The sequence below is a fragment of the Desulfovibrio desulfuricans DSM 642 genome, from assembly GCF_000420465.1.
Lineage (GTDB): Bacteria > Desulfobacterota > Desulfovibrionia > Desulfovibrionales > Desulfovibrionaceae > Desulfovibrio > Desulfovibrio desulfuricans.
This window is the reverse complement of record NZ_ATUZ01000011.1, coordinates 1-115,343: the sequence shown is the minus strand read 5'-3', so window position 1 is coordinate 115,343 and position 115,343 is coordinate 1. Positions and strand designations below refer to the sequence as shown.

The following is a 115,343-nucleotide window of genomic DNA, read 5'->3' as shown; positions in this document are numbered from 1 at the left end:
ATACGCTCTACAGCCTTGATTCCGGCGGCAATCCGGAAAACATCCCCGACCTCACCTACGAGGCCTTTTACGATTTTCACAGCCGCTACTACCACCCCAGCAACGCCCGCTTTTTCTTCTGGGGCGATGACCCGGAAGACGAACGCCTGCGCCTGACGGCAGCCGCGCTTGAGGGCTATACGGCCCGACCGGTCAATTCAGATGTGCCTTTGCAGCCGCGCCTGGAAACCCCACGCCAGATTGAAGTGGCCTATGCCGCATCCAAGGGCGAAAAACGCGCGCTGTTCACGGTCAACTGGCTTTTGGGCGAGCGTGGGGACGTGCATCAGGCCCTGCTGATGGAAATGCTCGAGCATATCCTTGAAGGCCTGCCCGGCTCCCCCCTGCGCAAGGCGCTCATCGCCTCCGGCCTTGGTGAAGACACCACCGGCTGCGGGCTGGAGACTGACCTGCGCCAGATGTACTACTCCACCGGTCTCAAGGGCGTGGCCCCGCGCGATGTGCAGCAGGCCGAACTGCTTATTTTTGACACCCTGGCCCAACTGGCGGAAGAAGGCATCCCCCGCTCGGCAGTGGAAGCCGCCGTCAACAGCGTGGAATTTGCCTACCGTGAAAACAATTCGGGGCGCTTCCCCCGTGGGCTTTCGGCCATGGTGCAATCGCTGACCACATGGCTGTATGATGGCGATCCGCTGGCCCCTCTGGCGTGGGAAGCCCCGCTCAACGCCCTCAAAGCCCGCATTGAGGCTGCCGAACCCGTATTTGAACAGGCCATCAAGGACTGGTTCCTCAACAACGGGCACCGCGCCACCGTGGTGCTGCTGCCTGACACCAAGCTGGGCAAAGTCCGCGAAGATGCGGAAAAGGCCCGCGTGGACGCCGTGCAGGCCGCCGCCGATGCCGAGGCCCGCGCCAGGATGGTGGAAGAAACCACCCGCCTCATGGAAGCCCAAAGCGCGCCCGACAGCCCGGAGGCTCTTGCGACCATCCCGGCCTTGGGGATTGAAGACCTGCCGCGTGAAAACGCCTTGCTGCCCCGCGCAGTGGCAGAACTGCCCGAGACGTTCCTGACGCACGAACTGCCCACACAGGGTATTGCCTACGCGACCCTGCTGCTGCCCCTTGCCAATGTGCCGGACAGGCTCGTGCCCCTGCTGCCGCTCTTTGCCCGTTCCCTCACCGAAACAGGCACCGCCAAACGCGATTTTACGGAGCTTGGCGCACTCATGGCCGCCAAAACGGGCGGCCTTGGCGCTGAAACGCTGGTGGGTCTTATGCGCGGCAGCCGCAAGACTTTTGGCTACCTTGGCGTGTCTGGCAAGGCCGTGTACGACAAGCTGCCCGACCTCTTTGCCCTGACCCGCGAAATCCTGCTGGACCCCCTGACGGACGCCAACGTGTTGCGCGAGCGCCTGGGCCAGATGCTGCTGGAAGGCAAAGCCCGGCTGGAGCACGGCTTACAGTCCGCAGGGCATGCGGCGGTCAGCGCCCGCCTGCGGGCGCGCTTCAACGGCGCAAGCGCGGTTGCCGAGCGCACCTCGGGCCTGAGCTACCTTGAAAGTGTACGCGGCCTGCTGGAACGCATGGATACGGACCCGCAGTCTGTTTTGAACGATCTTGAAGAACTGCGCTCGCGCATCATCGCCCGGCCCGGCGCTGTTATGGACTGCACCGCAGAGGCGCAGGGTCTCGCGCTGGTAGAAACGGAAGCCCGCCAGTTGCTGCGCGCGCTTTCGCCCGCGCGGGCGGGGGCGGCAACGGACTTTGGCAGCGCCCCTCTGGAACTGCCCAAGGGCGAAGCCTTCATTGCTCCGGCCCAGATCAACTATGTGGGCAAGGCCGCCAACATCTACGATCAGGGCTATGTGTACCACGGCTCCGCCAGCGTTATCCTGCGCAGCCTGCGCATGGGCTACCTGTGGGAGCGCGTGCGCGTGCGCGGCGGCGCGTACGGCGCGTTCTGCAATCTCGACCGCCTGGGCGGCACCCTTGTGTGCGCCTCATACCGCGACCCCAACGTGGACGACACCCTGGCGGCCTTTGACGGCATGGCCGAATACCTGCGCACCTTCAGCCCGGACAAGGCCCAGCTCACCCAGGCCATAGTGGGCGCTGTGGGCGATCTGGACAGCTACCTGCTGCCCGACGCCAAGGGCGCCCAGTCCCTCTCGCGCTGGCTCACGGACGATACCGATGCAGCCCGCGCCCTCATGCGCGAGGAAATCCTTTCCACCACCGAAAGGCACTTCCGCGAATTTGCCGAAGTGCTGGCCGAGGCCGCGCGCAGCGGATCCACCTGCGTGTTGGGTGGCCCCAAGACCGAAGCAGCAGCCAAGGAACACGGCTGGAGCAGCACCAAACTGGTGTAGCCTCCTGCGATTATAGAATGATAAAGGGGGAGATTTTCCAGAAATCTCCCCCTTTGCGCATGGTGGCTGCATGGCCGACGCCACATGCCCGCACAAGGAACACCCCCATGTCCCGAGATTCAGGCGACCAGACGCTCCAGCCAGACACGCCGCATCTGCGGCCCGCACGCTTTGCAGGCCGTCTGGCCGCTCCGTCCTTTGTGCTGCCCGCCGGAGTGGCGGAAAACGCGCGCTTTCTGGCTGGCAAGGTGGACGAGGTAGGTCTGTGTTTTTTTGAAGCCCAGTCCTGCCTGAACTACGGGCCGCAGGACTTGCCGCCCGATCTGGAAACCCTGCCCCTGCGCTGGCATGTACATCTGCCCGTTGACCTGCCCTGGCCCGCCAGCAAGAGTACTGCCGCCTATCCTGCCCGCGCTGCCGCCCGCCTGGCCCATGCCGTGCTTGGCAAGGCGGCTTTTCTTCAGCCGCGCTGCGCCGTGCTGCACCCGCCCCAGGGATCGCCGCAAGTGCAACGCCGCCTGCTGGCAGGTTTTGCGAATCACTGGAAAAACTGCTGCGATATTCCGCTGTTGCTGGAAAACGTTGCCCACAGTGATATTACCTGCCTTGGACAGGAATTTCTTCAGGATCACGGACTGGGCCTGTGTCTGGACGTAGGGCACCTCCTGGGCTATGGTCAAAAAAACCTGTTGGTTTCGACCCTGCCAGAGCAGGCGACCATGGCGCACTGGAGCGCCCCCGGCGATGGCGACCGGCATCTGCCCCTCACGGCTTTTACGCCCGGGCAGGCGCAGACCGCTGCCGCCCTCATGCAGCGCATCCCCGATTCGGCAGTGCACATGGTCGAGATATTCAACTGGGATCGTTTGGCCGCATCCCTACCGGTGCTGGAGGCGCTTGCGCAACCGCATTCCGGCAGATGAACATTCGCGCATAAACGTTTAAGGAGAATCATGGCTGGCGCCACAGACCACATCGCCCTGCTGCAAAAATGGCGGGCAGGTCTCAGCAAGGACGACCGCTGGTGCATCCTCATCAATGCCGACCCCGATGCCCTGGCATCGGCGCTGGCGCTCAAGCGTATTATGATCCACAAGGTACACAACGTGGACATTGCGCGTATCAATGAGGTGACCCGGCCCGACAACCTGGCCATGATCCGCTACCTGAACATCCCCGTGCGCCCCTGGCAGCCTGAAAATGCCGACCAGTACACCCACCTTGCAATGGTGGATTCCCAGCCGCACCACAGCAAGGCTTTTCAGGGCCTGCACTTTGACTGCGTCATCGACCACCACCCCCTGCCCCGCGCCGCCAACAACGTTACGGCATGCTCACTGGCTGGCCCGGCCTTGCTGCGCGATATCCGCCCCAACATGGGCGCCACCAGCACCATGATGGCCCGCTATCTCAAGGCCCTGCGCATGCGCCCCGGCCCAAGGCTGGCCACAGCCCTGCTGTACGGCATCCGCACAGATACGGCGGCTTTTGAACGCTCTGGCGGCGAAGACGATTTTCGCGCCTATCAGTGGCTTTCACGCCATGCGGACAACGGACTGCTGCGCCGTATTCTGCGCAGCGAATACCTGCGGGAATGGCTGCCGCTGTTTTCGCGCGCATTCCGTTCCCTTGCCGACTGCCGCGGCGGCGGGGCCTTTGCCTCGCTCAACGAGGTCAACAGCGCAGACCTCTTGGTAGCAGTGGCGGACTTTTTCACACGGGTACACGGCCTGCGGTGGATAGCCGTAAGCGGCGTGGTGGACAAAACCGTTATCGTGATCTTCCGCGGTGATGGCGGACGGGACATTGGCCGTCTTGCGGACGCCTGTTTTTACGATGTGGGCGAGGCTGGCGGGCACCGCAATCTGGCCCGCGCGGAGTTTCCCCTCTCGGCAGTGCCCGAAGGGGTCAAACCCGGCGACTTTGTGCTCAAGCGCATTGAAACGCGCAAGCTGCGGCGCAAAACAACAACCCCGGACGCCCCCTCTGATCCCGCAGAGCGTGGCGCAGCCTGACTTTGCGAATAATTTGCATGCAAACTTCAATTTCCTATTGACAGGCTTTTGCATGCCGCGTAGCTTTTTACCTAGAAAATTTTAAGGATACTTTCATGCAGCGCATTTCTTCCAACCACACCTCCTCCTACGCCACCGGCATCTTTAGCTGGTATTATTTTGCGTACTTTACCGGAGCCTGTGGTCGGGAGCTTTGCTGACGCGTAAAAGTTAGAAAGTTCAACGGGCCGCAGGCAACAAGCCAGCGGCCCTTTTTTTGTATGGGCCGCCGGAAAAGATGCGGCAAACCCCGCTCCATGCGGGTCACCTTAAAGCAGCAGACTGAAAGGAGCGAGCCCATGTACCTTGGAAAAAAAATCCGCCTGGAACGTATCATCAACCGCGCAAATGGCCGTACCATCATTGTTCCCATGGACCACGGCGTGACCATCGGCGCGGTTGAAGGCCTGGTGGACATGCGCGACACCGTCAACGACATGGCCACAGGCGGCGCGGACGCTGTTCTCATGCACAAGGGTCTTGTGCGTTGCGGGCACCGTAACGCGGGCAGCGACATCGGCCTTATCATCCACCTTTCGGCCTCCACGGCCCTTTCGCCCCTCGGCAACACCAAAACCCTCGTGGCCACGGTTGAAGAAGCCATCAAGCACGGCGCGGACTGCGTTTCGGTACACGTCAATCTGGGCGACCCCAATGAACGCCTCATGCTGGCCGATCTGGGCCGTGTGGCCGAATCGTGCGACAACTGGGGCATTCCGCTGCTGGCCATGATGTACGCCCGCGGCCCCCAGATCCAGAACGGCTATGCCAAGGACGTGGTGGCACACTGCGCCCGCGTGGGCGTTGAGCTGGGCGCGGACATCGTCAAGGTGCCCTACACCGGCGATGCGGAAAGCTTCTCTGAAGTCGTGGCCGCCTGCTGTGTGCCCGTGGTTATCGCCGGCGGCGAGCGCATGGATTCCACCCGTCAGATACTCCAGATGGTTCAGGATTCGCTGAGTGCTGGCGGCGCGGGCATTTCCGTGGGCCGCAATGTCTTCCAGCATCCCAACCGCGTTGCCCTGGTCAAGGCCCTGCGCGCCATCGTTCACGACAACGTTTCCGTGGATCAGGCCATGGAAATTGTAGGAGAATAAGCCGCATGTCCCGCATCTATTTCAACTGCGTTCCCTTCGACAAGGGCGATGTGACCCTGGCGCTGGAATCCGGCGTGGACGGCGTTATTGTGCCGCGCCAGCATGTGGAAGAAGTTTCCGGTCTTTCGCGCTGCCCTGTGTGGGCTGCCGAAGATACCGCCATGATGGCGCTCAGCGTCAAGGCTGACGAAGAAGCCGTGCTCGAAAGGTTGCATAAGGGCGAGCGTGTGGTTCTGGCTCGCGGCTGGGAGGTAATACCTGTGGAAAACCTTCTGGCCCAGAGCGACAGCGTTCTGGCTGAGGCCGCTACGCTGGACGAGGCCCGCCTTGCCGCAGGAATTTTGGAACGCGGTGTGGCGGGCATTGTTGTATCCAGAGAGTCCGTGGCCGATCTCAAGACCATTGTCAGCCAGTGCAAGCTCGCGCAGGGGCATGAAGAACTGCAGCCCGCCGTGATCACCCGTGTGGAATCCGTGGGCCTCGGGCACCGCGTCTGCGCCGACACGCTCTCCATCCTGCGCAAGGGGCAGGGCATGCTGGTGGGCAATTCCAGCGCCTTTACCTTTCTTGTGCATGCGGAAACCGAGCGCAACGAATATGTGGCCGCCCGCCCCTTCAGGGTCAATGCGGGGGCCGTGCATGCCTACGTGCGCCTGCCCGGCGACAAAACCACCTATCTTGGCGAATTCAAGGCAGGGCAGGAAGTGCTGATCGTGGACGCCAACGGCGAAACCAGCCTTGCCACCCTTGGCAGGGTCAAGATTGAAGTGCGCCCCATGCTGCTGGTTGAAGCCCAGGTTACCACCGAAGACGGCGTTAAAACCGGCGCGGTATTTTTGCAGAATGCCGAAACAATCCGCCTGACCACCCCCGGCGGCGAGCCGGTAAGCGTGGTGGGCCTGAAACCCGGCGATACCGTGCTGTGCCGCCTGGACGAAGCCGGTCGCCATTTTGGCATGCGCATCCGCGAAGACATCCGGGAGATATAAGCATGGACGACAGCAACAGCCACTGGCCCAAGGGCCACCCCACAGCCGCAGCAGACCGTCAGGCAGCCTCTCCCGATAAGGCGGGCGCGCGCCTTGCCGCCATCCGCCACGAGATTGACGCCGTGGATCAGGATCTGCTCACGCTCTTTAACCAGCGGGCGGCCCTGAGCCTTGAGGTGGGACGTATCAAGGCCGACGTGCCGGGCATTATCTTCAAGCCCCTGCGGGAAAAGGAAGTGCTGGACAGTCTGGCCACGCGCAACCCCGGCCCCCTGCCGGAGGATCATCTGCGGGCCATCTGGCGCGAGATTTTTTCTTCTTCCCGCTCCTTGCAGCGACCCCAGAATGTGGCCTATCTCGGCCCTGAAGGCACGTTTTCCTACTTTGCGGGCGTGGAGTACCTGGGCCATGCCGCCCAGTTCCGCCCCTGCAACGATATTACGCAGGTCTTTCAGGAAGTGGCTTCCGGTCAGTGCGAGCTCGGCGTGGTGCCGCTGGAAAATTCCCTTCAGGGAACCGTGGGCGTGAGCTTTGACCTGTTCCTTAAGTACGACGTGCATATTCAGGCCGAGCTGTTTTCGCGCATTTCGCACTGTCTGCTGAGCAACGCGCCCTCGCTGGCCGCCGTGCGTACCGTGTATTCCCACCCCCAGCCCCTGGCCCAGTGCGGCGCGTGGCTGCGCGCCCATCTGCCCGGCGCTGGCCTTGTGCCCGTGGAATCCACCGCTGCCGCCGCCCAGTATGCTGCGGGCAAGGAAGACGCAGCCGCCATCGGTCACGGCAAGCTGGCCGACCTCATGGGCATTGCCGTTCTGGCCCGCCGCATTGAGGACGAGCCCGGCAACTGGACGCGCTTTGTGATCATCGGCCCCGGCGATGCGCGCTCGGGCAGCCGCACGGGCGGCCCGCAGCCCGGCCATACCGGCGCGGACAAAACCTCGCTGCTGTTCACCACGGCAGACAAGGCTGGCGCGCTCTCAAGCGTACTTGACCTGCTGGCAAGCAACGGCATCAACATGCGCAAACTGGAATCGCGCCCCCTGCGCGGACAGCGCTGGAAATACGTTTTCTTTGCCGATGTGGAAAGTGATCTGGAAGATCCCCGCTACGCCCCCCTGCTGGAAAAACTGCACGAAGTCTGCACCAGCTTCCGCATACTGGGCAGCTACCCCACAGGGCCGCAACTGGACCGTCTTGACCTCCACTCGGAAACACCGGAGCAGCCAGTCTCATGAGCCAGAGCACCATTATCATCACCGAGGCCGAAAAGCAGGCCACGGCAAGCGTTACCGCACCCGCTTCCAAATCCGTTTCGCACCGCTATCTTATTGGCGCGGCGCTGGCGCAGGGTGTTTCCACCGTGCGGCATACTCTTGAAAGCCGCGACCTCGAACGCACCCGCGCCATCCTGTGCGGGGCCGGGGCGAGCATGGAAACCCTGCCCGAAAGCACTCAGGCCTCCGGCGCGTGGCGCGTGACGGGCATGGGCGGCAAGCCGCTCGGCGGCGCGGAGGGTGCGCCCCTTTCCTGTGATGTGGAAGAATCCGGCACCACTTGTCGGCTGCTTACCGCAGTGCTGGCCGCTGGCGAGGGCGAATTTCGCATACACGGCGCGCCGCGCATGCATGAAAGGCCCATTGCCGAACTGACGGACTCCCTCAGTAAACTGGGGCTTGCCGTCACCTTTGAGGGCAAGGCCGACTGCCCGCCTCTGGTGCTGCACGCCAAGGGCCTTAACCCCGCGCTGTGCGGGGGAGAGGTAACTCTGGGCATGGATATTTCGAGCCAGTATTTTTCAGGCCTGCTGCTGGCGGCCCCCATGGGGCCTGCGCCATTGTCCGTAACGCTTGGCGGGCAGAAAGCCGTCTCCTGGCCCTATGTGGGGCTGACCCTGCAATGCCTGACAGACTACGCCATCCACTTTGACGTGGAAACCCGCGATGCGGCCGATGCTCCGTGGGAAATGCTGCCCCCTGGCGCATGGCGCGAACTCAAGGCCGCGCATCCCGGCTGCTTGCGCGTGACAGTCCATCCCGGCGCGTACCGCGCGGGCAACTACACAGTTGAAGGCGACTGGTCTGGCGCGTCCTATTTACTGGCCGCTGGCGCACTGGGTCTTAAACCCGTGAGAGTTGAAGGTTTGCGTACGGATTCCCTGCAGGGCGACCGCGCCATGCTGGGCATTTTGCAGCGCATGGGCGCGCGTATGACCCTGACGGAGGATTCCGTCACCGTGTATCCCTCCTCCCTTCATGGCGTGGAGCTGGACATGGGCGACTGCCCCGACCTCGTGCCCACAGTGGCCGTGCTGGCGGCCTTTGCGCAGGGTTCCACGCGCATCAGCAATGTGGCCCATCTGCGTTATAAAGAGTCGGACCGCATCAGCGCCCCGGCGCAGGAGCTTGCCAAGGCTGGCGTGGTCATTGACCAGCTCTCGGACGGCATGCTCATTCACGGTCTGGCCGGACGCGGCAACGGCAAGCCGGACTGTCCGCGTTTGCCCGAGGGCGTTTCCCTCTCGGCCCACAACGACCACCGCATCGCCATGTCTCTGGCCCTGCTGGGACTGCGCCAGCCTGAAACAAACGTGCGCGACCTGCTGGACGACCCGCTGGTGGTGCGCAAATCCTTTCCGCAATTCTGGAATATCTGGGAGCAACTGGCATGAAGGGCAATCAAGGCAGCAACGGCGTCCCTGCCGCCCAAAATGACGGGGAATCCGCTGCGGAGGATGGATTTGACGGCTTTACCGGCTTCTGCCCGCGCAATCCCGTAAAAACCGTCATTGTCGGCTCCACTGGGCGCATGGGCGCCATGCTGCTGGCCCGCGCCAAGGCGGCAGGGCTGAACGTGGCGGGCGTGGACGTGCCTCTGACGCCCGAAGCTCTTGCTCCCGCCTGTGCGGGGGCCGATCTTGCCATCATTTGCGTTCCTGCCGCTGTATTCAGCGAGGTTATTGCTACGGTCTGCCCGCATCTGCTCCCTGGGGCTGTGCTGGCGGACATAACCTCGGTAAAGGAAATCCCGCTGCAACAGATGGAAAAGATCTGGGCCGGGCCAGTGGTGGGCACGCATCCCCTCTTTGGCCCCAAGCCGGACCCGCAGGCAGACCAGCCCGTGGCCATTGTGCCGGGGGCCCATGCGGTACAAGATCATGTGGAGCTGGCCTCGGGCTTTTTTACAGCCCTTGGCTGCCGTGTATTCTGCACCACTGCTGAAAAGCACGACAAGGCCATGGCCAGCATCCAGAACATGAACTTCATCACCAGTCTGGCCTACTTTGCCCTGCTGGCGGAGCATGAGGATCTGCTGCCCTTTCTTACGCCTTCGTTCCGCCGCCGCCAGAACGCGGCCCGCAAAATGCTGACAGAAGACGCGCACATGTTCGCTGGCCTGTTTGAGGCCAATCCATACAGCTATGAGGCTGTGCGCCAATACCGCCAGATGCTCAACCTCGCCGCCGCTGGCGATATCGACCTGCTCTGCCAGCGCGCCCGCTGGTGGTGGCAGGAGGAAGAGGATCAGCAGACTCCCTGATTTCAAACAGTTCGCACCGTTGGCGTACATGCGGAGGAAACCCCATGCGCCCAATGACCGTTGCCCCTGATCTGATATGCCTGCCAGTTCTCTGACGGGCATATTTTTTGCTATTGTCTGGGCAAAGCACTTCGCAGCGCCAATCAAACCAGGGCGGTAAGAGCATGTTCGGTTCACAGCAAGATCCAAGCAGAACAGAAGAAGCCACTCCAAAACGTGTCAGCAAGCAGCGTGATGAGGGCAATGTTCCCAAAGCGCAGGAGCTTGGCAAGGCCGTGAGCCTGCTGGGGGGCATGTGTATTCTTTATGCCTGGATCGGCCCTATGGCCGACAACATCAAGCGCCTTTTCCGCCACTTTCTCAGCCACTCGTGGGAGTTCGATCCCAATCCTGAAAACGTCTACAGCCTCAGCATTGACGTCACGCTTGAAATTGCCCGCATGATCATGCCAATCCTGCTGACTCTGGGATTTCTGGCCTTTCTGGCGCAACGCCTACAGGTGGGCAAACTCTGGACAACCAAGGTGATGCGCCCCAACCTGAAGCGCTTCAACATAGTTCAGGGCCTCAAGCAGATGCTGGCATCGCCGCAAACAGCCCTGCGCACCATCAAGAGCCTGCTGTTTTCTCTTGTTCTCGGCATCATCCCCGGCTGGATCATCTTCAAAGAACATCAGAATTTTCTGCCCATGTACTACGCCAGCACCGAGGGCGTGGCGACCTACATGCTGCAAATGGCCTTCAAACTGACCAGCTACGCGCTGCTGCCCATCATTGCCATTGCCATTTTTGACGTATGGCAGTCGCGCTATGCCTATAACGAAGGCATGAAGATGACCAAGTCAGAAGTGAAGGACGAGCAGAAGCAGGCCGACGGCGACCCCGTGATCAAGGGGCAGCAGCGCAGAAAAATGATGGAAATGATGAGCAAGCGCATGCTTGCCGACGTGCCCAAGGCGGATGTGGTGGTCACAAACCCCACGCACATAGCCGTGGCCCTGAGCTATAATACATCGGAAGCTCCCGCCCCCATCGTGCTTGCCAAGGGCGCGGACCATCTGGCCGAAAAAATCAAGGAAGTAGCCCGCGAAAACCGGATTCCCATTCGCGAAAACGTGCCTCTGGCACGGGCTTTGTATAAGTCCACAGAGGTAGGCGACATGATCCCTGAAGAGCTTTACAAAGCTGTGGCTTCCGTGCTGGCCAGCATCTGGAAGATCAAGCCAAAAGTTGTAAAGCACTAAAAATACATTAAATTTTTTCATATTACCCATACGTTCCAGGGTTAACCCGCTTTCGGGAACCAACGCAGAGAGGTGTCATAAAAATGGCTGCCGCAGTAATCCCCCAGCTTGATTACGCTCGATTTTCAAAAAACGGCGAAATATTTCTTGCAGCCGGTGTGGTCATCATCCTGCTTGTCATGCTGGTGCCTCTACCCACGTTTTTTCTCGATTTCATGCTCTGCGTCAGCATTTCCATTTCACTGCTGGTGCTTATAACCACCATGTTCATGACCTCGCCGCTGGAATTTACGATCTTTCCTTCGCTCCTGCTGGTCACAACCCTTCTGCGGCTGGCGCTCAACGTGGCGTCCACCCGCCTTATTCTGCTCAACGGCAATATGGGCGCAACCGCTGCGGGCGAAGTCATCCGCGCGTTTGGCCAGTTTGTTGTAGGCGGCAGTTACGTTGTGGGCGCCGTTATCTTTATGATCCTGTTCATTCTGAACAAGACCGTTATCACCGCTGGTACCACGCGTATCGCGGAAGTGGCGGCCCGCTTCACCTTGGACGCCATGCCCGGCAAGCAGATGGCCATTGAAGCCGACCTCAACGCCGGTTTGCTGGATGAAGAACAGGCCAATGCCCGCCGCGCAGGGCTGCGCAAGGAAGCAGATTTTTACGGCGCCATGGACGGCGCCTGCAAATTTGTTTCGGGCGACGTGAACGCAGGCATGTTCATCACCCTGGTGAACCTTGTGGGCGGTATCATCATCGGCATGGTCCAGAAGGATATGGACTGGAACACAGCCCTCACCACCTATTCCCTGCTGACCATCGGTGACGGTCTGGTTTCCACCATACCTTCCATCATTGTTTCCACCGGCACTGGCCTGCTGGTTTCGCGCGCCGCCTCCGAAGCCAAGATGGGCGAAGAATTTCTGGCCCAGCTTACCTTCAACAGCCGCGCGCTCAAGATGGTCTCGGGCGTGTTGCTGCTGTTTGCGCTGGTGCCCGGCCTGCCGACCATCCCCTTCCTCTGCATATCCATCCTTATCTTTGTGGTGAGCCGCCTCACGGAAAACAAGGATCAGGAGGCCGCCAACAAGGCCAAGGCTGACAAGAAAAAGAAAAGCGGTTCCGGCACCGCCGACACGCCGGAAGAGGTACAGGCACTGTTGCCCCTTGATACACTTGAACTTGAAGTGGGCTACGGCCTCATCCCTCTGGTGGACGAAGAACAGAGCGGCAACCTGCTGGCCCGCATCCGCTCCATACGCCGGCAGTTCGCGCTGGACATGGGCGTGGTCATCCCCTCGCTGCACCTGCGCGATAACCTTCAGCTCAAACCCGGCCAGTATGCCCTGCTGATCAAGGGCAATCAGGTGGCTTCGGCAGAGATTCTGGTCGATCACTTTCTGGCCATGGATCCCGGCAACGTGACCACCAAGATCAGCGGCATTGAAACGCGCGAGCCTGCCTTTAACCTGCCGGCCCTGTGGATTCCCGACAGCCAGCGTGAGGAAGCCATGCTTGCGGGCTACACGGTGGTTGACCCGGCAACGGTTATCGCCACGCATCTGACGGAAGTGTTCAAGCGTCAGCTGGCCGACTTTCTTGACCGCCAGGGCGTGCAGGGTCTGCTGGACACGGTCGCCAAGCATGCGCCCAAGGCAGTGGAAGACCTGGTGCCCAATGTGCTGCCCCTTGGCGTGGTGCAGAAAGTGCTGCAACTGCTGGTGCGCGAAAGCGTCAGCATACGCGACATGCTCACCATTGTGGAAACTCTGGGCGACTTTGGCACAAGCGTCAAAAATCCCGACACGCTGGCAGAATATGTGCGCGAAAAACTCTCCCGCGCCATTGTACGACCCTATCTGGACAGCCAGGGAACGCTTTCAGTGCTGACCCTTGCGCCCAATGCCGAGCGTATGGTGCAGGAAGGCATTCGCCATGCCGACAACGGCGTGACCTTCCTCTCCATGAATCCGGCTGTGGCCCAGCGGCTGGTGAACAACATCAGCACGGCTGCCGACAATGCGGTGAATACCGATGCCCAGCCCGTGCTGCTGGTGACGCCGATCATCCGCCCGCATCTGGCCCAGATTGTCACGCGCTTTCTGCCCACGGTGCCGGTCATCTCGCAGGCGGAGATTCCGCCCGACATCCGGCTGCAATCGGTGGGCGTGGTAAGCGCCGAATAATCCGGCCAGCCCCGACGTTGCGCGGCGCTCCGACCCCTTGTGTCAGAGCGCCGCTTTATTTTTTATATTCCTCTCCAGCTATCAGGATTCGTTGCCTTTTACCTCCCCACCAGCTAGTATTGTCTATGGCAAATGCTGTGTTCCCATGATTGCTTGTAGTCGCATGGGCCAATACTGCCCAAAAAGTTGGCCCCGAATTTGCAGATACTGGTTTATCGTCAAACAAACGGCACTGATGCGCCGCTGGGCGATATTGAACCGTTAGGCAAAGGAATGGGCCATGCAGGTAAAGACGTTCACAGGGGCCACATCACAGGAAATTCTGGCCAGAATCAAGGCCGAGATGGGGCCTGACGCCGTTATCCTGGGCAACCGCACCTATCGCAAGAACGGTGCCGTCTGCCATGAAATAACTGCCGGGATAGAGCGCCCCAAGGCCGAAGCAGCGCAAGCCGCAGGCACGCCTGCTGGCTGGGGTGAATGGCACAAGGAATGGATGCATCTCAAGGATCAGATTTTTGCCTTGATGAAGCCAGCCATTCAGCTTGAACGCCTCACGCCCCGCCAGCGTGTTGCTCTGGAATATTTGCAGCGAGAAGGTGTTTCTGACTCTGTGGCGGTTGACCTCTACCAGCGATTGCTGGCGGAACCCGGAGCCTCTGTGCTTGAATGCCTCTGCGGCATGGTGCCGGTCAAGGCCTGGGGCGCGGAACAGTGGCGGCAGCGCATCCACCTGATGGCCGGGCCCTTCGGTTTTGGCAAAACCACAACGGCCCTGCGCTTTGCACTGCACATGCGCAAACACGAACCAGAAGCACGCATTGCCTTTATCAACGCCGACTGCCTGCGCGGCAACGGCAGGCTGATTTTGCGCCACTGGGCGGAACTTTCCAATTTTACATACATGGAAGCGCCCGACAAGGCCGCCATGGAACTTGCCCTGACCGCCACACGAGAGGCCCGCGCCGTATTCATTGATGTTCCCGGCCTTGACCGCAACGGCAATCTTGCCCACTGGCGGGCCGACATGGGCCTGGACACAGTGGAAGCTGCTACGCACCTTACGCTTTCGCCATTTTTTGACGCGCTGCAAACACAGGCGTTTTTACAAAGATACAAATTTGAAGGGCCTGGCTCCCTTGTATGGACCAAGCTGGACGAAGCCGTAAGCTTCGGCAATATTGTGAATGTGGCCTGCGCTGCCGGATTGCCGGTTTCAGCACTGTCGTTCGGCGCGGAACTCAAGGAAAGCCTTGCCCCGGCCACCGAGCCGCTGGTCTGGCGTCTTATTTTCAAAAGGCAACTTCCCGGCCAGGCCGCCTAGCGCGGCATGAGCCATAACATGTGGAGCAGACAGATGAGCGGCACTTTCCCTCTGGTTTTTTCCGTCACCTCAGGCAAGGGCGGCGTAGGCAAGACCAATATCTCGGTCAATCTTGCCATTTGCCTGGCGCAGCTGGGCAAGCAGGTGGTGCTTATTGACGCCGACCTCGGTCTGGCCAACGTAGACGTGGTGCTTGGTCTGACCCCGCAGAAGAATATTTTTCATCTGTTTCACGAAGGGGCCACCATTTCGGACATACTCTTTCCCACGCCTTACGGCTTTTCCATCTTGCCTGCTTCTTCCGGCATGAGCGAAATGCTCACCCTTTCCACGGGGCAGAAGCTTGAACTGCTTGAAGCCGTTGATGAAATGGAAGACGGGCTTGACTACCTCATCGTGGATACAGGCGCAGGCATCAGCGACAACGTGCTCTATTTCAACATGGCCGCGCAGGAACGCCTGGTAGTGCTTACACCGGAACCGACCTCGCTCACTGACGCCTATGCTCTCATCAAGGTTCTGAAAAACAATCACGGCGTTGAACGCTTCAAGGTGTGCGTCAACATGGCCCCGGACCTCAAGACGGCCAAGGACATGTTTGTGCGTCTGCATCAGGCCTGCGACCATTTTCTCAGTGGCGTTTCCCTGGAACTCGTGGGCGTTATCCCGCGCGATACAGGTGTGCGCAAGGCCGTGGTGCAGCAGTTGCCCTATTGCATAAGCGAACCGCAAAGCCCGGCGGCAAAGGCCACCATGTCGCTGGCCAAGAACATCAGCGCATGGGAAGCCCCCGAAAACCTCGACGGCAACATCAAGTTTTTCTGGAAAAAACTGCTGTTCCGCTAGAATTGCGGGTGGGATTCCGGGCCTGAAAGGCCTTTGGCAACAGAAACAACGCGCTCTAACCTCAACGTGTCAAAAACGCAGCGCAACCAGCCTTGGCGGGCAGGTGGAGCGAGGCATAACAGGCATCCAGATGCCACGGGGTAGAAGAGGCAAATCCGAAGGAAACCAACATGAAGACCGGCACAGCGCAAGCGCAAGCTCCCTGCCCCTGGGAAGCGCTCGAAACCGGGGCAACCCCTTGGGAGAGCTTTTCACCGGCAGAGCAGGAATCTGTGGTGCGTCACTATGCGCCCAAGATACGCTTTCTCGCTTTGCGGCTCAAAGCCAAGCTGCCGCGCAGCATAGAACTTGGGGAGCTGATTAGCTCCGGCACCCTGGGCCTCATGGAAGCCTTGGGCAAGTTCAGGCCGCAGCTCGGCATCCGCTTTGAAACGTATGCCGAAAGCCGCATCAAGGGAGCCATGCTCGATGAATTGCGCCGGCTTGACTGGTTTCCCCGGTCGTTGCGTCAGCGTGTGCGGGTGCTTGATGAAGCCATGCGCAAGGTTGAACACGAGCAAGGCCGGCAGGCCACCGAGGACGAGTTGCAAAAGATCACCGGCCTCGACATGCGTGATGTGCGGCAGGGTCTTGAAGCCCTGCAAAACCAGCTCTGGATTTCACTTGACGCTATTCAGGACACTATCTCGGGCGAAGGCCCCGAAGGCGGAGAACCCTTCCGCAGCACTGCCCTGCAAGAGCTCATCGAGCGTGTGGCGCCGCTGATCGACCGCTTGACGCCAAGAGAAAAGTTGGTACTCTCGCTGTATTATACTGATGAGTTGAATATGCGTGAAACTGCCGAAGTCATGGGCATCACCGAAGGCAGGGTTTCACAATTACATTCACAGGCCCTGAGCCGCCTTCGCAAGGAATTTCATAATCTCTACGGCGAAGGCACTGAAATATAAGCTTACAACAGACAGTGGCGCACGGCTGCAACGTCTGTTGCAAACCGATATTGACGGCGCTTCAAGGAGTTCTTCTCATGCCTTACAATCCGAATATGCGTGTCCTTGTGGTTGACGATTTTTCCACCATGCGCCGTATTGTGCGCAACATTCTGCGCCAGCTTGGTTTTCAGAACGTGGTGGAAGCCGATGACGGCACCTCGGCATGGGAAGTTCTGAACCGCGAGAAGATCGACTTTATCGTTTCGGACTGGAACATGCCCCAGATGACAGGCATTGATCTGCTCCGCAAGGTTCGCGCAAGCGAACAGTTTGCCAACATCCCCTTTCTGATGGTCACAGCTGAAGCCCAGCAGGAAAACATCATTGAAGCTGTGCAGGCCAAAGTTTCCAACTACATCGTCAAGCCCTTCACTGCGGATACGATGAAACAGAAAATCGACAAGATTTTTCCCTAGAGCATTCCACGTTGAAATACTTGCCAGTGGCAATGTGCATTCGCCCGGCAAGTTTGCGTGGCGCGGGTATACACAAATATCCACGCGGGGCAGCCAGCCTTCTCGCAGGCAACCTGCCCTTGGCCACAGCGCCAAGATTTCCCTGGCTTTGACGGCCCGCTCCTGGCCGGGGTCAGCGCTGCATGCGCTCACCTGGTTCGGAGCGGTTTTTTGTTCTTAGTGGTTGCGGTAGTGTAGTGCTGGTCACGGCATGGAACAGATGAACAGACCGTGATTGTCAGGAGAGGCGCGTGGCTGAAAAGCAGGATTTGAAAGACGCCCCCGTCAAAGATGAACTTCAGGTTGCGGTCAGCCAGGACACAAGCCTGCGCAAGGTCGAACTTGATCTTGACGATGCCCCGTTCCTTGTGGAACAGGCGCCTCCTCCCCCGGCCAAAAACGAAGAAGCCCCACTTCAGGTTGCCGAAGAAGGGGCCGAACCACCCAAGAAGAAAAAAAAGCTGCTGATCATTGCTGCCGCTGCTGGCCTGCTCGTGCTGCTGGTGGCAGGCGCTGCAATCTGGTGGTTTGTACTGCGCACCCCCCCGCCGCCGCCTCCGGAGCAAATCAAGCCAGACGTGATCGTGGTGCCTTCTGCAAAAACACCGACTGCCCAGCCTGACAGCGTCAAGGAACTGGCACCCTTTGTTATTCCCCGGCAAACACCCACGGGGGCGCGCTTTTTGATCTGCAAATTTTCAACAGTCAGCCAAAGCCCCAGGGTGGGCATGGAGATTGACCACAAGCTCATTCCTCTGCGCGATGCCCTGTATTATTACCTGAGCAGCAAGTCGGACGAGTTTTTGCTGAATCCGGCCAATACGGCTACCATTAAAAAAGACCTCAGCGGTGTGCTGAACGATTACCTGACGCAGGGGCGCATTGATGACATTTTGTTTGAGAGTTATCTGAACGAATAGCCACAGCAGCATCTGTCGGGCAGTGAAGTCCGCAAAAGCCATCGCCCGTGGCGCTGCGCAAGGCATAATCCGCTGCTGCATACGCGACCCACTGAATGGGTCGTACAGGCCCCCGGAACCGGCAACAGGAGGCCACCATGAGCGTTGACGCCACCATGGCCGTGCTGTATGCCCAGACCAGCCTGGCCACATCCGTAAGCAATGCCGCTGCTGTCGGCCCGCAGGCATCGGCTGCCATGTCGCGCGTTCTTGCCGCCGCCATAGCTAAGCAGGAGCAGCAACAGGTAACGCGCACAGAACCCGGGAGCCAGACGGCGCTGAACCCGGATGCCGATCACCAGGGCGCACCCCATTTTGGCAGCCGCAGAAGGCGGCGGCCCCCCCCTGAACCGGAAACCCCATCGGGTGAAACTTCATCCCCGCTTGTGGGCAACCTTTTGAACATAAAAGTATGAACGACACCCTGCTTTACGCGCTTATCATGCTCTTTTCCCTCTTCGAGCTTGCCATACTTGGCGGTGTGCTTGTTTTCTACCTGCGCTTGCGCCGGTCAGAAGCCCTGCTCAACGCCTTGCAGGGCAATCAGGACAGCCTGCTGGCGCGCATAGAAATGAACGCCAGGCTGGAAAAGGAAATCGTGGCTACGTTTGCCCAACGGCAAGCGGAATTGCGGAATCTGGACGAAAAGCTTGAAGCGCGTACGCATGAACTGCGCCGCTTGCTGGAACAGGCCGAGGGCATCAGCCGCTCACCCCAGTTTTTGCGGGAACTGATTTTGAATGGACACCGCAAAGGCCTGAACAGTCGGCAGATCGCCAAAAACGCTGGCCTCAGCGTGGATGAAGTGGATCTTATACTTGCGCAGAACGTTCAGTAACGCTCATCCAGCCCTGTAGCTGCTGGGCAGCTATTCCTGCAAGCCCACATTCCCAGACAAACAAGCACTCACTCCGGCGACCGGCCTAGAAGTCAAGCTTGAACTGCATGCCCAGCCCCAGGGCGGATTCCGGCTGCTTGTTGGCATTGGTTCGCTCACGCTGCTCATCCTTGAGGATCAGCTCGGGCCCGACCCTGATGCTCAGGTCATCACCCGCGTCCACATCCGCATAGGCCCGCACAACATGGCGGCTCTGCATGGGGAGGTTTTCGTCCGCCTCCAGTTCATGCTGCCCCTTCTTCCGCCACGCGGAGTCTTCCTGCCCAACGCTCACTGCCATGCCGCTTTTGTGTTCTTCTTTTGTCGGCGGCCCCTTGAGGGCGGAATTGATGCTGGCCGTGGTATTTACTGATTTTTCCTTGGGCGCGTCATCCCCCACGGCCCGCTTTTGCAGATCGTTGGAGCTTGTGCCTTCCCGCCATGCATCACGGCTCTGCGCCCCGCCGCCAAATGCCCACGCCGGGGCGTGGATACCCTTGGAATTCTTTTCCTTCTGCTTGCCCTCGCGCCGGTTTGCCTTGGCGGAGACCCCTTTTTTTTCGCCGGAGCGCTGGGCACTGGATTTTGGGGGGGCACTCTGAGGTGTGCTTTTGTCGGTCTGCTCTGTCGGGGCCGTGTTTTCCTTGGCGCATGCCAGATGCGGCGCAGAGCAGCACAAGCCCAGCGCAACGCAAAGAGAAAGGAAAATCAGGGGCAACTTTTTATCCATGTTTTTCCCTTTACGACAGGCCTGCCCCTTCTGTAAAGCCCCGCGAGCGGGCCGGACTGGCTTCAGCTTCCAGATTACGGGCCAAATATGCACACAACGCACAGTGGGGGAAGCGCCGTCAGACGCCTCCCCCACTGTTTATCAGTCAGCGGCAGCATGCCGCTTCGGTTCGTGTATTATTCGGATTTTGCCGCAGGCGCGCTTGCCCGTCCGCCGGTCTGCTCCTGCAACAGCTTTTCTGTGTTCACCACAGGGAAGCTGGGGCTTGTGCCGGGGTCTTGCCAGCCGCCGCCAAGGGCCATGCACACGCTGACCACGCTATCAAGCCTGTCGCGCAGCGCTGTCGCCAACCGCAGTTCGGCTGCAAAAAGCTGACGCTCGGCGTCCAGCACCGTCAGGTAGTCCGTATAGCCGTTGTCGTATTGCAGGCCAGCAATCTGCGCGGCGCGCCGCAGGCTTTCAACCTGCACCTGCATACTGCGCACGATGTGGTCAGCCTCACGTTGCGAGGTAAGCGACGTGCGGATGTCTTCAAAGGCAGACTGCACGGTTTTACGATACACGGCGATGGCTGCCTTTTTCTGGGCTTCGGCATCCTTGAGGTTATACCAGTTTCGGCCAAAATCCAGCAAGGGCACGGTGCCGCTTGCGCCATAGCTCCATGTGCCAGCGGGGCCGCTAAAGAGGTTGCCCATGGAAGCGCTCAGGGAACCCAGCATGCCCGTAAGGGAAATGGAGGGGAAGAACTGCGCGCGGGCAACGCCGATATTGGCATTGTAGGCCATGATGCTGAATTCTGCTGCGCGCACGTCTGGCCGACGCTCCAGAAGATCAGAAGGCAGACCCGCGGGCAGCACAGGCGGCGCGGGCAACATGTGGATGCCCTGTCCGCGCTTCATGGCCCGATCCATTATGTCGCGGGGCGAACGGCCAAGCAGTACTGCCAGACCAGCCTCAGCCCTGTCCACATCCACAGTGCTGGTGTGCACCTGGGCGCGGGCGGTTTCCACCTCTGCACGGGCGCGCTGCCAGTCAAGCTCGGTTATGTCTCCCTGCTTGTAGCGGGCGGTATAAATCTGGAATGACTGCTCACGCGATTTCAGGGTGCGTCGGGCCGTATCAAGCTGCATGTCCTGCGCCAGCAGGGCAAAGTACCCCTGGGCCGTCTGCCCGGCCACCGAGAGGCGGAGAGCTTCGTGGCCAATGACCGTGTTCATCAGTATATCGCTGAGCATGGTGTACTGGTTGCGGATCTTGCCCCAGAAATCCAGTTCCCAGGAGGCGCTCAGCGCGCCCTGGTAGGCTGTGGTAGAACGCGACATCTTGCTCTGCTCAAAGGGCACCGTGTTGGCGGATTTTTCTGATGCGCCCTGAGCGGCGGCGGAACCGGTGCCGTTGATGACGGGCATCAACGCGGCTGTGCCCACACCCACCTGCGCGGCGGCAGACTCGATCTTGGCCATGGATTCGGCCAGATCCTGGTTGTTCTTCAGCGCTTCTTCAACCAGTTCTGACAGCACAGGGTCGCTAAACCTGTTCCACCAGTCGGTATGCAGGGGCGCTGAGCCCATATCCACTGCCCGCCACTGCTTGGGCATTTCCTGCTCCGGCCTGTCATAGCGCGGAGCAAGAGAGCATGCCGAAAGCAGCATGGCCAGCATCAGCACCAATGCAGGTGTCTTGAGCATTATGGCCGGGGCCTTGCCGGAAGCGCTCATATGTCGTCCTCCTGGTCTTCCGCAAGGTGGTCCCTGCCCGCATTGGGATCAGTTTTGCCCTGCAGTTTCAGTGAGAGTTGCATGATGGCCTTGAAGAAGAACGGCACAAACAGCGTGGCTATGCACGTTGCCGCCAGCATGCCGCCGATGACCGCCGTGCCGATGGCGTGGCGGCTGTTTGCGCCCGCGCCCGTGCTGATGGCCAACGGCACGCAGCCGAGGATAAAGGCAAGCGAGGTCATCACGATGGGCCGAAAACGCAGCTTGGATGCGTGGATGGCCGCCGCATCAAGGCTTCGCCCGGCGCGCCAGGCCTCAACAGCGAATTCCACGATAAGGATGGCGTTTTTAGCCGCCAGACCAACCAGGGTCACTAGTGCCACCTGGAAGTAGATGTCGTTGGAAAGCCCGCGGCCCCAGGTCGCCACCAATGCACCGAACACGCCAAAAGGCACTGCCGTGAGCACTGAAAGCGGCAACGACCAGGATTCATACTGGGCTGCAAGAATCAGGAAGACCATGACCAGCGCCAGCACAAAGATGACTGTGGTGTCGGCGCTTGCCATTTTTTCCTGAAGGGCGGTACCAACCCAGCCCAGCTGATAATCGGAGGACAAGACCACAGAAGCGGCTTTTTCCATTTCGCTGAGAGCCTGGCCCGAAGAATACCCAGGCGAGGGCGCACCCATGATGTGGGCCGCCGGGAACACGTTGTAGCGTTCCACAACCTGCGGAGCTGTGCGGCGTTCAAGGGTCATTACCGCAGTCAGGGGCACCATCTCGCCATTTTTATTGGGCACGTATATGTCGTTGAGGCTTTCAGGCAGCACACGGGTTTCAGACTCAGCCTGAAGCCGAACCTGAAAGGTGCGGCCCATGAGGTTGAAGTCGTTGACGTATGAACTGCCGAAGGTGGCGCTCATGGCCGAATACACATCGGCGATGCTGATGCCCATATCCTTGCAGCGTTCGCGGTCAAGGTTGGCGTAGAGCTGGGGCGAACCAGTAGTGAAGAGGTTGCGCACCATGCCCACTGCCGGGTACTTGGGCGTGCCGTCGGCATTTTTGGAGGTCACTTCAAGCACCAGCTTGTTGGCAGCTTCTTCCATGTCCTTGAGGCTGCCGCTGCCGCGCATCTGCACATAGCCTTCAAAACCACCGGTATTACTCATGCCGCTGATGGGCGGCGGCGTAAAGCCCAAGATAAAGGCCTCGGGCTGCATCACGGTTACAGCGCCCACCGAATTCACGATGACGCTGGCTGCATCCTTGGGATCCTTGCGTTCTCCCCAGGGCTTGAGCAGGGCAAAGAAGGTGCCGTAGTTACTCTTGGCAGCCATGGAGGTGATGTCCAGACCGGAGAGCGTGCCCACGCTCAAGACCGCAGGGTTCTTGAGCATGAAGTCGGTAAGCACCTTGTTGACCGCGCGGGTGCGGGGCTGGGCCGCGCCATCGTCCAGAATGGCCAGACCAAGCAGGTAGCCCTGGTCTTCATCCGGCACAAGGCCGCCGGGCACTACGCGGAACAGCCCCACGATGCACAGAACCATGACTACGCAGAGCGCCAGCGCACGCCAGGCGGAGGCTTTGACAAAACGCACGGCGTTTACATAGCGGCGGGTAATGCGACCAAACACATAGTTGAACCACACAAAGCCCTTGGCAGGCGTGTGGTCATGGGCATGCGGCTTGAGCAGCAGGGCGCAGAGCGCCGGAGTGAGCGTCAGCGCCACAATGCCCGAAAGCACCACCGATACCGAGATCGTAATGGCAAACTGCTTGTACATCTGCCCCGCAAGGCCGCCCATGAACGAAACAGGGATAAACACGGCGCACAGCACAAGCACAATGGCGATAACCGGGGCCGTAACTTCGTTCATGGCCTTTGCTGTCGCCTCCCTGGGCGGCAGATGCTCCGAACTCATGATACGTTCAACGTTTTCAAGCACAACGATGGCGTCGTCCACCACGATACCGATGGCAAGCACCAGAGCGAACAGCGTAAGCGTGTTGATGGTGTAGCCAAAGGCGTACAGACCCGCGAACGTGCCTATAATGGATACAGGTACGGCAATGCAGGGAATGAGCGTGGCGCGCCAGTTTTGCAGAAAGACGTAAACAACGATGAACACCAGGATCATGGCTTCGACAAGGGTGCTCACCACTTCCTTGATGGATTCGATAACGAAGTCGTTGTTGTCCACCAGCAGGGTGTAAGCCAGACCATCGGGCATGCGCGAGGCAATGTCCTCCAGCTTGGCCTTTACCATATCGCCGGTGGCGATGGCGTTGGCGCCCGGCAACAGATACACGGCGCCCATGCGGGCACCCATGCCGTTGTAGCTGGAAAGAACGCTGTAGTCCTTGCCGCCCAGTTCTATACGCGCCACATCCTTGAGCCGCAGCATGGCGCTGTCGTCTCCGGTGCGGATGATGATTTCGCCAAATTCTTCAGGCGTTACAAGGCGGCCCTGGGTATCGATCTGCCAGGTAAGCTGGGTGGAGTCGGCCGTGGGCATGTCGCCCAGACGTCCAGGGGCGTACTGCGAGTTCTGCTCCTGAATGGCCGAGGTTACCTGCTTTGTGGTAATGCCGTACTTGGCGAGCTTGTCCGGTTGCAGCCAGATACGCATGGAGTAGTCCATGCTGCCAAAAAGTGAGCAGTCGCCCACGCCGTTGAGGCGCTTGAGTTCGTCAACCACGTTGACCTGGGCCCAGTTGTGGATGAACACGTCGCTATAGCGCCCGTCGGGCGAATAGAAACAGAACACCTGCAACATGGCGGGCGAACGCTTGACGACCGTGACGCCCTGCCTGCGCACATCTTCCGGCAAGGTGGCCTGGGCCAGGTTAACCTTGTTGTTCACGTTGACCAGGGCCATGTTGGCATCACTGCCCAGCTTGAAGTACACGTTGATGTTGCCCGAGCCGGAACCCGAAGCGGCAATGGAAGTCATGTAGAGCATGTTTTCCACACCGTTGATATTCACTTCGAGGGGAGCCAGAACCGTGGAGGCAATGGTTTCCGCAGAAGCGCCGGGGTACGACACGCTCACGTTGACCGTGGGCGGCACAAGGTCGGGGTATTGTGCGATGGGCAGGGCCTTCATGGCCAGCGCGCCCACCAGGGTTATGACGATAGAGATAACGGCCGACAGAACCGGCCTGCGCAAAAAGAAATTCGGCTTTGTAGAAACAGCCATATGCTACCTACTTCTTCGGCGCGGCATCCTGGGGCTGCTGCCCACCGGCTTGCTGCACGCGCACTTGAGTCCCGGGGCGGGCTTTGATGATACCTTCACTGATGATGCGTTCCCCGCCCTTGAGGCCGGAACCCACCAGATATTGATCTCCCACAGCCACAGTCACCGTGATGGGAATGGGGTAGACCTTGTCGTCCTTGTCCAGCCCCATGACCACGGTACCCTTCTGGGTCACGATAACGCACTTTTGCGGAATAAGAATGGCGTTCTTGAGGATGTCGCCTTCCACAAACAGGCGCACATACTGCCCGGGCATAATCTGCCCGTCGGCATTGGGAAACACCGCGCGGGCCTTGATAACGCCCGTGGTGGGCTGCACCTGGCTATCGATAAAGGTCACGTCGCCTTCCGTGCCGTACATGGTGCCATCCAGCAGGCGCAATCTGGCCTTGTAGCGGTTGTCCTTCGGGAACACCAGGATGCCCGAGGCTGCAAGCTGCTGGCGCTGCATTCGGTCAGGCGCGGCAATGGAAAAGTCAATGTACATGGGGTCTGTCTGGTTCACATAGGTAAGCAGCGAGTTGTTGCTCACCAGGTTGCCGGGTGTGTAGTTTTCCTTGCTGCTGTAGCCGGAAACAGGAGCCACCACCTGGCAGTAATCCAGATTGATCTTGGCCTGACGCAGGGATGCCTTGGCGCTGTCGTACGCGGCCAAGGCAGAATCGCGGTCTTTCTGGGAAACGGCGTTCTTTTCGTACAGGGGACGAATGCGCTTCCATTCACGTTCCGCGTTCACGTACTGGGCCTGCGCCTGCTGTACCTGGGCTTCGTACTGGTCGCGTTCAAGCTGGAACATCTGCTGTCCGGCCTTAACGAAATCGCCTTCGTTATACAGACGCTTTTCAATAATACCCTGAACGCGGGCGCGCACTTCAACAGCGCGTGAACCTGAGGCCTGCGCCTGGAACTGGCTGGGCCAGGAGGCATCGGCGACGGTTACTTCAACAGCCGACACCGGCAAGCGCATGTCGGGTTGTCCTTTTTTGTCGCTCTGGCAGGCGACAAGGGCAAGGCAAAGCCCCAATACAACTGAAATTTTCGCAATAGGTCTGATACTCATGAATAACTCCATATGGCGTGGCGCACGGCGCTCAAAACACGCACGGCGTAACGGCGGCGGCTTAATTTTCCACCGAGACGGGTCATCGCTAAACGTCGTTCCTGGGGGGGGGATCAGCATGAAAGACTTGGCGCGAACAAGCGCCTCATGACGCGTTGGGGGCGTCATACAGCCCCAGCCTGATAAACTCACCGACAATTGCAGTAAACCACCCCTTTAAAAAGCACAGTTCACGCCAAAAAGCAATGTATCGGGCTGTTGGGCAGCCAAATGTTGAATGTGATTATTCCGTGTAATTTCAGGCAGTTATGGTATCGTGGTATTTTTTTATAACACGCTGAAATTATTGACTATTTTTTTAAAAAAATTCTCCATCAGAATCAGGGGTTTCACTCTTCTCAAAGTACTCCCTGATGTGTCTGGCATTGGCGCTTGCGCTGTCCAGAAAGACCACCCACCATACGGTATCCTTAAGCAGCTCCATGCGCTTGAACTTGTGACGCTCGTCAGTCATACGCAGCACGGTTATCTCCAGCTGCTTCTCTGCACCGCTTTCGCCCGCAAAGACAATCCGCAGGCCAACACGGAGCATGACGCGCAGGTCTGTAGGGGAATACTGGGAAAGTATTCTGCCTGCCACATCGGTGGCCTTGAGGAAACTGGTGGCCTGGGTGGATGGAATGCCCACATTGCGCACATCGCCGTTAATCAGCAGTTCCACACGCTTGATGTTGGCCAGATTGATACGGCTGCGGTTGATGACCTTGCCGTCGCGCAGCACACGGTAATAACACGCCCCGATTTCCTCAGAAACGCCCATAACAACAGTGGCGCTCACATCAGGATAAAAAACGCCGATGCTGGCCGTCATGCCGGAGGCCCTGGCAATATCGCCCTTCTCCTCTGCGATGCAGCGCAGATGGCGCGCAGTACGCATCCTGGCATTTATATAAATGCCTACAAGCAGGAGAAACAGCAGGGCGACAATTGTAAGGGTCATGCAAAGCGCCTTGGAGGGTAAGGGATGAAGTATCTGCGCACCCGGCAATCCGGCAGCAGGCAACTGCGCGGCGGAGCGGCGCACACTCGCCTTTCAGGGCCAGTTAACACCTGAAATGCGCCTACAGCAGGCAAAAACCTGCCTGCCCGCATTTCGCGGCAAGAATTTTCAAAAAAATTTTTGCCGGGCAATCAACTCCTTTCATTGTCAACTGCTCTAATCGTCAAACCGCAGACGCACCAGGGTTCCGGCACGGGCGGCCAGCAGCTCGGCCACAATGGAAACTGCAATCTGCTGCGGGGTCTCCGCCTCTATGGAAAGGCCAATGGGGCAACATACGGCAGCAAGTTCCGCATCCGGCACCCCCTGCTTGCGCAAAGCGGCATACACCTGTTCGCGCTTGGTTCTGCTGCCGATCATGCCCACATACTGGGCATGACTTGTCAAGGCCTGAGCCAGGGCCTCACGGTCAAAACTGTGCCCACGCGTGATAATGGCCACAAAATGTCTGCGCCCGATATCGCAGGTCTGCACAAGGTTCTCGTAGCCCGGCAAAACCCGGCAATAGCGGGCCATGGGGAAGCGCCCCGCATTGGAAAACTCTTCGCGGTCGTCCACCACATCCACCACAAAGCCGCAGGAATGGGCCAGCCGCGCAACTTCCAGCGACACATGCCCGCCGCCGCACAGCAGGAGCACTGGCGGCGCATCCAGAGGTTCCACGTAAAAGATGCGTCCGTCAACGCCTGCCAGCCCGGGGCGGCCCTTGCGCTTCTCCAGCAGGGGGTTTACCGCGTCCAGCCCCACGGTCGCGCCTTCGGGCTGAACGGCATGTTCCGGCAGGGCGTCCACAAACAGCCGCCGCTGCGGGGTTTCCGCCTCGCCATGCAGCGAAACGCCGTCCTGGCGCAGTTCAACCAGCCATACGCCCCGACCGCCCAGCCGCAGAACCTCTGCCGCAAGAGCGAACATTTCAGCCTGACGGGGTGCAAGCACCTCGCACAGTACTTCCATGCCGCCGCCGCAGATCATGTCGCTGTTGGGCGTAAAGCCGCTCATGTCGCACGAAACACGCGCAGAAAGGCCGCTTGCAAGGCTGTTGCGGGCCGCTTCCATGGCGCGCGCTTCAAGCAGGCCGCCGCCCACTGTTCCTTCAAATCCGTTGCGAGTCTGAAGGGCGCGGGTTCCGGCTTCGCGCGGGGCAGAGCCTGTACGGCTCACCACAGTCACAAGCACCAGAGGTTCGCCCCCCGTCAGCAGGGCCGCAGCGCGGGCTTCAAGCGTGTCTTCCCACGGGGTTGTCACCAGAGATTCCGGCGTACCCTTGGGGCCTTCGCCGTCTGAAGGCAACAGAGAGGCATCGTTTTTCTTACCCATCTCCATCCTCCTTCACATAGCCGCAACCCTTGACCGGGCAGATGACCTTTGCGCCATCGCGGCTTTTCTTTTCGATCAGATAGGGCGAATTGCACCGTGGGCACGGGCCGGGCACGGGCTTGTCCCACAGGGCAAAATCACACTGCGGGTACTGGTCGCATGAATAAAATATCTTGCCGCGCTTGGTGCTTTTTTCAACCAGCGAACCCTTGCCGCAACGCGGGCAAGGCACCCCGGTGGAAAGCGGAGCCGCGTACTTGCAATCGGGATAGCCCGTGCAGGCAATGAAGCTGCTGCCAGTGCGGGACTTCTTGATCACCAGGTCTTTGCCGCACTGCGGGCATTCTCCCACCTTTTCATACTGGGGCTTTTCCTGGGCCACGGCTTCCACGGTGCCGTCTTCCGTACGCTCAAAATTGCTGGTGTAGCGGCATTCCGGATAGCCGGAACAGGCCAGAAAAGCCCCGGCCTTGCCAAACTTGATGAGCAGATCCTTGCCGCACTCCGGGCAGGGCAGGTTTGCGGGCATACCCCCTTTGAGGCTCTTCATATTTTTGGACGCAGCCGCCAGCGTGGGATTGAAATCTTCCGAAAAACGCCGCAGCAGTTCGACCCACTGTTCCTGACCTTCGGCCACCTTGTCCAGGTTTTCTTCCATCTGGGCTGTGAAGCCCACGTCCATGAGCTTGCCGAAATGCTCCACAAGCTGGGTGCATACCACGCGCCCAAGGTCGGTGGGCACAAAGTGGCGCTCTTTCAGGCTCACGTATTCCCTGTCCTGAAGGGTGGAAATAATGGCCGCATAGGTGGAAGGACGCCCGATGCCCAGCTCTTCCAGCTCGCGCACAAGGCTTGCTTCGCTGAAGCGGGCCGGAGGCTGGGTGAACTTCTGCTCCTTGTCGAGCTTTTCGAGCGTGAGCGTCTGCCCTGCGGTCAGCGGCGGCAGTTCAGCGTCCGCCTCATCCTTGCCGCGCGGCATGGCCGCCAGAAAACCGGGGAACAGCAGGCGCTCGCCCTTGGCCTTCCACTGCGTATGCGCGCAGGCAATACTGACCGTGGTGTCGTGAAAGCGCGCCCCGGCCATCTGCGAGGCCACAAAGCGCGACCAGATGAGCCGATAAAGATTGTACTGCTCCGGCGGCAGGTGAATTTTCACCTCATCGGGCGTGATGGTCACGTCAACAGGGCGGATGGCTTCATGCGCGTCCTGCGCGCCGCCCTTGGCCTTGTAGACCCTGGCCCGCTTGGGCAGATATTCCTTGCCAAAGGTGCCTTCAATAAAGGCCTTGGCCGCATCGCGGGCTTCATCGGCAATGCGTGTGGAGTCGGTACGCATGTAGGTGATGAGTGCCGTAAGCCCCCTGTCGCCCAGTTCAACGCCTTCGTACAGACGCTGGGCAATATTCATGGTGCGCTTGGCAGTGTACGAAAGGCGCTGGTTGGCAGCCTGCTGCAAGGTTGAGGTAATGAAGGGCGGCTGCGGAGCGCGTTCGCGCTCTTTTTCTTCCACACTTTCCACCACAAAGGGCTTGCCCGCCATGGCGTCTTCAATATCCTTGGCCTGGGCCGCATTGCTGACCACGGCCTTTTTGCCGCCCACCTTGGCTAGCTCGGCCTTGAACGGAGGCGGCACGTCCGCTGCCAGCAAGGCTTTGAACAGCCAGTATTCTTCGGGCTTGAAGACCTCGCGGGCCTCCTCGCGCTCAACAATAAGACGCAGGGCCACCGACTGCACGCGCCCTGCAGAAATGCCGCGTTTTATGGACTTCCACAGCAGGGGCGAAATCTTGTAGCCCACCAGCCTGTCCAGCACACGGCGGGCCTGCTGCGCGTCAAAAAGATGTACGTTGAGCTCGCGCGGATGCGCCAGAGCTTCTTTCACAGCTTTGGCCGTGATTTCGTTAAACTGGATGCGCTTGATATCCTTGGCCTTGTCGCGGATAAGCTCCGCCACATGCCAGGCAATGGCCTCTCCCTCGCGGTCGGGGTCGGGCGCAAGATATACGGTATCGGCCTTGGAAGCGGCCGCGCGGAGTTCGCTGACCACATTTTTTTTATTGTCTATAACCTCGTAGTGCGGTGCAAAGTCGTTGGCTTCGTCCACACCAAGCGAGCTGGACGGCAGGTCGCGCACATGGCCAACACTGGCCTGCACCATGTACTGCGGCCCCAGAAACTTCTTGATGGTCTTCACCTTGGCGGGTGATTCCACAATGATAAGCTGTTTGCCCATGCTGCCCCTCGGTTATCTCGTGCTACCGGCAAAAAACGCGCTGTCCTGCTAACGCTCACGCCATCGCGTGGCTGCCGCGCGCACCCTGCACCGTCACTTATATGGTTGCCAGCGCGGCGTTTTCACGCAATTTTTCTTGCGTGCAATCGCAACGCAACACGCCCGCGCAACGATTATTTTCCGTTGCCAAAATCCACTGCAGCGCCATAACGCCCCGTTGGCGGCCATGCGCGACACAACCAATAGCGTCAAGTACGAAGCATTTGTCAAGTCCCGACCCATCTCAGTTCCATACGCCAGCACCGCTTACCCTGGGAACAATCGTGCCAAACTGGACAGCAAGGCCGATCTGCGCTATTTATGATAGTGTTGTTCAAAATTGCAAGGAAGCATATGACAATCTGTTTTCTGCCACGTAACTTTTTTGCGGCTCTGTGCCTGCTGACCATGTTTGCTTTTGGCGCGGGTTGCGCCACGCATCAGGAGCAGCCGGGCACCCCACCTGCCGCAGATTCCGGAGCGCAGCCAGGCAGCGATGCAGATGTTTCTGATGCGCCGCTGCAAAGTGTGCAGCTGCGCAAAGGGCAGACCGTGCACGTGGCAGTGAGCGGCGGCGATGCCTCGTTTAACGCCGACTTTGAATCCATGCTCACGAGTTATTTGCAGAGCGAAAAAGATCTGACCCCCGCCGATTCGGCGCAAAAGGCAGACCTGCTCATACGCGTGAAGGTAGAGGACATATACCCTCTGGGTTCGCGCAACGCGCCTGTGAGCGCAGGGCATGCCCTGGGTTCAACCGCCACCGGAGCCATGCTGGGCGTGCTGCTTGGCGGCACAACCGGCGGCAGAAGCGGGGCAGCATGGGGGGCAGGCGCCGGAGCGGCCCTTGGCCTGGGCGTGGCCCTGCTGGACAGTTCCGGCAAAAGCAAAATATGGGGAATGAAGGCTCTTGTGGGCGTGGGCCGCAACGGACGGGAACCGTCAGATGCGGACATGCACCGCACCACGGTGCGCGCTGAAGGAGCCAACATGGGCAAGGAGGAAATCCTGCCCGCCCTCGAGGACACATTAAGCCGAAAAATTCTCGAGTCGCTGCGCTCCTGATTTCGCGCCAACGCTATCCGCATTCCGGCCCTCGCCCGGCGAGGCTGGTCGCAAATATTATCTCCCCCCGAATACAACTCAGATCCGCGCCTTTTTTGGCGGCGGCATCTCAAAGGAGCAGTATGTCCTTTATCCGCTATAGTCTGATGCTGTGTCTGGCCTTTGCCTCCCTGTGCGGATGCGTGCGCCAACCGGCGGACGCCGCACGTGTGGAAGTGCTGCGTCAGGGCCAGATTGAGGAGCCGGAAGCCGATGTGAACATCCATCCGGCGGTTTATGTTAACGTGCGCGACAATACCAACAAGATTTTCGGCCTGCGCACCCAGGTGGAAACATGGCTGCAACGCCAGGGCTACACGGTAGTGCCAAACCCCAGCGAGGCTGGCTACATCCTCCAGATAGTCGTGCTTGCTGCCGGGACGACCGCACCGGAAACCGCCCGTCAGGTGGTGACTGCAGGGTATGACGCCCCCTCGCAACTGAGCGGCAAGGGCGGCACCGCCCTGGTGGCGGATGTATTGCTGGTGCAGCGCCATGTCCCCAGCACTCAGGGTTCCCGCCGCACAAACCTCAAAAACATTGGCAAACGCAATGCCGTTGGCAGCAGCCAGATGCGCATTGCCCTGCTCGTCCATCAGGAATTCAAGACGGGCGCGGGCATGCCCCCGGTCTTTGCCGAAACTCTTGCCAAAGAACTGGGGGCTTCCGTTCACAGCGCCAACACCGAAGAAGCACCAGCCCAGCCCGCCAAGCAGTAGCCGCTTCCGCACGTAAGGCCCAGCCTGAACCCATACCCCATTGTCTTTCCCAAGGGCAACCGATGCTGTCGGTTGCCCTTGTTATTGACAGCAGCCCGGACTGGTTCCTCCGCCAGCGTCAGCATTCCGGCGCAGACCCGATCCGCAAAATATAACCTGTCGTTTTACCCGCGCATATCCAGAGTTGGCACTGTACTTGCTTTTTCCTCAACGCGGAGCCTCAGCCCCGCAGGAGGAACACATGGCACTTTCCAATTTTCTGATCCGCCCCCCATCTGATGCACAAAAGGCCCAGGCGGGAGCACCACGCCGCACTGCGCCTGCGCAGGCCGGAAACCCCGCGTCCTTTGCCAACATCATGAGCGGCCAGACCACCAATGCGGAAAACGCCCGCACTGCCGAAACGCAGCGCACAGGCATGGCCCAGGTCGGGAACATGGGGCAGCAGGGCATGGTACTGGCAGGGCGCTCGCCCAGCGATCTTGCCCGCGCGCAGGTATTCAGCAAGGCAGAAACCGACATGCGGCAGACCAAGGCCATTGACAGCCTCATGCAGACAGTATCCGGCGGGAACTCAACCCTTGATCTTGCCCGCAGCATGGGTACTGCCCGGCATCTGCGCTCCATGACCAGCGCCATGGACAACCGCATCAAGGGGCTCAACATGGGCGATTTTGTCCATTCGCGCACCCAGCCCCAGGCTCAGGCCCGCACCAAGGCATCGCATAAGGTAGAGGACATGGAGCTCGGTCAGCTTTCAGCCCGCTTTGAGTCTGGCAGCGACGGCATTGCCGCCGTGGGCTATGACCGCAATGGCGGCACCTCCTACGGCAAGTATCAGGTATCGTCCCGCGCGGGCAGCCTGAAGGATTTTCTGGATTTTCTGGATACGGAAGCCCCGGATCTTTCCAAACGCCTGCGCTCCTCCGGCCCCGGCAATACGGGCAGCCGCAAGGGCGCCATGCCCGACACGTGGCGCGCCATCGCCAGCGAACAGCCCGAGCGTTTTGAGGATCTTCAGGAGGCCTTTGTGCGTCAGAGCCATTACAAGCCCGCGCTGGAATCCATATCACAACGCATCGGCCTGAACCCAGACAAGGTTTCCACAGCCATGCGCGAGGTTATCTGGAGCACATCCGTGCAACACGGCCCTGCGGGCGCGGCACGCATATTCGAGCGGGCGCACGCCATGAGCGGCAAACCGACCGATGCGGCCTATGAGCGCAACCTCATCAACAACGTGTACAACATACGCGTGGGGCAGTTCGGATCTTCCGACAGCAATATCCAGGCAGCCGTGGCCAACCGCTTCAAGCAGGAAAAGGCCCTGGCCCTGAACCTTCTGAACGGCGGCAAAACCTCGGCGCTGGCATAAGGCAGTCAATCAATGGAGACCACCTGCTCTGCGGCTCACCGCTCAGGCACCACACTGGTCATCAACCTGACGCGATTTGGCGACCTGCTGCAATGCCAGCCCCTCATTGAGGACCTGCATTGTCAGGGCCAGACCGTGCATCTGGTGTGTCTGGACAATTTTTCCAGCGCCCAGCCCCTGCTGCGCCATGTGGAGCGCACCTGGCCCCTGCCCGGCGCGCGGCTCATGGCCGACATGGACAAGGATTGGCGCATCGCAACGGCGCTTCTGCTGGAATTTGCCCGCGCCGTCAGGAGCGAGGCCAGGCCCGACTGCGTTGTCAACCTGACCACTACCCTGCCTGCGCGGCTGCTCACTGGCCTGCTGGCTGGCGGGCAGGCGGACGGGCAGGCCGAAATCCGCGGTTTCTGCCTAGACGCGCACGGTTTTGGGCAAAACAGGGGCATCTGGTCCACATTTCTGAACAGCGGCGCTACAAACCGACTGAGCGCTCCCTTTAATCTTGCGGATATGTTCCGCATGGTGGGCGCTCCGCACACGCCTGCAGCCGCAGACGTGCAGCCGCGCCAGCGGCTGGCTGATCCGCCCCAGGAAGCCCTGGTTGCGGCGGACGCCCTTCTTGCCGAGGCACCGCCGGAGACATGCGGTTTTGTGGCCATGCAGCTGGGCGCAAGCGAAGCACGACGGCAGTGGCCCGCACATTTTTTTGCCGAGGTGGGCGACCGGCTGTGGCGCGAGCGCAAGCTCTGCCCGGTGCTGCTTGGCTCACCTGCCGAACGCCCGCTGGCCGAGGCCTATGCCCAGGCTGCCCAGGGCCACTGGGTGGATGCCGTGGGCAGGACCAACCTCACCCAACTGGCGGCATTGCTGCGCCGGTCAAAATTGTTGTTTACCAACGATACCGGTACCATGCATCTAGCTGCTGGCCTTGGAGTGCCCTGCCTGGCCATATTCCTAGCCACGGCCCAGCCCTGCGACACCGGCCCCTATTTGCCCGGATGCTGCTGCCTGGAACCTGCCCTGCCCTGCCATCCCTGCCCCTTTGGCCGCCCCTGCCCCAATAATCTGGCATGTGTGACGCACATCAGCCCCCGGAGCGTGGGATCCCTCGCCCTGTCGTGGCTTGACGCTGGACGTTGGGATGCCGCACCGCTTGACCTTGTGGAGCGCGAGGCCCGCGTATGGCTGACGGAACAGGACGACAAGGGCTTTATGACGGTGCGCTGCCTTACGGAGCACACCGCCGAGGATCGCAGCCTCTGGCTTGCGCAGCAGCGGATTTTCTGGCGTCAGATACTTGACGAACTGGACGATGCCGCCCGGCCCGTAGCGACAGGGCAAAAGAGCGCGGATACACGTCAGTCTGAAGAAAATGCCCCTTCAGCATCTGCACACGGCACAGCACATGCGGGCGGTTCGGCTGGCGCGTTTTCTGCCGAATTTGCGCAACGCATGGCGGCATCACTGGAGCAGGCCGCACAACTTTTTGAAATACTTACGCAACAAGGGCAACTGCTGGGCAAAAGCCCCAAGGCAGGGCAATTGTTTTTGCGTAATTGCGAACGCCTGCAAACGGTTTTTGATGCCTGCCCCGAGCTACGCTCATTGGGAGCCTTCTGGCGTGAACTGCGCCAGGAACGCGGCGACCGGCTGGACGACCTGCTGGAGCTTACTGCCCAGCTTGGCGCGCATTTCATTATCTGGCGCCATAAATTTACCGATGGCACGTCATTTGCTTAAACATACTCAGAACACATTACGGTAAAATCTTCCCTGTGGGGAGAGGAGGGAACTGGAATGATAATCATAGACGGCTCACAAAGCGAAAAAAGTATTTCTGCCTTTGCCAACCTTGAGGAACTGCTCAAGGATGTCATGCAGGAAGACCAGATGACCAACCGCGTGGTCACGGACGTTCTGGTAAACAACGAAGCGTTTTCCGAGATCTATCCGCATCAGGCCGAAGACATCGCCTGCTCCGAAATTTCTTCCATTGAGGTGCGCTCCGTGCCCATGGCTGAAATGGCTGTGGACATGTCCGCCGAAATGGGCAAGGTCGCCCAGATGATGGCACACGGCTCGCGCGAAGTGGCCCGGTTGTTCCGCGCCGCCTCCGACACTGACGCCCTGGAACTTTTTCAGGATCTGCTGGACGTGACCCGCGACTTCATGGGCATGCTGGGCGAACTGCGCGCCAACTACACGGATGGCGCTCTGCCCGATTTTGCCGAAAAAACCGAAAAATTTTCCAGCCTGCTTTCTGAAATGGGCGACGTGCTGGAAAACGAAGACTGGATTCTTCTGGCTGACCTGCTTGAATATGAATTCATCCCGCTGTGCGACGATTGGCGCGCCACCAGCGAGATTCTGCACAAGCAGGTTGCCGAACACATGGCCCAATAGGCCTCAGGAGCTCGCATGAATCAGGGAGTATGCCTTCTTGATGAAGCGCTGAACCTTGCCCGCCTGGAAATGGCGGCGCTGGAAGACGGCGCATACGACAGGGCGGTCGAGCTTGCCGAAAGGCGGGGCGAAGTGACCAGCATGGCCTGGCACATGCTGGAAGACAGCCAGGCCGACCAGTACAGAACTCACCTGATTGAACTAGCCCGAGTGCAGGATCAGCTGACGGAACTTGCCACCAGAGCGCACAGCGAAATCAGGTCGCAGTTGCAACGCTCACGCCTTGAAGGTCGCCGCATGCGCGGCTACCACAGGGCAGTGGGCCAGGCACTGCAATAGCGCACCATGCGTTCAGAATCATAAGTGGCGGCATACGCAACAGCGTGTGCCGCCACCTTTTTTGGGGCTGGCCCGCTCCAGGTGTAGAGTGTCAACACGTTGTTCACCCTTCCCTTCACTCGGTTTGTTGTTGTCTGGTAACACCAGCTTTACCGATTTATGGAGGGTGAACAACCTATTGGAATATTACATCTAGGGGCTGTTTCTAAATAAAAGATTTTGCGCCGAGGACAAGGAAAACAGTGTTTTTTACGACAGGAGTGGACTCGCTTTAGCCGTTGCGACGCAGGAAGCTACGGATAAAGACAGCAGCGCTTTTTGTCCATGACTGGAGTAAAAAATGCTGGATGACGCAGTGATCGGCCAAAAGAATTATTTAGAAACAGGCCCTACCCCACCATGCCTTCACGCATGGCCTTGCGCACATCTTCCACTCTGGTGCGGATGTCGGACGCGCCGACCAGTTCGCTCACAAGCGAGCAGCAGCGCGCGCCGTGCCGCGCGACTTCCGCAATGTTATGCCGCTTGATGCCGCCAATGGCCACAAAGGGCAAATCCCCATTGCGGGCAACCCAATCCAGATAGTCGTACCCTACGGGATCAACCACGTCTTCCTTGGTGTTGGTGGCAAAGATCGGCCCCACGCCGATGTAGTCCGCTCCAAGCTTGCGGGCCTCCCGGGCCTGTTCCGGCAGATGGGTGGAAAGGCCGATGATCATTTCCGGCCCCACAAGGCTGCGCACGTCGGGGACAGGCAAATCCTCCTGCCCCACATGCACGCCGTCGGCCTGCACCAGCATGGCAATATCCACGTGGTCGTTGACGATAAAGCAGGCCCCGGCCTCCTTGGTCAGCCGCCGCAACAGGCGGCATTCCTCCAGCATGGCACCGGATTTCAGCTTTTTTTCGCGATATTGCAAAATGCGCACGCCTGCCCCCATAAGGGCGGAAACAACTTCTTCAAGCGGCCTTCCCAGTGAAAGACCAGCATCCGTGATGGCATAAATATCCGTTTCTCCAGGCAGGATTCTGGGCATATGAGGCTCCTTGGCGGCTATTTTCTGAACGCCGCAACAATGCGGCGAAAACAACTGTGTACAAAGCGGGCAGGATGAAAGGACGTGTGCGAAAGCTCCGCTGGCAACTGAAATCCTTCGGATGAAAAATCCGATGGGCTTCGCAGGGGAAAGACAGACCGAACGCCGTCATGCGCCTCTGCCGGGGCGCTGCCCCAGGCACGGCGGCGGCACAGGGCCGCACCAAGCGGCACATCCTGCGGCTCAAGGCCCAATACGGCGTACAGCGCCTCGTCCAGCGCCACGGCAGAGGCGCTGGCCCCTACCACGCCCAGGGCAAAGGGGCTGCCGCTGCTCGGCCCTGTAACATGCATGGCCGTAACGCCGTCCGCAACTGCGGCAACAGGGGGCAAGGCCGCCCACAACGCAGCAAGGCAGTCAGCAAAAAACAGGGGGTCGCGCCCCTCGCGGGCGTGGGCAAAAGCCTTGTGCAGGCCGCGCACGCAACCAAAACAGTTTTTGACGGAGAGCGTCACCAGCATCTGCGCATGGGCCTTGACCCGGGGAACCGACACAATAAAATCACTCTCAAGCGCCAGTCGCGCCACATGAAAGCGCGATCCGCCCGCCTGCAAACCTGCCTTTTGCGCCGCCTCTCCCTCAAGGGGCAGGGGCACCGGCTCCGCAGGGCCGATCTCTTCAACTTCAAGGCCCAGAGGGCGCAAAGCCGCCTCAAGCCCCACAGCCCGCGCCACGGAGGCCGCGCGCCCAAAACCCGGCGAATCCGCCACGCGCACCCGCGCCCCGTAATCCATAAGCCAGGCGCATACGGCGGCCACAACCTGCGGCGAGGCGCAGGCAAGGGGCTTTGCCAGCAAAAGATTGGGCTTTACCAGCACGCGCGCACCGGGGCGCAGGGGGCAAAGCTCCGTCAGGCGGGCAGCGTCCATGACTTCGCCCACAGCCCTGCCCAAGCCGGGGTCATGATAATCCTCTTGCTGCAACAAGGCCACGGGCAGTGAAGCCGGGGCGGCGACAGGGCTGTTTTCCAGCCCGGAAGGCGGGATATTGATGCCGTTTTCCATGCCCGGACTATGCCGCCCGTCCGGCCCCTTGTAAAGACCTCGGCCTTTTCAAACGGCCTTTCTTGACGTATGGAAGGGCATCCACCTTCAGGGACAACCGACTGTAATCTGAGGATTCCATGCACGCACCCAAATTGCTGATAACCGCCCTTTTATTGACCCTGTGCTGTGCCCTGGCCTCTCCCGCCGTATTTGCGGCGGAACCGACCCCCGCCGCCAAACAGGATTCCCCCAAGGCAGACACTGCCAAGCCCGATGCCGCCAAACAGGACGCCCCCAAGGGCGAGAAGGCTGACAAGTCTGACAAGGCCGACAAGCCCGCCGCCAAGACTGACGCCAAAACCGATGCCAAAGCTGATGCCAAGGCAGACGCAAAAGCGGACCAAAAGGCGGACGACAAGGCTGAATCCAAGGTTGACACCAACGAAGAACCCGCCATTGCCACCCTGCCCCTGCGCGATCCATGGGAAATGGTCTGGAGCGGGCAAAAGGCCATGCTCGATGAAATCACCCAGAAGGCCACGGCCATGGGTGATACCTTTGCCCAGCGGTCAACCAATCTGAGCCAGAAGGTTCAGCCCTTCATGGAAGAAGCGCGGCGTCTGCTGGTGCTGCTCAATACGTATAAAAACTGGCCCAACCCCGTTGAAGCCGTCAGCCGCCGCATCACGGCCACGGTGCTTGATCTGCGCAAGGTGCTCGACCCTGTGCTGATTGCGCGCACCGAAGCCCAGGCCCTGCTGGAACGCGTGGGCTATCTGGCCGACAGCATGCCTGAAGACCTGCACGATGGCAGCCTTAGCCCGGAAATGCAGGAATACGGCAAAACTCTGGCGCTCACCCGCCTGCGCCTTACAGCCGTGCTGGCCCAGTACGACTCGGCCCTTGCTCCTGCTCTGGCGCTTATCAAGCGGCTGGAAAAAATGCAGGAAGAGATCAACGCCCAGATCCCCCTGCTGTGGAAAAACTATTATCTGCAAAGCCCGGTGCCCTGGCTCAGCCCCGATGCATGGGCCGACTTTGGGCGGCAGATGCACTATTCCGTTCAGGGCATGATTCTGCGCCTGCCGGTGGAAGTTCCTGTCACGCTTGAGCGCTGGGGCACGGCTGTGCTGCGCTTTATCCTCGGCCTGCTGCTTACCGGCGTGCTCACCGTGTTGCTTTACCGCCGCTGGGCAGCGCAGGATAAGGACGAAAACAGCACCCTGCGGCATGTTTTCCGCGTCAGCCTGCCCTGGCTGTGCGTGGGGCTGGCATTTCTTGGCAGTTCCATGTCCGCATCCGGCGAGTTCTTTCGACTGTTTCTGGCCCTGGGCAACCTGTGCCTCATTGTGGCCCAGATACATCTGGCATGGGACCTGCGCCTGCTGAAATACCCCGAGGTGCCGCGCCAAAAGCCGCCCTTCTGGATACTTATCCAGCCAACGCTGTGTTCATACGTGCTGCTCTATCTGCCGCTGACCAAGCCTCTGGTGCTGGTTATCTGGCTGTGCATCGTCATCATTTCCATTGTGCGGCAACACCGCAGACCCAAACTTGACCTTGGCCCCATGCATGTGGAAACCAGCGTGCTTGAATGCGAACCCATTGTGCTGTGGATATGCCTTGTGCTGACCCTAGCCGGGCTGCACATCTACAGCATGGTGCTGTATCTGCTCTTTGTCTCCTGCTCGCTGGCCCTGCAACTCTGCATGGGCGGCATGTCTCTTGTCAGCAGCCTCAACGACAAGCTGCCTCAGGAAGGCGTGCGCGCAGCTCTTGCTCACCTTGCCGTGGCGCTCTCCGCCCCTGTGGTGCTGGTTGCGGCCTTCGTGGGCGTTTCGCAGTGGGTAGGCACATTGCCCGGCGGCATGTATCTGCTCCAGCATTATGTCCTGCGCGGCGTCAATGTGGGCGCTACGCAGTTCAACGTGCTGCACCTGCTGCTTATCATCAGCATGTTCTACCTCACGCGCACAGCGGTTGCCATGGGCTCGCGCTTTCTGGCGCGTCTGCCCAAGCAGGGGCTGGCCATTGACGCCACGCTCATTCCGCCCATGCAGACAGCCTTTACCTATGCGCTGTGGTGCTGCTTCGGCCTGTTCGCCCTGCGCGCCGTGGGCATGGAACTGAGCAACCTCGCCATGGTAGCCGGTGGCCTTTCTGTCGGTATCGGTTTCGGCATGCAGACCATCGTCAACAACTTCCTGTCGGGTCTGATACTGATCTTCAGCCGCACCCTCCAGGCGGGCGATGTGGTGGAAGTTGGCGGCACCCAGGGCCGTGTGCGCAAAATCAGCGTGCGCGCCACAATGGTGGAAACCTTTGACAATGCCCTGATCATTGTCCCCAACTCGGAATTTGTGGCCAGCCGCCTTATCAACTGGACGCGCAACAGCCGCACCGTGCGCAGGGAAATCAAGGTCGGCGTGGCCTACGGCTCCGATGCCAATGCGGTGATGAAAATCCTGCTGGCCACGGCCAACGCCAACAGCAACGTGCTCAAATATCCCCCGCCGAGCGTGGCCTTTGCTGATTTTGGGGCCAGTACGCTTGATTTCAGCCTGAAGTTCTGGGTGCGGGATTATGACGTGTCTATTTCCACAGCTTCGGACATCCGCGTGGAAATCGAACGCGAATTCCGCGAACAGCGCATTGAAATCGCCTTTCCGCAGCTTGATGTGAACATCAAGGAACTGCCGCCTCGCACAAGGGCGCCCCAACCGCCGACAGAGCCGCGCGCAAGCAAAAGGCGCGCGCCGCGCCGTCCGCGCAAGGTGCTGCCTGCCGGGGCCAAGGGCAAGCCGGACGCCAAAAATGCGCCAGCCGCTGCCCCGGATGACGGGGACGATGACGAGAACAACAACTAAGCGCTTTCCGCGCGAATGATCGCCGCAGCAATGCCCGGTTATCACGCGGGCATTGCGGGCGGGCCTTGCAAAACAAGGAAACACGCTCTTGCAGCCCAGTTTTAACCGGCGCATCCGCGCCCGAACCACAGGAGAACACCATGATCAACCGCGCTGACGCTCTGGAATGCTTTGAAAAGGAACTTTTTGGCGGGCCGGGCGCCGTCCACTTTACCAAGATCGTCAATGAGAACGGGCTGGCTGGCAAAGGCCGTCTGTTCAACATCGGCACTCTCAAGCCCGGCTGTGCCGTGGGCAACCACAAGCACAACGGCGAAATCGAGATATACTACATCCTTGAAGGCGAAGGCATGTACAACGACAACGGCGTTGAAGCCCCCGTCATGGCTGGCGACGTGACCGTGTGCAACGATGGCGAAAGCCACGGCCTGCTCAATACCGGCTCCACGGATCTCAAGATGGTGGCGCTGATTCTGTTTACCAAGTAAGCAAAGCCGCCCCCTGATATGAAACAGACGAGGCCCCTCACTGAGGGGCCTCGTCTGTTTCAGCATATCTGCAATTATTCGTTAATATTGAATATAGGCCACATGGGTCTGGAGGTATTCCATGAGTCCGTGCTTGCCGTCCGCACCGCCAATGCCCGACTTGCGCCATCCTGCATGGAAGCCCTGCATGGCCTCGAAGTTTTCGCGGTTCACGTAGGTCTCGCCAAACTTCAGGCGGTTCACCGCTTCCATGGCCGTAGATACGTTGGTGGTGTAGATGGAGGACGTCAGGCCGTAGTCGCAGTCGTTGGCAAGGGCCAGGGCTTCATCCAGATCGTGAAAGGTCATCATGGGCAGCACAGGGCCAAACACTTCGTTACGCACGATTTCCATGTCCTGCCGGCAGTTGCGCAGCAAGGTGGGCGTGTAGAAGTAGCCGGAATCGCGGTCTGCGGGCGCGCCGCCGACAACGGCTTCCGCGCCGTCCGCTTCCGCGCGCTTGACCATGCCGCTGATCTTTTCAAGATGCTCGGCGCTGATCTGGCTGCACATGTCCGGGGCCGGATCGTCAAAAGGATTGCCCAGCCGCACGGCGGCAAAGGCAGCCGCCAGTTTTTCGGCAAACATGTCGGCCACGCTTTCGTGCACGTAGAGGCGTTCCGCGCAGTTGCACACCTGCCCGCTGAATACCGTACGCGAGGCAGTAACGGCCTTGACCGCCAGATCCATGTCCGCATCGGCGCAGACAATGGCCGGGGCCTTGCCGCCCAGTTCCAGCGAAACCTTGGTGATGTTCTGCGCGCCTGCGGTGATGATGCGTTGCCCGGCCTCCACGCTGCCTGTCAGGCTGACCATGTCTGTCATGGAGCTGGAAGAAAGGGCCTCGCCCAGGGTGCTGCCGCTGCCCGTAACAAAGTTTACCACGCCAGCGGGCAGATCCAGCTCCGTAAGCAGGCTGGCAAAATGCATGACCGTGGCCGGGGCAATACTGCTGGGCTTGATGACCGTGGTGCAGCCCACCAGCAGCGAGGGGGCGACCTTGCGCGCCATGACAAAGAAGGGGAAGTTCCACGGGCAGATGCCCACCACAACGCCAATGGGCTTGCGGTACAGCAGGATATTCTCGCGCGGGCGGTCGCTCTGGATGATCTCGCCCTCGTAGATGCGCGCCCATCCGGCATAGTAGTCAAAATACTCAGCGGTGAGGTCTATCTCTACCTGTGCCAGGGGGTGGGTTTTGGCCTGCTCCTCGGCAAGGATGCGGCCAAGTTCCAGCCTGTGCTTGCGGATGAGATCCGCCATTTTTTTAAGGTATCCGGCGCGGGCCACCGCCGGAAGCGCCGCCCAGGCATCCTGTGCCCTGTGCGCGGCTGCCAGAGCCGCCAGCCCGTCCTCCCGCCCGCCGTTGGGCGTCTGGGCCATTATTTTGCCGGTGGAGGGATTCTCCACCTCAATCATTGCAAAGCCTGTAGGGGAAACCAATTTGCCGTTGATGAACTGTTGGTATGTACGCATGGTTGCTCCTTGGTTTGGGCAAGCATAGGCACACATGGCAACAAAGGTAAAGATACTCCTTTTTTTACGTATTCAGCAAACGCGCATGGCCGCAAGGCAGGGCAACCGTGCAACGGCTCCCGCACCCTGCGGTCATGCGCAACAGACGCTATGCTATACGCGATCCTGCATGCGTGAAATCACGGCCAATGCACCGTCCATAAAGTGCTGGTCCACATCCTCGATGGCGCCCTTGTCACAGGCTTGCGCAAGTGCAGGGTCAATGGGCAGGCGGGCAAGCACCTTCAGGCCGTACCGCTGGGCCACGGCGTCAATATGGCTCTCGCCGAATATCTTGTATTCCTTGTTGTTATCCGGGCATTTGAAGTACGAGTAGTTCTCCACCAGCCCCAGGATGGGAATATCCATCTGGCGCGCCATATCAATGGCTTTCTGCACGATCATGCTCACCAGTTCCTGCGGCGAGGTCACAACCACAATGCCGTCCACCGGCAGGGACTGAAACACGGTCAGCGGCACATCGCCCGTTCCTGGAGGCATGTCCACAAACATGTAATCCACATCGCGCCAGACCACATCCGACCAGAACTGTTTGACCGCGCCGGCAATGATGGGCCCGCGCCAGAGCACGGCATCGGAATCGCCGGGCAGCAGCAGGTTCATGGACATGATGTCTACCCCGCCCTTGCTGCGTTCCGGCACAAGGCCGTCGCCCTCAACATGGGCCTTGCCCGTCAGGCCGAACACACGCGGAATGGAAGGGCCGGTGATGTCCGCATCCAGAATGGCGCAGTGTTTGCCCTGCCGGGTCAGGGCTACCGCCAGCAGGGATGTGACCAGCGACTTGCCCACGCCGCCCTTGCCGCTGACAACGCCTATAACCTTGCCAACGCGGCTTTTGGGGTGCGGCTTAACGCGAAAATCCACCTGCGCCTCCTGCCCCTCGCTGCGCTCGTCGCACTGCTCGCCGCAGGAACCGCACTGATGATTGCAATCACTCATGATTCTTTGCCCTCGCAAGATGAACTGCTTTCAGAAGCTTTTTTTCAGACAAATTGACCTTGCCTGATTTTTTGTTATTGACATATGTCGAAAACAGACATACTCCTATTTATGACATATGTCAATAACAACAACACAAGGAGCATCATATGCCTAATTTCGATCACACAGGCCCTGAAGGCAACGGTTCGCGCACAGGGCGCGGTATGGGCAAGTGCGGCGGCAAGTCCGCCAACGCGGCAGGTCGCGGCATGGGCGCTATGCCCGATGCAGGCCAGACCGCAGATCAGGGGATGGACGCAAGCCAGAATATGGGCCGGGGCATGGGCCAGGGCCAGGGGCGCTGCTGCCGTAACGGGCAACGACACAACAACCGAAGCCGCAACTGTGCCATGAACGGGCAGGAAGCAGGCCAAGGCATGGGCCGTGGCGAAGGGCGTGGTATGGGTCGCGGCATGGGCCGTGGCATGCAGCAGGGCAACGGGTCCGCAGGTCAGGCCGAAAGCTGCGGTGCAGGCCCTGCGGCAGGCAGTGACGCGGCGGGCAATAACGGCTAAAGTATCCGCATATGAATGAGCAAGGCCGCCCGGTCAGTGTGTGCCGTTTGAGCGCGCATTGCCGGACGGCCCAAAGAGGATTGCATGCCAAGACCAAAAAAATGGCGCAAAGTCTGCTGCCTGCCGGAAAACCGCAATTTTGGGCCGCTGCCGGGCTTTGGGCAGAGCGCCCCGCAGGCGCGGCAGGAAGTCATCATGACCGTGGACGAATATGAGGCCGTGCGCCTCATTGATCTTGAGGGCATGAATCAGGAGGCCTGCGCAGAAAAAATGCGCATTGCCCGCACCACCGTGCAGAGCATCTATGCGGAAGCACGCAAAAAACTGGCAGACTCGCTGGTGAACGGCAAGCTGCTGCGCATTGAAGGCGGGGATTATGAACTGTGCGACGGGCACGGCACACGCTGCGGCGTGGGCGGATGCCATAGACGGCGCGGAGGCGGCGGCTTTGGGCAATAATTATGCTGCACCAGGCCAGCGCAATACGCCTGCCGACACGGCAAAACATCTCTTGAGGCCGCAGCTGCGGCCTGCCAAAGGCATTACGCCCGCAGGTTCACACACGGCCCCTGCCGCAACGCATTATTATCCTACGGACGCATCAGCACAAAAAAATCAGGATTCTTCGTTCTTGCACACGTCCACCCACACGCCGCCCGTGACCCGCTCAAGCTCCGCCAAGGTGAGTTTGGCGGCATTGTTGGGCGCGCCCGCAGCCGGATACACCGGATCATAGCGCCTGAGGCTTTCATCCAGATACACGGCAACGCCCTCGGGCAGGGCAAAGGGGCAGACGCCGCCCATAGGATGCCCCACCTGGGCCTCCAGATCTTCGGGCTTGATAAAACGGGCCTTGGCGTGAAAGGCATCCTTGAACTTACGGTTGTCCAGCCGGGCCGTGCCCATGGCCACCAGTACCAGCGGAACATCGTTGACGCTAATGGAGAGGCTCTTGGCAATGCGCCCAGGCTCGCAGCCAATGGCCTGAGCCGCCAGATCAACTGTGGCGCTTGAAACTTCAAACTCCCGGTACGCCTCTTCAAGCCCGTGGCGGGCCAAAAACTCCCGCACTGCATCAACGCGCATTTCTTTCCCTTATTTTTGCTGCAACGCGGGGCTTCTGCCGCTCGCCGCAGGCATTATCAGCGGCGCACCACAAGCGCAATGCCCGCCAGCACCAACACCAGCCCAAGCATTCTACGCCAGTCAAAAGGAATGGCATTGAGGCCGAACCAGCCGTTATGGTCGATGATGGCCGCCATAACAAGATTGCCAAAAATCATGGCGACCAGCGTAGCCAGCACGCCAATACGCGGCGCGGCCAGGGTTGTGCTCACAACCATGAACGCTCCCAGCACACCGCCAGCCCACTGCCATGCAGGGGTTTCAATCACGCGGAACACATTGCCCCGCCCCATCAGCAGAACCGGGACAGCCAGAAAAACCGCGCCTATGGCAAAGGAAATAAGCCCGCTTTCCAGCAGCCCCACCGTACGGCTCAAGGCCGCGTTGATGGGCGGTTGCAGGGCTACAATGCAGCCCGCAAATACCACCAGCGCAATGTAGTACATGCCGCCTCCCTGCTCAGGCTGTTTCCTCCGCCGAAGCCGCCTCGCGCAAAAAGGGCGTGTGCGTAACAGCCATGAGTATGCCCTCGGGGCTAAGGAATCTGGTGACGGTCTGCCCCCAGGGTTCTTCCTTCAGCCGGAGGAGCAGCTCATAGCCGTTCTGCTCAAGAATGCGCGTGGCGGAAACAATATCTTCCACATCAAGCTCAAGCCAGGACTGCGGCACAGGCAGGCGCTCCGGCCAGACCTCCTCGCCAAAGCAGGAGAGCGCGGCCTTATCCAGCGGCCAGAGGGCGAAATGTTTTACGCCCTCCAGACACTGGGAATGCCAGTAACCTTCATAGCCTTCCTCATGTTGCAGGGGCAGGCCCAGCACCTTTCTGTAGAGTTTGCCGCTTGCGTCCGGGTCAGCCACCACGGGGCCAAAACCAGCCACAAACAGAACCCGTATGCCCTCAGGAAGCTTGTTCTGCATGTCTTACTCCCGGCTTACAGCCCGTTGGGGTTATCTGCCGCAGGGGCGGCTTGCCGCTTAAGCCAGAATGCCTTCGGGCAGGGGACCGAACACGGCCTCATACCTCTGACGGAAGACTTCCGGCGAATACCCGTGTTCCTGCGTGCCCATTTTTTCAAGGCAGAAGCTGGCGCTCACAGAGCCGAGCTTGGCGGCTTCGGGCATGGCAAGCCCGTGCAGCAGGCCCTTGAGCAGGCCCGCGCGATGCGCGTCGCCCGCGCCGGTGGGGTCGAGAACCTGGCGCGGCGGCACGGAGGGAATGCGCGTTTCTGTGCCGTCTGCGCCGCGCACCAGCGCGCCGTCCGCACCGAGAGTGGTCACAAGCCACAGGGTGCGGCCCACCAGCTCGTCCTCGCTCTTGCCCGTGGCCTTGCAGATCATGTTCAGTTCATAGTCATTGGTGATGCAGGCAAAGGAGCCTTCAATGGCTGCCAGCAGATCGTTGCCGGTGAGCACGGGCAACTGCTGGCCGGGGTCGAAAATATAGGGAACGCCCTTTTCGCGGTAAAATCCCGGCAGGCGGCGCATGTCTTCCACATTGCCGGGGGAAATGATGGCAATGTCCTTGTCCGCATCAATGGCGGGGAAGTTGTAATCGGCAGGGAGGCTCATGGCGCCGGGGTAAAAACCGGTGATCTGGTTGCTGTTGAGATCGGTGGTGATGTAGCACAGGGCGGTAAAGATTTCTTCCGCCCGGCGGATACCTTCCAGCGGCAGCCCCATATTTTCCAGCACAATGGCGTAAGGGCCAAAGTCGCGCCCCGCGGCGGCAACGATGGTGGGCTTTTCGCCAAGCAGGGCCAGAGAATAGGCAATATTACCCGCGCAACCGCCGCGCCGTTCATCCATGCCGTCCACCATGAAGCTCACGTTGATCATGTGCAGCTTGTCCATCAGGATGTGATCCTGAAAACTGCCAGGGAAGGTCATGATGCGGTCAAAAGCCAGTGATCCTGAAACATAGATGGACATAGTTTCCTCTTGGTGACGTGACGGATGAAGGTTGGTCAGGCCGTGGGCGGCAGACTGTTTTCTGTAATCCAGCGCAAAAAAGGCTGATGGCCGTCTGCAATGGGCATGGCGACCACGCAGGGAACTTCATAACTGTGCAGTGCGCGCGCCTTTGCCATAAAACATGGCAATGCGGCTTCGCTCACCTGGGCCACCAGCAGGCATTCCCCGGCTTCGTGCACCTCGCCCTTCCAGCGGTAAACCGACTGCGCGCCGGGCACGATGTTGACCCCGGCGGCCAGCCGCAGACGCACCAGCTCGCGCGCGAGCGTCAGCGCCTCCTCCTGGGTTGGCGTGGTCATATAGACCAGAAAAACCTTGCTGTTTTCCCCGTGTTCCATGAAGGCATGCTACACGTAGCCGAAAAAAAAACAAACCCTGCACCCAGGGCGTGATACTGTAGCCAAACGGAGGCGGGACTGGCTCCATTGCAGAGAGTTATGCCACGCTCACAGCCTGCGCCCTTGCTTGCGGGCATGCGCTCGCTGTGGCATAAAGAGACATGAGCGTAAAATCATCCCCACAGGCAACGGCCCGGAACGTTCTTGCCGCCCTGCAAAAACGCTATCCACACCCGCGCACTCATCTGGACGCCCAAAATGCATGGGAACTGCTGGTAGCCACAGTGCTGGCGGCGCAGTGCACAGATGCCAGGGTGAATACCGTTACGCCGGAGCTGTTCCGCCGCTGGCCCTCCCCTGCCGCTCTGGCAGAGGCCCCGCTGGAAGAACTGGAAAGCGTCATCCGGCCCACAGGATTTTTTCACAGCAAGGCCAAGAATCTGCTGGGCGCGGCGCGGCGTGTGCGTGATGTTTTTGACGGACAGATTCCCAAAAGCATTGAAGACCTCGTCACCATCCCCGGCGTTGCCCGCAAAACAGCCAATGTGGTGCTGTTTGGCGCATACGGCATCAACGAGGGGCTTGCGGTCGATACGCATGTAAAACGCATCGCCTACCGCCTGGGGCTGACGGACGAAACCGATCCCATACCTATTGAGCGCGACCTCATGAAACTTTTTCCGCGCGAGGAATGGGGCGATGTGAACCACCGCATGGTCTGGTTTGGGCGCGAAGTGTGCGATGCGCGCAAACCCCTGTGCGACACATGCGAAATGCTGAGCTTCTGCCCCCGGCGCGAACCGCCCAAGGCAGCCAAGGCCGCGAAGGGCCGCAAATAGGTTTTTGAACAAAGGCCTTAAGGGAATGCATATCCTGCCGATACATCTCAACAGCAGTTCCCGTAAACGGAGCACACGATATCGGTGGAAAGCCACGCCTTCCGCAGCACAGGATGGAAAGCCATGTCGCAAAACAGCTTGCTGAACGTTAGCAATAACGAACTTGAAATTATTGAATTTATCATTGATGAAAAGCAGCCGGACGGCAAGGTTTACAGCGGGCATTACGGCATCAACGTTGCCAAGGTGCTTGAAATCATCCGGCTGCCCAATATCACCAGTGTGCCCAGCAAGTGCGACCCTTCAGTACTCGGCACGTTCAATCTGCGCGGCAGGGTGCTGCCCATATTGAACCTTGCCGCATGGCTGGGCAAAGAAATGGCCACGGAAGAAAACACCAAGGTCATTGTCACCGAATTCAGCGGCGTGCAGGCGGCGTTTATGGTCTCCTCCGTCACCAGCATCCACCGCATGACCTGGGATCGCATTGAACCGCCGAACCAGTACGTGCAGGCCTATTCGCGCGAAAGCATCACGGGCGTTCTGCGTATTCAGGACCGTGTGCTTTTTATTCTGGACATGGAAAAAATCCTTGCCAGCCTCGACAGCACGCTGGACATGTCGCAGGTTGAGGTGGACACCTCCCCAGTGGAAGGCGCCGGTCAGTTCCACCTGCTGGTGGCTGACGATTCAAGTTCGCTGCGCAACGTCATGCAGTCGTCGCTGGAAAAATCCGGTTTTCAGGTCACGGCTGTGGGCAGTGGGCGCGCCGCTTGGGATTTTTTGATGCACACCCGTGAGGAAGCCCAGGCCAAGGGCAAGGAACTTACGGATGCGGTGCATCTGGTTATTTCCGACATTGAAATGCCGGAAATGGACGGGCACATGCTCACGGCAAAAATCCGTGAAACCCCCGGCCTCAGCACACTGCCCATCATCCTGTTCTCCTCGCTCATCACCGATGCGCTGTATGAAAAGGGCGTAAAGGTGGGGGCAGACAGGCAGGTTTCCAAGCCTGACCTACCCGGTCTGAACAAGATCATACGCGAAGTTATTTCCGAAAAACTGAACAAATAAAGGGTCGGAGCATCATTGCTCCAAGCAGCTCACGGTCAGATTTGCCAGCGCCGCAGGGACATATCCTGCGGCGCTTTTTATATACGGGCGGCTATGCCCGATGCACCGAGGCAAAACTGCGTTCAATACCCTTGTTGTAATGGATGCCCGGATAGCCAAACAGTACCACCACGCCCTCGCGGCTTTTGCAGCGGATGCCGTGCCGTTTGCGAAAACGCGCAGCGCTGCCGCCCCACTGCAACAAAGGGTGGATGGAACCTATCATGCAGGTGCCAAGGCCCAGAGCCTCGCCCGCCAGCATGGCAAGGGATGCGGCAACCAGCGGATCAGCGGGGTCTGCCCAGGGCGAACCGTAAAAATACATGACCAGGGGCGCATCATAGGTCACGATACTTTTTCCCGCATCCATTGAAGACGTGAACGCCGCCAGCGCAGGCCGCACAAAATTACGGAACAGCCCGTCATTGGCCTTGCCCCAGAATGGGCGCATAAGCCAAAGAAACCAGGGGGCAGTGAGCCAGCCAAGGGTTTTGAGGTGTGCGCAAAAATCACTGGTGAAGGCGCGGTTTTTCTCCCGGCTGTCCAGCACAAGCACATTGACGTCCGAAGGCGGCACTCCGGTGGGCGCGGTGCGGGCCGCGTCAAGGATGCGCTCAACCAGCTCCGGCCCCACCTCGGCGGGCATAAATTCGCGCACGCTTCTGCGCCGGCGTAGCAGGGCGTAATAGGCATCAAAACTCGCGGCGCTGCTCTGGGGCGGCAGGGCAAACATATCTTCCGGGCCCAACGCCCGGCCCCGCACGGTTATGGCCCCGGCAGGACAAACAGCCATGCAATGGGCACAGCCCACGCAGCCAAAAAGAGGTTGGGGGGCAAGGCAGGCCTTGCCGCCTTCAATCCGCAGGCCAAAATCCTTGCACACGGCCACGCACTGGCCACAGCCAGTGCAGAGCGCGGTTTCTATGCATACAGTGGCCGCGCTTTGCGTGCGTGATGTGGGAATGGCCATAATGTCCCCTTGCAGCAGTGATAGTAGTTGCGTCACAGTAGTACGCAGGACAGAACGCTTCAAGCAAGCCATACCGGGAGCCTTTCAGTGCAGGCATTACGTAGCAGCCATTCCAGGCTGACCGCTCCAATCATTCCACACTCTTGCCCACCGGGCGTCACCAGCGTGACGAAATACTTGGCAACCTTTTTGCAAATTGATCAGCATGGATGTTTATAACTACGATCCGGCCAGTGTGCTCAGCCTGCTGCTCACCATGATGCGCGTAAGTATCGTCATGTTCATGCTGCCCGTTTTTTCCACCAACAACATTCCTACGCAGGTCAAGGCGGCCATAACCATTGTTTTTTGCCTGGGCGTATGGCCGCACCTCACGCTCCCCGCCGCCGCACTGCCTGCGCATCCCTTTGACGTGGCGCTCATGATGCTGGGAGAGATGGTGCTGGGTCTGGTACTTGGCATGGCCGTCAATTTTCTGTTTATGGGCATTCAGGCGGGTGGTGAGCTGCTGGGCTTTCAGATGGGCTTTACCATGATCAACTTTGCCGATCCGCTCACCGGCAACCAGACAGGCGTCACGGCATTTTTTCTGTGGATGGTGTCCCTGCTCGTTTTTCTGAGCCTTGACGGACATCTGTATATGATCAAGGGATTTGCGGCCTCATTTGACCTTGTGCCGCCGGGAGGGCTGTTTATCGGGCCAGTAGTGCTGCGTCAGATCCTGTATCTGGCCTCGCAGATGTTTGTGCTGGCCTTGCAGATCGCAGCCCCGGTCATGGTGGCCCTGTTCATGGTTGAAGTGTCGCTGGGCCTCATGGCCCGCACCTCGCCGCAGATACCCATTATGGAATTTGGTTTCCCCATCAAGGTGATGGTGGGCTTTTTCTTTCTGGGGCTGCTCATGGTCATCATGTCTGACCGCATCGCATCCTTTGTGCAGGGGCTGGACAGCCTGTTCATCAACCTGCTGCGGTCCATGAGTCCCTTGTACCAGTAAGCCCCTGACAAAATCCAAAACACGTCGCCCGGCTTCCCCTGTCGCCCCTATCCCAAAACACTGCCAGTGCAGAAGGCCCAATTGACGCGGCCAGCCCCCTCCAGCAGTTCAGACGGCATGCAGGCTACTTCTGTTTTCTGAAAAGAAAACAACCGCAGCCGTACTTCTGTTGCTGCGCTTCCGCTTCTGACGCATGCGCAATAAATTCTCCCCTGTCGGTGACAAGGGCAAATTCCTCAAGACACAGGGAGCCAAAGGCCTCCAAAACCGCGCTGTATGTGTAGATACGGTGAGCGTTGTAGTGAATTTTTGCCACCCCGCCAATGGGAACAGCAAAGAGCAGACGCCCTCCCCTGCCAAGAACACGCGCCAGTTCGCGCATGGCTGCAATATCCCCCTGGGGAGAAAAAGGATCGCCATAGCGCTCAAGGCCAATATGCTCCACAACGTGCATGCACGACAGGGAATCCACACTTTCGTCAGCAAAGGGGAGGCTGGTAAGGTCGGCCCGTTTGCAGCGCAGGTTGCCAAGGGTAAGGGGGGCGGGGCGATAGTCGTAAAACGTGATGGGCACAAAGGCCGACGCGATGGACACAAAATAGAGGCTCGAAGAAATGTCTATATGGCTTGCAGGCCGCGTGCGTGCAAGAACGCGTGCCGCCCACGCCGTATGGTAGATATAATGGGCGTCAAAGGGGGTTGTGCCCTGCGCATCATTCAGGCAGGGGTGCAGATCTTCCTTGCGGCAGAGGAAACGCCCGCCATCTTGCAGCTGCTCCGCCACTTCCAGAAACCGCAGAAGAAACCGTTCTTTCAGCGCCATTTCTTCACTTTTCACATATCCCCCAGTATCTCTGATGGTTGACGCAAAAAATGCAAAAAGCAGGGTGCGCGCCGCGTTATTCTACCGGGCACATATGCCAGCCTTCCACTCGCATGCATTCTCCCGGGATGGGGCTTTTGCCGCCACGCCACTTGCTGGGCATGATGACGGTTTTATTCTCCGCCCGCTGCGAAAGCCAGGCCCCCCACCAGCTCAGCGAAGAATTTGAGATGGTGAAGTGTTTACACTGCGTCATCAAAAAAAGATCCCCTGCGACATTGTCGTTGTCGTTGGCATCCACGTAAACAAAATCGTAGGGAAGACCGGCGAAGGCTTTTTTTGTCCACTCCATGCCATTGGAAAAAACAAAAAAAGTTGGCTTTGGCTGCAACGCCGCTGCCAAAATTTTGAAGGCGCGTTCAAAATACCGTGGGGTAAGGACCTCATGCATCGAGCCGATGTAGTCGCCGCGTCGTACGTGCACGGCTACCGGCATCGGCGCGGCATGTATGGTTTGCAGCATGGCCTGGTTGCTCTCTTCCACTGCTGGCGCAAAGACATAGGCCTCGCGAATTTCTTTTTCCGCGCTGGTTACATACTGCGCATTGACATAATAGCCGCCGAGGTAGGTGGGCTGTTTCAGGGCAAGTATGTCAGGATCAAAATTGCAAATGCTGTCGGGATACCGATTGAGAGCTATATGAAAGAACAGGCGTTCGTTTTCAGAAGCCAAGCGCAGATTGATATTGGTAAAAACGCTGTTAAGGATAAAAAACCTGTTTTCGATCCCGCGTATATCCTTGGCGTAATGACGAAACCAGGACAAATCGTGTTTTACCGTAAAGGAACTGCTTTTCCCCACAGCCAAGGAAAGGGCGTATTGCCACATCTGACTGCCCAGGCCACCGTCCACCTTCACAAGTGCCATACGCTGGATAGCGGCTACATCGATCGAAAAAGACATTACGGCTCCTTTATGCGCAATCACCGTGAGTTGCGGGCATGAGCAAGGATGCGGTCAAAAAAAGAGCTATCAGCCCTGCCATACCGACAGGTCGCCTTCCCCAAACGGTGCCGACCCAAAAGCAGTTCTGCAAAGGCCTACCGGTTGTCAAACTGATGCCGCTGCACGCATAGAGCCACTTCTGCAAAGGATACTGGCGCCTTGCGCTCCATAATGACGGCGGTATCGGCCTCTTCAACCACGTCAAAATACTCAAGCAGCACATGGTAATACTCACGGGGCGTAAAATCGTGCACCATGATCAGCGGCGTTTTCTCTCTGGTGCGCAGCAGCAGCTGCAAGGCGCAGGCAACCCGGAACCGTCCGTCCACAAGCACAAAATCCAGCTTTGAGGCGTCAACGACATCCCATATGGCCTGATGGTAGTTAAGCCACGCCACGACAGGCTCATGCGACAGGGGAAATCCCCATTCGCCCGTTGTCCCTATCTCTACATGAAAGGGACACCAGCGCCGCGCCTTGGCCCATTCCCGCAGGGTGCTGTTGCCCAGCAGCATGCGGTTTATCCACTCCCGGTCAGATTCAACGCTGATCAGCCGCTGTACGCCTTTTTTTGCAAAAAAGGCCGAGCTTCCGCCAGCCCCGAATTCGAGAATGCAGCCATCCGGCGCATACTTGTCCATGAGGGCCACTTCGGCTTCGCTCATCTGGGGCTGCAAGCTTTCCTGGGTAGGAAGAGTGGTATCCATCTAATACCTCACTGCGCACGGTTGCGGCAGGCGACAGGCCCTGCTCTGGCCCTCGGGGTTCATCGGTGCAGCCCCCGTCATTGCTGACAATTCCACTTTTGCAGCCGCCACAGGTGGGGCTGCGCCAGATGCGGACTGCGCTGCATGGCAGCCTCCAGCCGGCCATACAACAGGGCATTGAACAGATCAGGCGAAAAAAGTTTTCTGGTTGCGTTGGCCATGCGCAGAGTGACAGCCCAATCCACAAGCCCAGACATATCTTCAGCGGTTTCAACGGGGGCACCGCCATACAGATGGCGGTGATGCCTCATCAGGCGGTTACCAGGCGCAACGCCCAGTGCCTGGAACACCTGCATCTGCGCCCTGAAGGCATACTGCGCCTGCTCTGCGCTGCGCGCCGTGGAAATCTGGGCGTCATGCCTGCGATAAAACCCGAGCACATCATCCACATTGGCAAAAGCCATCTGCGGATGACGCAGAAAAATCCTGAGGTAAAGCTCGTAATCCAGAGCGCAGACCATTTTTTCAGAATACTGTATACCTAGGCGGGAAAAAAGATCCCCGTCAAAGGTCACAAAAGGATGCGCCATCGGCGCTTTGAACAGCAAGTTGGCCTTGATGCTTTCTGAATCAAGAGGCAGCCTGATAAGCCCGCCCTCACCGGATGGCAAAAACGCCACAAAATGGCACCCACAGATACCAATATCGGGGTTTGCCTGCATGATCTGAAGCTGCTTTTCCAGGCGCTGTGGAGCGCAGATGTCGTCCGCGTCCATATGCGCCCAGTACCGCCCCCGGCACTGGGACATAAGCCGGTTGAGGCTGCGCGCGATGCCCTGCCCCTCCGCATTGCGCAAAACCTGCACGCGCGGGTCCTGCACGCCCATCATGACGTCGTAGGTTTTGTCGGTGGAGCCATCATCCAGCATGAGCAATTCAAAATCGTCAACCGTCTGGTCGAGCATGGAGCGCATGGCCTGCTCCACATACTCCTGCACATTGCGGCCTGCCGCAAAAAAAGACACCAGCGGTCTGCTGCTATGGCTCGGGCATGGCGCGCCCGCAACATCCTCGCCCTGTAGATCCGGCATTATCCCCCCTGAAAAGACGCAAGGCCGCAAAGGCACTCTTTTCCACCTTCCCTTGCATGCAATCTCGATACCAGCGCGGATGCAAGCTTGCTGTTTCAGAAGAAGCGTCCGCTTCAGGCAACCTGGCTCAGACGCGCCAGTGCATGGGGGCAATGCGGAAGGCCCAGCCTGGGGGTAACATACGCCCATTCTGCTGCACGAGGGTATCCGGCAGCAAAAACCCGGATACCCTCGCCGTTCAAATCAACCCGGCACTTGTGGCAAAACTGCCCGTTGCGCGAGGTTTTGACTATAAAATGCCTGTTAGCCCATAGCCCGTTGCAGTCGGGCAAGGGTTTCCTGTTTGCCCAGAAAGGCCATGATTTCATTGAGGTGCGAACCGCCCATAAAGCCCATGAGGGCCGTGCGCAGGGGCGGGGCCACTTCCTTGAACTTCAGCCCGTTGTCGGCCACATAGGCGTTGAGCGCGGCCTCAAGGGATTCAGCGGTAAAAGGCTCGCACGCGGCAAAAACAGCCGAGAGGGCCTGCAAATGCGCCTTGCCCGTATCGGTAAAATGCTTGGCCGTGTCCTTTTCCACATAGCTGAGTTCTGCGGCAGGCACCACCAGAGGGCGGAAGGCCTCGCCCAGCGCCTTGAGGTTATTGGCCCGCTCGCGGAACATGACGCACAGAGGCTCAAGCTTTTCCTGCGGCAGCGTACCAAGCCCGGCCGCTTCCACAAAGGGCGCAACCAGCGCCGCCAGTTCGGGCAGGGGCAGTTCGCGCATAAAATGGGCATTGCACCATTCCAGCTTGGCCGGGTCAAAGGCCGCGGCGGCAGGGTTCAGATTGGTGCCGTCAAAATATTCGATCAGTTCTTCCTTGGTGAACAGCTCCTGATTGCCGTGCGACCAGCCAAGCCGCACCAGATAGTTCACCAGAGCCTGAGGCAGCAGGCCGTCCTGCTGGTACTCAATGACCGCCCGCGCGCCGTGGCGCTTGGAGAGCTTTTGCCGATCCGGGCCAAGAATCATGGGCACATGCCCAAAGCGCGGCACGGGCAGACCCAGAGCTTCATAAATAAGAATCTGGCGCGGCGTATTGGAAACGTGGTCGTCGCCGCGAACAACATGGGTGATGCCCATTTCGTAGTCGTCCACCACCACGGCCATATTATAGGTGGGCATGCCGTCTGCGCGGCGGATAACCATGTCGTCCAGTTCGGTGACATCCACGGCTATCTTGCCCTTCACCAGATCGTCAAAAACCACTTTGCCCGCCACAGGCGCCTTGAGGCGCACGCAGTGCCCCTCGCCGGGACCGATGTTCCGTTCGCGGCAGCGTCCGTTATAGCGAGGCTTGAGGCCGTTCTGACGGGCTTCTTCGCGCATGGTTTCCACTTCTTCCGGCGTGCAGGAGCACCAGTAGGCGTGGCCTGTTTCCAGCAGCTTGTCCACATAGCGGTTGTACACGTCGGCCCGCTGGGTCTGGTAGGTCAGCTCGCCGTCCCAGTCCAGCCCAAGCCAGCGCATGGAGGCCAGGATGGAATCGGTATATTCCTGCTTGGAGCGCAGCAAATCAGTGTCTTCAATGCGCAGATGAAAACGTCCGCCGGAGTGGCGGGCCAGAAGCCAGCAAAAAATGGCGGTACGTGCACCGCCTATGTGCAGATGCCCTGTCGGGCTGGGTGCAAATCGGGTTACCACTTGAGTCATATTGCTTTCCTTGAAACTGGCGTTGGGGGGAAGGTCGCGCATGGGCGGCTGAGTGTCAAGAGCCGCTACGCAAGTGAAGGAGGCTTTGCCCCTTTCGGCAGGCCTGCTGCCGCCCGCAGAGCATCAGACATTTCTACTCTGCCGGGCCTCGGCTGAACTGTTTGAGTGTGCGCCGCAGATCGGCAAGGTTAACGGGTTTGGTCAGGTGCGCGTCCATGCCTTCCTGCATGCTGCGTTCTGCATCGCCCCGCATGGCATAGGCCGTCATGGCGATAATGGGCACGGTTTTGGCCCCCGGCAGGCTGCTGGCCCTGACGGCGTGCGTGGCGGAATAGCCGTCCATAACCGGCATCTGCACATCCATGAGCACAATATCAATTTCCGCGCTCCGCTGGTTCCAGATTTCCACGGCCTCCTGCCCGTTGACGGCAGAAATGCAGGTTATGCCCATGTCTTCCAGCAAAACTTCCATGATCTCGCGGTTAATATCGCCGTCTTCGGCCAAAAGCACCCGCAGGCCCTGAAGCGACGCGGCTTCGTCCCCGCTGCTTTCTTCTGCCTGCTCCTGCGCGCAGTCTTGGCTGCAAATGGCAAAGGGCAGTTCCACACGAAAAACGCTCCCCTGACCCGACTCGCTCTGCACAGAAATGCTCCCGCCCATGAGGGCGATCAGGCGGCGGCATAAGGAGAGGCCAAGCCCCGTGCCGCCAAATCTGCGGGTGATGGACGTATCCGCCTGCGAAAAGGGCGTAAATGCGCGGGCCAGTTCATCGGGCGACATGCCAATGCCTTCATCGCTAACAACAAAGGCCAGCCGCGCCTTGCCGTCACTTTGCTCCAGCAGCTCCACGGCCAGGCGCACCGTGCCGCGCTCGGAAAATTTCAGGGCGTTGCCGCCCAGATTCAGCAGAATCTGCCGCAGGCGCAGGGCATCACCGGAGAGGATTTCCGGGACGCGAGGGTCCATGTGACTCTCAAGACAGAAATCCTTGAGCTTGTGCCCAACCTTGGGCCGCAGCAGGGACATGACCGACTCAAGTTCCTTGCGCGGCTCAAAAGGCAGATTTTCAAGCTCCAGATGGTTGGCCTCAATTTTTGAAAAATCCAGCAAATCGTTGATGATATCCAGCAGCGATTCACAGGTCGCATGGATTTTTTCCACATAATCCCGCTGCTGGGGATTCAGGGGGGTGTTGAGCACCAGATGCGCCATGCCCATGATGCCGTTCATGGGGGTGCGTATCTCGTGGCTCATGTTGGCCAGAAAAATACTTTTGGCGGCATTGGCGGCTTCGGCGGCCTCCTTGGCGTCGCGCAGGATGCGCTCGTGCTGGCGCGCCTCCGTCACATCGCTGACATAACCGGCAATACGCATCACTCCCGGCCCGCTCACAATCTCATAGGCCAGGGCATACCAGCGCAAACCCTTGCGCGGGTGGGCAACCCGCAAATCCAGATGCTCCTGCCCGCCAGCCGTCCACCCTGCGGGGTCGCACAGTTTGCGCCACTTGGGCTGATCCTCGCTTACAATGCGCGACCCCATGATCTCAAGTCTGTCAGCCGTATTCGAAGCCATATTGATGCCAAACTGCTCATAAAAAACATCGTTGCCTGTGATGTCCAGACCGGAATTTTCAAGGCGCGTTATCTCAAAAACTCCAAGCCAGCCCAGGCGGCAGGCCAGCGAAAGCCGCACAAGCCCCTCGCGCAGGCTCTGGTGCGCCTCGTGCAGCTCCGTCATATCCTGATGATATCCGACAACCCGCACAACATCATCATGATCGGCGCTGATGCGCCGCCCGCCGCAGCGCACAGGCACCAGCCCCCACGTGGGGTGGTTGTACTGGTAGCGCACCTCGTGCATGGCTGTGTCTGCAATAAATTCATCATGGATGGCCCAAAGATGGGGGCGGGAGCGGGCATCAACCCTGTCCACCCAGAAGTTGAAGCATTGGGCGGGGGTCATTTCTTCGCTTGCACCAAGCAGACGCAGGGTCACCGGATTGGCAAGCATGGATATATGGCCGGTGTTTCTGTCGATATCAATGACCCACAGCCCCACATTGGCCGCAGCCAAGGCTTCGCTGTTCCAGTCCTCGTTGCGGGACGCGTCTTTTGCAGCGCTTTTTGCGGCCATAATTCCCCCGTTTTCCATTGTATCATCCATAGCTGTTTTGCTACTCCAAGACAATGCCGGGGAGGGTTGGCGCTGCCCAGGGGCCAACGTAGTTTGCGCATGGCACAAATCAAAAATTATTTGCATCGCCACACGCTTGTCACAGACGACTCTTGCAGGGCGGCGCACAGGGTGCTAGTGCTTCCAACTGTAAACCAAGTACGCAATACTGATGAAAGGCCCGCGCCTGCGCCTGTGCGCGAACGAGGCGGAGCAGCCTTTCCGGCCCAGACGGCCAAAGGATCAAACAGATGAAAAACGCTACAGTCGTTATCAAATACGGCGGACACGCCATGGACAAGCCCGAACTCAGTTCGGCCTTTGCCGCAGACCTTGCGCAGCTTACCGAACAGGGCATGGGCCTTGTGGTGGTGCACGGCGGCGGCCCGCAGATTTCTGCCCTGCTCAAACGCCTGAACATTGAAAGCCACTTTGTGGACGGCCTGCGCGTTACCGATGCCGCCACCATGGAAGCTGTTGAAATGGTGCTCTGCGGGCAGGTGAACAAGACCGTGGTCAACGAATTTACAAGCCAGGGCGTGCGCGCTGCGGGCATTTCAGGCCGCGACGGCGGGCTGTTGCGCGCAAGGGTAAAGAATCCCGCCCTCGGTTTGGTGGGTACAGTGGAAGCTGTGGATCCAGCCCTGCCCCGCTGCCTGCTGGAAGGAGGCTTTGTGCCCGTTGTGGCCCCTGTGGCCTCCGGCCCGGGCGGCGAAGCCCTGAACATCAATGCCGACACCGCCGCAGGCGCGCTGGCAGGGGCCATCGGCGCGGAATATTTTGTACTGATCTCTGATGTGCCCGGCGTGCTGGATGCTGACGGAAGGATTATTCCCAGCCTGAACCGCACGGAAATCCAGAACCTGCGTGAGGCGGGCGTTATCACCGGGGGCATGATCCCCAAGGTGGAAGCCTGCCTCAACGCCCTGGACGCTGGCTGCCAGCGCGCGCTCATTCTTGACGGGCGTTCGCCTTCAAGCCTGCGCCGCTACCTGCTTGACGATGCCCCGCTAGGCACCGTGGTCGCCAACTAGTTTTTACTGCGGGAAGTGTAGCGAAGAAAGCGCAGGGCATGAACAAAAGACCTGTCCGCACTTCCAGCAAAATATCAAAAAAAGGCCCGAAACCGGATAACGCGACAATGCGCCGCCCGGTTTCGGGCCTTTCGTACTTCAGAAAATCAGTTCTTTAGCGACCTCGCCGCACCCACCATTCCCGCTCAACCTGCCCATACCACCAGCGGTTGTGATCCGCACGCAGCACAGCCTCTGCCACCTGCTGCGCCGCAGGGCTGCGCAGACGCTTTACCGCGCTTTCCAGCCACTGGGCGGCAAAGGCATTGCCCTTGTCCAGTTCGGCCTTGAGGTTGCAGATAAGATCAAGCTGGTCGGCATCGTGCGCCAGAATGGCCTCACGGCTGGCTTCTTCCGCCAGCTCGTCCCAGAGGGGCAACACGTCATCCTCCAGCCCGGTTCCGTCCACGCAGTCTTCCAGCGCCTTGCGGGCCTGGCACTGCGCATAGCGGTGGTTCACGTAGTTCAGATCGCCCGTGCGCGCCTCGTGCAAATCATGGAACAGGCAAAGATACGTCACCCGCGCCGGATCCATATCGCACATACGGGCCAGCACATAGCCCATGACGCTCACACGGTAGGAATGTTCGGCCACGTTCTCCTGCCCGGTGCCCAGAAAGGCGTATCCCGTGCGGGGCGTGTGCCGCAGCATGCCGACTTCGTTAAAAAAATCCGCAAGCCGGTCAAGCCGATCCGCGCTCACGTCCATAGCCGGGAAATCACCGTTGTTGCTCTTGGATTCACTCATGCCTGTTCAATACCGATCCCGGCGGCATGTGGCAAGGTTGGCGGCGCAGACGGGGAATGGGGGAAAAGCCTCCGGCTGCCCAAGGCCGCGCCCTCATGAACCCCTTTGCAGCTTGGCGCTGGGGCAAATTTATCAGCATGGAAAGATTGCAAAACTGCCCACTGCGGCTGACCGTGTCAGTTGCTGTAAACGGCCATGCCATCCTTCACTTCAATGGTGACGATTTGCGATGTGGCGGCATTGTTCTGCACATCTGTCATTTCAAACATGAACATAAACTGCCCGTCGCCCATGTCCGTATCTGAAAAAACAACTTTTTTACCAAGGGTAAAGGTATCCACCTCCACCTCCTGAAACTCTCCGTCTTCGTCATCCATGTGCATGGCGAGAAGGATTGTGGTCACCTTGTCGCCAGCCTTAAGCCTGATAAGCGCCTTGTCGGTCATTTCGCCTTCTTGCACACGGCGAGCCCCGAGGATTTTGTATTCCTTTTCCCCAAAATCATAGACGACAATAAGGTTGCAACGCACTCCGTTCAGTTTGATGGGCACAACATAGTGGTTTACCCCATCATCCTGATGCGTGATCTCAAGGAACACCAGATGGTCGTTCAGGGCAGCCCACTTTCCCTGAAAATTATCCTTGAACACACCTTCGGCCCAGTCAGCTTCCATATCTGCATCCTTGCCCAGCAGCATGATCAGGTTGTCTTCAATGCTGTAGTAAGCAAGGTAAAACTGTACGCTATCCAGAAATTTGACGCGCTCGGGACCAAGATTGAGCAGCGCCTCGCCTCCATCGCCGACTGTTACCTCAAAATCCTCAAGCGCGGTGATATCCAGCGGCCCCAGAGGAACCACCGAGGCCACAACGGCGCTGGCTGCCTGCCCCAGCAAAGCCGCAACGCTGCCTGGGGATTGACCGTCAGCACTCTGCCCGCCAAGGATGGCTGACAAGCCTGATTGCAATGGCGCCCACAAGGATTGGGCACTCCCCTGCGCCTGGGGCGCGGGCAGAGGCAATGGTGCGACAGGGGCCGGTGTTCCTTCAGGGTTGTTTTCTTCCTGTTCAAGGGCGGCAGAAATATCCGCAGAGATGCGTTCAAGGTGTTTTACGGCGCTGTCCGTATCCAGAAAACCCAGTTGAAGCCCGCTCAGAACCAGAAAGGTGGTGATGTTGCCCGCCCGCATCATGCTGGAAAAACCAGCCTTGCCGCCGTCAAACGGATAGTAGCAGGACAGGCCGGAAGGCGACCGGTAGGGGCCGTGAACCGAATAGACCACCGCTTCGCCCAGAGCATCCAGAAAATACGGAGCAAACTCGGGCAAGGCCGTTTTCAGCCGCCGCACAAGGGAACCAAGGTCCACCATATTGGTGTAGCCTTCCGAACGCGAGTTCACGTAGTTTTCAGAGGCCTTGGCCTGCCTGCCGTAGGCGGCGTAAAAGCTGTCGTCATCCATGGCGAGGGAAACAGCTTCAAGGCCGAGCGCGTTGTAGGCAAGGTTAACGAACGGAATCCTGGCAAGGTCAACAAGCGAAAGCGTGGCGTTTCCTGCTGTCTCCGCCTCGTTACAGCCGTCAAGATAGGTATCGCAGATAGCCTTGCCCAACGCCTCCGGGCTTATGGATGTGTTTGCCCCAAGAGCGTTCACCCATTCCGTATACTGCCAGCCGTTGGCTGGCTCCACCTCTTGCGAGGCCACCATGTACCGGGCAAAACCGCTTACCGCGCTGGCTGTGTCCAGCGTAGCCATCAGGCAGGCGTCAAAGCCGATGATTTCAAATGGCGGGCGGGCAACAGAGGCCGTATGTACCTGCCTGAAGGAATTATTGATTTCCTTGAGTGACAGGGCGTCAAATGCATAATTCTCGTCATTGGCTACGCCGCCGATGCTGCCGCCGCCGTGATCCCAAAAAATGAAAACCTGATGATCTGCGCTGTAGTTTTCTTTGCAAAAGGCAAGAAAGGAGGTCAGCGTTTTTTCATCCCCCATGCTTGCCTGCGGCAGCTTTGCCACCTGTTCAAGTTTTCCTTTGTGGTAAAGGTAGCGGCCGATGTTTTTGGGGCTGATGCCGGGCCTGTGCCACTTGCTGGCCCCCCCGGTCTGAATGACCACCTTTACATTATCCGGCAGGCGAGCCTTGAGCAGCTCTGCCAGATCGGCAGAGGCCGCGCCGTCTTCTGACTCAAGGTTGCTGCCGCAAAGATACCAGTACACAGCCCACGTTTCTTCCGCACGGGCTCCATAGGGGCAGGCAAAGAGCAGCAACATTGGCAAAATGCAGACTGCGCATTGGAAGTAACGGATACTGTTTTTCGGCATAAGGATCGTGCTGAAAACCAATTTACAGGGTCACACTGCCAGAAAACAAAGGCTTCCGAAGCAGTCAAAAGGCATCAAGACGGGCCTGCGCGTCAGCATCGCCCTGCCGGGCGGCCTTACCATACCAGTAAAGGGCTTTTTCCCTGTCATTGTCCAGGCCGTCCCCGGTCTCATAGCTGCGCGCAAGGTTATACTGGGCGGTTGCATAGCCCTGTACCGCCGCCCGCATAAACCAGCTGGCGGCGGCATGCGCATCGCGCGGCATGCCTGTGCCCTTGCTGCAAAGAATGCCAAGCATGTTTTGCGCCTGGGGGTAACCAAGTGCGGCAGACATACTGTACCAATACACGGCTGCGGCCTTGTCTGCGTTTACCCCCAAGCCATCCTCAAGACAGCCTGCAAGCCTGTATTGAGCTTCGGCATGCCCCTGTTGCGCGGCCTTGTGCAACAGGAGCACCGCCTGTTCAAGATTCTGCGGTACACCAAGACCGAAAAAGCAGCGCATCCCCAGCGCAAACTGCGCTTCTGCCCGATCTGCTTCTGCCGCTTTTTTTAACCAGACCACAGCCAGGGGGTCATCCTTGCACAGGCCGCACGAGCCACTCTCATACTGCCGGGCAAGCCAGAGCTGGGACTCGGCATCGCCGCGCTGCGCCTGCTCATAGACCTGCTCCAGGCTGGTGCACGATTTGGCGGAGCATACTGGAGAGTGGGCGGCTTGCCCCGTTCCCCAGCCAGGGGCATTCCGCATTGGATCCATGGATGCGAACGATGCGCTGCCCCTGGCAGGAACCGAGGCCGCGCACAAACAGGGCGCGGGGCCAGCCGTCCCCCAAAAACCATAAATAACAGCAAGGCAAACCGCGGTGCCGCGCATAAGCGTCACCGCTTACAAAAGCACCAGCGGAATGCCCACCTGAATCAGTACGGCCAACAACAGCGCCGCCCAGTGCAAAGGGCCAAGCGTGGCAGGCACAGTCCCCTTCCAGATGGACAAAAACCCCTGCAGCGTGCGCTTGAGAGTCCATACAAGATACAGCAGTGTGGAGCCGCACATAAAGGCAACCAGAGCCTTGCTGCCCGGGATCGCCCAGAACTGACGCAGCATTTCCAGCGGCGGCTGATCCCCGGTGGAGAGTTCATCAAGCTTTGCCATTACTACGGGATCATTCCCCATCCAGCCAGCCACCCCGACGATGCCGCCAATCCCCACAAGAGCAAGCACCAAGGCAAGCCACACGGTATTCACCTGCCATTGGGCATGGGCGTATTCTGCCTGTATGGCTCCCTTGCGGGCCTGGCGGCGCTGGTAATAGCCAAGGGCCAAAGCGCCAAGGCCAGCCCACAACAACAGGCTCCAATAGAGTGAAAAGGAAAAAAGAAGCAGCAGAACATAGCCCGCCCAGATCATGCCACTGACGTGAGTGCTGGAATCTTTCATCGAATGTTCTCCATAACAAGATTTTCAATGCGTGCGGCATTGACGCAGAATTCCAGCAGCTTTTTCCTCCAATTGGACGCAAAACGGTATCACCCGAAGAGGCCTTTGTGCAAAAAATCTTGTCACCCATACGGGTGATACGCCCTTTCAGCCATTCCGGCAGCACAATGAACAGACCGGCAAAAAGCTCTGCCGGGCAGGCGCTGAAGCACAAGACACAGGATTATCGCATTATCAATGCTGCAACTGGAACTCGTTAACCCTGTTAAATTTAATTATTTTTTCATGCATCACGCCATTATTCACCCCTAGGGGTGAACAGCAACCAGCAAAATCGAACATTAAGGTGATGTGCAGAACCCTGCCCAAAGTGTAGGCCTGATCGGGTTGTTGAGGCCACCAGGGGTTCGCGGCGGCCTGCACTGGAATAGGCTTTGCGTCCAGGCGCTGGCATTCCCCAGCACCGCACGAATATCTTCGGATAATTGGGGTCATGGTTAAATATCAATCGGAGACGGAGGAAGTAATGAAAAAGTATATGTTGGCTGCACTGACTGTTTTTATGCTGGGCGCTGCTCCCTTTGCAGCACATGCAGCAGAACAGGATGTGGCAAAAATCACCTGCAAGGACTTTCTGGCTGACAAGCAGAACATAAGCATGATGGTGATGTGGATTGACGGTTACATGAGCGGCAAAAGCGGCAATACCTCCATCAGCGATCAGTGGATGGAAAAGCTGGGCACCCACCTGGGCACCTATTGCGCGAAAAATCCTGCCAAAACCATTATGGACGCCATCGAAGCCGTACCCGAATAGGGCCTACCGACTTCAGCACACGGCGTCCCACCGCACCCTGGATTACATGGAGATACCTATATGAAACGTTTTATCCTTTCTTTTGCCGCAGCGCTGATGCTCTTTGGTTTCAGCGCCGGAGCAGCCCTTGCACAGGAAATCGTTGTCGCCAACGGCACAGGATTTACCATCCAGCGTCTTGGCCTTGTTGACTCCAATGCAGGCGGCAACGCTCAGGATCTTTTGGGCAACGACACGCTTGCCAGTGGCGAAGGCCTGAAGATCAACATCAACGGCAGCCCCAAGGGGTGGGAACTGATCGCCGTTGACAGCGATGGCGGTCAGGTGAACTGGCAAAACCTCGACCTGAGCGGCGTAAAGAAAATTACCCTGCGCGGCGATGGATCTGCGGAACTTGAATAAACGTGATGCCGCTTACGTGCCAGCATTCCAGCAATTCTTGCAGGTTTAGCTGATCACGCAGGCATGCGCAGCCGGTGACAAAAGCCCTATCAGCTTGAGCGGGCTACAGATGTTGCATGGCTTGAAGAGGAAGGTACCCGAACGCTTGTTCGGGTACCTTCCTTTGCACTGTTCTCCAGTCAATCCAGATGGTTCTGTTGCTGCACTTCGCTAAAGTTCACCGAGGCCTCACGCTGGAAAAAGCTTTCGGGCAATATTCAGCGGGGGCAAAGTGAAATAATGCGACCAGCATCGAATAACACATATACGAATTTGCTATTGACCCACAATAAATGTGGTGTTCTTTTAGGGGGTAGTGCAATTGCAACTGACTATCTGATGACAAGCCACGCTGACCTCTCGGAGAACCAATGGAATCAGGCAAAAAGGGATTGCCAGTCATTTCCGGCATGGGCATTGCCAGCCTGCTGGCAGCCCAGTTTGTAATTTTTCTGGAAGGCCGGGGACTTGGCATTGTATCTTTTTCCCTGCAAAACGCGGTTGCCGGATTTTGCGGCGGCATAATTCTGGGCGGGCTGCTTTTTTCCACCTGGCTTCCCAAACGCTTTGGCGCCCCGTGCGCCGTGGCCTTGACCCTGATGGGCGCGCTGCTGTGGACGGGAAGCATACTCCAGCACAATGCAATTTACTCCTACGGAGCCTGTTTCTGGGGCGGTGCGGTTCTGCCCCCGTTGCTCAAAAATTTCTTTGCCCGCAGTTCATCACCCGGTTTTCACCTGGGCGTTGCCTTTGCTGTTGGGGATTTTTTCTGGCTGTTTTTATACATCTTTCCCTTTTCAGATGAAGCGCTGCAATGGCTTATGCTGTGCCTTCAGTTCGTGAGCGGCGGCATGGCGGCCATTTGTCTGTTCAAAGAACAACCGCCAGCAGAAGGCCTGGAAATTGTGCGCAAGTCAGACAGGCTGACAGTAATTTCACTCAGATACCTGACAGTCATCGCCTTTATATTTTTTCTGCTAAACGCCTTTATCGACATTACCTTTTACAGGATTCACAGTCAGGCCTTTCCCATCCCCGCCCAGGTACACCTGTATACGTGGCTGGCCTATCCCATTGTTGGCGTGCTGATTGACAAGTACGGCACTGACATGCGCCTGTTACTCTTCTGCATTGGCGGGGTAATTTTATCCCCGACCCTTGTGATCATCACAGAGGGGACAGTCATCTACTGGATCATTTATGTGATTGATCTTGCGTGCCGTGGCATTGCGCAATTGTACTTTCTGCTAGTCTTTGCTCAGATCGGCAGACACTCTCCACGGCGCGGCCTGATCTCTGCCATTCCTTACCTTGTAATGCTTATGGCTTTCTTGTGCGTATACCGCTTTGTGGAGCACTTTCCCGGTACAGTGCCGGTTGCATTCTGGTGCCTTTTTCTCACTACGGCCTTCAGCTATGTCAGCTCCCGCATCCAGTACGCCCTGACGCTTTCCGGGGTATCAAAAACGCCCACGGCGGACAGCGAAGACAAAACAGAGCACAAAGCCTTCACCCCGCAGGAATCGCACAAAAGCGAACGCTGCCGGGCAGACAGCATAGCTGATTTTGCCCTGAAATATGGCATTTCTTTGCGCGAACGGGATGTTTTGTGTCTGATTCTGGAGGGGTGCGATACGTCTGCCATTTGCGATCGGCTGCATATTTCTGAAAACACGCTCAAAACCCACATCCGGCAAATATTGCGCAAGACGGAAACGCGAAACAGAAACGCTCTGCTGGTACTCTTTTTCAATGAAGAAAATATGGAAAAAGAAGCAGAGGCTCGGCTTGAGAGTTTTTAGCGTCAGGTCGGCTCAGGCAGCAGGAGCAGCGAGCCTTATTTCTGTGGCGTGCTGTCGCGGTGACAGGCGGGCTTGTCCTTACTGGCCCGACTGGCCTTCTTTCTGCAAAAATGAAAAATGCAACTGCCCCGCTGCGTAACGGACATTGGTGATGTCTGGCCGCAACCGCCTGAACAGCTTGTATGCCTGAAGCGCCCTGTAACCGTACTGGCAGTGCAACAGCACAGCAGATTCCTGCGGAATATTTTTTACAGAATTCTGAAAAGCATATAGTGGCATGTTGACGGCGTTTGGAAGATGCCCATCTGCAAATTCTTTTTGACTGCGCACGTCAATAATAATCAATTTTTTCGTCTTTAAGACATACTCACGAGCCGCTTCTGGTGACAAGGCCATTGACTCACCCGCGCTGCTGCTCGCTGGCACTGAAAATTTCCAATACATATACGTTTCAGCGCATGCAATAACAAGTAGAACTGCAACAATTTTCAGTAGCCGCATTGCTCCATCAGCACCACGATACAAGGCAATGCCGTCTTCTGCTGTTCTCATTGAAAACCTCTCTCCAATGCCTTACCGCGCGGCATTCATCAGTGCAACTCGCCATTTCCTTTGATTTTTCAGGCCAATCACCCCAAAATGACCTCAGAGGGGCACGCCGCCAGGGTGCAACAGCCCCGCCTTCCATCCGTAACTGATGCTCGGAGGAGTGTTATACACTTCTTCCTTGCCAGCGCGCAAAAGAACCCAGCCCCACATCCACCTAGTGATCGGAGGAATTTTGTGCGCTGGCAAGGCCCGCAAGAGGCGACAGAGGGAGTGGACGTTCGGTCCATGACCGATGTCGCCCCCGCAGCGGAACGCCGTCAGCGCGCAAAAGAACACGATCACTCAAGGCCGTACTTGCGGAGCTTGTTATGCAGGGTAGCCCTTGTAATTCCCAGCTGCCGGGCCGCCTCGCTCTTGTTGTCGCCTGTCTGGCGCAGGGTTTCCTCAATGGCGCGGCGCTCCACGGCATCAAGGGGCAGACCTGCCAGGGAGGCGTCCACCTCGGGCTGGCGTTCATCGGGCAGGGCGGGGCCAGTGACCACAGAGGGCAATTCGCGCTCGGTGATGAGGTCGCCGTTGCAGAGAATCACTGCGCGTTCCACGGCGTTTTCCAGTTCTCGCACATTGCCGGGCCAGCCGTAGCGCAGCATGCAGGCCAGCGCCTGCGGCGAAAATCCGCGCACACTTTTGCGGTTGCGGCTGGCAAAGCGTTCCAGAAAATGCGCGGCGAGCACAGGAATATCCTCGGCGCGGTCGCGCAGGGGCGGCACTTCAATACAGATGACGTTGAGGCGGAAATACAGATCCTCGCGAAAGCGCTTTTGAGCCACTTCTTCGCGCAGGTCGCGGTTGGTGGCCGCCAGTATGCGCACATCTACGGTTATGGCGGCATCGGCCCCCACGCGCTGCACCTCGCCCTGCTGCAAGGCGCGCAAAAGCTTTGACTGAAGGGCAAGAGGCATTTCGCCAATTTCGTCCAGAAAAAGCGTACCCCCGTTGGCCTGGGCAAAGCGCCCTTCGCGGCGGCGGTCCGCGCCGGTGAACGAGCCTTTTTCGTGCCCGAACAGTTCGGATTCCAGCAGATTTTCGGCCAGGGCCGCGCAGTTCACCGTTACCAGGGGTTTATCCGCTCTGGCGCTGGCGCAGTGCAGGGCGCGGGCCACCAGTTCCTTGCCTGTGCCGGATTCACCGGAAATAAGCACAGTGGCCTCGGTAGGGGCAACGGTGGCGATAATTTCCTGCATGGCGCGGATGGAGGCGCTACGGCCAAGGATGCCGGGGCGCGCGGCGGCATCGCCGAGCTGACGGCGCAGCTCGCGGTTTTCCACACTGAGGCGCGAATGTTCAATGGCTTTTTCAAGCGTATGTCTGAGCGCCTCAAAATCCAGCGGCTTGACCAGATAGTCGTATGCGCCGAGGCGCAGGGCCTCCACGGCAGTTTCCACAGAGGAATAGGCCGTCATGAGCACCACGGGGAGTGCTGGATTATATTCAAGAATATTCTTGAGCGCGTGGATGCCGTCCATGCGCGCCATGCGCACGTCAGTCAGCACTGCGTCAAAGGATTTTTCGCGCACCAGAGGAACGGCCTCGTCGCCGTCCGTGGCTTCTTCCACAGCATATCCCCAGGAGCGCAGCATGGTGCGCAGCATGCCGCGGTGGGCATCGTCATCGTCTACAACCAGTATGCAGTTGCTCACCGTATCCTCACTTTATGCTTGGCAAAAACCTGAAATCCCAGGCCGCGCCGCAACCGCGCAGGTCATTTTTTACGATTGTCCTGCGCCACCGTGCCTTCCGCCGCGCGGGGCAGCCAGATGCGGAACGTGGTTTCACCACGGCGCGCTGTCTGCGCGGGGCGCGAGGTAACGCTGATTTCGCCGTCGTGGGCTTCCACAATCTTGTGTACCATGGCAAGTCCCAGCCCCGTACCCTGCCCCTTGGTGGTATAGTAGGGGTCAAAAATATGCGGCAGCTGGCTGGCCTCAATACCTGTGCCGTTATCGCGCACCATAAGGCACACGCGCCCTTTGCGCTCCACAATGGCAAGCGTGAGCTGCCCGCCCTCGGGCATGGCGTCCAGAGCGTTGAGGCAGAGGTTCAACAGGGCCTGCCCCATGCGTTCGGGGTCGGCCAGGGCCAGCGGCACCCGCCGGGGCGAACGGCAGACAATCTTGACATTGCGCTTGTCCGCATCCTGATGGATGAGACGCGTCACGTGATCCACCACAAGCTTGAGATCAGTCGGATGCGGGCTCACATCGCTGGGGCGCGAAAGCCCTATAAGATCCATAATTACGCGATTGAGCCGGTCAACCTCGTGCACCATCACATTGGCGGCCTCGCGGTCTTCGCTGCCTTCGGGAAAGCGCTGGCCGAAGTAGGTGGCGTAGCCCTTGATGGAGCTTAGAGGATTGCGGATTTCGTGCGCAACCCCTGCGGCCAGATTGCCCACAGCGGCCAGCTTTTCCTTGCGGCGCACTTCTTCTTCAAGCCTGCGCACCTTGCCCTCGGCCATGCGCTGCCGCTGACGCGATTCCCGCGCCCGCTCGGCATAGTACAGGGCCACCAGGCAGGCCAGGCCCACCAATAGGGTCACTGCGGCCAGCATGGCCACGTAGTCCCGGTTCTGGCTGCGCGTTATTTCAAAGGGCGAAAGATCAAGGCCGAGAAAAATCACCGGCAGCGGAAAGCCCCTTGGCAGATCGCGTATACCCGGCGAAAATTGCCTGTACACGGCAAACACGCGCCGCCCCTCCATGCGCATGATGCCCCAGTGGGGCAGCATGTCGGGGGCAAGGTCGCGCATGGTGGCCTCATCGGCTTCGTGCGAGCCCACCTGCAAAATTTCGCCAAGCCGGGCAGGGTTGCTGTGCGCCACAATGGTGCCGTCAGGCATGGTCACGGCCACAAAAACAATGCCGGGGCTTTCAGCCATTTCTTCCAGCAGCACCTGAAGACGGACGCCAGCCTCGCTGCGCATGCCCGAACGCAGGATACTCTCGAAGGCGATGATCAGCGATGAACCCTTTTCCGCCAGCAGGCGGGCCATGGCGGCCTCGCTGCGGTCAATGGAAATAAGGGTCAGCAGCGTTACCATGAGAGCCAGCACAACGGCGGCCCCGCCCAGCAGCAGGCCGAGCGGCGTATGCGCGCCAACAGCAACGGTTTGCACTGTCCGCGACTTATCTGTGGAACTTGCGGAGCCTGTGGGGCTTGCTGCGGCTGCGCCCTGCTGCGCAGCTTCCTGCCCGTTTTTTTCAGCCGTGCTGTTTTCCATATTCATACGGCACACTCTGTATTGCGCGCGGCACCGCCAGAGGCGCACCACGAGTAAAAAAATTTGCACGCTTTTTGCAATAAAATAATCATCCCTTGCGCCCACAAAGCCGGGAATCTTGCCACCCCGCTCAGTGATTGGTATGAGAGCGGGACGAGTTTATTCTTCAGAAGGTCTTTTATGATGAAACCCCTTCTTTCCCTTTGTGTTCTGGCCAGTCTGTGCCTCCCCCAGCCAACGGCGGCGGATCAGACCGACTATGCGGAATATACACCTTCGCCGGGAAGCCCCGCAGCCAACCACGCCGCAGATATGCGGACATGGCTGCAACAGCTTTCGCCCGCGCAGCGGGCCAAAGCCCAGGCCGTCATTGACGAATACTCCCCCAAGGTGAACGAACTGCGCAAAAGCATCATGCTGAAAAAAAACGAGCTTGCCCACCTGAGCTACAACCAGACCACCTCGCCGGAAACGCTGCCCCGTCTGGGGCATGAATTACAGCAATTGCGAGATGAACTGCGCGCCCTTCTGCAACGAGCAGACCAGCGCATGGGTACTGAGGTAGGCGTTCCGCTTGGCAGCCCGCAAACCCGCGGGTGCAGCATGGAATATCCCGGTCTGTCCACTTCCGCCAGCAAATAACCGCGACAATCTGCTCGCAGCAACACGCGTCCGCCCTCAAGGCGGGCGCGTTTTTTATTCAATTTTGCCCGGTAGCCCCTGTAAGAAAATTATGCAGATGTACAAATTTTATACAGGAACAATGCCCGAATGTATAAAAAACATACGCTTCTCTGCCCGCTGGCGCAACGGCCGCGAGGAATAATGCATCAATATATTGATTTTATTAAATAAAATTTAGTTGGCACACGCATTGCTATATGACAAGCAAACGTTGCAGGAACAACGAAACCATATACGAGAAAAAAGACTACGAGGTAGCCTTCCATGAAATCCAAAAACATCGCCATCGCAGCCATACTTGCAGCAACCCTGATGGGTGGCGCCATAACTGCCTACAGCCAGCCTGGCCCCGCAGGCGATATGCCCGAAGGCATGCGGGAAATGGGCGGCTGCATGGGTGAAATGCCCTGCCCCGGAATGCAAGGACACGGCATGATGGGACGTGGGGCGTATACCCCCGAACAACAGCAGAAGTATGATGCCATTGTGGACGAGTTCGTCAAACAGATGGAACCCGTAAAGGACCAGATGTTCATCAAGCGACAGGAGCTGCGCGCCCTGCAAAATGCCTCCAGCCCCGATATTGCGGCTGTGCGCGCCACTGCCACCGAAATATTGCAACTCAGAAAGCAGCTCGGCCAGATGCACGAAACCATGACCCAGCGTCTTGAAAAGGAAGTCGGCAAGCCTGCAGCTGCCCACATGCCCAAAAAGGACGCCCCCGCTGCGGCGAAACATCAGCACGGCGCGGCCCAGTAACCCCCAATTAACCTAAATTGCCGCTCCCAACTCGTCCGCCAAAGGCGGTTGACATATACAGGATCACTGAGAACAAATTTCCGTCCTGTCCCCTACCCCCAAGGGGGGCATCACGGAGCCTCCAAAACCTCCTCCTTTGAACAGAACCTTTTAACCATCAACACCCTCCCTCCCTTCTCGGCCGCCGGTTCCCCCCCGGCGGCCGCCTCCTTTTCCAGAGATGGCAACAAACGCACAGAACCCGTCTTAAGGCGGGTTCTGTGCGTTTTGCCCTGCGCGGTATCACTCTGCCTGCGTTTCAGGCAAAAGATCCTTCGCAACAGCGTGACATATGTTTGAAACTTTATTGGGTGAGCGCAGGAAAAACCTTTTTGCAAAAGGCATCTCCCCAGCGAGACCTCTCCCGCTGATCAGACCGGGTTAAAATCAAGCTGCGGCGTTGCCGCATCGTCAAAAACTACCGTTCGCAGCCCCAACGCCGCCCATCTCGCGCGCAGTTCGCCCTTTGCGCCCCAAAAGGAACCCTGGGCTGACCGGGGCAGATACAAATCAAACTGCGCAGCTGGTGTTGCCACACTCTCGCCAAGCAGTTCCCTTACCGCCAGCAGCAAGGCACGCCCCTTGACCCTGCCGCCAAGTTCCCTGTCCACAGGCCCGGCAAGCACGGCACTCTCCAGCCCCGGCTCCGGGGCAAGACCCATGCGAATCACGGGCACGTTGGCCCGTGCTGCCACGAGCCAGCCGTGGGCAAGATTTTCAAGCGTATCCTCCAGCGGCCAGGGTTTGTAGCTCCCTTCGCGCCACATGGCGGCAAGACCGGTGCCTTCAAGCACAAGACAGGGATAAAACCGCAGCATCTGCGCGCCCGCAGCAAGGGCCGTAGGCACATCGTCCATAAAAAACCGTGGGCTATGCCCCGGCATGCCGGGCAAGAGCTGCACCACCAGCTTGAGGCCAGCAGCCCGCACAAGGGCGCAGGCCGCCTGGGCAGTGCCGCCGGTATAGCCCCGGCGCGAGGCCGCAAGCGCACTATCAGCAAAGCTCTGCACGCCCAGTTCCACCATTCCACAGCCTGCGGCGCGCAACCTCTCCAGTATTGGGGCATCCACCCTGTCCGGACGGGTTGAACAGCGGAAGGAATTTATCCAGCCTTTTTCCTGCGCTTCGCAGGCCAGATTGAGGCAGGCGGTCAGATCCTCCTCCGGCAATGCGGTGAACGTGCCGCCGTAAAATGCCAGCTCCGCCGCAGGCTGCCCGCTCTCATGGCGCAGGCGCAGATTTTCCCGTGCGGCGCACAGCAGCCCCTCCATACTTGCGGCGCGCGAGCCTTCCGCACAATCCGGATTTTGGCAGTCGCCAACGCCGGTCTGCACGTCCTGCGCGCAAAAAACACAACGCACAGGGCAGCCCCTGAATGGCAAAAACACCGGCACAACGGCCTGCCGAGGTTCCGCATCGCGCTGCAGCCATGCAAAATTCAGCGGCACCGGGCGCTCTTTGCCTCCAATCTGCGATGAGGCCTGCGCAATATTCTGAGCCATATTCATATTAGCTCCCTGGTCATGCAGTGCGGCGGGCACAGATTCACAGCAGGCATCCACGGAATGAGCTTGTCTATAAAAGGGCGAAGAAATGTCCATAAGGGTCATGGACAAAAACTTTTTTTTGGGGGGCATATGGGGCTCGCTGACTGTGAAACGGTATGTAGAGCGCATTGGACGGAAAATGACATGCAGGCGATTTTTTTAAAAAAACCTTGCTCTGTCTGTAACTTGCGTGTATTTTACACAAAAGTTCCGTTTGTGTGAAGCTGACAAACATTGCTGCGGGGCATTAGGAACACTGGGTTCCACTCAGCCATACCAGCGCACTGCGCCGGAGAGCACTATGAAAAAAACACTGACCAAAGCGGACATCGTGGAGGCCATCTACGAAGAAACGGACAAAAACCGCGTAGATGTCAAGAACGTGGTAGAAAAACTGCTGGAGATCATGAAGGTCGCCATCAAAAAAGACCGGGCCCTGCTTATCAGCGGCTTCGGCAAGTTTGAGTGTTATGACAAGGCCTCCCGCAAGGGCCGCAACCCCAAGACAGATGAAACCATCACCCTGCCGCCGCGCAAGGTTATGGTGTTCCGCCTCTCGCGCAAGCTTCGCGCAGAGCTGAACCCCTAGGCAAGCTCGGAGCCTCGGCAGCCTTGGCATGCCGGTGGGGGCGCGTGTGACGCGTTTCTTGTCGTGCGCGCTTTTTCTTTGCCATTTGGCCTACCAAAAATGCACAGCCCGGCACGGCAGACATGCGTGCCGGGCTTGAGCAACCGCCTTGCCCTGCTGTGCGGAACGCAAGGCGGCACTGGGGATCAAAGCAGGATGCCCGGCATTTCAGCGGCTCAGCCGCAAGTGCGAAGCATCCCACACCGCAAAATCGGAAGAATCCAGGCTGACGCCAGCGCGGCGGGCATGTCCACGCCGTCCAACGGGAGTCGCACATGCTTTTCAACTCGTACACATTCCTTTTCGCCTTTCTACCCCTGCTGCTGGTATGCTGGCGGCTGACCCAGGGCTACGGCCCCACGGGTCTTGCCCTGGTGCTGCTGGCTTTTTCCGTAGTATTTTACGGCTTGTGGGGTTTGCCCTTCCTGATTCTGCTGGCTGTAATTCTGGGCATGAACTATGCCTTTGCCCTTGCCCTGGCAGCGCCAGAGCCAGAGCTAAAACAGGATGCAGCCCCCGCTGAAAACGCGGAAGGCGAAGCCGAAAAGGCCTGCCTGTGCGGTTTGCGCAAGCAGGCTGGCTGCCGGTTCCACCTGAGCCGCAAGGGTCTGCTTATCCTTGCCCTGGTGCTCAACCTGCTGCCCCTGCTGTGGTTCAAGTATTCCGCCTTTCTGGCCCAGAATCTTGGGGCGCTGCTGCATGCGCAGTGGCATTTCACCCCGCCCGGGCTGCCCTTGGGTATTTCTTTTTATACCTTCATCCAGATCGCCTGGCTTGTCAGCGTATACCGTGGGCAGGTAACGCCTCAGGGCTTTACGCGGCATGCGCTGTTTTCCGCATGTTTTCCCTATGTGATTTCCGGGCCAATCGTGCGCTATGAGCAGATCGGCCCTCAGTTTGACACACTTGCCCCCACCAATGCTGAGAATCTGGCTCAGGGCTTTACGCTTTTTACCTTCGGCATGATCAAAAAGGTTCTGCTGGCCGACAGCATTGCCATGTACGCCGACTCTGTCTTCAATGCGGCGGAAAAGGCCTTTCCGCTCAGCGGGGCCGAGGCGTGGCTGGGTTCGCTGTGCTATACCTTCCAGCTGTATTTCGACTTTTCTGGCTACACGGACATGGCCATTGGCCTTGCCCTCATGCTGGGCCTCAAGCTGCCGGAAAACTTTGATTCGCCCTATAAATCCACAGGCATTGTGGACTTTTGGCGGCGCTGGCACATCACGCTCAGTTCGTGGCTGCGCGATTTTCTGTACATCCCCCTTGGCGGCAACCGCAAAGGGCGGCTCATGCAGTACCGCAACCTGTTTCTGACCATGCTGATCGGCGGCGCGTGGCACGGCGCTGGCTGGACCTTTATTGTCTGGGGGGCGCTGCACGGTTCCATGCTGGGCATCAACCACTTTTTCCGCGCCTGCATCAAGGGCAAAACGCTGGAACGCGTATTGGCCCTTGCGCCGTTGCGCATCTGCTCCATCCTGTTTACATTTTTCTGCATCAATCTGTGCTGGGTTGTGTTCCGCGCGCTGACAATTGAAGGCGCGGGCCGCATGTTCAAAGCCATGTTCACAGGGCCGTTTACGCGTGAAGCGGCGGGCCTGAGCGCAACAACCGACGGGCTTACGGGCTTTGCCGCCCTGGTGGCCCGCTGGCTGCCCAACAACTACATTCAGGGATGGGTTCCCTTTGCCCTGCTGCTGGTGAGCTTTCTGGTGGTCTGGGCGCTGCCCAACAGCCACGAGGTTCTGCACGGCAGACGCGATGGAAGCCGCCCGCGCCTGAGCTGGCGGCCCACAGCCGCCTGGGCTACGGGGCTGGCCGTTATGGCCTTCCTCACCCTGATTCTGGTTTCGCGCAAGGCGACCTTCCTGTACTTCCAATTTTAACCACGCGTGAACGCCATGAACAACACAGAAACCGCCTTTTTGAAGCGTTATTTTCTCGTGCTGCTGGGCCTTGTCCTGGCGGGATGCCTGCTGGCCGTTCCCTATACCGCGTGGTGGCTGCACAGCAGCGGCGACGTAGCCGTGGAACGGGCCGTCAACGAACAGTCCAAGGGGAATTTTGCCGTGTTTGGATCCGGCGTTTCCCAGGATTTTGTGGACTACAAACTGCAACTCTATGCCAAGGTGAAGCCTGAAATCGCCGTCGTGGGTTCCTCGCGGGTCATGCAGTTCCGGGGCGCATACTTCCGCAAGCCCTTCCTCAATGTGGGCGGCACGGCGGGCAATCTGCCCGTGTTGCGCTCAACCATTGATGCCATGCTGCGCATCCACAAGCCGGATGCCATCATCATCGGGCTGGACTTCTGGTGGTTCATGCCGCAGTGGAATGCCGATCCTTTCAAGGAAGAACCGCCCACCAGCGGATCGTACAACTACGGTTTCGACAGCCTCAAGAAACCTTGGACATGGCTGCTTGAAGGCAAGATTTCGTTCAGGGACTTTATCGCCCCCATGTTGCCGCAGTCCATGGGCGGATTCCGCAACGTCCGTTACGGCATCATGGCCCAGCAGTACAACGACGGCTTTGGCTCTGACGGCTCCTGGTATTATACAGGTGAAAGCACCGGACAAAAGCGGCCCTTTGACTACCAGTTCGAGGACACCCTCAAGCAGGTACGCTACGGTACCAAGGCCTTTTTCCACGCCAAGCCGCTGGCTGACAGCCGCGACCCCGGCGGCATCAGCAGCGCCCATCTGGACGCCTTTGCAGAAATTTACTGCCGGCTCAAGGCCAGGGGCATTGCCACCTTTGTTTTCATTTCGCCCCTTTCTGTCCGTGTGCTTGACGCCATGCGCGAACGCGAGGCCGATTATCCGCACCTCTTCAAGCTGCGCGACGCCCTGCTTGCCCGTGGCATTGATGTTATGGAATTTACCGACCCGCGCACCTTTGCCTCTGGCGACTGCGAGTTCTTTGACGGTTTCCACGGCGGGGAAGTCACCTACGCGCGCATGCTGCGTGATATGGCCGACCGCTGGCCCGCCTTGCTGGCTTACGTGAATATGGATAGAATCAATGCCACCTTGCGCGACTGGCGCGGCTATGCTCTGGTGCCTGACGAGCGCCTCACAAGCCGCCCGGAAGTGGACTTTATGAATTTTAACTGCCCCAAACGTAAACCGTAAGGAACACCCGCATGTTTCTTCGATGGGGCGCGGTTTACAGCCGCGCCCATCTTATTTTAGCCATCCGGGCCGTATTCGTGTACAGCCTGTGCGTGTCCCTGGCGCTGCCGGGCGGCGCGGCCTTTGCCGCGTCAGATTCCGTTTTTGTTCAGGGAACTGGCGCGCCCAACGCTCAAATTGGCGGAAGCAATACGCCCAGCCCCAACGGCACGGGTGCCCAACCCTTCGGGGGCGGTACTTCGCCCACGCTCTCGCAGCGAATGCCAGCGGCGCCAATACAAACGCCCACGGTTCAGGTGCCTACCATACAGACACCCTCGGTGCAAACTCCAACCGTCGCAAGGCCATCCGTGCCCACGCCGCAGCAGGTCAACCCCCTGACCGCACCGGGAGCGCCCGCCCCGGCTCAGACCCAGCAACCGCAGACTCCTGCGGCACAGGGCGCATCTGCCCCCGCCGCTCCTGCCCAGCCCGCAAGCCCTGCCCTTGAAGCGCCCAAAAAGCCAGAAGCTCCAGTGAAGGAAAAGGGCTCAAAAAACCGCAGGGATAGAAAATCAAAAAAGGGCAAGAAGGAAGAGGCCGCCGAGCAGGAAAAAAACGCTCCGGCAGTGGAAAGCGCGCCCACCAAGGCGCCAGTGCCTGTTCCGCAAAGGACTTCGCCGCCCACGCAGGCGGAAGAAGCCGCAGCAGCCTACGCCAAGGGGGATTACGCCACAGCGGAAAGCATCTGGAGCAAACAGGCCGAAGCGGGCGATGGGCAGGCCATGAACAACCTTGGCGTACTCTACGACCTCGGGCAGGGGGTTGAGCCTGACCTGGGCCGCGCCCTGCACTGGTTTGCGGAGTCAGCCAAGACCGGGCACCCCTCCGGCATGAGCAACTACGGGCGCATGCTGGAGCAGGGACGCGGCATAGAGCCAAACCCCGCAGAAGCAGCGCGCTGGTTTGATCTGGCGGCGCGGCAGGGCCAGCCCGAGGCCCAGTATAATCTGGGCATGCTCTATGAGCTGGGGCGCGGGGTACAGCAGGATTTCACTGCGGCTGCGGCATGGTACAGCCGCGCAGCAGCGCAGCAGCAAACCGAGGCCCTGTTCCGCCTTGGGCATTTTTACCGCATCGGGCAGGGCGTGACCAAGAACCCCTCGCGGGCGGTGCTGCTGCTCTATGCAGCGGCCATGAACGGCGACTCCAACGCCATGAAAGAACTGGAAGATATGGCCCGCGCCGAACCTTCGCGCCCCGAGGCCGTTCTGTTTGGCCAGCGGCTCGACAATACCGACAGAAATTCCATGCGTGAAGCCCTGCGACAGTACGGAGCAACCGTTATCCGCGAGGATGACTCCTATATCTGCGACCTGTACGATGCCGCCAAGGTTGCCCCCGGCGCGCGCCAGATGGCGATCTGTTACGGCCCCGGAAACCCCGGCCCTCTTGGATTTCTTGAGCTGGATTACACCGCGCCGAACAATACGGTGGAGGGCATGATCCTCAAGATGGTCACTGACCGTTTTGGCAAGGCCTCCGCCGGAGAAGGTGATGATGCCCACCTCTGGAATCTGGGTTCTGTGGTGGTTGCCACGCGCTATGAACCTACGCGCGGGCAGTTGAGCCTCATATACATGGTTCCCCGCGTGTACCACCTGACGCGCCAGCGGTAGTTCGCATAGGGCGCTCTTTGCGCAGCGCTATCTGCTGAGCGGCGACCATGCCCGGCAAAAGCGGATAAACGAGTCCATGCCCGCAGAGTGGTATTTTGACTCATGCCAGCAAAGAGAAAACGTGCGTGAAAACGTCTGTGTCAGCCGGATTATTGAAAAACGGCTGCTGAAACCTGGCAGCTCGGCCATGAGCCGCGAAGCAAAGGTGATGCCCAGCCCCTGCTCCACCATGCCCAGCACCGCCTCGGTGGAGCTGAGGCTCAAGGCCACGGTATAGGGCGCAATGAGTGTGCCTAGGGTGTGCGCAAAAAACGCCCTCGTGCCGGAATCCGGCTCCCTCAGAATCCAGCGCTGGCCCGCCAGCTCTTCCGGCGCATGGGCCTTGCCGTCTGCCAGAGCATGCCCCTTGCATGCCACCACCGCCATTTCATCCTTCAGCCATTCTTCCGCCACCATGTCGGGCCGATGCTGCTCGCCCTCCAGCAGCACCACATCCAGAACATAACCTTCCACCAGTTCAAGCAGGCGGTTGGTGTTGGCTATCTGCGCCTTGGGCAGCCATCCGTGATCCTTTTCAAAATCGTGCATCAGTTGCGGCAGCAGATAGTTGCCAATGGTCTTGCTGGCCCCAATGCTCAAAAAGCAGGCCCCGCCAGCCTGAAATGTCCGCTCGATGGCCTCGGCCCTTTGCATCATTTCGTCCGCCAGCGGCCACAGGCGCGCCCCTTCATGATTCAGCCGCAAATGCGGGTGCACCCTGTCAAACAGACGCACGCCGAGGTGCCGCTCCAGTTCCTGCAAGGCCTGGGAAACCGCGCCCTTGGTCAGAAACACAGCCTCTGCGGCCTGTGTGAGGTTCTGAAACCGCGCCACAGCCAGAAAAACCTGCAATTGCTTGAGTGTCATATCAATGTTTAATTTTTTTATACGTTACGTTAAATTCATTTCGATTTTCTTAATGCACGATCCGTGGCAAACACGCAAGCAGACCATAACCGAGGATAGTTCCATGTTGCAAAGTGTTCGCAATTTCTTTCGCGCTGTTCCCACGCCCCTTGCGGGCTTGGCCCTTGGCATTGCCAGCCTGGGCATCGGGCTTGAAAAAAGCCTGCCGCTCCACAATTTTGCGCAGGTGCTTGGCGCGCTGACATCCATGACGCTGATCCTGCTGCTGGCAGGCAAATTTGCCATGAACCCAAGGCTGTTGCTCGAAGAACTGCGCCATCCCGTGCTTGGCAGCATTTTACCCACGACCTCAATGGCCCTGATGCTGCAATCCAAAAGCCTGAGCATTCTGGATGCGCGGGCGGCCCAGTGGCTCTGGCTGTTTGCCGTGGCCCTGCACCTCTGCCTTTTGCTGGCCTTTGTGGCCTTCCGGGCACGGCAGTTCAGCCTGCACCACATGCTGCCAAGCTGGTTTGTACCCTTTGTGGGTATCAGCGTGGCGGCCATGACGGTTCCCGGCCCGGCCTATTGCCAGCTTGCCTACGGGCTGATGGTTTTTGGCATGGTCAATTATGCGGCCCTGCTGCCTGTCATGTTGTACCGGCTCATATTTTCCCGAGAAATCGAGGATGCGTCCAAGCCCACCATCGCGGTGCTTGCCGCTCCTGCCAGCCTCTCGCTGGTGGCCTATCTGAGCCTTGAGCCAACCCCCTCCCTGCTCTTGTGCAGCCTGTTGCTCGGGGTGGCGGTGCTGATGACCAGCATTATCTATGTGGCCTTTTTCAAGCTGCTGCGTTTGCCCTTCAGCCCCGGCTTTGCGGCCTACACCTTCCCCATGGCGGTGGGGGCAACAGCGCTGTACAAGGTTTCCGAACTGCTGGCCGCGTACCCGGCAACGCTGGAGTACGCCCTGCAACTCAAGGTGCTGGCAGTGCTGGAAATGATTGTCGCCACCATGGTTGTAGCCTATGTGTGCTGGCGCTACCTGATCTTTTACGTTCGGGCCTGGGATACGCTGCTGCGCGCGCAAAGGGCGGCGCACGCCTGACCCGCCGGGTGGGGAGAAATACCCTTGCGCGCCGCATCCCATAGAGCTAGCCTGCCAGAACTGCGCGGCGATTTCTGCCGCTGCATGTAATTGCTCAACTTTACGCCGCCTGTGGAGGCGGCCCGCGCAGCAGGTGATCTATGCTTGTTTTTGCCGCCATGCTTTTGTTGGGAATATTGCTGGGCTTTGTGGGCGCTGGCGGCGCTGGGGTTATGATCACCATGCTCAGCGTGGGCTTTGACATCCCCATGCAGGTCGCCCTTGGCACCTCGCTCGCGGCCATGGCTTTTACGTCCCTCTCCGGCTCCGTCAGCCACTTTCGCGAGGGCAATGTAAACCGCAGGCTGGGCTTGCTGCTAGGCGCGTTCGGCGCCGCCGGGGCCTTCTGCGGCGCGCATATCTCGTCCGGGCTTGCCTCAGCCACGCTCAAGCCGTTGACTGGCGTGGTGCTTATGCTCTCGGCCTTCCTCATTTATCTGCGGGTTTTTCACCCGGCCAATCCGCTGTTCAGCTTTCGTTTCACCAGTACCCGAGGCGTGAAGTTCTGGCTGCTGACAGGCATGGTGGGCGTGTTCAACGGTCTTGTTTCCGGGGCCTGCGGCGTGGGGGCAACCCCCTTTATCCAGATGACCCTGCTGATTATCTTCAATGTGCCGCTCTATCAGACAGTAGGCACAACCATGCTGGTCATTCTGCCCATCGCAGCCTTTGGCAGCCTGGGTTTTCTCGCCGCCGGGCATCTGGATCTTGTGCTGTTCCTGCAGGTTCTGGCTGGTCAGGTCATCGGCGCGTATGTGGGCGCAAAATTTACCCGCATGGCTCCGCAATTGCTGCTCAAAGGCTGCATGGTCGCGCTGCCGGGGCTGGGCGGTCTGATCCTGCTGCTTGCCCGCTAAAAAGCCTCCGGCGGAATCCGACGGAGGCTCAATGTCGATGTCGGTCGGCGGCCCCCATGCGCAGGGGCGGATGCCGAGCCTTGACCGATTACTTCACTAAACAAGACAGCATCTTGGCCACAATGGGCGAGAGCAGCACAATGGCATAGATGCGCACCAGATGGTACACCATCACCATGGGGGCTTCTGCCCCTGTGCCGCCGGAAAGTGCCACCACAGCGTTGAATCCACCGGGGCTGGTCGCCAGATACGCTCCGCCTACAGAAAGCCCGCCCCAGCGCACGGCAATCCAGGTGCACAAAAGCCCCGCCATCAAAATAATGCCTGTTGAAAGCAGCATCATGGGCCAGGTGTCGCGCACGGCGTCCAGCATGCCGGGATTATACATGTTGCCCACAAGCACACCCACGCACCCGTAAACAATAAAGCGCACCCAGTGCGCCATGTCGGGCGAGGTAATGGAACCGCAGCTTTTGAAAATCACCACGGCGATCATGGCCCCGGTCATGGCCCCGCCGGGCAGATGAAAACGGTCAAAAACAAAGCTTCCTGCAAGCCCCACGGCAAACAGCATTATTGTTGTGCCCATATCGTGTCCTTCGCGCCGCGCAGAGCGCGGCTGCCTGCTGATCTGTAGCCGCACCTGCGCGGCGTCCGACCTGCTTACGCCCTTTTTTGCCCCCCCTCAATGAGGCTGGCACTGCATACCCCGCCCGGTTTTGAGCAAAATCTGTCCCCTGGTTATCATCTGCTGGCAGGGATACAGCATCGGTTTGACGTGCCGCGCCCCCGCCGCTAGTCTGCTGCAAGGCCAAGGATTATCCCACTGCATGCCATGGGGGCTTCAAAAATTTGTTCCCTGCTGGCGGCACCCATGCGGCACCTAGCCACCCCACACAGGAAGCATCATGAATTTTGCATCCAGCCCCTATGCGGAAACGGAATCCCAGCGGTTTGACCCCATGACCACGCGGGGAATGGTTACATCTCCTCACTACCTTGCCACACAGGCTGGTGTGGATATTCTGCGCAAGGGCGGCACTGCCCTCGACGCCGCCGTGGCCGTGGCCTCAGTGCTGGCGGTTGTGTACCCGCAGATGTGCAGCATCGGCGGCGACAACTTCTGGCTGGCGCACGAGGCGGCAACTGGCGCGCTGCACGGCATCAACGCCTGTGGGCGATCTGGCGAAAATGTCACGCGGGATTTTTTTGCGCAAAAGGGCCTTTCGTCCATTCCCCTGCGCGGGCCGCTGGCTGCCTGCACTGTGCCCGGTGTGGTTTCGGGTTGGGATGCCGCCCATACGCTCAGCCGCTCATGGGGCAGCCCTCTTGCTCTTGGCGACCTGCTGCAAGAGGCCATCAGCCTCGCGGCAGAAGGATTTGCCGTAACGCCCTCCCTGGCCCACTGGCTGCATGAGGACTGCAAGCCTGACCCCACGGGCTATCGGCAATTGCAGCGGTTTTCCGGCTTTGCCCGCACGTTTTTGCCCGATGGCACCCCACCGCAAACAGGGGCTGTGCTGCGCCTGCCCGACCTTGCCGCGACCCTTGACCTTATCGCCCGCGAGGGCGCGCGTGTATTTTATGAAGGCGAACTGGCCGACCGCCTGACCGGCTGGCTTGCAAGCAACGGCGGTCTGCTCACAGCGCGGGATTTCGCCGCACATCAGGCAGAAATCGTCACGCCCCTGCGTGTGCGCTACCGGGGCCTTGAGTGCTGCAACCTGCCGCCCAATACCCAGGGGCTGGCTTCGCTCTCCATACTCAACATCCTTGAACATCTGGATATCCAAGGCATGGGCGAAGGCAGCGCCGAATACCTGCATGCCATAGTCGAAGCCACCAAGCTGGCCTTCGCCGATCGCGATGCCCACGTGACTGATCCCGACTTTGCCGACATACCTGTAGATTATCTACTGTCTCAGGAGCATGGGCGCGAGCTTGCCAACCGCATTGACCCTGTCCGCGCCCTCAACCATGCGGCCCCCCTGGAACCCAAGGGCGACACTTGCTGGTTCGGCGTGGTGGACGCTCAGGGCAACGCCGTTTCTGCCATCCAGAGTATTTTTCATGACTTTGGCGCGGGCCTGGTAGCAGGCGACACGGGCATCCTGCTGCAAAACCGTGGCAGCTTTTTTTCACTCAATCCCACCCATATTAACAGGCTCGAACCGCGCAAGCGCACCATGCATACGCTCAATCCGCCCATGCTGCGCATGAACGGCAAGCCCTGGCTGGTTTACGGCACCATGGGCGGCGAGGGGCAGCCTCAGACGCAGGCGGCCATAGTCACCAGAATGGTAGATTTTGGCCTGAGTCCGCACGATGCCGTGGCCGCACCGCGCTGGCTTTATGGCCGAAGCTGGGGCCTGCCGGTAAACAACCTCCGGCTCGAAGGCCGCTTCAGCCCGCAATTGGCCGAAACCCTGACGAAACAGGGGCACTCGGTTGAACGCATTGCAGACTTTAGCGATCTGATGGGCCATGCCGGAGCCATTCTTTGTGATCAGCAGTCCGGGATGCTGTTTGGAGCAACCGACCCGCGCAGCGACGGGCTGGCTGCTGGTTATTGACCCAGGCAATGCAGTCAATCTTTTTCTGTGGCTTTTGCCGCTGAATCGTGCTTATATACCGCAGGTTTTTTAAACCAGTCGCGCTGCTTTGTCTGGCTTGACTCCACGCGAAAGCAGCGCAGGAAGCGTAGCTGGCGGCAGTGCTGCGAGCAGGGGTTCCTCAGGTTCCAGCAGAGGCGCGAACGCAAGGTCTACCAGTTCGTAGGATATGATAACAAGCTCAAATAATTTTATATTTTTTGATTTTCCAGGGGCGATGCAGATAATACGGGCACAACACCCCCGTAAAATCGACCGAAAAGTATTTTTTCCTTAAAAACAATTTTGCCTTAATAAACATATATTTAGTTATTCAGGCGATATACTTTTCTTGCCGCCAAACTGGTGCTCACTGCCAGAAACCCCGCTGGGCTGTAATGCAGCCAGACGAACAATTCAAAAAAGTTTTTTTTAATTCAGCACATTATAGCAATACCCCATAAAAGAACCTAGCCGGTTCCTCCGGCTTGGTATCATATTTGACTTGCGATACCACATATGCGACAAGGTTCATGCTCGTGCTATCGCTTTATTTTTTCACTGTTTTGTCGTGCTGGCGCGCAAGGAACTACCAAAATGTATTTTTTGTGCAGCTAAATTTTACAAATTGTGTTCATTCCCAATAACTTAGCAAAACGGAATATTTTTTGCTTTGTTCAGCCTTACCGTATTTTTGGTACACCCCTGTAACTACGCATAAAACTCGGGAGGCCTTCATGAATTTGCTGAAAGTAGCGTCAGTTTGCGCCCTGTCTCTCTTTGTGGGGCAAGCGGCCATGGCCGCAGAAGCTCCGATCAAAATCGGGTTCCCCATCCCGCTTACTGGTGAGATCCCCAAGGTGGGCGAAGGAACCAAGTATGCGGCTGAAATGCTGAAAGAAGAGATCAATGGCAAGGGCGGACTGAAAGTGGGTGACAAGATGTACCCGCTTGAATTCATTTATGAAGACAATGAATCCAAACCCGAGTCTGCCGTCAACGTGACCCTGAAGCTCATCGAGCGCGACAAGGTCATGGCCATTGTCGGCCCCCAGTCTTCGCGTCAGGCCGTGCCTGCGGGCGCTGTTGCCAATGACGAACAGGTACCCATGATCACCCCCTGGTCCACCAACCCCGATGCCACCAAGGACCGCCCCTGGGTGTTCCGCGGGGCCTTCCTTGACCCCTTCCAGGCTCCTGTGGCCGTGGACTTCACCACCAAGAAGTTCAACGCCAAAAAGGCCGCAGTCCTGTTTGAAGTATCCAACGACTATTCCAAGGGCCTTGCAGACAACTTCAAGGAATCCTTTGAAAAAACCCACGGCAAAGGTTCTGTGGTGGCCATGGAATCGCATGGTCCCAAAGACCAGGATTTCTCTGCCCAGCTGACCAAAATCATCGCCGCCAAGCCCGATTTCATCTTTGTGCCTGAAAACTACAGCTTTGCGGCCCTTATTGTGCCTCAGGCCCGTGACCTCGGCTACAAGGGCCCCTTCATGGGTTCCGATGCCTGGGGTTCCGCCGAGCTTTTCAACCTTTGCGGCAAGGACTGTGTGGACCAGTTTTTCTCCACCCACTACACCGCCGAGGGCGCGACCGGCAAAACCAAGGAATTCATCGACAAGTACAAGGCCAAGTACGGCTATGTGCCTGACGACGTTGCCGCTCTGACCTGGGACTCCATCAACATCGTGCTTCAGGCCATTCAGAAGAACGGCAAGATTGATCCGGACCTCAAGAAAGAACGCAAGATCATTCGCGACAACATGGCTGGCATGGCCAACTTTGACGGCATCACCGGCAGCATGAAGTTTGACGAAAACCGCGACCCCATCAAATGCGCGGTTATCGTGCGCGTGACGGAAACCGGCGCGTTCGCTTTTGTGGAATCTGTCTGCCCCAAATAGCAGACATCAGCAGGTAATTGGCACTGCCGCGCGGCCCAACCCACAGGGGGCCGCGCGGCGGCAAAAAGCTCCAATGTGAATGGGAAGCTGCGCCTCCGAACGGATCAATATTTTTTGCTTCTGGCAACGTCCCATTGCGAATCAGGAATGATTTTTTGCGTTTTTTGGGCATAAAAGCATGTAGAGGCAAGGCCTGCCTTGCGACGCTGGCGTAAGCCACCCGCACCCACCCTTGGGACAACAGTTCTTTCGCCTGAACGGGCGGTTCAGGGGCCGCGTACGCGCACTGCCGCTCAAAATTCGGGGCTTGACCACGATTTGAAAAAAACTGCGCCACAGAATTCGCACACTGTAACCATCAGCATTTTTGGGTAGCCTATGGACTTTCTGCTGCAACAGACCCTCAACGCCTTGCAATGGGGCAGCTTTTACGCCCTCATCGCCTTGGGCTACACCTTGGTTTACGGGGTGCTGCGCCTCATCAACTTCGCCCACGGCGATATTTTTATGGTTGGGGCCTACATTTCATTTTTTGTGGCCACATATCTGGTTTCTTCCGACGGGCTTGGCCTTTCGAAGCCACTGACGCTGGGTCTGACCATTGTTCTGACAATGGGACTCACAGCCATTGTGGGTGTTACGCTTGAGCGCATTGCCTATCGGCCTCTGCGCCGCAAGGGCGCGCACAGGCTCTATGTGGTCATTACCGCACTGATGTGCGGCCTTATTCTTGAAAACGGCAACCTTGCTCTGCTTGGGGCAACCAAGCGCAAGCTGCCCGAGCTTATCGACAAAACCGTATATTCCATCGGGCCGCTGGTCATCACCAACCTGAAAGTATGGGTTATTGTAGCAGCGGTGCTGGTGTTTCTGTTCTTGCAGACCATTGTCACGCGCACCAAGGTGGGCATGGCCATGCGCGCTGTTTCCTGGGATCGCTTTGCCCTGCCGCTCATGGGCATACCGCTCGACAGCGTCATTGTGGTCACCTTTGTTCTTGGCTCGGGCATTGCCGGGCTTGGCGGCATGCTATTTGCCATGTGCTACCCCAACCTTGAGCCATACATGGGCGCCATGATCGGCTGGAAGGCCTTTATCGCGGCGGTTGTGGGCGGCATTGGCGACATACGCGGCGCATTTGTGGGCGGCTTTATGTTGGCATTTGTAGAAATCATGGTGGTAGCCTTTTTGCCGTCCACCTACATGGATCTGTTTTCCTTCACCATCCTGCTGCTCATCCTGTGGGTGCGGCCCACGGGCATTTTCGGCATGCCGCAAACGACCAAAATCTAGCCGGAGTGTCTGAATGCTGCCTCTTTTTGTACAAACGGTTCTTGTAATACTGGGCGTGCTCTGCTTCGGCTATGCCATCAAACGGGCTGTCAAACAGAAGAAGATAGACTGTCTTCTGTTCCTGATCGGCGGGCTGGTGCTTGTTTTTGCCGAATACTTTTCATGGATTGACGGCTACTGGCTTTCGGTCATCAAGTTCATGGGCCTCAACATTATTTTTGCCACCAGCCTGAACCTTGTGAACGGCTACATGGGCGAATTTTCCTGTGGTCATGCGGGCTTTATGTGCGTGGGGGCCTATGTGGGCGGGCTTATCTCCATCATTCTGTTCACCAAGAACAAAATGCTCGGAGCTCCCCTGCTGCCGCCAGAACTTGCCCCCCTGCTCTTTCCCCTGGTGCTTGCCGCAGCAGGCGGCGTGGCGGCCCTCTTTGGCCTGCTGGTGGCCCTGCCTTCGTTCAAAACCCGTGACGACTATCTGGCAATCATCACTATTGCGGCCAACTACATCATCATCTCGCTTATTATCAATATCGACTTTGTGGGCGGCCCGCGCGGCCTTACAGGCATGCGCGGCGTGGTGCGCGCCATGGAGAACGTGGCCGACATCCCCTGGATGATGATCTGGATGCTCCTTGGAGTGATGATCACCACCATGATGTTGTACCGTCTGGTAAACAGCACTCTGGGCAAAGGCATACCTGCGGTGTGCCAGAACGAAGTTGCCGCAGAGATCATGAGCGTCAACACCAAGAAGGTGAAGCTCGTGGCCTTTATGGTATCTGCGGGCATTGCCGGGGTGGCGGGCGCGCTTTACGCGCACATGTTCAGCTCCATCTACGCCAACAGCTTTGGCATCATGAAGTCCACCGAGGCCATGGTCATGGTGTATCTGGGCGGCATGGGTTCGCTTTCCGGCTCGGTGCTGGCCGCCGTAATGTTTACCCTGCTGATCGAGCTTTTGCGCTTTGCCCTGCCGGCCATGAGCGATCTGGCCCACATGCTGCCCTTTGTGCCCAATTCGTTCAACATCAGCCAGGAATGGAAGTGGGTCATCATCCCGCTGATCCTCATTCTGCTCATGCAGTTCAGGCCCGAGGGCCTCTTGGGCAACAGGGAACTGACCGATGTGTTCCCCAAACTGAAACGGCTGGTAAGCTTCGGCAAGCGCAACTAAAGCAATTGCTGGCCCCAGGGCGGCGCGTCCTGAAAGCGCCATTGATGCAGATACAACCAGAACGAGTGGGGGCTGACCTTGGCACTGCTTGAAATGAAAGAAGTCACGCAACGCTTCGGCGGGCTGATTGCGTTAACGGATTTTTCCATCGCCGTGGAAGACCACAGCCTTGTGGGCCTTATCGGCCCCAACGGCGCTGGCAAAACAACGGTGTTCAATCTGGCCTCCGGCTTTTATCACGCCACTGAGGGGCAGATTGTCTTTAACGGCCATACATACGATACACGCCTTGAGCCGCATCAGGTTACGGCCATGGGCATGGCCCGCACCTTTCAGAACATCCGCCTGTGGAACGACATGACGGTGCTCGACAACATCTGCGTGTCGCAATACCATCGGCTGGGATACGGGCTGCTTGACGTGTGGCTCTGCAACGAGCGCTACAGCCGCGAAGAAAAACGCGTTCGGCAAAAGGCCTCAAAAATTCTTGAAATCATGGAACTGGCCGATGTGGCCAATGAATTTCCCAAAAACCTGCCCTACGGCCTGCAGCGCCGGGTGGAGCTGGCCCGCGCCCTTTCCACAGACCCCAAGCTACTGCTGCTTGATGAACCCGCCGCTGGCCTGAACTCCTCGGACGTGGACGGCCTCATCAAGCACATCCGTTGGATCTTTGACGAATTCAAAATCGCCATCTGGATGATCGAGCACCAGATGAAGGTTGTCATGTCGCTTTGTCAGCACATTACCGTGGTGGAATTCGGCAAGACCATTGCCAAGGGCACGCCGCAGGAAATTCAGTCCAACCCCGATGTCATCAAGGCCTACTTGGGCGACGAGAACGTGTGATGCTACTGGAAGTTGAAAATCTCTACGCCGGCTATGGCAAGATTGAAGCCCTTCACGGCATTTCTTTTCACGTGAACAAGGGCGAAATAGTCACCCTCATCGGGGCCAACGGCGCTGGCAAATCCACCACGCTCAAGGCCGTCATGCGCCTCACGCCGCCGGAATCCCCCACTGTCATCAGCGGCGACATCCGCTTTAACGGCGAATCCATATTGAAAACAGAGCCGCACCATGTGGTTGCCCGCCTCAAGATGGATCTTGTGCCCGAAGGCCGCCACATTTTCGGCAACCTCACGGTGAATGAAAATCTCAAGCTGGCTACCTGGACGCGCAAGGACAACAACATCCAGCGGGATGTGGACAAGGTTTTTGAGCTTTTTCCGCGCCTTAAAGAACGCATGCACCAGCGCAGCGACACGCTCTCTGGCGGCGAACAGCAAATGCTGGCCGTGGGCCGCGCGCTTATGACCAACTGCTCGGTGCTGCTGCTGGACGAACCCTCCATGGGCCTTTCGCCTCTGCTGATGTACGACATGTTCCGCACCTTCAAACAACTCAACAGCGAAGGTCTGACCGTTGTGGTTGTGGAGCAGAACGCCCGTCTGGCGCTTCAAGTGGCGGATCGCGGCTATGTGCTCGACACGGGCAGTATCGTGGCGGAAGGTTCCGCCGCCCATCTGGCCGACACGCCGGAAATCAAGGCAGCCTATCTGGGTACATAATCCCCGCTGGCGCAACTATCAGTAATGACAAAGCCCCCGTTGAAAAACGGGGGCTTTGCGTTTTGCCGTGGGCAGTCCGAAAGTTATCTGGCAGCTGCAACCATTGCAGCGCCTATGCGGCGGGCCTGCTCCAGATCTTGCGGAAAATGCGCGTCGCGATAAGCGGCTTTTTCCGGCTCGGAGAACCGTTCGCACTTGTACTTGCTATAGTCGTCAAACTGGTAGGTATTGTGCACATGCTGCACTTGCGGCTCGCCAAAAAGACGGCCCACAAAGGTTTCCATCCCCTTGAGGTTCTGGAGGTAACCGTACTGCTCCATTTCTTCGCTGCTCACGTTCATGGCGTAAATAAAGGCCGTGGGCATGCGCTTGGGAGCAAGCGAACTGTAGTCCTTGTCGTACACGAAAAAGGGAAACATCAGGCGCTCAAGAAAGCTGCGCATCATGCCCGTGACATTGCCAAAATAAATGGGGCTGCCAAATATAAGCCCGTCCGCCTGCGAGAGCTTTTCCAGCACCGGGGCCAGATCATCCTTGACTGCGCAATGCCCGTAGCTCTTGCCGCCCACCCTTTTGCACGAAAAACAGCTCACGCAACCTTTGTAGTTGAGATCATGCAGGTGGATCATCTCGGTTTCTACGGTTTCGCTACAGGGTGCGGCTGCCGCGCCGTCCAGAGCCGCCTGAAGCAACTTGGCGGTATTGAACTTCTTTCGAGGGCCACCGTTTATGGCGTAAATTTTCATTATATCCTCCTATGGGAATTGGTTGATGGCATGGGACTTCTTGACCACCATGTATACCTGCTCTAAAACTATTTTCGCAAGTACGCATTTTTTTCTTCCCTACTTTCAGCGAGCATACCATGACAAAATCTCTTTCACGCGCCACCAGCGGCCTGTATGATGACAAGACTGAATGCCCCATCCTGCACGTTTTCAGGTGCATTGGCGGCAAGTGGAAGTTGCCCGTTCTGTGGCACCTGGCCGAAAAAGACACCATGCGCTACAACGAACTGAAACGCAGCGTGCGGGGCGTCACCAATATGATGCTCACCAAATGCCTGCGCGAGCTGGAAGATTTTGGCCTTGTTCACCGCAGGCAGTACAACGAAATTCCGCCAAAGGTTGAATATTCGCTCACAGAGCGCGGCAAAAAACTACTCCCGGCGCTAGAGGCGCTGTACGCCTGGGGCCGGGAGCATCTGGACTTTGTCGTAAAATCGGGAAAGGCGGAAACAGAAGATTGCGGCTGTCAGCTCCCCGCCTGCCCGGATAGTTTGGCGGACGGTTCGGCGGCTATTTCTAAGGGCGGCTCAGCAGCCTGAGTGCATCCGGCTCCGCTGCGGCAGTTTTCCACCACAATGCCGGTGATAATCAGCGCACCGCCCAGCAGCGTCGCCAGGGTCATCTGTTCACCCAGCATGGCCGCGCCAAGCAGCACCGCCGCCAGAGGATTGAGCGCAATAAATACGCCAGCGCGCGCAACGCCAATTTTCTGGATGCCGTCATAATACCAGATATAGGCCACGGCGGAGCCAACTATGCCCAGATAGAACAGGCTGAGCATCTCACCGGTGCTAAAACGCGGCACAGCGGCAAAATCCAGCGCCCCCGTGCAGACGGTATAGGCCGCAAGCATGAGGGTTCCGGCATAGATGGAATACGTAACCGTGTGCAACGGCCCAAGCTGCCGCACTACAGATTTGCAAAACACGCTGTAGGCGCTCCAGCTCAGCACGCAGCCTCCTATAAGCGCCTCGCCCAGCCAGCCGCTGCCGCCACCCCCCGCCCGATGGGGATCGCCACCGCCGACCACCAGAGCCACGCCGCCGAAACACAGGGCAATGCCAAGCATTTTCAGCGCACTCACGCGCTCATGGTAAAAAAGATAGGCGATAAGGGCCATGACCGCCGGGTTCAAAGCCACAATCAGCGCCGCGCGCGAAGCGCTGATATGCTGCAACCCGCTGAAAAAGAAAAAACTGTACGAAAATATGCCGCAAAACCCCAGCAGGGTCACCACCAAGGCCTGCCCCACCGTCACACGGCGAAAGCCTTCGCCAGAAAACACAAGAAACAGACTCAGCGCCGCCGAGGCCAGCAAAAAACGCAGGCAGGCCGAGAACATGGGCGCAACGCCAGCCAGGCTTCTGCCCGCAATGAAAGTCCCGCCCCAGGCCACGGCCACAAGGGCCAGCCGCACGTATACGGCGGAGTCCCCCGCGCGTTCTTTTGCAACACTCATTTCAATCCCTGACTTTACTGAAATTCTGCGACCAAAGGCCTTGCACAGACCGCACCCATTGCAGCCGCAAGCTGAAGGGCATACATTTACGTGCATGTTTATTCATAGAGAAATGAGCAATAACTCATGGTAAATCGCAATGACGCTGACCCAGCTTGAAATATTCTCCACTGTTGCCGCGCGCCGTGGCTTCACTGCCGCAGCCCTGCAACTGGGCATTTCGCAATCTGGCGTGTCCCACGCCATTGAAGCGCTTGAGCAGGAATTTGGCGTAACGCTGCTGCGGCGCGGCAAGAATCTGGAGCTTACAGATGTGGGCACTCGTCTGCTGCGCCAGGCTCAGGCCATGCTTGGGCTGGCGGAATCCATGCGGCAGGAGGCTTCGGACGCTCGCGGCATGAAGCGCGGCACGTTGCGCATCGGTTCTTTTGGCCCCACGGCCTCGCTGCGCCTGCTGCCCCCGGTGCTTGAAAAATACTGCGCGGTTTACCCCGGCATTGAAATTCACGTGGATGAAGGCCCTGACGGTGAGGTGGCCCAATGGCTCACAGACCACCGCGTGGACATTGGTTTTGTGACCCTGCCGGATGACCGGTTTGACACCTTTCCCCTCATGGAAGACCAGCTGGTAGCCCTGCTGCCTCTGGCGCACCCGCTGGCGAAAAAAAACGCCGTCACCCTTGAGGAACTTTGCGCCAGCCCCTTTGCCATGACCAGAGCCGGGTCTGAAGACATTATCGGCGGCCTGTTCCGAGCATTGCGTCTGCATCCAAATATCCGTTGGCGCTCGTTGCAGCTTGTGAGCACCATCGCCGCCGTGGCTCGGGGCGAGGCCGTGAGCATTGTGGCGGAATCCGCCCTGCCGCCAGATAAAGCACAGAGCTACGTCAAAAAGCCCCTCCGTCCTGCGGCCCGGCGGCAGGTGGCCCTGGCAGCGCCGGACGCGCGCCGCATGTCGCCCGCAGCGCGGGAGTTCATCCGCATGGCGCAGGAGGTTTTTCCGCATCCCGCGCAATCAGCTGCAAGGCCGACAAAACGATAAAATTGCCTGTTACATGACAAAAGGTATAGACTGCATCAAACGCACGGCTTCGCACAACAGAGGGGGTTCACCATGCATGTTCTCATTCTGGGCGGCACAGGCTTTGTGGGGCGATACATGGCAACGGCGCTCATGCGCCAGGGCCTCACCGTAAGCGTGGTTTCACGCAGGGCGGGCAAGGACGGCAACGGCCCGCGGCGCGTGGTCTGGAACGGCTGGGATGGAGCTGCCCTGGCCGGATTGCTGGACGGCATCGATGCCATCATCAATCTGCAAGGCGAGAATATCGGCGGAGGCCGCTGGACGCCGGAGCGCAAGCAGGCCATTGTGAACAGCCGGGTAGAAACCGGGCAAGCCTTGTGCGTTGCCCTGCGCCTGCGCAAGGAACAATCCCAGCAAGCGCCTGCAACCCTCTTGCAGGCTTCGGCCAGCGGATATTACGGACTGTGGCAAAACAGCGCGCCGCCCTGCGATGAAGGTGCGCCTTCCGGCACGGGATTTCTGGCCGAAACCTGCCGCCAGTGGGAGCAGAGCACCGTGCCCGTTGAAGCATTGGGCATCCGCCGTTGCGTGTTGCGCTTTGCCCCGGTGCTGGGCAAAAAGGCGGATGGAACCCCCGGCGGATTTCTGGAACGCATGCTGCCGCCCTTCCGCATGTTTGTGGGCGGGCCTCTGGGTTCAGGCAAACAGCCCTTCTGCTGGACGCACCTTGAAGACGTGACCGGAGCCGCCGCCCTGCTGCTGCAAAGACCCGACCTTGCGGGCACGTTCAACATCTGCGCGCCGCGCACCCCCAGCATGAGCGAATTTACCCGCGCCCTTGGCAAGGCCTGCGGCAGGCCCTCGTGGCTGCCCGTGCCCGCACCGATACTGCGCCTGATGCTGGGCCAGATGGCAGATGAACTGCTGCTCGCAGGGCAGAACCCTGTTCCGGCGCGCTTGCAGGCTGCTGGCTATGCCTTTCACCAGCCGGATCTTGAATCAGCCCTGCGGAGTGTGCTCCGCTAGCAGAAAGCCTCCAGCTTCAAGGCTGGGAGGATGAACCGTGTCGGCACTCTAACGATAATATGATAGCAGCTACAAATGTTTCAGGCCGTCAACAACTCAAGTGCGGAACGAATATTTTAACCACAACCATAGGAATTAGTTATGGATTCTATCACAAGCGCTAGCAATAATTCCGTGCAGCCTTCTAACATGTCAGCAACAACAAATGGAACGAATGTGTCAAAAAAGAACGATTCTTCTGAACTACAGCAGGGAGACACTGTCACAATCTCAGAAGAAGGGAAAAAGCTGTCAAAAAGTGTTGATAAAAGCGATGAAAATGAGCCGTCTACCAATAGCGATTCAGGGCTTACTGTAAGCAATATGAAAATATCGCAGCAGCTACAGGACGCGAAAGATAAACAAAAACAGCTTACAGCAAAGATTGCGGAAGAAAAAGCCCAAGGGAATGATGTAAGTGCGCTGAACGCCCAGTTATCAGACGCCCAACAAAATGTGAAAAAATTTCAGAACAAGGCTGACCAGTAGCTAACCCTTCTGGATACACTCCAAGAAATGACTTGGGCAATTGCTCAGGATTTTTAACATTCCTGAGCACGACAATATGTGTATCAACGGGGAGTGAGGGTGAACAACGTGTTGACGCGCTGAACCTGAAGCTTCTCCACTGGCAACCTGCGCCTAGAAAACCACCTGTTTTTGCGCGTTCCAGAGCGTTCTGTAGCCAAAATAGAGCGAGCAGAAACAGCACAGGCACACGCAGGCGCAAATAGCCACCATGATGGTTATCTGGTACAGGATGGCAGTGGTGGGAGCGGTGCCGGAAAGTATCTGGCCTGTCATCATGCCGGGCAGCACCACTATACCCATGCCCAGCATGGAGTTGAGCGTAGGCACGAGGGCGGTTTCCAGCGCCTGGCACACAAAGGGAAAGAGAACCTTTTCCGGCGTGGCGCCGATGTTCAGCAGCGCCTCCACACGCGCCCGCTGCCCCTCAAGGCCGTTCCAGAACGACTTGAGGCCCAGCGAAACGCCCGTGAGCGCATTGCCCATGAGCATGCCGCTGATGGGGATGAGGTATTGCGGATCAAACACGCTCTGCCCCACAATACAGGTCACGAAAAATATGATGATGCCCAGCCCGCAACTGGCAATGGAAACAGACACTATTACCCGAAAGCGCGGGTTGAGTCTTTTGTTGCGCGAAAGCACCAGATAAATGGTAAAAAACACCAGTATGAACAGATAGCCCATGGTGAGCAGCGGGTGAGGATGCTCGAAAAGAAAAGTCAGCGCGTAGCCTGCGGCAATGAGCTGCAAGGTCATGCGCGCGCTTGCCAGCACCAGCAGTTTGGTCTGGCTGATACGGCATTTTTTCATAACCGCCAGCACTACCAGCAAGAGCACATAGACGAGCAAAAACGAGCCTAACTGAATCTGGGCAACGCCGTTCATGGTTATTCCGCCTCTGCCCGCAGGCTGATGATGTTTTCCGCATGCCGCCCGGTCAGGGCGGGATCATGGCTCACGGCTACCACGGTCATGGCGCGCTCGCGGCAAAAGGCCAGCACCTGCGCCATAAAGCGCTCTGCCGTTTCCTGATCCAGGGCTGAGGTGGGTTCATCCAGCATCAGCACCTTGGGCAGGAATGAAAGGCAGATGGCCAGAAACACGCGCTGGCGTTCACCGCCGGAAAGATGCACGCAGGGCGCATCCAGCGGAAAATTGGCGCAGCACAGGCGCAGAAATTTCAGCTTGTTTTCCGTTGCAAGGATGGCAGATTCTCTGGCTTCGCAAAAGGCGTCAAAATTCTCGCCCACAGTGCCTTCAAAAAGAAACACGGATTGCCCTGCCAGCAGGACCTCGCGCCGCAGGGCGATGCTGTCCGTCTGGGCCATGTCCTGTCCCTGATACAGCACCGTGCCTGCCGTAGGGGCCAGAGTTTTGTTGAACAGCCGCAGCAGCGTACTTTTGCCACAGCCGCTGGGGCCGCTGATAAATGTGGCCTTGCCCTCTTCAATGTCCAGATCCCTGTAGGATATCTGGCCGTAGGCAAGACCGCGTGTCTGTATACAGGACATGGTTTCTCCTGATGGCTGACGTGGTAGGACTATTCCGGCGTAGGCCATCCTACAGAGGAGCGCCGCAAGGTCAACTGCCTGTAAAGGTTTTGTGCCGCGCAGCAGAATTTTTTTACATCTGCGCCAGAATCGTCATCCCTTGCGCTGGGCGGCTTCTGGGCGGTTTTTTTCAGTCAGGCCGCCGTCTGCCGCAATCTGGGGCTGATGGGGCATTGTGCATTGGCGTGTATGAGGCTATGGTACGCTACCAAGTAATTTTTTATGTACAGGAACAGCATGTCCCCATCGTTCGAAGATTTTCATTTGTCCCCGGAATTGTTGCAGGCCGTCAAGGATATGGGTTTTGAAGAACCCTCTCCTATTCAGGTGCTTGCTGTACCCTTTCTGCTGACTGGCCGCGACGCGGTAGGTCAGGCCCAGACCGGCACCGGCAAAACAGCCGCCTTTGGCATGCCCATTCTGGAAAAGCTCACCACCACAAAGGCGGTGCAGTCGCTGGTGCTTTGCCCCACGCGCGAGCTTGCCATTCAGGTTGCCGAAGAGTTCAGCAAACTGGCCGCCCGCAAGCGCGGCGTTGCCATTTTGCCCATATACGGCGGTCAGGCCATTGAACGCCAGCTCCGCGCTCTTGAACGCGGCGTGCAGGTGGTGGTAGGCACCCCTGGTCGCGTTATGGATCACCTCCAGCGCGGCACCCTCCGCCTGGGCGGCGCAACTACTGTTGTGCTTGATGAAGCCGACGAAATGCTCGATATGGGCTTTCGCGAAGATATAGAAGCCATCCTGGAGCGTGTGCCCGCTGAATGCCAGCGCGTGCTTTTTTCGGCCACTATGCCCCCAGCTATTTTGCAGTTGAGCAAGCGCTTTCTGCGTGAGCCGGAAATGCTGGCCATTGCCCAGAAGACCCTGACCGTGCCCGCCATTGAGCAGGTCTATTACGAAGTGCGCCCCCATCAGAAGATGGACGCGCTGTGCCGGGTGCTGGACGCTCAGGGATTCCGCAAGGCCCTGGTATTCTGCTCCACCAAGCGCAGCGTGGACGAAGTGACGGCCCACCTGCAACAGCGTGGCTATCAGAGCGATGGTCTGCACGGCGACCTTGCCCAGTCGCAGCGCGACAGGGTCATGCAGCGTTTTCGCGGTGAAGGGCTGGACATTCTGATCGCCACAGACGTTGCCGCGCGCGGCATTGACGTGGACGATGTGGATGCCGTGGTCAACTACGATATTCCCCATGACGCAGAGCGCTACGTGCACCGCATTGGCCGCACCGGGCGCGCTGGCCGCGTGGGCAAGGCCTTCACCTTTGTGACCCTGCGCGAGCAGCACAAGCTGCGCGATATTATCCGCCATACCAAGGCCCGCATCCAGCAGGAACGCCTGCCCTCATTGCGCGACGTTGCCAACATCCGCACCTCGCGGCTGCTGGACGAAGTGCGCGCCACGCTGACTGCCGGGGCGCTGGAAAGCTGCATGCAGATGGTGGAAGACTTTTTGTCCGAACAGTTTGCCGATGATGTCATCACCAGCCGCGATGTGGCCGCAGCCCTGCTCAAGCTGCTGATGCAGCGCGATTTTGGCGATGCCACAAACGTGCCCGAAGAAGACCCGCTGTCCGAAGCGCCCCGCCGCTTTGGCCGCGATGGCCGTGATGGTCGCGATGGCCGTGACGGGTTCCGTCAGGGCGACCGCGATGGTGCCCGCCCGCGCCGTAACGATGCGCCCATGACCCGCCTGCACATCAGCGTGGGCCATGCCCACAAGGTTTCGCCCGGCGAAATGGTGGGTGCCATCACCGGTGAATGCGGCATTGCTGGCCGCAGCATCGGCGCCATCAGCATTCAGAAGCATTTCAGCCTTGTTGAAGTGCAGAGCGAGTTTGCCGATGACGTGCTGGCCGTTCTCAACCGGGGCGTGTTTATTGCCGGTACGCGCGTGACCGCCAAGCTGGACGCTGGCGGCGGCTCGTTCCAGCGCAAGAGCTTCGGCCCCGGCCCCCGCGCACCGCGTGGCCCCCGGCCCGGATACCCTGCCCGCAATCCGCGTGATGGCGGCGGTAACGGTGGCGGCGGCAAGCGCCTTACACACCCCGACAAATGGGGCAGAAAACCGCGCAGCGCAGAAGACGAAAAGGATTAAGCTTGTTGCTAGCACAACGGCCCGTTGGCTCTTAGAGTCAACGGGCCGTTTTTATGGCGACATAGAATCGACAACACAATAGAACAATTTCTAGGCGACATTCGGCTTATCCCTCTGCGGCAGAAGAGTTATGGTCGAGCCCAAATACTCTGAGGCGAAATGGGTAAATTGTAAAATATATATAGTTAAAAATTAGGGAGGAGTAATGAACTACGTATTTTATGGACACATATATCCAACCTTTTTACTTCTCCCTGAAGATACGCAAATCCAAGGAAGTTCCACCGTTGAGGATCAAAAAGTAGACATTATTCTTTATATACATGGGCAAACCGCTACTGCGATTTGCACATGTGAAAAAAAAATTCATGACATTTTGACTTTCAGGAATACTCTTCTTAATTTTACAGACAATTATTTAAATTCCATATGTATTCTGTACGGGGTGATGCTTAGTATAGAATTCCTGTCTTATACACTCCCCGAAGAAAAATCAGTTATCCCATTAATACCGATATACAAGATTGATGAACAAAATCTCTTTGCAGAAAAATTTGAGAATAACTTAAGCGTGATAGTTGCTTGCATAAACGGACCCGTGGGGTTTTTTGTCCATGACTGCCTGCGAAATTTAAAACTTGCAATGACAAACCCAATAGACACTGGATTTTTTACTTACAGATGTTTAGAAAACATCAGAAATTCATTTATGCAGCAGCTTAACATTGATGAGTCAAAAGAAAAAGATGGCTGGAAAGCAATGAATAATTATCTCGGTGGCAATGCGGATGAGATCAACTGGATTAGAACAAAATATTATACTCCGCGTAGACATGGTAGACATATCACTATCACCGGAGAAGACCGAAATAAATGCATTTCAATTGGATATAAGCTTATTTATGCATGGATATGTTATTTGGATGAGGCTCACAATAAGAATACAGAAGCAGCGACTTCCATAAATTCAACGGATCAGATTTCACAGCCGGCTTAGAAACTTCAAACACATTTTTATAAGAACCACCCCTCAGTTTCGCGCACAAGTGCGCTCAACGGGCTAAATCCGTAAGAAAAAGGGCTTACAGCTGTTAGCTGTAAGCCCTTGAAATATATGGTGGGTCGTGCGGGGATCGAACCTGCGACTCTCTGCTTAAAAGACTAAGTGCCATATTATATATGGATTTTCATCTTTTTATATATTCTTTTAAAAACAGCTAGATATCCATGTTAAAGGTTGTTTGACTTTACACCTATTGCTCACTATTTTTATGACCTGTGTGGGGAATGGTGTGGGGAAGAAATGAGGCTCTCTGCTTTTTGCTGTACTTGAGGTGATCCTATATGGCAACACAAAAACGCACAAAATCTAAAAAATATCCAGGTGTTTACTTTCGCGATGACGATAGCGGCAAAGAGAGAACATATTACATCCGCTATCGGATTGGCGGCAGAGAGGCGAAGCAGATTGAAGAACCCGTGGGGAAGGCCTCTGCTGGAATGACTGAGGCCAAAGCCAATCAAGTACGCATAGACAGGATGCGTGGTAAAGAATTGCCCAATACTGAGAAACGCCGTTGCCTAGAAGAGAAAAAAAATCTTTTACAGTCCCGAGCTACTCTTGCCAAGCTTTGGGAGCATTATGCTGCAATAAATGCTGGTAAAGCCATCCTGAAAACCGACGCGTGCCTATTCAAATATTTTCCTCACCTGCACGAAAAGACCACCGAGGAACTGACCACCAAGGACATTGATGATCTTCGCAATCAACTGTCGGTGCTAACCAAGCCGCGCAAAAAAGGCGGCGAAGCAAAGCCCCTATCCCCACAGACGATAAAGCATGTTTTGGCTTTTATTCGTAGACTTATCAACTTTGCAGTCAAGCGGGGGCTATGTGCCCAGCAGCCTACCCTTTATTTTGAAATGCCTGAAGTAGATAATGTTAAGACGGAAGCCTTGACGTTGGATCAAGTAACGAAGCTCAAGCAGGCGCTTGATGAAGAGGCAGATCAAGTTGCAGCGAGCTTTATTCGGTTGGCCCTTACCACGGGCATGCGCAAGAGTGCGCTCATGTCTTTGCGCTGGGACGACATTGACTTTGAGAGAGGATTTATCACTCTGCGCGGGGATGCTGCCAAAAAAGGAAAGACTGAGATCATCCCAATGTCACAGGCTGCTCGATCCATTCTAGTGCCCTTACCGCACGGCAGTAATTATGTCTTTCCCGGAAAGGATGGCGGGCAGAGACAGGACTTCCGCCGTGTCGCACTACGGGTCAAGAAGAAGGCAGGGCTTCCCGATGATTTCCGCCCCTTGCATGGATTGCGCCATGCATATGCTTCGTTTCTTGCCTCCAGCGGGAAAGTCGATTTATACATGTTGCAGAAACTACTGACGCACTCCAGCCCGCAAATGACGCAGCGTTACGCACATCTAGCTGATGAGGCGATGCAGCGGGCGGCCAGTGTCGCAGATGAAATCTTTGATATTAACACGGAGAAAAAGTGATGCGGAGTCCAGTCCTTGACCAAACGAACTTAGAAGAGTCATTTTTCTTTTGTGAATATGCGAAACGCAGATTTGAGATGTCAAATGATAATAACGAGAGCATTGAATGTATTATCAAAATTGTAGGGAATGATTCAATCAAATTTTATGCGAGTAGCATTCCTGAAGGCATGCAGCTAGACTTACTATCAAATGCAATTCACTGTCGTGAGAGTGACACATTGCTTCTTCAACGTACTTATTCATTGAAAGGTAGTGAGCAGTACATCGATTGGCTATCCATTCAACCATACATTGAATATCTTCTTAGAGTTTCAAAGCGTTTCAAGACAAACGCTGCATTCTTGCCTTTTCCATACGACATGGCTGAAATTTGTGCGCGGACAAAACTCAGTGAGGATCTCCCTTTAGCATTCAAGGTGCTAAATAAAAACGATATGCGTTGCATAATCGTATCTCCCAGCAATAATACTTATGTTTACTTCGGTATTGATAAAAATCTTCAGCTTAATGAAATTATTGATATACTCGCAGAGCAAGCAACACTTTTCAAGTCTAGCAATGACTATGAGAATTGCACGCGCAGCGACATCCTCAATCAAATACACAGAAAATCAAACTTAAAGACGCATAGACAATCTTTGTATAACACATTTTACAAGTCTTCTGGGCTGCTTATATACGATTTATATATCAGCAATAGATTCAATATTGATCGAGCTCTTGAGGAATATAGAAAGCGCAATTCGCTTGAAAAATGCGATCCAGCAAAGAAAGCAACATCAGAAGATTGCGCAGCATGTAAATATTTTGGTGAATGCGAGTCAAATTGGAGAAAACACTTCAAGGCAGCCGCTGAGAAAATTAGCGGAACAGAAGAGCGTGAATCTTATCTGAATCGGATACGGGACAACGCTCAGGTAAAGCTGCTTAAGAGACAGCCAATAAGTTTCTTTGAGTATCAATTTAGTGGCACAGTGAAATAGTCGAAAATCATCGTTTACAGTTTTTCAAATGCATTAGGCTGCAGCACACATGGCAGCTTATCCCTTGGCCAATAAGCCTTCCTACTGCTTTAAGCAGGTCGTATGGGGAGGCTTTTCTTTTTTCTCGCACTGGGACACCAGAGCCCCCCTAACAGAGTTATTGCAACCGGGCTTGCCCTTCTCGAATAGTAGCAGTTCCTAATTGTAGACTTAAGCTTTTAGCAATCCCTAATTTCTTCTAAATCTTATTTTCCCCATGTATATGAATTGCCGGAGCTCCAAGACCAACCAAGGAGGTCGGCTATGCCTGCCAATGAAGCTACACACCAATGTCTGACAGAACAAGAGGTTTCAGCCCGAACAGGGCTGAGCCTCTCTACACTTCGTGCGCACAGGTTTAAGCGCATAGGGCTTCCCTATATCAAAATTGGACGCTCAGTGCGCTACTGGGCTCAGGATCTGGAAACTTTCCTTTTAGAACACCGTATTGCCCCCTCTGGGAATAGCTAGCGGCTTATTGAGCAGAGAGGCTTTGAAAAAAGCTAGTCAGCACAATCGTCTTGCACCGGCACCATGCCGGTGCAAGCGATGAGCAAACATCATTAAGACGACGGTGCTTCCCAAGCGATTTGACTACTGAAAGAGCACTACCGTGTAAAGAAGCCTAGCTTATGAATGGAAACAATTTGAAAAAGGAAAAAATGATGAATTATGACTCGGTTGACTGTCACAGGCAATGGGAGCCGGGTATGTACCCCCGGACCTGCCTCTCTAATGGTTCAAGGAATCATAGCCGTCATTACGAGATAAACCCGGAAAAGGTGGCTGAGATCATCCAGCACCTGGATCGCTCCGGCATTCCTGCATGCATGATGGACAGCCAGCAAGCTGACTTCTATGTATCGCTGGTCGTCTACGAGTTTACATCTCTGGACAGCTACACGAAAAACAGAATTATTCGTGCCATTGGCGGCAATGATGCTGATGTCAGATCTTGGCAGTCTCATTTCTGTTTGGACGATTTTTTGCCGTGGGTCGTGAAAAAGCTGAACCGTGGCCCTAAGATTTCAGCTTTGGTTCTGGGAAAACTGATGTGTCTGAAGCCGGAATTCTGTTTCAGTGCTTTTCCTGAAGCTGGCTGGCAGCGGGATCAGAACTCGACGGGATCTCAAGTTGTGAATGCAACCCCGAAGAGCATCGTCGTGGACGGTTCCTGTTTCAAGCAGTTGCATTTGGACATTCAGCGGGGTCTTGATGGTTCCATAGCGCAGGCGGTGTGCCATTACTCCGATGGCAAGAACGACATATTTGCTCTCGCAGTCCGCGTTGCAGGGCAGCAGGGCAAAGATATTCTTAAAATCGGTATGAAGGCCGCTGCTGCGCATCTGTTGTCACGCGATATGATTGTTAACAACCCCAAAGTGCCAGTACTCGTCTTCATGGACATCAAAGTGGCTATCTTTTTTCGCGAAGCAGCACGAGAGGCACGTATTTTAACACGAACCGGCGTGATCGTGTCAGCCGTTGCCGGTGGAGAAGATGCCCAAAAAGGCCTTCTGCTAAATGATTTGGCTGGGCACCCTGTAACCCTAGTATCTACGCCGGGGCAGCAAGGATGGGACGGGATTGACCTAATGGCCAAACGCTGCCTTGAGAGCGGAGCTGCTGACGTGAGTGTTTATCCTTGGCCCATAGTGAAAGGTGACGTGCCGGAAATACAGGATGCCTTGCTTGCCAAGACGACTAACCTTGAGACGCTGGAGTTGCCTTCACAACTGGTTGCCCGCATCAGGCGCGAGGCCATTCCGATTGAAGATTTGGCATCATGGAAAAAGAATGTACTGCTCAATGAAGTAGCCAAAGTACGTACGGAAAACGAACAATCCTGTCAGGCTGATTTTGAAATTGTCACGTTCGATAAGCTTCCCGATGTCACTCCTCGGGGGGGTGACGTCCCTGTGGCCGTGAGGCAGATGTTTTCTCCCCAATACACCACCTTGATCTGGGGGGCTTCAAATGCGGGGAAAAGCTGGATGGGTATTGCACTGGCAATATCTTTGACAACGGGAACACCCTACCTCTATTTCACAGCCTCTGCTCCTTGTAAGCTGTGCTACCTGGATGGCGAAGTCGGGTCTGACTTTAGGCCTAGGGTAAATCAGCTTGTGCAGGGACGCGAAGAATTTCTTCCCCTTCTGAGTAAAAATCTCTCTGTGATTTCTGCCAAAGGAGGGTTCAACATTCTTGACAAAAAAATGCAAGAAAGCCTTATAGGCAGGCTGCAGGAAGCTAGGGTCGAATACATTGTCATCGACAATATGCTTTCCCTCGCCCCGACAGCTTCGAAAGGCAATTCCACCCCGCTCTTTGATTTTATCCACAGGATAGAAAAACTTGGTATTGGCGTCATTGTGCTGCACCATGCCGGTAAAACAGGCAAAGACTTCAAGGGGCCTGTAGATCTTGCCAGCCTGTGCCAGAATGTCATTCACCTTGAAGGCCGTGATCAGCTTGCAAAGGAAATAAGTAAAGACGATGAAGGCGATGATCAACCGCTAAGTCAGGACCTAGCCGAGGCTCTTGAAGGCGATGGCCCGGTGGTGCGCATGACCATCGAAAAATGCAAGGTTGCGCCGGAGATTGAGCGCCGAGAGATGGTGTACAAACTGCCTGTTGGCGGAATCTGGAAATTTGTTGAAGGGGAGATGCCCACACCTACCAGAAAGAGCTCTGATTCCCCTATCGCTGAAGGTACGCCAGAAAATTTCCCCGTTGATTCGACACCGTTGCCACCTGATGCCCAGAAGCTGCTTGACACCATGAAGAAAGGTCAATCCTACAGCCGGAGCGACCTTGAAAAGATCACTGGCTTCACGACAAAGAAAACTCTCAACGTGCTGAAATCTCTTTTTGAAATCAATCTGGTTTCCCAAAATGGAGAAGGCAAAAGCACCTATTACTTCAAATCATGACCATGGCATGACGGCAGCAGTTTTGAGATGTCGCTGTTGTCATAGCGGCAGATACAACGAAAGAGCCTTCCCCATGGGAGGCACTTTCGTTCTGTTCTGTCGCTTCAGGCCCAGTTGCGTTTCCAATGCTGCCCATGTCCATGTCATTTGCTTTGCCATGTCCATGCCTTTTTCGCGCCTTTTTTGAGTACGATGCGTGTCTACAAACTGTGCCTTTTAAATATGTCGATAAATATCAGCATGATAAACTAGTCAGATTAGCCTGAAAAATCATGACTGACAGAAAAGACATAGCGGATAGTGAGCGGGAAAATTGGAGAGGTAGCCCTATATCTGTGGCCATTCAGATGTGCCCCTCGTTTTGTGCTCGAAAAATTTCGCTCAGTGATCTGCACAAAACGATACCACCTACAACAAAGGCCAGGCAACTATGCCCCATAGAATGGTTACAAGTACAACTTTGTCGCAAGTACAACTTTGTCGCAATTTTTCACGCAAGTGAATTCAGCACATTTCACGCAAAAGCATCTTTGATAGTTACGGCTATGCGTAAAATTAGACCCAGGTTATTGGTAGTAATAAAGAACATAGGTAATAGACCAATACTGTCCAATAGCATAGACACAAGACAATGACACGTAAAATAATACAACAACTGTAATGCAGATGAATACACTAAACTCACGGAGATAAATCAACATGCGCAGCAAGATAATCAAAGATACAAAGTACAGAGGGTATTCCCTTTTTGAATCAGAAAAGACTAAAGATGGATTCTACAAGACAACAATCGACCAATTGATTGATATGGCAGAACGCATGGCAGCTAAACATTCTAAGGTGCTTGCACTCAGAATTGACGTCCATAGCCTTAAAGACTCAGACACACATTTGACTAGCAGAGATATTACAAGAATCATTGAAAACACGAAGAGAAACATCAATAATCGGCACAAGCATGGAAAGAATGCTCCCGATATTCAATCTATCTGGACCCAAGAACAAACGTGTATGTCTGAGCACCCTCACTATCACCTTCAAATTTCGTGCAATGGCAATGCCATCAAGAATGGCTACGGCATTTTCCATGAGTTAAACAACCAAGTCAGTAGGCACCTTAAAACTGACGACGGTAAGAACAATCAGGGCCTCGTCCACTATTGCGAAAGCAACAAGGGGGCTGGCTTGCTCATAGATCGCAATTCCCCTGACTTCGAAAGCCAGCGGGATGAGGCCGTTCGCATGGGCAGCTACATTGCGAAGTGTTCAGGCAAAGAATCTCTTCCTAAAGGTAGCCGAGTTTCGTCCTCTTCGTTGAAACGTCAGGACTCGCGTAACGTACTGCAAAACAACGTCGGTGTAGCTTCCCCTCCGCAAGAAACAGAAACAGCAGCAGAACACCTTATCGACGACCGGTATAGCAACGAACACCACCGTCAGCACGACACCTCCAATGTACCTTCGTCTGCCCCAGTTTCAAAAATCACTGACGACGAAAGTGCGATTGAAGAGATGCTTAAACGCGATTGGGAGCTTTACCGAGACAGTGACCGCGATGCTTGAGCCAACTCGTTACATAGCGGCAAAGGGCGATATTTTCAGCGCTGCCGTACTAATACTATGCATTCCTTCCGCTGCCATTATCGGCCCACAGCACATCGCAAGAGGTACTCATGCAACAAAAGTTCCTACCCATCACATCAGCCTTTGCCCAAGGCTTCATTACGGAAGACTTTTTCAAGACTCTTGAACGCGAGTTGCCACCTATGGTCTCTCGAACTGAAGCGTCACGTGCCACTGGCGGGCTTATCTCTGCCAAAACGCTCAGCAACAACGACGCCCTTCATATCGGCCCATGTGGAAAGATGCGTATTGGTTCCAAGGTTGGCTATACACGAGAATCGTTTATCGCATATCTGCGAAGCAAACTGAAAACATATACGCTGCAATAGCCCCCAGAGGGGTATCGCCCGACAGCGATACCCCCAAGCGCATGGCCTCCAAGGGGATCGGGGCACAGGCCAGATCCTCGGGCAGGATCAGAGCGCCAATATGTCGACCGATCAGTTCTTCCTTCGTAAAACCAGTCAGTTTTGCCAACTGGTCATTGAACGCGATCAGCCGCCCCTGGGTATCGGTCAGCAACACGCTATCGGTGGCCCCGTCGAGTAGCAGGCGGTAGAGATCGTTTTCAGCAACTGGGGGCTTGTTCTCATGCTTGATCTGTTTAGTCATGATGGCCTCTTGATGGTCGATTGCTGAGGCATGGGCTTCGCCACATCTGTCTACCCCTGGCTTTTCATTTCTGTTATAAGCCGCTGAAGTGCCTGTGACTGCTGCGCCAGCTCTGTTACCGCGCTGGCAGCCTGTTCCATTGCCTGAGCCGTTTCGGCTGAAATGTTTGCTACCTGCTCAACAGAGTGGTTGATCTCTTCGCTTGCTGCCGATTGCTGTTCACTCGCTGTCGCAATGGACTGCACCTGGTCGTTGACCATGTGGACAAACTCCAGAATCTGCTTGAGCGATTCGCCAGAGCGCACAGAAAGCGACGTGGCCACTTCAATGGATGCGGCAATTTGCTCAACATTATGAATATTTTTTTTGGTACCTTGTTGTATGCCGGTTATGGCCTGTCCTACTTCCTGCGTGGCTGTCATGGTTTTTTCTGCAAGTTTGCGTACTTCGTCGGCAACCACGGCAAACCCACGGCCAGCGTCACCTGCGCGGGCGGCTTCAATGGCTGCGTTCAAAGCCAGCAGGTTGGTCTGATCGGCTATGTCGGCAATTACACCCATGATTTGCCCAATATTTTCTGCCTGTTTACCAAGTGCATCCATATCCTGCTTGATGGCAGTGGACTGGGTGTGCACCGATTCAATGCCCTTGACGGCTTCATTCACAATTTGTGAGCCTTCCAGGGCCTGCTGCTTGGCCTGCTGCGAAAGGTCGGCAGCCTGCTGGGCATTGCGCGCCACTTCAAGCACTGTGGCATTCATTTCTTCCATGGCGGTGGCGGTTTCGCGTACGCGTGCCGACTGTTCGTCTGCGCCCCGGCTAGACTGTTCCACCTGGGCAGAAAGTTCTTCTGATGCAGATGACACAATTTGCACAACACCTTCGAGCTGTCTGGCCGCCTGATGCATGCCTTCAGTTTTTGCGCGCTCGGCCTGTTCCTTGGCGGCCTGAGCTTCAAGCGTCGCCTGCTGGGCCTTTTCGGTTTCGTGATGTGCTATTTTTGCCTGTTCATCTGCCTCGCCCATCTTGGCAATCAACGCTGCAACCATTGCCTTGATTGCACCGTCAAGCACGCCAATTTCATCCTTTTGGTCAAGGCCGGATGTTGCCGAAAGGTCGCCGTTGGATATGCTGACGGCGGCAGTTACAAGCTTGTTTACCGGCACGGCGATAGACTGGGCCAGGGCAAAGGCCACAAGCGCGCCCGCAACAAGAAAACCAAGCGACAACAGGGCAAATGTCGTCTTCATTTCATATACATCTTCGAGCACTTCGGACTTTTTGGCTCCTACAGCCACAGACCAGCCCGTATTGGGGATGGGTGCAAAGCCAAAAAAGTTTTCAGATCCAACAAACGTGTATGAATCGTAACCCCTTTCTCCCTTGACCATGCGCTGAAGCATTTTGGAAACTGCGCTGAATTCCGGGTTTGTCTTTCCTTCCTCTAAAAAGTTGCGGGCATCAGTGACATATTCGCGCTTTCTGTGAGCGATCAAGGCACCCTTGCCATTGATGATGTAAGAATAGCCAATGTCGCCAAATTTAACATTGTCTGAAATTTCTGAAAGAAGCTGTCCGTCAAGCCTGGCAAGCAAAACCCCTACGGCGCGGCCATCCACAGTTATTGGGGCAGCCATCATGATAACGGGCTTGCCCGTTACCCGGCTGATGACCACATCAGACATTGCCACTTTGCCTGCCAGGGCGTTTTTAAAGTAATCTCTGTCGCCAAGTTCAGCAGTAGTGCCGTCGGTGTAGCGAGTTTTACCGTCGGGCGTGGCAACGCCCATTTCCATGAAACCCTGGCGTGCCATTTCTTCTTTAAGCGCAGGTAGCTGTTTGCTCCAATCCATGCTGCGTATGACAAGGCGGTTGGCTGCGGTATCAATTCCCACAAAATATATGCCCAGCCTTGCATTGATAAGTTTACCCGCATCCTCTGCAATTTGAGGAAGGGATTCATTAACCCTTTTTTCGATTGCGTTTGCCGATGTTCGGTACGAGGCTACGCCAAAGCCAATACAGACAAACGCCAGCAACATGCAGACAATGCCAATTATTTTTGTTTTTAATTTAGCATTCTTAAGCATTTCTCCCTCCTTATCCGTCGTGTGTTTTCAATATGGCTAAAATTGTATCCATATTTCAAAATGCAGCTAAATTTCTTTTGCCATGCCCCTGTTATGTGCTTTTTCGAGAGCCAGTGCACAGATGGCAATATCTTGAAGGGCCATGCCTGAGCTGTCGAAAACTGTAATCTGCTTGCCGTTTGTTCGTCCGGCCCGCCCATTGAGCACCGCCCCAAGCGGTGTAATGCGCTCTTTGTTTACAAGACCTGTTTTGAATGCTTTTTCGTATTCACCTACGGTTATTGACTGTTCCACTACGTCGGCGAACAGATTGGCCCTTGCAAACAAAGCCGGATCGAGTTCCTGTTTGCCCTCACCGTCGGCTCCCATTGCAGAAACATGGGTTCCTGCACGCACCATATCTGCGGAAAACAGGGGCTCGCGGGCAGCAGTGACGGTAACGATGATATCTGCTTGCTGTACCGCGTCAGGGGCATCCACTGCATTTGCCTCAAGCGAGAGCTCTTCGCGAATCCGTCTGGCAAATGCGGTTGCGGCCTCTTTTGATCTGTTTGTTACGAAAACCTGTCTGATTTTTCTGACTTCACAAATGGCTAAAAGCTCGTACCAGGCCTGGTGTCCGGCACCAAAGATCGCAAGGGTAGAACAGTCTGGCCTTGAAAGATGGCGAACTGCAACGGCATCGGCTGCGGCAGTGCGCAGGGCTGTCATGTGCGAGGCCCCTACAAGTGCTTTGGCGTATCCAGTTTCCGGATCAAGCAGCAGAGTAGTGGATGCATGGGCATTATGGCCCCGCTTGCGGTTTTTTGGCCAGTAGCTGCCTACCTTAAGGCCCAGCACACCACGGCTGGTCAGCAATCCACTTTTCATGCTGAAGGACGTACCCTGTTTGGGGCCATGCCCCATGACCACAGGAAAGACCTTGGTATCACCCCGGCCAATTTCGCAAAATACTCCTTCCATTGTTTCTATGGCATCGGCCATTGTTACAACAGATTTTGCTGTTTCTTCAGATACATATAGCATGCGTCCCCCTACCAACCCTTCAGGCGCGTCCACTGGGCCGTGATTGTCTGTTTATCTGCGCCGATGACATTGTAGGCATCGTGCTGTTCAACCGTGGCGCAGGCATGGATGGGAAGAATACGCACCTTTGTGCCATAGGGCAGGTCGGGTATGCTTCCCTGAAAATCTGCCCTGCGGGCAATGATGCCGTGTTCCTGATTGGCATTGGTTACAAAAAGACCGTCGAGAAGGTTGCCTTCAAGGTCACAAACAAGCCCGTAACCGTGATCAACGCGTTGCGATTCTGTACCTCTGTCAGAAGATAGCGCCGTCCATCCAGCGTCTATGATAGTCCAGCCTTTTTCACGCTGATGTCCGATAACCGTAGCCAGAACTGAAACTGCTATGTCGTGTGGCGAGCACACACCCAGCCCTGCCTGAACAAGATCAAAAAAGGCAAACACGCCTGCGCGAACCTCGGTGACTCCGTCGTAGTTCTCGGCAAACAGTGCCGTGGGGGTGGAACCAATGCTCACCACGGGGCAGCTGTGCCCAGCGTGGCGCAAAATTTCGGCGGCTTTTACTGCGCTTGCCCGTTCGTTTTCCGCAGCAGCTACAAGTGCATCACGGTTGGTGGCGGTATAGCTTTCGCCCGCATGGGTCAGCACACCACGCAGGTTGGCAGAAGCATTCAATGTATGGGCAATGGCCAGCAGTTGCTCATGGTCGTCACAGTGCACACCTGATCTGTGTCCATCGCAATCCAGTTCTATCAGCGCCGGAATCGGAACATCCTGCTGCGAGGCGGCGGCAACAGCCTCGGCCTGCTCCACATTGTCGAGCAGCACAGTCAGGTTGACACCCTGCCGCAACAATGCCTGAACGCGCAAAATTTTTTGCGGTGAAATACCAACAGCATAGGTTATGTCTGCGATGCCAGCTCTGGCAAAAGCCTCTGCCTCATTAAGGGTAGACACAGTTGCAGGGCCGTGAGCCCCGGTTACCATGCGACGGGCGATTTCAATGGCCTTGGTTGTTTTGAGATGGGGGCGAAATGTAACGGTCTTGCTGGCAAGCCGCGAATGCAAACGGCTGATATTGCAGTTCATTTGCGCTTCATTGAGAAGCAGGCAAGGGGTATCAAGATCGGAAATAAAAACGGTTTTAGCTCGGCTAGTTGCCTGAGGTGTCGTATTATAGGTGTGCATGGTAACCTCTTTTATTCTGGTACTATATTAGTAGGTCACAAAAAGTAAAAATTCAATTTACAAAAGGTAAATCCCATATTAAGTGGATCTTAATGTTTACATCAGATGATATGATTTTTCTTTCGGCTCTCAGCAGATCTTCATCTCTGGCTGCGGCTGCCAGACTGCTGAATGTTACTCCGCCCGCTGTTACACAGCGGTTGAGGGCGTTGGAAGCCCGTACTGGTGTGCATCTTGTGGATAGGGGTACAGGAGAAATCATATTCACCGATGAAGGTGAACTTCTGGTGGATGCTTCAAAGCGGATTTTGCAGGAGATAGATAGCGTATCTGAGTTGTTGCGAGAAAGAAAAAGCTTTGTTTCAGGGCAATTGCATATTGCTGGGCCCACAGGGTTTGGGCGCAGGTATCTCGCACCAGTGGTAGAAGCCTTTAGCAAGCTGCATCCACAAGTTACAATCACCCTGAATCTGTCTGACAACCCAGTGCATATGAGGTCAGATTATTGGGATTTGATCGTTCATATTGGTGAAATGCCCACGCACCCGTTTCAACTGGTAAAGCTCGCACTCAACAAGCGTTTGTTGTGTGCCTCGCCCGATTATGTGCAGCAACATGGCACGCCAGAAACGCCCAGGGATCTGGTGAAACACAATTGTCTTATTCTGCGAGAGAACGACGAAGATGTTACCATGTGGCGCTTCTGCGGGCCCGGCAACAGCAATCTGGCTGTGCGTATTGCTGAGGGAATGACGTGCAATGACGGCGATGTGATTTTGGCGTGGGCCCTTTCAGGCATGGGGATTGTTTTGCGGTCAGAGTGGGATGTGGCTGATGCCCTTGCCACGGGGAACCTTGTTCACCTAATGCCAGACTGGGTTTCTCCCGATGCTCCTGTTATTGCCCTGCTTGGGCCCCGCCACCAGCGGGCGGCGCGTACGCGTTTTTTTCTGGAGGAATTGAGGCAAGCGCTCAATCCCGCACCGTGGCGTGCGGCATGGGAACACACAGCAAGCGTTCAGGATCTTTTGAAATAGATTACCCTGATAGGTCTGTGGGGCAGAGCCGCCAATTATGCGTTAAAAAAAGGTTCTTCCAGGTTTTCCGTGGGTAGGTGACCAGCATGGTCAGCCCCGGAGAGTGATCATGAAGGACACGGATCTGTATTCGCGGGTTCTGGGGCTGAACGCCCCCTGATGTAGAGTTGGACACAACCGTAGGCCAGGTGGATGACCATGTTTATCATGCTGCCGGTGTCCGATGGCGAGGTCCGACCTGTGGACGCTGACCAGCCCCGTTTTTTTGTACCAGGTTAAATGTTAGTGGTAGATTCTTTGTGGTTCTGTTTCTGTCGCCTGTATGGCCGATAATTCTGGCGGAGGCGAGATTGGTCCCATTTGTCCTCTTTGGGGAGGGGTAAAAACTGTCAATGGCGCAGGAGGTCTACCGTTAAGGGAGCGATGCGGCCTACGGTGGTTGTAGGGCTGGCGCCAGTTTTCGATAACTACTTCGGCTTCCTGTAACGTCATAAACACCTCGCCGTCCAGCAGCTTGTCCCGAAGCTTGCCGTTAAAACTTTCGCAGTAACCATTTTCCCAAGGGCTGCCCGGTTCAATGTACTGCGTCTGCACAGACAGATTTGCCAACCATTCTTTTAAAGCTAACGCTACGAATTCTGGACCGTTGTCCGAGCGAATGTTATCAGGTCTGCCATGCGTCAGAAATAAATCTGCCAAAACGTGCATTACTTGCTCTGCACGAATTGTGCGGGCCACATGTAGTGCCAAGCATTCACGGCTATATTCATCAATGACTACC

The 115,343-nt window shown here is 57.3% G+C and carries 101 protein-coding genes (1 of these 101 running past the window's edge); 59 read left to right on the top strand and 42 right to left on the bottom strand.

The window, feature by feature from the left end:
* From G449_RS0102055 to G449_RS0101975, 17 genes are all read left to right on the top strand, one after another.
* On the top strand, nt 1–2,369 hold the 3' portion of the coding sequence (locus G449_RS0102055) for an insulinase family protein (protein WP_022657642.1). Its footprint begins 544 nt before the window's first position; 2,369 of the gene's 2,913 nt are visible here — the last part of the coding sequence; its start codon lies off the left edge, out of view; it ends in the stop codon at nt 2,367–2,369.
* A 107-nt stretch (nt 2,370–2,476) separates the two neighbouring features.
* Nucleotides 2,477–3,292 carry a cobamide remodeling phosphodiesterase CbiR gene (gene cbiR / locus G449_RS0102050; RefSeq protein WP_022657641.1) on the top strand — a complete coding sequence of 272 codons (816 nt, stop codon included), beginning with the start codon at nt 2,477–2,479 and terminating at the stop codon, nt 3,290–3,292.
* A 30-nt stretch (nt 3,293–3,322) separates the two neighbouring features.
* Complete coding sequence (locus G449_RS15610) at nt 3,323–4,384, top strand: DHH family phosphoesterase (protein WP_022657640.1); 1,062 nt, start codon at nt 3,323–3,325, stop codon at nt 4,382–4,384.
* Nucleotides 4,385–4,722: 338 nt separating this feature from the next.
* A complete protein-coding gene (locus G449_RS0102040; protein ID WP_022657639.1) occupies nt 4,723–5,520 on the top strand; it encodes a 2-amino-3,7-dideoxy-D-threo-hept-6-ulosonate synthase in 798 nt (265 codons plus the stop codon).
* A gap of 5 nt (nt 5,521–5,525) precedes the next feature.
* Nucleotides 5,526–6,509 carry a 3-dehydroquinate synthase II family protein gene (locus G449_RS0102035; RefSeq protein ID WP_022657638.1) on the top strand — a complete coding sequence of 328 codons (984 nt, stop codon included), beginning with the start codon at nt 5,526–5,528 and terminating at the stop codon, nt 6,507–6,509.
* 2 nt (nt 6,510–6,511) lie between these two features.
* On the top strand, nt 6,512–7,744 hold the full coding sequence (gene pheA / locus G449_RS15605; RefSeq protein WP_022657637.1) for a prephenate dehydratase: 1,233 nt from the start codon (nt 6,512–6,514) through the stop codon (nt 7,742–7,744).
* The gene (locus G449_RS0102025) at nt 7,741–9,177 is read left to right on the top strand and encodes a 3-phosphoshikimate 1-carboxyvinyltransferase (RefSeq protein WP_022657636.1); all 1,437 of its coding nucleotides are present in this window, start codon (nt 7,741–7,743) and stop codon (nt 9,175–9,177) included. Before pheA ends, G449_RS0102025 begins: the two co-directional genes overlap by 4 nt.
* Nucleotides 9,178–9,314: 137 nt before the next feature.
* Nucleotides 9,315–10,046 carry a prephenate dehydrogenase gene (locus G449_RS0102020; protein ID WP_245170863.1) on the top strand — a complete coding sequence of 244 codons (732 nt, stop codon included), beginning with the start codon at nt 9,315–9,317 and terminating at the stop codon, nt 10,044–10,046.
* Between the two features lie 164 nt (nt 10,047–10,210).
* Complete coding sequence (gene flhB, locus G449_RS0102015; protein ID WP_022657634.1) at nt 10,211–11,290, top strand: flagellar biosynthesis protein FlhB; 1,080 nt, start codon at nt 10,211–10,213, stop codon at nt 11,288–11,290.
* Between the two features lie 83 nt (nt 11,291–11,373).
* Nucleotides 11,374–13,473 carry a flagellar biosynthesis protein FlhA gene (gene flhA, locus G449_RS0102010; RefSeq protein WP_022657633.1) on the top strand — a complete coding sequence of 700 codons (2,100 nt, stop codon included), beginning with the start codon at nt 11,374–11,376 and terminating at the stop codon, nt 13,471–13,473.
* Nucleotides 13,474–13,753: 280 nt separating this feature from the next.
* Nucleotides 13,754–14,797: a flagellar biosynthesis protein FlhF gene (locus G449_RS0102005; RefSeq protein WP_022657632.1), complete on the top strand. Its 1,044-nt coding sequence runs from the start codon at nt 13,754–13,756 to the stop codon at nt 14,795–14,797.
* A gap of 33 nt (nt 14,798–14,830) precedes the next feature.
* On the top strand, nt 14,831–15,643 hold the full coding sequence (locus G449_RS0102000; RefSeq protein ID WP_022657631.1) for a MinD/ParA family protein: 813 nt from the start codon (nt 14,831–14,833) through the stop codon (nt 15,641–15,643).
* Between the two features lie 170 nt (nt 15,644–15,813).
* A complete protein-coding gene (locus G449_RS0101995) occupies nt 15,814–16,593 on the top strand; it encodes a FliA/WhiG family RNA polymerase sigma factor (RefSeq protein WP_022657630.1) in 780 nt (259 codons plus the stop codon).
* A 77-nt stretch (nt 16,594–16,670) separates the two neighbouring features.
* Entirely contained in the window at nt 16,671–17,051 is a 381-nt protein-coding gene (locus tag G449_RS0101990; protein WP_022657629.1) for a chemotaxis response regulator CheY, read from the top strand.
* Nucleotides 17,052–17,341: 290 nt separating this feature from the next.
* The gene (locus G449_RS0101985) at nt 17,342–18,010 is read left to right on the top strand and encodes a flagellar basal body-associated FliL family protein (RefSeq protein ID WP_022657628.1); all 669 of its coding nucleotides are present in this window, start codon (nt 17,342–17,344) and stop codon (nt 18,008–18,010) included.
* A 137-nt stretch (nt 18,011–18,147) separates the two neighbouring features.
* Nucleotides 18,148–18,465: a hypothetical protein gene (locus G449_RS0101980; RefSeq protein WP_022657627.1), complete on the top strand. Its 318-nt coding sequence runs from the start codon at nt 18,148–18,150 to the stop codon at nt 18,463–18,465.
* Nucleotides 18,462–18,887, top strand: a complete 426-nt coding sequence (locus tag G449_RS0101975) for a hypothetical protein (RefSeq protein WP_022657626.1) — start codon at nt 18,462–18,464, stop codon at nt 18,885–18,887. Before G449_RS0101980 ends, G449_RS0101975 begins: the two co-directional genes overlap by 4 nt.
* Nucleotides 18,888–18,972: 85 nt before the next feature.
* Here G449_RS0101975 and G449_RS15600 read toward each other — a convergent pair whose 3' ends face one another.
* From G449_RS15600 to topA, 7 genes are all read right to left on the bottom strand, one after another.
* Complete coding sequence (locus G449_RS15600; protein ID WP_022657625.1) at nt 18,973–19,656, bottom strand: hypothetical protein; 684 nt, start codon at nt 19,654–19,656, stop codon at nt 18,973–18,975.
* A gap of 176 nt (nt 19,657–19,832) precedes the next feature.
* Complete coding sequence (locus G449_RS0101965) at nt 19,833–21,374, bottom strand: efflux transporter outer membrane subunit (protein WP_022657624.1); 1,542 nt, start codon at nt 21,372–21,374, stop codon at nt 19,833–19,835.
* The gene (locus G449_RS0101960; RefSeq protein ID WP_022657623.1) at nt 21,371–24,577 is read right to left on the bottom strand and encodes an efflux RND transporter permease subunit; all 3,207 of its coding nucleotides are present in this window, start codon (nt 24,575–24,577) and stop codon (nt 21,371–21,373) included. The genes G449_RS0101965 and G449_RS0101960 overlap by 4 nt, the downstream gene beginning before the upstream one ends.
* A 7-nt stretch (nt 24,578–24,584) precedes the next feature.
* Entirely contained in the window at nt 24,585–25,697 is a 1,113-nt protein-coding gene (locus G449_RS0101955) for an efflux RND transporter periplasmic adaptor subunit (protein ID WP_022657622.1), read from the bottom strand.
* Nucleotides 25,698–26,055: 358 nt separating this feature from the next.
* Entirely contained in the window at nt 26,056–26,697 is a 642-nt protein-coding gene (locus G449_RS0101950; RefSeq protein WP_022657621.1) for a hypothetical protein, read from the bottom strand.
* A gap of 216 nt (nt 26,698–26,913) precedes the next feature.
* Nucleotides 26,914–28,074 carry an XdhC family protein gene (locus tag G449_RS0101940; RefSeq protein ID WP_022657619.1) on the bottom strand — a complete coding sequence of 387 codons (1,161 nt, stop codon included), beginning with the start codon at nt 28,072–28,074 and terminating at the stop codon, nt 26,914–26,916.
* Entirely contained in the window at nt 28,067–30,307 is a 2,241-nt protein-coding gene (topA, locus tag G449_RS0101935) for a type I DNA topoisomerase (protein WP_022657618.1), read from the bottom strand. The genes G449_RS0101940 and topA overlap by 8 nt, the downstream gene beginning before the upstream one ends.
* 393 nt (nt 30,308–30,700) lie before the next feature.
* On the opposite strand from topA, the gene G449_RS0101925 reads away from it, so the two are divergent.
* The 6 genes from G449_RS0101925 (at nt 30,701) to G449_RS0101900 (ending at nt 36,286) form a co-directional block, all read left to right on the top strand.
* Nucleotides 30,701–31,411 carry a hypothetical protein gene (locus G449_RS0101925; protein ID WP_022657615.1) on the top strand — a complete coding sequence of 237 codons (711 nt, stop codon included), beginning with the start codon at nt 30,701–30,703 and terminating at the stop codon, nt 31,409–31,411.
* 122 nt (nt 31,412–31,533) lie between these two features.
* Nucleotides 31,534–32,169: a complement resistance protein TraT gene (gene traT, locus G449_RS0101920; protein ID WP_027180621.1), complete on the top strand. Its 636-nt coding sequence runs from the start codon at nt 31,534–31,536 to the stop codon at nt 32,167–32,169.
* A gap of 241 nt (nt 32,170–32,410) precedes the next feature.
* On the top strand, nt 32,411–33,544 hold the full coding sequence (locus G449_RS0101915; protein ID WP_022657613.1) for a VgrG-related protein: 1,134 nt from the start codon (nt 32,411–32,413) through the stop codon (nt 33,542–33,544).
* 12 nt (nt 33,545–33,556) lie between these two features.
* Nucleotides 33,557–35,284, top strand: coding sequence for a glycosyltransferase family 9 protein (locus G449_RS15595; RefSeq protein ID WP_022657612.1), 1,728 nt, complete (start codon nt 33,557–33,559; stop codon nt 35,282–35,284).
* 57 nt (nt 35,285–35,341) lie between these two features.
* Nucleotides 35,342–35,947, top strand: a complete 606-nt coding sequence (locus G449_RS0101905; RefSeq protein WP_022657611.1) for a DUF8043 domain-containing protein — start codon at nt 35,342–35,344, stop codon at nt 35,945–35,947.
* Nucleotides 35,948–35,962: 15 nt separating this feature from the next.
* Nucleotides 35,963–36,286: a hypothetical protein gene (locus G449_RS0101900; RefSeq protein ID WP_022657610.1), complete on the top strand. Its 324-nt coding sequence runs from the start codon at nt 35,963–35,965 to the stop codon at nt 36,284–36,286.
* Between the two features lie 389 nt (nt 36,287–36,675).
* Here the strand turns inward: G449_RS0101900 and thiE are convergent, their stop codons facing one another.
* The gene (gene thiE / locus G449_RS0101895; protein ID WP_022657609.1) at nt 36,676–37,323 is read right to left on the bottom strand and encodes a thiamine phosphate synthase; all 648 of its coding nucleotides are present in this window, start codon (nt 37,321–37,323) and stop codon (nt 36,676–36,678) included.
* A gap of 17 nt (nt 37,324–37,340) precedes the next feature.
* The gene (locus G449_RS0101890; RefSeq protein WP_022657608.1) at nt 37,341–38,387 is read right to left on the bottom strand and encodes a DUF362 domain-containing protein; all 1,047 of its coding nucleotides are present in this window, start codon (nt 38,385–38,387) and stop codon (nt 37,341–37,343) included.
* A gap of 119 nt (nt 38,388–38,506) precedes the next feature.
* Here G449_RS0101890 and G449_RS15590 point away from each other — a divergent pair, with 119 nt between their 5' ends.
* Nucleotides 38,507–41,236: a mechanosensitive ion channel family protein gene (locus G449_RS15590; protein WP_081640437.1), complete on the top strand. Its 2,730-nt coding sequence runs from the start codon at nt 38,507–38,509 to the stop codon at nt 41,234–41,236.
* A gap of 140 nt (nt 41,237–41,376) precedes the next feature.
* Nucleotides 41,377–41,724, top strand: coding sequence for a cupin domain-containing protein (locus G449_RS0101880; RefSeq protein ID WP_022657607.1), 348 nt, complete (start codon nt 41,377–41,379; stop codon nt 41,722–41,724).
* 81 nt (nt 41,725–41,805) lie between these two features.
* On the opposite strand, the gene aldA is transcribed toward G449_RS0101880, so the two are convergent.
* The gene (aldA, locus tag G449_RS0101875; RefSeq protein WP_022657606.1) at nt 41,806–43,239 is read right to left on the bottom strand and encodes an aldehyde dehydrogenase; all 1,434 of its coding nucleotides are present in this window, start codon (nt 43,237–43,239) and stop codon (nt 41,806–41,808) included.
* A 153-nt stretch (nt 43,240–43,392) separates the two neighbouring features.
* The gene (locus G449_RS0101870) at nt 43,393–44,241 is read right to left on the bottom strand and encodes an Mrp/NBP35 family ATP-binding protein (RefSeq protein WP_022657605.1); all 849 of its coding nucleotides are present in this window, start codon (nt 44,239–44,241) and stop codon (nt 43,393–43,395) included.
* Nucleotides 44,242–44,390: 149 nt separating this feature from the next.
* Between G449_RS0101870 and G449_RS0101865 the strand changes: the two genes are divergently transcribed.
* A complete protein-coding gene (locus G449_RS0101865) occupies nt 44,391–44,798 on the top strand; it encodes a DUF5320 domain-containing protein (protein ID WP_022657604.1) in 408 nt (135 codons plus the stop codon).
* Between the two features lie 84 nt (nt 44,799–44,882).
* Nucleotides 44,883–45,257, top strand: a complete 375-nt coding sequence (locus G449_RS0101860) for a DUF134 domain-containing protein (protein ID WP_022657603.1) — start codon at nt 44,883–44,885, stop codon at nt 45,255–45,257.
* A 156-nt stretch (nt 45,258–45,413) separates the two neighbouring features.
* On the opposite strand, the gene G449_RS0101855 is transcribed toward G449_RS0101860, so the two are convergent.
* Genes G449_RS0101855 through cutA form a run of 5 tightly spaced genes read right to left on the bottom strand, consistent with a single transcriptional unit; the run spans nt 45,414 to nt 48,232 of the window.
* The gene (locus G449_RS0101855; protein WP_022657602.1) at nt 45,414–45,884 is read right to left on the bottom strand and encodes a YbaK/EbsC family protein; all 471 of its coding nucleotides are present in this window, start codon (nt 45,882–45,884) and stop codon (nt 45,414–45,416) included.
* A 56-nt stretch (nt 45,885–45,940) separates the two neighbouring features.
* Complete coding sequence (locus G449_RS0101850; RefSeq protein WP_022657601.1) at nt 45,941–46,369, bottom strand: DMT family transporter; 429 nt, start codon at nt 46,367–46,369, stop codon at nt 45,941–45,943.
* A 13-nt stretch (nt 46,370–46,382) separates the two neighbouring features.
* Entirely contained in the window at nt 46,383–46,841 is a 459-nt protein-coding gene (locus tag G449_RS0101845) for a VOC family protein (protein ID WP_022657600.1), read from the bottom strand.
* A gap of 57 nt (nt 46,842–46,898) precedes the next feature.
* Nucleotides 46,899–47,852, bottom strand: coding sequence for a carbohydrate kinase family protein (locus G449_RS0101840; protein ID WP_022657599.1), 954 nt, complete (start codon nt 47,850–47,852; stop codon nt 46,899–46,901).
* A gap of 35 nt (nt 47,853–47,887) precedes the next feature.
* Nucleotides 47,888–48,232 (bottom strand): divalent-cation tolerance protein CutA, encoded by a 345-nt coding sequence (cutA, locus tag G449_RS0101835; RefSeq protein WP_022657598.1) that lies wholly within the window; start codon nt 48,230–48,232, stop codon nt 47,888–47,890.
* A gap of 161 nt (nt 48,233–48,393) precedes the next feature.
* Here cutA and nth point away from each other — a divergent pair, with 161 nt between their 5' ends.
* Both nth and G449_RS0101825 read left to right on the top strand, forming a co-directional pair.
* Nucleotides 48,394–49,071, top strand: a complete 678-nt coding sequence (nth, locus tag G449_RS0101830) for an endonuclease III (protein ID WP_022657597.1) — start codon at nt 48,394–48,396, stop codon at nt 49,069–49,071.
* Between the two features lie 123 nt (nt 49,072–49,194).
* Complete coding sequence (locus G449_RS0101825; RefSeq protein WP_027180619.1) at nt 49,195–50,148, top strand: chemotaxis protein; 954 nt, start codon at nt 49,195–49,197, stop codon at nt 50,146–50,148.
* 91 nt (nt 50,149–50,239) lie between these two features.
* On the opposite strand, the gene G449_RS0101820 is transcribed toward G449_RS0101825, so the two are convergent.
* Nucleotides 50,240–51,157: a nitroreductase family protein gene (locus tag G449_RS0101820; RefSeq protein WP_022657595.1), complete on the bottom strand. Its 918-nt coding sequence runs from the start codon at nt 51,155–51,157 to the stop codon at nt 50,240–50,242.
* A gap of 205 nt (nt 51,158–51,362) precedes the next feature.
* Between G449_RS0101820 and fliR the strand changes: the two genes are divergently transcribed.
* Complete coding sequence (fliR, locus tag G449_RS0101815) at nt 51,363–52,154, top strand: flagellar biosynthetic protein FliR (RefSeq protein ID WP_022657594.1); 792 nt, start codon at nt 51,363–51,365, stop codon at nt 52,152–52,154.
* A 124-nt stretch (nt 52,155–52,278) separates the two neighbouring features.
* Here fliR and G449_RS0101810 read toward each other — a convergent pair whose 3' ends face one another.
* The 6 genes from G449_RS0101810 to G449_RS0101785 form a co-directional block, all read right to left on the bottom strand.
* Nucleotides 52,279–52,992 carry a DUF268 domain-containing protein gene (locus G449_RS0101810; RefSeq protein ID WP_022657593.1) on the bottom strand — a complete coding sequence of 238 codons (714 nt, stop codon included), beginning with the start codon at nt 52,990–52,992 and terminating at the stop codon, nt 52,279–52,281.
* A gap of 61 nt (nt 52,993–53,053) precedes the next feature.
* Nucleotides 53,054–53,941, bottom strand: coding sequence for an alpha-1,2-fucosyltransferase (locus tag G449_RS0101805; RefSeq protein WP_022657592.1), 888 nt, complete (start codon nt 53,939–53,941; stop codon nt 53,054–53,056).
* Nucleotides 53,942–54,078: 137 nt separating this feature from the next.
* A complete protein-coding gene (locus tag G449_RS0101800) occupies nt 54,079–54,690 on the bottom strand; it encodes a hypothetical protein (RefSeq protein WP_159060413.1) in 612 nt (203 codons plus the stop codon).
* Nucleotides 54,691–54,767: 77 nt separating this feature from the next.
* On the bottom strand, nt 54,768–55,781 hold the full coding sequence (locus G449_RS0101795) for a glycosyltransferase family 2 protein (RefSeq protein WP_159060412.1): 1,014 nt from the start codon (nt 55,779–55,781) through the stop codon (nt 54,768–54,770).
* Nucleotides 55,782–56,084: 303 nt separating this feature from the next.
* Nucleotides 56,085–57,476 carry a glutamate--tRNA ligase gene (gltX, locus tag G449_RS0101790; RefSeq protein ID WP_027180616.1) on the bottom strand — a complete coding sequence of 464 codons (1,392 nt, stop codon included), beginning with the start codon at nt 57,474–57,476 and terminating at the stop codon, nt 56,085–56,087.
* 133 nt (nt 57,477–57,609) lie between these two features.
* The gene (locus G449_RS0101785; protein ID WP_245559804.1) at nt 57,610–59,631 is read right to left on the bottom strand and encodes a hybrid sensor histidine kinase/response regulator; all 2,022 of its coding nucleotides are present in this window, start codon (nt 59,629–59,631) and stop codon (nt 57,610–57,612) included.
* A 272-nt stretch (nt 59,632–59,903) separates the two neighbouring features.
* On the opposite strand from G449_RS0101785, the gene argB reads away from it, so the two are divergent.
* Nucleotides 59,904–60,686, top strand: a complete 783-nt coding sequence (gene argB / locus G449_RS0101780; protein ID WP_022657589.1) for an acetylglutamate kinase — start codon at nt 59,904–59,906, stop codon at nt 60,684–60,686.
* A 154-nt stretch (nt 60,687–60,840) separates the two neighbouring features.
* On the opposite strand, the gene G449_RS0101775 is transcribed toward argB, so the two are convergent.
* From G449_RS0101775 to G449_RS0101760, 4 genes are all read right to left on the bottom strand, one after another.
* Entirely contained in the window at nt 60,841–61,473 is a 633-nt protein-coding gene (locus G449_RS0101775; RefSeq protein ID WP_022657588.1) for an HD domain-containing protein, read from the bottom strand.
* Between the two features lie 176 nt (nt 61,474–61,649).
* On the bottom strand, nt 61,650–63,746 hold the full coding sequence (locus G449_RS0101770; protein ID WP_022657587.1) for a clostripain-related cysteine peptidase: 2,097 nt from the start codon (nt 63,744–63,746) through the stop codon (nt 61,650–61,652).
* Between the two features lie 115 nt (nt 63,747–63,861).
* Nucleotides 63,862–64,548, bottom strand: a complete 687-nt coding sequence (locus G449_RS15585) for a tetratricopeptide repeat protein (protein ID WP_159060411.1) — start codon at nt 64,546–64,548, stop codon at nt 63,862–63,864.
* A 138-nt stretch (nt 64,549–64,686) separates the two neighbouring features.
* On the bottom strand, nt 64,687–65,238 hold the full coding sequence (locus G449_RS0101760) for a hypothetical protein (RefSeq protein ID WP_022657585.1): 552 nt from the start codon (nt 65,236–65,238) through the stop codon (nt 64,687–64,689).
* A gap of 526 nt (nt 65,239–65,764) precedes the next feature.
* On the opposite strand from G449_RS0101760, the gene G449_RS15580 reads away from it, so the two are divergent.
* The 3 genes from G449_RS15580 (at nt 65,765) to G449_RS0101745 (ending at nt 68,298) form a co-directional block, all read left to right on the top strand.
* Nucleotides 65,765–66,055: an HdeA/HdeB family chaperone gene (locus tag G449_RS15580; RefSeq protein WP_022657584.1), complete on the top strand. Its 291-nt coding sequence runs from the start codon at nt 65,765–65,767 to the stop codon at nt 66,053–66,055.
* 60 nt (nt 66,056–66,115) lie between these two features.
* On the top strand, nt 66,116–66,457 hold the full coding sequence (locus tag G449_RS0101750; protein ID WP_022657583.1) for a hypothetical protein: 342 nt from the start codon (nt 66,116–66,118) through the stop codon (nt 66,455–66,457).
* A 410-nt stretch (nt 66,458–66,867) separates the two neighbouring features.
* Nucleotides 66,868–68,298: a response regulator transcription factor gene (locus G449_RS0101745; protein WP_022657582.1), complete on the top strand. Its 1,431-nt coding sequence runs from the start codon at nt 66,868–66,870 to the stop codon at nt 68,296–68,298.
* A 78-nt stretch (nt 68,299–68,376) separates the two neighbouring features.
* Here G449_RS0101745 and G449_RS18020 read toward each other — a convergent pair whose 3' ends face one another.
* The 3 genes from G449_RS18020 to zraS form a co-directional block, all read right to left on the bottom strand.
* Nucleotides 68,377–68,850, bottom strand: a complete 474-nt coding sequence (locus G449_RS18020) for a rhodanese-like domain-containing protein (RefSeq protein WP_081640434.1) — start codon at nt 68,848–68,850, stop codon at nt 68,377–68,379.
* Between the two features lie 335 nt (nt 68,851–69,185).
* Nucleotides 69,186–70,499: a sigma-54-dependent transcriptional regulator gene (locus G449_RS0101735; protein WP_425387156.1), complete on the bottom strand. Its 1,314-nt coding sequence runs from the start codon at nt 70,497–70,499 to the stop codon at nt 69,186–69,188.
* A 110-nt stretch (nt 70,500–70,609) separates the two neighbouring features.
* Nucleotides 70,610–72,133, bottom strand: coding sequence for a two-component system sensor histidine kinase ZraS (gene zraS / locus G449_RS15570; protein ID WP_022657579.1), 1,524 nt, complete (start codon nt 72,131–72,133; stop codon nt 70,610–70,612).
* A gap of 174 nt (nt 72,134–72,307) precedes the next feature.
* Between zraS and G449_RS0101725 the strand changes: the two genes are divergently transcribed.
* Both G449_RS0101725 and G449_RS15565 read left to right on the top strand, forming a co-directional pair.
* On the top strand, nt 72,308–72,769 hold the full coding sequence (locus G449_RS0101725; protein ID WP_022657578.1) for a periplasmic heavy metal sensor: 462 nt from the start codon (nt 72,308–72,310) through the stop codon (nt 72,767–72,769).
* 306 nt (nt 72,770–73,075) lie between these two features.
* Nucleotides 73,076–73,570, top strand: a complete 495-nt coding sequence (locus tag G449_RS15565) for a Spy/CpxP family protein refolding chaperone (RefSeq protein ID WP_022657577.1) — start codon at nt 73,076–73,078, stop codon at nt 73,568–73,570.
* A gap of 410 nt (nt 73,571–73,980) precedes the next feature.
* Here G449_RS15565 and G449_RS15560 read toward each other — a convergent pair whose 3' ends face one another.
* Nucleotides 73,981–75,111 (bottom strand): radical SAM protein, encoded by a 1,131-nt coding sequence (locus G449_RS15560; protein ID WP_081640463.1) that lies wholly within the window; start codon nt 75,109–75,111, stop codon nt 73,981–73,983.
* A 346-nt stretch (nt 75,112–75,457) separates the two neighbouring features.
* On the opposite strand from G449_RS15560, the gene G449_RS0101705 reads away from it, so the two are divergent.
* The 4 genes from G449_RS0101705 to G449_RS15555 all read left to right on the top strand — a co-directional run bounded on the left by G449_RS0101705 (nt 75,458) and on the right by G449_RS15555 (nt 80,576).
* Entirely contained in the window at nt 75,458–75,745 is a 288-nt protein-coding gene (locus G449_RS0101705) for an integration host factor subunit alpha (protein ID WP_022657574.1), read from the top strand.
* A 314-nt stretch (nt 75,746–76,059) separates the two neighbouring features.
* The gene (locus G449_RS0101700) at nt 76,060–77,673 is read left to right on the top strand and encodes an MBOAT family O-acyltransferase (RefSeq protein WP_022657573.1); all 1,614 of its coding nucleotides are present in this window, start codon (nt 76,060–76,062) and stop codon (nt 77,671–77,673) included.
* A 15-nt stretch (nt 77,674–77,688) separates the two neighbouring features.
* The gene (locus G449_RS0101695) at nt 77,689–78,918 is read left to right on the top strand and encodes a hypothetical protein (RefSeq protein ID WP_027180612.1); all 1,230 of its coding nucleotides are present in this window, start codon (nt 77,689–77,691) and stop codon (nt 78,916–78,918) included.
* Nucleotides 78,919–78,929: 11 nt separating this feature from the next.
* Nucleotides 78,930–80,576: an SEL1-like repeat protein gene (locus G449_RS15555; RefSeq protein ID WP_022657571.1), complete on the top strand. Its 1,647-nt coding sequence runs from the start codon at nt 78,930–78,932 to the stop codon at nt 80,574–80,576.
* Nucleotides 80,577–80,603: 27 nt separating this feature from the next.
* Here G449_RS15555 and G449_RS0101685 read toward each other — a convergent pair whose 3' ends face one another.
* Nucleotides 80,604–81,482 carry a LysR substrate-binding domain-containing protein gene (locus G449_RS0101685; protein WP_022657570.1) on the bottom strand — a complete coding sequence of 293 codons (879 nt, stop codon included), beginning with the start codon at nt 81,480–81,482 and terminating at the stop codon, nt 80,604–80,606.
* Between the two features lie 103 nt (nt 81,483–81,585).
* On the opposite strand from G449_RS0101685, the gene G449_RS0101680 reads away from it, so the two are divergent.
* Together G449_RS0101680 and G449_RS0101675 are read left to right on the top strand one after the other, a co-directional pair.
* On the top strand, nt 81,586–82,569 hold the full coding sequence (locus G449_RS0101680; protein ID WP_022657569.1) for a TDT family transporter: 984 nt from the start codon (nt 81,586–81,588) through the stop codon (nt 82,567–82,569).
* A 140-nt stretch (nt 82,570–82,709) separates the two neighbouring features.
* Nucleotides 82,710–83,465: a sulfite exporter TauE/SafE family protein gene (locus tag G449_RS0101675; RefSeq protein ID WP_022657568.1), complete on the top strand. Its 756-nt coding sequence runs from the start codon at nt 82,710–82,712 to the stop codon at nt 83,463–83,465.
* Nucleotides 83,466–83,553: 88 nt separating this feature from the next.
* On the opposite strand, the gene G449_RS0101670 is transcribed toward G449_RS0101675, so the two are convergent.
* A complete protein-coding gene (locus tag G449_RS0101670) occupies nt 83,554–84,054 on the bottom strand; it encodes an AbrB family transcriptional regulator (protein WP_022657567.1) in 501 nt (166 codons plus the stop codon).
* Between the two features lie 319 nt (nt 84,055–84,373).
* On the opposite strand from G449_RS0101670, the gene ggt reads away from it, so the two are divergent.
* From ggt to G449_RS0101640, 6 genes are all read left to right on the top strand, one after another.
* Nucleotides 84,374–86,038, top strand: coding sequence for a gamma-glutamyltransferase (gene ggt, locus G449_RS0101665; RefSeq protein WP_022657566.1), 1,665 nt, complete (start codon nt 84,374–84,376; stop codon nt 86,036–86,038).
* A 755-nt stretch (nt 86,039–86,793) separates the two neighbouring features.
* A complete protein-coding gene (locus G449_RS0101660) occupies nt 86,794–87,963 on the top strand; it encodes an ABC transporter substrate-binding protein (RefSeq protein WP_034604807.1) in 1,170 nt (389 codons plus the stop codon).
* A 378-nt stretch (nt 87,964–88,341) separates the two neighbouring features.
* The gene (locus G449_RS0101655) at nt 88,342–89,256 is read left to right on the top strand and encodes a branched-chain amino acid ABC transporter permease (protein WP_022657564.1); all 915 of its coding nucleotides are present in this window, start codon (nt 88,342–88,344) and stop codon (nt 89,254–89,256) included.
* Between the two features lie 13 nt (nt 89,257–89,269).
* Complete coding sequence (locus tag G449_RS0101650; protein WP_022657563.1) at nt 89,270–90,433, top strand: branched-chain amino acid ABC transporter permease; 1,164 nt, start codon at nt 89,270–89,272, stop codon at nt 90,431–90,433.
* Between the two features lie 78 nt (nt 90,434–90,511).
* Nucleotides 90,512–91,282 carry an ABC transporter ATP-binding protein gene (locus G449_RS0101645; RefSeq protein ID WP_022657562.1) on the top strand — a complete coding sequence of 257 codons (771 nt, stop codon included), beginning with the start codon at nt 90,512–90,514 and terminating at the stop codon, nt 91,280–91,282.
* Nucleotides 91,282–92,004, top strand: coding sequence for an ABC transporter ATP-binding protein (locus tag G449_RS0101640; protein WP_022657561.1), 723 nt, complete (start codon nt 91,282–91,284; stop codon nt 92,002–92,004). Before G449_RS0101645 ends, G449_RS0101640 begins: the two co-directional genes overlap by 1 nt.
* 83 nt (nt 92,005–92,087) lie before the next feature.
* On the opposite strand, the gene G449_RS0101635 is transcribed toward G449_RS0101640, so the two are convergent.
* Nucleotides 92,088–92,750, bottom strand: coding sequence for a flavodoxin family protein (locus G449_RS0101635; protein ID WP_022657560.1), 663 nt, complete (start codon nt 92,748–92,750; stop codon nt 92,088–92,090).
* 119 nt (nt 92,751–92,869) lie between these two features.
* Here G449_RS0101635 and G449_RS15550 point away from each other — a divergent pair, with 119 nt between their 5' ends.
* Complete coding sequence (locus tag G449_RS15550; protein WP_022657559.1) at nt 92,870–93,331, top strand: winged helix-turn-helix transcriptional regulator; 462 nt, start codon at nt 92,870–92,872, stop codon at nt 93,329–93,331.
* On the opposite strand, the gene G449_RS15545 is transcribed toward G449_RS15550, so the two are convergent.
* Complete coding sequence (locus G449_RS15545; protein ID WP_022657558.1) at nt 93,259–94,251, bottom strand: DMT family transporter; 993 nt, start codon at nt 94,249–94,251, stop codon at nt 93,259–93,261. The genes G449_RS15550 and G449_RS15545 overlap by 73 nt on opposite strands.
* Nucleotides 94,252–94,390: 139 nt before the next feature.
* On the opposite strand from G449_RS15545, the gene G449_RS0101620 reads away from it, so the two are divergent.
* From G449_RS0101620 to G449_RS0101610, 3 genes are all read left to right on the top strand, one after another.
* Nucleotides 94,391–95,293, top strand: coding sequence for a LysR family transcriptional regulator (locus tag G449_RS0101620; protein WP_022657557.1), 903 nt, complete (start codon nt 94,391–94,393; stop codon nt 95,291–95,293).
* Nucleotides 95,294–95,365: 72 nt separating this feature from the next.
* Nucleotides 95,366–96,301, top strand: a complete 936-nt coding sequence (locus tag G449_RS0101615) for a TIGR01777 family oxidoreductase (protein WP_022657556.1) — start codon at nt 95,366–95,368, stop codon at nt 96,299–96,301.
* 141 nt (nt 96,302–96,442) lie between these two features.
* The gene (locus G449_RS0101610; RefSeq protein ID WP_159060410.1) at nt 96,443–96,829 is read left to right on the top strand and encodes a hypothetical protein; all 387 of its coding nucleotides are present in this window, start codon (nt 96,443–96,445) and stop codon (nt 96,827–96,829) included.
* 153 nt (nt 96,830–96,982) lie between these two features.
* On the opposite strand, the gene G449_RS0101605 is transcribed toward G449_RS0101610, so the two are convergent.
* Nucleotides 96,983–97,756, bottom strand: a complete 774-nt coding sequence (locus G449_RS0101605; RefSeq protein WP_022657554.1) for an ABC transporter permease — start codon at nt 97,754–97,756, stop codon at nt 96,983–96,985.
* Nucleotides 97,757–97,758: 2 nt separating this feature from the next.
* The gene (locus G449_RS0101600) at nt 97,759–98,382 is read right to left on the bottom strand and encodes an ABC transporter ATP-binding protein (protein ID WP_022657553.1); all 624 of its coding nucleotides are present in this window, start codon (nt 98,380–98,382) and stop codon (nt 97,759–97,761) included.
* A 276-nt stretch (nt 98,383–98,658) separates the two neighbouring features.
* Here G449_RS0101600 and G449_RS15540 point away from each other — a divergent pair, with 276 nt between their 5' ends.
* The 6 genes from G449_RS15540 (at nt 98,659) to G449_RS0101560 (ending at nt 108,550) form a co-directional block, all read left to right on the top strand.
* The gene (locus tag G449_RS15540; protein WP_022657552.1) at nt 98,659–100,521 is read left to right on the top strand and encodes a DEAD/DEAH box helicase; all 1,863 of its coding nucleotides are present in this window, start codon (nt 98,659–98,661) and stop codon (nt 100,519–100,521) included.
* A 205-nt stretch (nt 100,522–100,726) separates the two neighbouring features.
* Nucleotides 100,727–101,518: a DUF8168 domain-containing protein gene (locus G449_RS0101585; protein WP_022657551.1), complete on the top strand. Its 792-nt coding sequence runs from the start codon at nt 100,727–100,729 to the stop codon at nt 101,516–101,518.
* A gap of 347 nt (nt 101,519–101,865) precedes the next feature.
* Nucleotides 101,866–103,029 (top strand): tyrosine-type recombinase/integrase, encoded by a 1,164-nt coding sequence (locus G449_RS0101580; protein WP_022657550.1) that lies wholly within the window; start codon nt 101,866–101,868, stop codon nt 103,027–103,029.
* Nucleotides 103,026–104,015: a hypothetical protein gene (locus G449_RS0101575; RefSeq protein ID WP_159060409.1), complete on the top strand. Its 990-nt coding sequence runs from the start codon at nt 103,026–103,028 to the stop codon at nt 104,013–104,015. The genes G449_RS0101580 and G449_RS0101575 overlap by 4 nt, the downstream gene beginning before the upstream one ends.
* 686 nt (nt 104,016–104,701) lie before the next feature.
* Nucleotides 104,702–106,987, top strand: a complete 2,286-nt coding sequence (locus G449_RS0101570; protein WP_159060408.1) for an AAA family ATPase — start codon at nt 104,702–104,704, stop codon at nt 106,985–106,987.
* A gap of 699 nt (nt 106,988–107,686) precedes the next feature.
* On the top strand, nt 107,687–108,550 hold the full coding sequence (locus G449_RS0101560) for a YagK/YfjJ domain-containing protein (protein ID WP_022657546.1): 864 nt from the start codon (nt 107,687–107,689) through the stop codon (nt 108,548–108,550).
* A gap of 342 nt (nt 108,551–108,892) precedes the next feature.
* Here the strand turns inward: G449_RS0101560 and G449_RS0101555 are convergent, their stop codons facing one another.
* The 4 genes from G449_RS0101555 to G449_RS0101540 form a co-directional block, all read right to left on the bottom strand.
* Nucleotides 108,893–109,222, bottom strand: coding sequence for a PAS domain-containing protein (locus tag G449_RS0101555; RefSeq protein WP_022657545.1), 330 nt, complete (start codon nt 109,220–109,222; stop codon nt 108,893–108,895).
* Between the two features lie 50 nt (nt 109,223–109,272).
* Nucleotides 109,273–111,036 carry a methyl-accepting chemotaxis protein gene (locus G449_RS0101550; RefSeq protein ID WP_425387149.1) on the bottom strand — a complete coding sequence of 588 codons (1,764 nt, stop codon included), beginning with the start codon at nt 111,034–111,036 and terminating at the stop codon, nt 109,273–109,275.
* Nucleotides 111,037–111,378: 342 nt separating this feature from the next.
* Entirely contained in the window at nt 111,379–112,338 is a 960-nt protein-coding gene (locus tag G449_RS0101545; RefSeq protein WP_022657543.1) for an ornithine cyclodeaminase family protein, read from the bottom strand.
* Between the two features lie 8 nt (nt 112,339–112,346).
* Complete coding sequence (locus tag G449_RS0101540) at nt 112,347–113,525, bottom strand: alanine racemase (protein WP_027180607.1); 1,179 nt, start codon at nt 113,523–113,525, stop codon at nt 112,347–112,349.
* Between the two features lie 110 nt (nt 113,526–113,635).
* Between G449_RS0101540 and G449_RS0101535 the strand changes: the two genes are divergently transcribed.
* Nucleotides 113,636–114,562 (top strand): LysR substrate-binding domain-containing protein, encoded by a 927-nt coding sequence (locus G449_RS0101535; protein WP_245559803.1) that lies wholly within the window; start codon nt 113,636–113,638, stop codon nt 114,560–114,562.
* Between the two features lie 282 nt (nt 114,563–114,844).
* On the opposite strand, the gene G449_RS15535 is transcribed toward G449_RS0101535, so the two are convergent.
* Nucleotides 114,845–115,343: IS3 family transposase (locus G449_RS15535; protein ID WP_022657540.1), on the bottom strand; the 499-nt coding region annotated here is incomplete at its 5' end.

Coding starts and splice junctions, on each gene's coding strand:
- G449_RS15555 (WP_022657571.1), top strand. CDS start 78,930: ATGTTTCTTCGATGGGGCGCGGTTTACAGCCGCGCCCATCTTATTTTA.
- G449_RS0101620 (WP_022657557.1), top strand. CDS start 94,391: ATGACGCTGACCCAGCTTGAAATATTCTCCACTGTTGCCGCGCGCCGT.
- traT (WP_027180621.1), top strand. CDS start 31,534: ATGTCCTTTATCCGCTATAGTCTGATGCTGTGTCTGGCCTTTGCCTCC.
- G449_RS0101795 (WP_159060412.1), bottom strand. CDS start 55,781: ATGCCGGATCTACAGGGCGAGGATGTTGCGGGCGCGCCATGCCCGAGC.
- topA (WP_022657618.1), bottom strand. CDS start 30,307: ATGGGCAAACAGCTTATCATTGTGGAATCACCCGCCAAGGTGAAGACC.
- G449_RS0101725 (WP_022657578.1), top strand. CDS start 72,308: ATGATGAAACCCCTTCTTTCCCTTTGTGTTCTGGCCAGTCTGTGCCTC.
- G449_RS0101805 (WP_022657592.1), bottom strand. CDS start 53,941: ATGTCTTTTTCGATCGATGTAGCCGCTATCCAGCGTATGGCACTTGTG.
- G449_RS0102005 (WP_022657632.1), top strand. CDS start 13,754: ATGCAGGTAAAGACGTTCACAGGGGCCACATCACAGGAAATTCTGGCC.
- G449_RS0101610 (WP_159060410.1), top strand. CDS start 96,443: ATGGATTCTATCACAAGCGCTAGCAATAATTCCGTGCAGCCTTCTAAC.
- G449_RS0102040 (WP_022657639.1), top strand. CDS start 4,723: ATGTACCTTGGAAAAAAAATCCGCCTGGAACGTATCATCAACCGCGCA.
- G449_RS15590 (WP_081640437.1), top strand. CDS start 38,507: ATGCACGCACCCAAATTGCTGATAACCGCCCTTTTATTGACCCTGTGC.
- G449_RS0101705 (WP_022657574.1), top strand. CDS start 75,458: ATGAAAAAAACACTGACCAAAGCGGACATCGTGGAGGCCATCTACGAA.
- G449_RS0101585 (WP_022657551.1), top strand. CDS start 100,727: ATGAACTACGTATTTTATGGACACATATATCCAACCTTTTTACTTCTC.
- G449_RS0101975 (WP_022657626.1), top strand. CDS start 18,462: ATGAACGACACCCTGCTTTACGCGCTTATCATGCTCTTTTCCCTCTTC.
- G449_RS0101635 (WP_022657560.1), bottom strand. CDS start 92,750: ATGAAAATTTACGCCATAAACGGTGGCCCTCGAAAGAAGTTCAATACC.
- G449_RS0101865 (WP_022657604.1), top strand. CDS start 44,391: ATGCCTAATTTCGATCACACAGGCCCTGAAGGCAACGGTTCGCGCACA.
- cutA (WP_022657598.1), bottom strand. CDS start 48,232: ATGGAACACGGGGAAAACAGCAAGGTTTTTCTGGTCTATATGACCACG.
- G449_RS0101770 (WP_022657587.1), bottom strand. CDS start 63,746: ATGTTGCTGCTCTTTGCCTGCCCCTATGGAGCCCGTGCGGAAGAAACG.
- G449_RS0101950 (WP_022657621.1), bottom strand. CDS start 26,697: ATGACCCTTACAATTGTCGCCCTGCTGTTTCTCCTGCTTGTAGGCATT.
- argB (WP_022657589.1), top strand. CDS start 59,904: ATGAAAAACGCTACAGTCGTTATCAAATACGGCGGACACGCCATGGAC.
- G449_RS0102020 (WP_245170863.1), top strand. CDS start 9,315: ATGGGCGCCATGCTGCTGGCCCGCGCCAAGGCGGCAGGGCTGAACGTG.
- G449_RS0101615 (WP_022657556.1), top strand. CDS start 95,366: ATGCATGTTCTCATTCTGGGCGGCACAGGCTTTGTGGGGCGATACATG.
- G449_RS0101605 (WP_022657554.1), bottom strand. CDS start 97,756: ATGAACGGCGTTGCCCAGATTCAGTTAGGCTCGTTTTTGCTCGTCTAT.
- pheA (WP_022657637.1), top strand. CDS start 6,512: ATGGACGACAGCAACAGCCACTGGCCCAAGGGCCACCCCACAGCCGCA.
- G449_RS0101845 (WP_022657600.1), bottom strand. CDS start 46,841: ATGCAGAACAAGCTTCCTGAGGGCATACGGGTTCTGTTTGTGGCTGGT.
- G449_RS0101900 (WP_022657610.1), top strand. CDS start 35,963: ATGAATCAGGGAGTATGCCTTCTTGATGAAGCGCTGAACCTTGCCCGC.
- G449_RS0101540 (WP_027180607.1), bottom strand. CDS start 113,525: ATGCACACCTATAATACGACACCTCAGGCAACTAGCCGAGCTAAAACC.
- G449_RS0101850 (WP_022657601.1), bottom strand. CDS start 46,369: ATGTACTACATTGCGCTGGTGGTATTTGCGGGCTGCATTGTAGCCCTG.
- G449_RS0101870 (WP_022657605.1), bottom strand. CDS start 44,241: ATGAGTGATTGCAATCATCAGTGCGGTTCCTGCGGCGAGCAGTGCGAC.
- fliR (WP_022657594.1), top strand. CDS start 51,363: ATGGATGTTTATAACTACGATCCGGCCAGTGTGCTCAGCCTGCTGCTC.
- G449_RS0101995 (WP_022657630.1), top strand. CDS start 15,814: ATGAAGACCGGCACAGCGCAAGCGCAAGCTCCCTGCCCCTGGGAAGCG.
- aldA (WP_022657606.1), bottom strand. CDS start 43,239: ATGCGTACATACCAACAGTTCATCAACGGCAAATTGGTTTCCCCTACA.
- G449_RS0101775 (WP_022657588.1), bottom strand. CDS start 61,473: ATGAGTGAATCCAAGAGCAACAACGGTGATTTCCCGGCTATGGACGTG.
- G449_RS0101655 (WP_022657564.1), top strand. CDS start 88,342: ATGGACTTTCTGCTGCAACAGACCCTCAACGCCTTGCAATGGGGCAGC.
- G449_RS0101905 (WP_022657611.1), top strand. CDS start 35,342: ATGATAATCATAGACGGCTCACAAAGCGAAAAAAGTATTTCTGCCTTT.
- G449_RS0101785 (WP_245559804.1), bottom strand. CDS start 59,631: ATGGAAAACGGGGGAATTATGGCCGCAAAAAGCGCTGCAAAAGACGCG.
- G449_RS0101890 (WP_022657608.1), bottom strand. CDS start 38,387: ATGGAAAACGGCATCAATATCCCGCCTTCCGGGCTGGAAAACAGCCCT.
- G449_RS0101650 (WP_022657563.1), top strand. CDS start 89,270: ATGCTGCCTCTTTTTGTACAAACGGTTCTTGTAATACTGGGCGTGCTC.
- G449_RS15580 (WP_022657584.1), top strand. CDS start 65,765: ATGAAAAAGTATATGTTGGCTGCACTGACTGTTTTTATGCTGGGCGCT.
- G449_RS0101840 (WP_022657599.1), bottom strand. CDS start 47,852: ATGTCCATCTATGTTTCAGGATCACTGGCTTTTGACCGCATCATGACC.
- G449_RS0101535 (WP_245559803.1), top strand. CDS start 113,636: ATGATTTTTCTTTCGGCTCTCAGCAGATCTTCATCTCTGGCTGCGGCT.
- G449_RS0101925 (WP_022657615.1), top strand. CDS start 30,701: ATGACAATCTGTTTTCTGCCACGTAACTTTTTTGCGGCTCTGTGCCTG.
- G449_RS0101990 (WP_022657629.1), top strand. CDS start 16,671: ATGCCTTACAATCCGAATATGCGTGTCCTTGTGGTTGACGATTTTTCC.
- G449_RS0101550 (WP_425387149.1), bottom strand. CDS start 111,036: ATGGCACGCCAGGGTTTCATGGAAATGGGCGTTGCCACGCCCGACGGT.
- G449_RS15560 (WP_081640463.1), bottom strand. CDS start 75,111: ATGGCTCAGAATATTGCGCAGGCCTCATCGCAGATTGGAGGCAAAGAG.
- G449_RS0101745 (WP_022657582.1), top strand. CDS start 66,868: ATGGAATCAGGCAAAAAGGGATTGCCAGTCATTTCCGGCATGGGCATT.
- G449_RS0102000 (WP_022657631.1), top strand. CDS start 14,831: ATGAGCGGCACTTTCCCTCTGGTTTTTTCCGTCACCTCAGGCAAGGGC.
- G449_RS15540 (WP_022657552.1), top strand. CDS start 98,659: ATGTCCCCATCGTTCGAAGATTTTCATTTGTCCCCGGAATTGTTGCAG.
- flhB (WP_022657634.1), top strand. CDS start 10,211: ATGTTCGGTTCACAGCAAGATCCAAGCAGAACAGAAGAAGCCACTCCA.
- G449_RS15600 (WP_022657625.1), bottom strand. CDS start 19,656: ATGGATAAAAAGTTGCCCCTGATTTTCCTTTCTCTTTGCGTTGCGCTG.
- G449_RS0101940 (WP_022657619.1), bottom strand. CDS start 28,074: ATGGGTAAGAAAAACGATGCCTCTCTGTTGCCTTCAGACGGCGAAGGC.
- G449_RS0102025 (WP_022657636.1), top strand. CDS start 7,741: ATGAGCCAGAGCACCATTATCATCACCGAGGCCGAAAAGCAGGCCACG.
- G449_RS0101700 (WP_022657573.1), top strand. CDS start 76,060: ATGCTTTTCAACTCGTACACATTCCTTTTCGCCTTTCTACCCCTGCTG.
- G449_RS0101820 (WP_022657595.1), bottom strand. CDS start 51,157: ATGGCCATTCCCACATCACGCACGCAAAGCGCGGCCACTGTATGCATA.
- G449_RS0101800 (WP_159060413.1), bottom strand. CDS start 54,690: ATGGATACCACTCTTCCTACCCAGGAAAGCTTGCAGCCCCAGATGAGC.
- G449_RS0101955 (WP_022657622.1), bottom strand. CDS start 25,697: ATGAGTATCAGACCTATTGCGAAAATTTCAGTTGTATTGGGGCTTTGC.
- G449_RS0101640 (WP_022657561.1), top strand. CDS start 91,282: ATGCTACTGGAAGTTGAAAATCTCTACGCCGGCTATGGCAAGATTGAA.
- G449_RS15545 (WP_022657558.1), bottom strand. CDS start 94,251: ATGAGTGTTGCAAAAGAACGCGCGGGGGACTCCGCCGTATACGTGCGG.
- G449_RS15565 (WP_022657577.1), top strand. CDS start 73,076: ATGAAATCCAAAAACATCGCCATCGCAGCCATACTTGCAGCAACCCTG.
- G449_RS0101675 (WP_022657568.1), top strand. CDS start 82,710: ATGCTTGTTTTTGCCGCCATGCTTTTGTTGGGAATATTGCTGGGCTTT.
- G449_RS0101685 (WP_022657570.1), bottom strand. CDS start 81,482: ATGACACTCAAGCAATTGCAGGTTTTTCTGGCTGTGGCGCGGTTTCAG.
- G449_RS0102035 (WP_022657638.1), top strand. CDS start 5,526: ATGTCCCGCATCTATTTCAACTGCGTTCCCTTCGACAAGGGCGATGTG.
- G449_RS0101695 (WP_027180612.1), top strand. CDS start 77,689: ATGAACAACACAGAAACCGCCTTTTTGAAGCGTTATTTTCTCGTGCTG.
- ggt (WP_022657566.1), top strand. CDS start 84,374: ATGAATTTTGCATCCAGCCCCTATGCGGAAACGGAATCCCAGCGGTTT.
- G449_RS0101880 (WP_022657607.1), top strand. CDS start 41,377: ATGATCAACCGCGCTGACGCTCTGGAATGCTTTGAAAAGGAACTTTTT.
- G449_RS15595 (WP_022657612.1), top strand. CDS start 33,557: ATGGAGACCACCTGCTCTGCGGCTCACCGCTCAGGCACCACACTGGTC.
- thiE (WP_022657609.1), bottom strand. CDS start 37,323: ATGCCCAGAATCCTGCCTGGAGAAACGGATATTTATGCCATCACGGAT.
- cbiR (WP_022657641.1), top strand. CDS start 2,477: ATGTCCCGAGATTCAGGCGACCAGACGCTCCAGCCAGACACGCCGCAT.
- G449_RS0101680 (WP_022657569.1), top strand. CDS start 81,586: ATGTTGCAAAGTGTTCGCAATTTCTTTCGCGCTGTTCCCACGCCCCTT.
- G449_RS15585 (WP_159060411.1), bottom strand. CDS start 64,548: ATGCGGAATGCCCCTGGCTGGGGAACGGGGCAAGCCGCCCACTCTCCA.
- gltX (WP_027180616.1), bottom strand. CDS start 57,476: ATGACTCAAGTGGTAACCCGATTTGCACCCAGCCCGACAGGGCATCTG.
- flhA (WP_022657633.1), top strand. CDS start 11,374: ATGGCTGCCGCAGTAATCCCCCAGCTTGATTACGCTCGATTTTCAAAA.
- G449_RS0101555 (WP_022657545.1), bottom strand. CDS start 109,222: ATGACTAAACAGATCAAGCATGAGAACAAGCCCCCAGTTGCTGAAAAC.
- G449_RS0101860 (WP_022657603.1), top strand. CDS start 44,883: ATGCCAAGACCAAAAAAATGGCGCAAAGTCTGCTGCCTGCCGGAAAAC.
- G449_RS0101560 (WP_022657546.1), top strand. CDS start 107,687: ATGCGCAGCAAGATAATCAAAGATACAAAGTACAGAGGGTATTCCCTT.
- G449_RS0101660 (WP_034604807.1), top strand. CDS start 86,794: ATGAATTTGCTGAAAGTAGCGTCAGTTTGCGCCCTGTCTCTCTTTGTG.
- G449_RS0101750 (WP_022657583.1), top strand. CDS start 66,116: ATGAAACGTTTTATCCTTTCTTTTGCCGCAGCGCTGATGCTCTTTGGT.
- G449_RS0101600 (WP_022657553.1), bottom strand. CDS start 98,382: ATGTCCTGTATACAGACACGCGGTCTTGCCTACGGCCAGATATCCTAC.
- G449_RS0101670 (WP_022657567.1), bottom strand. CDS start 84,054: ATGGGCACAACAATAATGCTGTTTGCCGTGGGGCTTGCAGGAAGCTTT.
- G449_RS0101580 (WP_022657550.1), top strand. CDS start 101,866: ATGGCAACACAAAAACGCACAAAATCTAAAAAATATCCAGGTGTTTAC.
- G449_RS15550 (WP_022657559.1), top strand. CDS start 92,870: ATGACAAAATCTCTTTCACGCGCCACCAGCGGCCTGTATGATGACAAG.
- G449_RS0101760 (WP_022657585.1), bottom strand. CDS start 65,238: ATGAAAGATTCCAGCACTCACGTCAGTGGCATGATCTGGGCGGGCTAT.
- nth (WP_022657597.1), top strand. CDS start 48,394: ATGAGCGTAAAATCATCCCCACAGGCAACGGCCCGGAACGTTCTTGCC.
- zraS (WP_022657579.1), bottom strand. CDS start 72,133: ATGAATATGGAAAACAGCACGGCTGAAAAAAACGGGCAGGAAGCTGCG.
- G449_RS0101960 (WP_022657623.1), bottom strand. CDS start 24,577: ATGGCTGTTTCTACAAAGCCGAATTTCTTTTTGCGCAGGCCGGTTCTG.
- G449_RS0101915 (WP_022657613.1), top strand. CDS start 32,411: ATGGCACTTTCCAATTTTCTGATCCGCCCCCCATCTGATGCACAAAAG.
- G449_RS0101980 (WP_022657627.1), top strand. CDS start 18,148: ATGAGCGTTGACGCCACCATGGCCGTGCTGTATGCCCAGACCAGCCTG.
- G449_RS0101855 (WP_022657602.1), bottom strand. CDS start 45,884: ATGCGCGTTGATGCAGTGCGGGAGTTTTTGGCCCGCCACGGGCTTGAA.
- G449_RS0101735 (WP_425387156.1), bottom strand. CDS start 70,499: ATGCTGCGCACCATGCTGCGCTCCTGGGGATATGCTGTGGAAGAAGCC.
- G449_RS18020 (WP_081640434.1), bottom strand. CDS start 68,850: ATGAGAACAGCAGAAGACGGCATTGCCTTGTATCGTGGTGCTGATGGA.
- G449_RS0101825 (WP_027180619.1), top strand. CDS start 49,195: ATGTCGCAAAACAGCTTGCTGAACGTTAGCAATAACGAACTTGAAATT.
- G449_RS0101965 (WP_022657624.1), bottom strand. CDS start 21,374: ATGAGCGCTTCCGGCAAGGCCCCGGCCATAATGCTCAAGACACCTGCA.
- G449_RS0101545 (WP_022657543.1), bottom strand. CDS start 112,338: ATGCTATATGTATCTGAAGAAACAGCAAAATCTGTTGTAACAATGGCC.
- G449_RS15610 (WP_022657640.1), top strand. CDS start 3,323: ATGGCTGGCGCCACAGACCACATCGCCCTGCTGCAAAAATGGCGGGCA.